This is a genomic window from Gluconobacter sp. DsW_056, from assembly GCF_002153595.1.
GTDB classification, from domain to species: Bacteria; Pseudomonadota; Alphaproteobacteria; order Acetobacterales; family Acetobacteraceae; genus Gluconobacter; species Gluconobacter albidus.
Genome location: NZ_JOPF01000008.1, coordinates 1 through 115,343, shown reverse-complemented (window position 1 = coordinate 115,343; position 115,343 = coordinate 1). Strand labels below are relative to the sequence as shown.

Annotated in this window: 111 protein-coding genes; 31 read left to right on the top strand and 80 right to left on the bottom strand. The window is 59.3% G+C overall.

Annotated features, from left to right (window positions below; translation table 11 throughout):
* Entirely contained in the window at positions 1-819 is an 819-nt protein-coding gene (gene rsmA / locus HK22_RS06790) for a 16S rRNA (adenine(1518)-N(6)/adenine(1519)-N(6))-dimethyltransferase RsmA (RefSeq protein ID WP_086648747.1), read from the top strand.
* A 6-nt stretch (positions 820-825) separates the two neighbouring features.
* Here the strand turns inward: rsmA and HK22_RS06785 are convergent, their stop codons facing one another.
* The 7 genes from HK22_RS06785 to dnaG form a co-directional block, all read right to left on the bottom strand.
* Complete coding sequence (locus HK22_RS06785) at positions 826-2,046, bottom strand: cyclopropane-fatty-acyl-phospholipid synthase family protein (RefSeq protein ID WP_086648746.1); 1,221 nt, start codon at positions 2,044-2,046, stop codon at positions 826-828.
* Between the two features lie 139 nt (positions 2,047-2,185).
* Complete coding sequence (gene rplI, locus HK22_RS06780) at positions 2,186-2,776, bottom strand: 50S ribosomal protein L9 (RefSeq protein WP_062110103.1); 591 nt, start codon at positions 2,774-2,776, stop codon at positions 2,186-2,188.
* A 10-nt stretch (positions 2,777-2,786) separates the two neighbouring features.
* On the bottom strand, positions 2,787-3,077 hold the full coding sequence (rpsR, locus tag HK22_RS06775; RefSeq protein WP_062033187.1) for a 30S ribosomal protein S18: 291 nt from the start codon (positions 3,075-3,077) through the stop codon (positions 2,787-2,789).
* A gap of 5 nt (positions 3,078-3,082) precedes the next feature.
* On the bottom strand, positions 3,083-3,565 hold the full coding sequence (gene rpsF, locus HK22_RS06770; RefSeq protein WP_062033192.1) for a 30S ribosomal protein S6: 483 nt from the start codon (positions 3,563-3,565) through the stop codon (positions 3,083-3,085).
* Positions 3,566-3,724: 159 nt separating this feature from the next.
* Positions 3,725-4,300: a GNAT family N-acetyltransferase gene (locus HK22_RS06765; RefSeq protein ID WP_198945499.1), complete on the bottom strand. Its 576-nt coding sequence runs from the start codon at positions 4,298-4,300 to the stop codon at positions 3,725-3,727.
* 21 nt (positions 4,301-4,321) lie between these two features.
* Positions 4,322-6,280, bottom strand: coding sequence for an RNA polymerase sigma factor RpoD (gene rpoD / locus HK22_RS06760; RefSeq protein WP_062033200.1), 1,959 nt, complete (start codon positions 6,278-6,280; stop codon positions 4,322-4,324).
* Between the two features lie 166 nt (positions 6,281-6,446).
* A complete protein-coding gene (gene dnaG / locus HK22_RS06755) occupies positions 6,447-8,294 on the bottom strand; it encodes a DNA primase (RefSeq protein WP_086648800.1) in 1,848 nt (615 codons plus the stop codon).
* Positions 8,295-8,520: 226 nt separating this feature from the next.
* Between dnaG and HK22_RS06750 the strand changes: the two genes are divergently transcribed.
* Positions 8,521-8,892, top strand: coding sequence for a hypothetical protein (locus HK22_RS06750; protein ID WP_062110099.1), 372 nt, complete (start codon positions 8,521-8,523; stop codon positions 8,890-8,892).
* 46 nt (positions 8,893-8,938) lie between these two features.
* Here HK22_RS06750 and HK22_RS06745 read toward each other — a convergent pair whose 3' ends face one another.
* Both HK22_RS06745 and HK22_RS06740 read right to left on the bottom strand, forming a co-directional pair.
* On the bottom strand, positions 8,939-9,889 hold the full coding sequence (locus tag HK22_RS06745) for a cation diffusion facilitator family transporter (protein WP_086648744.1): 951 nt from the start codon (positions 9,887-9,889) through the stop codon (positions 8,939-8,941).
* A gap of 129 nt (positions 9,890-10,018) precedes the next feature.
* The gene (locus HK22_RS06740) at positions 10,019-10,474 is read right to left on the bottom strand and encodes a GatB/YqeY domain-containing protein (protein WP_062033210.1); all 456 of its coding nucleotides are present in this window, start codon (positions 10,472-10,474) and stop codon (positions 10,019-10,021) included.
* 273 nt (positions 10,475-10,747) lie between these two features.
* On the opposite strand from HK22_RS06740, the gene carA reads away from it, so the two are divergent.
* A complete protein-coding gene (carA, locus tag HK22_RS06735) occupies positions 10,748-12,127 on the top strand; it encodes a glutamine-hydrolyzing carbamoyl-phosphate synthase small subunit (protein WP_086648799.1) in 1,380 nt (459 codons plus the stop codon).
* A gap of 3 nt (positions 12,128-12,130) precedes the next feature.
* Positions 12,131-15,385 carry a carbamoyl-phosphate synthase large subunit gene (carB, locus tag HK22_RS06730; protein WP_086648743.1) on the top strand — a complete coding sequence of 1,085 codons (3,255 nt, stop codon included), beginning with the start codon at positions 12,131-12,133 and terminating at the stop codon, positions 15,383-15,385.
* A gap of 55 nt (positions 15,386-15,440) precedes the next feature.
* Here the strand turns inward: carB and HK22_RS06725 are convergent, their stop codons facing one another.
* Together HK22_RS06725 and HK22_RS06720 are read right to left on the bottom strand one after the other, a co-directional pair.
* Positions 15,441-15,647, bottom strand: coding sequence for a helix-turn-helix transcriptional regulator (locus HK22_RS06725; RefSeq protein ID WP_062033219.1), 207 nt, complete (start codon positions 15,645-15,647; stop codon positions 15,441-15,443).
* Positions 15,647-16,168 (bottom strand): hypothetical protein, encoded by a 522-nt coding sequence (locus HK22_RS06720; protein WP_086648742.1) that lies wholly within the window; start codon positions 16,166-16,168, stop codon positions 15,647-15,649. Before HK22_RS06720 ends, HK22_RS06725 begins: the two co-directional genes overlap by 1 nt.
* A 168-nt stretch (positions 16,169-16,336) precedes the next feature.
* Between HK22_RS06720 and greA the strand changes: the two genes are divergently transcribed.
* A complete protein-coding gene (greA, locus tag HK22_RS06715) occupies positions 16,337-16,810 on the top strand; it encodes a transcription elongation factor GreA (protein ID WP_062033225.1) in 474 nt (157 codons plus the stop codon).
* Positions 16,810-18,036, top strand: a complete 1,227-nt coding sequence (locus tag HK22_RS06710; protein WP_062110091.1) for a threonine ammonia-lyase — start codon at positions 16,810-16,812, stop codon at positions 18,034-18,036. The genes greA and HK22_RS06710 overlap by 1 nt, the downstream gene beginning before the upstream one ends.
* Positions 18,037-18,039: 3 nt before the next feature.
* Here HK22_RS06710 and HK22_RS06705 read toward each other — a convergent pair whose 3' ends face one another.
* The 3 genes from HK22_RS06705 to msrB all read right to left on the bottom strand — a co-directional run bounded on the left by HK22_RS06705 (position 18,040) and on the right by msrB (position 19,460).
* The gene (locus HK22_RS06705; protein WP_062033232.1) at positions 18,040-18,327 is read right to left on the bottom strand and encodes a DUF1330 domain-containing protein; all 288 of its coding nucleotides are present in this window, start codon (positions 18,325-18,327) and stop codon (positions 18,040-18,042) included.
* 81 nt (positions 18,328-18,408) lie between these two features.
* Positions 18,409-19,047 carry a uracil phosphoribosyltransferase gene (gene upp / locus HK22_RS06700; protein WP_086648741.1) on the bottom strand — a complete coding sequence of 213 codons (639 nt, stop codon included), beginning with the start codon at positions 19,045-19,047 and terminating at the stop codon, positions 18,409-18,411.
* Positions 19,044-19,460, bottom strand: coding sequence for a peptide-methionine (R)-S-oxide reductase MsrB (msrB, locus tag HK22_RS06695; protein ID WP_062033235.1), 417 nt, complete (start codon positions 19,458-19,460; stop codon positions 19,044-19,046). Before msrB ends, upp begins: the two co-directional genes overlap by 4 nt.
* 163 nt (positions 19,461-19,623) lie before the next feature.
* Here msrB and HK22_RS06690 point away from each other — a divergent pair, with 163 nt between their 5' ends.
* The 6 genes from HK22_RS06690 to HK22_RS06665 all read left to right on the top strand — a co-directional run bounded on the left by HK22_RS06690 (position 19,624) and on the right by HK22_RS06665 (position 25,990).
* Entirely contained in the window at positions 19,624-19,815 is a 192-nt protein-coding gene (locus tag HK22_RS06690; RefSeq protein ID WP_062033238.1) for a CsbD family protein, read from the top strand.
* 114 nt (positions 19,816-19,929) lie between these two features.
* Entirely contained in the window at positions 19,930-21,462 is a 1,533-nt protein-coding gene (gpmI, locus tag HK22_RS06685) for a 2,3-bisphosphoglycerate-independent phosphoglycerate mutase (protein ID WP_086648798.1), read from the top strand.
* Positions 21,449-22,729, top strand: coding sequence for a murein hydrolase activator EnvC (locus HK22_RS06680; RefSeq protein WP_086648740.1), 1,281 nt, complete (start codon positions 21,449-21,451; stop codon positions 22,727-22,729). Before gpmI ends, HK22_RS06680 begins: the two co-directional genes overlap by 14 nt.
* A 128-nt stretch (positions 22,730-22,857) precedes the next feature.
* Positions 22,858-24,315: a S41 family peptidase gene (locus HK22_RS06675; protein WP_062033242.1), complete on the top strand. Its 1,458-nt coding sequence runs from the start codon at positions 22,858-22,860 to the stop codon at positions 24,313-24,315.
* Positions 24,316-24,332: 17 nt separating this feature from the next.
* Positions 24,333-25,481, top strand: a complete 1,149-nt coding sequence (locus HK22_RS06670; RefSeq protein WP_086648739.1) for a divergent polysaccharide deacetylase family protein — start codon at positions 24,333-24,335, stop codon at positions 25,479-25,481.
* Positions 25,478-25,990 (top strand): RNA pyrophosphohydrolase, encoded by a 513-nt coding sequence (locus HK22_RS06665; RefSeq protein ID WP_077803128.1) that lies wholly within the window; start codon positions 25,478-25,480, stop codon positions 25,988-25,990. Before HK22_RS06670 ends, HK22_RS06665 begins: the two co-directional genes overlap by 4 nt.
* Here HK22_RS06665 and HK22_RS06660 read toward each other — a convergent pair.
* From HK22_RS06660 to HK22_RS06650, 3 genes are read right to left on the bottom strand one after another with little or no spacing between them, the layout of a single operon-like run.
* The gene (locus HK22_RS06660; RefSeq protein ID WP_062110082.1) at positions 25,948-27,702 is read right to left on the bottom strand and encodes an ABC transporter ATP-binding protein; all 1,755 of its coding nucleotides are present in this window, start codon (positions 27,700-27,702) and stop codon (positions 25,948-25,950) included. The genes HK22_RS06665 and HK22_RS06660 overlap by 43 nt on opposite strands.
* 45 nt (positions 27,703-27,747) lie before the next feature.
* A complete protein-coding gene (locus HK22_RS06655; RefSeq protein ID WP_086648738.1) occupies positions 27,748-28,938 on the bottom strand; it encodes a CCA tRNA nucleotidyltransferase in 1,191 nt (396 codons plus the stop codon).
* A complete protein-coding gene (locus HK22_RS06650; protein ID WP_233142466.1) occupies positions 28,935-29,474 on the bottom strand; it encodes a DUF1285 domain-containing protein in 540 nt (179 codons plus the stop codon). The genes HK22_RS06655 and HK22_RS06650 overlap by 4 nt, the downstream gene beginning before the upstream one ends.
* Before the next feature lie 153 nt (positions 29,475-29,627).
* On the opposite strand from HK22_RS06650, the gene HK22_RS06645 reads away from it, so the two are divergent.
* The 5 genes from HK22_RS06645 to HK22_RS06625 all read left to right on the top strand — a co-directional run bounded on the left by HK22_RS06645 (position 29,628) and on the right by HK22_RS06625 (position 37,066).
* On the top strand, positions 29,628-30,656 hold the full coding sequence (locus HK22_RS06645) for a MoxR family ATPase (protein WP_086648737.1): 1,029 nt from the start codon (positions 29,628-29,630) through the stop codon (positions 30,654-30,656).
* A 5-nt stretch (positions 30,657-30,661) separates the two neighbouring features.
* Positions 30,662-31,588 carry a DUF58 domain-containing protein gene (locus tag HK22_RS06640; protein WP_062033260.1) on the top strand — a complete coding sequence of 309 codons (927 nt, stop codon included), beginning with the start codon at positions 30,662-30,664 and terminating at the stop codon, positions 31,586-31,588.
* The gene (locus tag HK22_RS06635; RefSeq protein WP_086648736.1) at positions 31,585-34,335 is read left to right on the top strand and encodes a DUF4159 domain-containing protein; all 2,751 of its coding nucleotides are present in this window, start codon (positions 31,585-31,587) and stop codon (positions 34,333-34,335) included. The genes HK22_RS06640 and HK22_RS06635 overlap by 4 nt, the downstream gene beginning before the upstream one ends.
* Positions 34,332-36,371 carry a hypothetical protein gene (locus HK22_RS06630; protein WP_086648735.1) on the top strand — a complete coding sequence of 680 codons (2,040 nt, stop codon included), beginning with the start codon at positions 34,332-34,334 and terminating at the stop codon, positions 36,369-36,371. The genes HK22_RS06635 and HK22_RS06630 overlap by 4 nt, the downstream gene beginning before the upstream one ends.
* A gap of 77 nt (positions 36,372-36,448) precedes the next feature.
* Complete coding sequence (locus HK22_RS06625) at positions 36,449-37,066, top strand: ankyrin repeat domain-containing protein (RefSeq protein WP_062110073.1); 618 nt, start codon at positions 36,449-36,451, stop codon at positions 37,064-37,066.
* Positions 37,067-37,140: 74 nt separating this feature from the next.
* Here the strand turns inward: HK22_RS06625 and HK22_RS06620 are convergent, their stop codons facing one another.
* From HK22_RS06620 to HK22_RS06605, 4 genes are all read right to left on the bottom strand, one after another.
* Positions 37,141-38,226 carry a site-specific DNA-methyltransferase gene (locus tag HK22_RS06620; RefSeq protein ID WP_086648734.1) on the bottom strand — a complete coding sequence of 362 codons (1,086 nt, stop codon included), beginning with the start codon at positions 38,224-38,226 and terminating at the stop codon, positions 37,141-37,143.
* A complete protein-coding gene (locus tag HK22_RS06615; RefSeq protein WP_062033276.1) occupies positions 38,223-38,846 on the bottom strand; it encodes a ribonuclease HII in 624 nt (207 codons plus the stop codon). Before HK22_RS06615 ends, HK22_RS06620 begins: the two co-directional genes overlap by 4 nt.
* 146 nt (positions 38,847-38,992) lie before the next feature.
* Positions 38,993-39,628: a DUF4339 domain-containing protein gene (locus HK22_RS06610; RefSeq protein WP_062110070.1), complete on the bottom strand. Its 636-nt coding sequence runs from the start codon at positions 39,626-39,628 to the stop codon at positions 38,993-38,995.
* 75 nt (positions 39,629-39,703) lie between these two features.
* Positions 39,704-39,994 (bottom strand): CsbD family protein, encoded by a 291-nt coding sequence (locus HK22_RS06605; RefSeq protein ID WP_062029330.1) that lies wholly within the window; start codon positions 39,992-39,994, stop codon positions 39,704-39,706.
* Positions 39,995-40,288: 294 nt separating this feature from the next.
* On the opposite strand from HK22_RS06605, the gene HK22_RS06600 reads away from it, so the two are divergent.
* From HK22_RS06600 to HK22_RS06585, 4 genes are read left to right on the top strand one after another with little or no spacing between them, the layout of a single operon-like run.
* Positions 40,289-41,635 (top strand): efflux RND transporter periplasmic adaptor subunit, encoded by a 1,347-nt coding sequence (locus HK22_RS06600; protein ID WP_086648733.1) that lies wholly within the window; start codon positions 40,289-40,291, stop codon positions 41,633-41,635.
* 38 nt (positions 41,636-41,673) lie between these two features.
* Positions 41,674-44,874 (top strand): efflux RND transporter permease subunit, encoded by a 3,201-nt coding sequence (locus HK22_RS06595; protein ID WP_086648732.1) that lies wholly within the window; start codon positions 41,674-41,676, stop codon positions 44,872-44,874.
* Positions 44,871-48,149: an efflux RND transporter permease subunit gene (locus HK22_RS06590; RefSeq protein WP_086648731.1), complete on the top strand. Its 3,279-nt coding sequence runs from the start codon at positions 44,871-44,873 to the stop codon at positions 48,147-48,149. Before HK22_RS06595 ends, HK22_RS06590 begins: the two co-directional genes overlap by 4 nt.
* Complete coding sequence (locus tag HK22_RS06585; protein WP_086648730.1) at positions 48,149-49,693, top strand: efflux transporter outer membrane subunit; 1,545 nt, start codon at positions 48,149-48,151, stop codon at positions 49,691-49,693. The genes HK22_RS06590 and HK22_RS06585 overlap by 1 nt, the downstream gene beginning before the upstream one ends.
* Before the next feature lie 80 nt (positions 49,694-49,773).
* On the opposite strand, the gene HK22_RS06580 is transcribed toward HK22_RS06585, so the two are convergent.
* The 48 genes from HK22_RS06580 to HK22_RS06345 form a co-directional block, all read right to left on the bottom strand.
* Positions 49,774-49,944, bottom strand: a complete 171-nt coding sequence (locus HK22_RS06580; RefSeq protein ID WP_077803141.1) for a DUF1328 domain-containing protein — start codon at positions 49,942-49,944, stop codon at positions 49,774-49,776.
* Between the two features lie 61 nt (positions 49,945-50,005).
* Entirely contained in the window at positions 50,006-50,206 is a 201-nt protein-coding gene (locus tag HK22_RS06575) for a hypothetical protein (protein WP_086648729.1), read from the bottom strand.
* 115 nt (positions 50,207-50,321) lie between these two features.
* Positions 50,322-51,632, bottom strand: coding sequence for an MFS transporter (locus HK22_RS06570; RefSeq protein WP_062029319.1), 1,311 nt, complete (start codon positions 51,630-51,632; stop codon positions 50,322-50,324).
* 338 nt (positions 51,633-51,970) lie between these two features.
* A complete protein-coding gene (rplQ, locus tag HK22_RS06565) occupies positions 51,971-52,393 on the bottom strand; it encodes a 50S ribosomal protein L17 (protein ID WP_086648728.1) in 423 nt (140 codons plus the stop codon).
* A gap of 27 nt (positions 52,394-52,420) precedes the next feature.
* A complete protein-coding gene (locus tag HK22_RS06560; protein WP_011251942.1) occupies positions 52,421-53,440 on the bottom strand; it encodes a DNA-directed RNA polymerase subunit alpha in 1,020 nt (339 codons plus the stop codon).
* 132 nt (positions 53,441-53,572) lie between these two features.
* Entirely contained in the window at positions 53,573-53,965 is a 393-nt protein-coding gene (gene rpsK / locus HK22_RS06555) for a 30S ribosomal protein S11 (protein ID WP_011251943.1), read from the bottom strand.
* A 57-nt stretch (positions 53,966-54,022) separates the two neighbouring features.
* Positions 54,023-54,400 (bottom strand): 30S ribosomal protein S13, encoded by a 378-nt coding sequence (rpsM, locus tag HK22_RS06550; RefSeq protein ID WP_062029339.1) that lies wholly within the window; start codon positions 54,398-54,400, stop codon positions 54,023-54,025.
* A 216-nt stretch (positions 54,401-54,616) separates the two neighbouring features.
* Complete coding sequence (locus HK22_RS06545; protein ID WP_086648727.1) at positions 54,617-55,198, bottom strand: adenylate kinase; 582 nt, start codon at positions 55,196-55,198, stop codon at positions 54,617-54,619.
* Entirely contained in the window at positions 55,195-56,568 is a 1,374-nt protein-coding gene (secY, locus tag HK22_RS06540; RefSeq protein ID WP_062029314.1) for a preprotein translocase subunit SecY, read from the bottom strand. The genes HK22_RS06545 and secY overlap by 4 nt, the downstream gene beginning before the upstream one ends.
* Positions 56,569-56,665: 97 nt before the next feature.
* Entirely contained in the window at positions 56,666-57,154 is a 489-nt protein-coding gene (gene rplO / locus HK22_RS06535; protein WP_062110051.1) for a 50S ribosomal protein L15, read from the bottom strand.
* Between the two features lies 1 nt (position 57,155).
* On the bottom strand, positions 57,156-57,344 hold the full coding sequence (rpmD, locus tag HK22_RS06530) for a 50S ribosomal protein L30 (RefSeq protein ID WP_011251948.1): 189 nt from the start codon (positions 57,342-57,344) through the stop codon (positions 57,156-57,158).
* Positions 57,337-57,912: a 30S ribosomal protein S5 gene (gene rpsE / locus HK22_RS06525; protein WP_011251949.1), complete on the bottom strand. Its 576-nt coding sequence runs from the start codon at positions 57,910-57,912 to the stop codon at positions 57,337-57,339. The genes rpmD and rpsE overlap by 8 nt, the downstream gene beginning before the upstream one ends.
* A gap of 12 nt (positions 57,913-57,924) precedes the next feature.
* Complete coding sequence (gene rplR / locus HK22_RS06520) at positions 57,925-58,287, bottom strand: 50S ribosomal protein L18 (RefSeq protein ID WP_062029310.1); 363 nt, start codon at positions 58,285-58,287, stop codon at positions 57,925-57,927.
* Positions 58,287-58,823 (bottom strand): 50S ribosomal protein L6, encoded by a 537-nt coding sequence (rplF, locus tag HK22_RS06515; protein WP_062029308.1) that lies wholly within the window; start codon positions 58,821-58,823, stop codon positions 58,287-58,289. The genes rplR and rplF overlap by 1 nt, the downstream gene beginning before the upstream one ends.
* A gap of 10 nt (positions 58,824-58,833) precedes the next feature.
* Positions 58,834-59,232 carry a 30S ribosomal protein S8 gene (gene rpsH, locus HK22_RS06510; protein WP_011251952.1) on the bottom strand — a complete coding sequence of 133 codons (399 nt, stop codon included), beginning with the start codon at positions 59,230-59,232 and terminating at the stop codon, positions 58,834-58,836.
* 12 nt (positions 59,233-59,244) lie between these two features.
* Positions 59,245-59,550: a 30S ribosomal protein S14 gene (gene rpsN, locus HK22_RS06505; protein ID WP_011251953.1), complete on the bottom strand. Its 306-nt coding sequence runs from the start codon at positions 59,548-59,550 to the stop codon at positions 59,245-59,247.
* Between the two features lie 132 nt (positions 59,551-59,682).
* Positions 59,683-60,246 carry a 50S ribosomal protein L5 gene (gene rplE / locus HK22_RS06500; protein ID WP_062029307.1) on the bottom strand — a complete coding sequence of 188 codons (564 nt, stop codon included), beginning with the start codon at positions 60,244-60,246 and terminating at the stop codon, positions 59,683-59,685.
* Between the two features lie 11 nt (positions 60,247-60,257).
* Positions 60,258-60,578 (bottom strand): 50S ribosomal protein L24, encoded by a 321-nt coding sequence (rplX, locus tag HK22_RS06495; RefSeq protein WP_086648726.1) that lies wholly within the window; start codon positions 60,576-60,578, stop codon positions 60,258-60,260.
* Entirely contained in the window at positions 60,578-60,946 is a 369-nt protein-coding gene (rplN, locus tag HK22_RS06490) for a 50S ribosomal protein L14 (RefSeq protein ID WP_011251956.1), read from the bottom strand. The genes rplX and rplN overlap by 1 nt, the downstream gene beginning before the upstream one ends.
* Before the next feature lie 12 nt (positions 60,947-60,958).
* The gene (gene rpsQ / locus HK22_RS06485) at positions 60,959-61,231 is read right to left on the bottom strand and encodes a 30S ribosomal protein S17 (protein WP_062029305.1); all 273 of its coding nucleotides are present in this window, start codon (positions 61,229-61,231) and stop codon (positions 60,959-60,961) included.
* 13 nt (positions 61,232-61,244) lie between these two features.
* Positions 61,245-61,478: a 50S ribosomal protein L29 gene (gene rpmC, locus HK22_RS06480; protein ID WP_062029304.1), complete on the bottom strand. Its 234-nt coding sequence runs from the start codon at positions 61,476-61,478 to the stop codon at positions 61,245-61,247.
* Positions 61,478-61,894 (bottom strand): 50S ribosomal protein L16, encoded by a 417-nt coding sequence (gene rplP, locus HK22_RS06475; RefSeq protein WP_011251959.1) that lies wholly within the window; start codon positions 61,892-61,894, stop codon positions 61,478-61,480. Before rplP ends, rpmC begins: the two co-directional genes overlap by 1 nt.
* 57 nt (positions 61,895-61,951) lie before the next feature.
* Positions 61,952-62,629 (bottom strand): 30S ribosomal protein S3, encoded by a 678-nt coding sequence (gene rpsC / locus HK22_RS06470; protein WP_011251960.1) that lies wholly within the window; start codon positions 62,627-62,629, stop codon positions 61,952-61,954.
* 3 nt (positions 62,630-62,632) lie between these two features.
* Positions 62,633-63,061 (bottom strand): 50S ribosomal protein L22, encoded by a 429-nt coding sequence (gene rplV / locus HK22_RS06465; protein ID WP_062029303.1) that lies wholly within the window; start codon positions 63,059-63,061, stop codon positions 62,633-62,635.
* Between the two features lie 2 nt (positions 63,062-63,063).
* The gene (rpsS, locus tag HK22_RS06460; protein WP_011251962.1) at positions 63,064-63,342 is read right to left on the bottom strand and encodes a 30S ribosomal protein S19; all 279 of its coding nucleotides are present in this window, start codon (positions 63,340-63,342) and stop codon (positions 63,064-63,066) included.
* Positions 63,343-63,358: 16 nt separating this feature from the next.
* A complete protein-coding gene (rplB, locus tag HK22_RS06455) occupies positions 63,359-64,189 on the bottom strand; it encodes a 50S ribosomal protein L2 (protein ID WP_062029300.1) in 831 nt (276 codons plus the stop codon).
* 16 nt (positions 64,190-64,205) lie between these two features.
* Entirely contained in the window at positions 64,206-64,502 is a 297-nt protein-coding gene (locus HK22_RS06450) for a 50S ribosomal protein L23 (RefSeq protein WP_174694446.1), read from the bottom strand.
* A gap of 41 nt (positions 64,503-64,543) precedes the next feature.
* Complete coding sequence (gene rplD / locus HK22_RS06445; protein ID WP_062029295.1) at positions 64,544-65,158, bottom strand: 50S ribosomal protein L4; 615 nt, start codon at positions 65,156-65,158, stop codon at positions 64,544-64,546.
* A gap of 11 nt (positions 65,159-65,169) precedes the next feature.
* The gene (gene rplC / locus HK22_RS06440; protein WP_062029290.1) at positions 65,170-65,853 is read right to left on the bottom strand and encodes a 50S ribosomal protein L3; all 684 of its coding nucleotides are present in this window, start codon (positions 65,851-65,853) and stop codon (positions 65,170-65,172) included.
* 10 nt (positions 65,854-65,863) lie between these two features.
* Positions 65,864-66,172, bottom strand: a complete 309-nt coding sequence (gene rpsJ / locus HK22_RS06435; RefSeq protein ID WP_007282720.1) for a 30S ribosomal protein S10 — start codon at positions 66,170-66,172, stop codon at positions 65,864-65,866.
* A gap of 120 nt (positions 66,173-66,292) precedes the next feature.
* The gene (gene tuf / locus HK22_RS06430) at positions 66,293-67,483 is read right to left on the bottom strand and encodes an elongation factor Tu (RefSeq protein WP_062029287.1); all 1,191 of its coding nucleotides are present in this window, start codon (positions 67,481-67,483) and stop codon (positions 66,293-66,295) included.
* A 115-nt stretch (positions 67,484-67,598) separates the two neighbouring features.
* Entirely contained in the window at positions 67,599-68,075 is a 477-nt protein-coding gene (rpsG, locus tag HK22_RS06425; protein WP_011251968.1) for a 30S ribosomal protein S7, read from the bottom strand.
* 12 nt (positions 68,076-68,087) lie between these two features.
* Complete coding sequence (gene rpsL / locus HK22_RS06420) at positions 68,088-68,459, bottom strand: 30S ribosomal protein S12 (RefSeq protein WP_011251969.1); 372 nt, start codon at positions 68,457-68,459, stop codon at positions 68,088-68,090.
* 379 nt (positions 68,460-68,838) lie between these two features.
* The gene (gene rpoC, locus HK22_RS06415) at positions 68,839-73,158 is read right to left on the bottom strand and encodes a DNA-directed RNA polymerase subunit beta' (RefSeq protein WP_086648725.1); all 4,320 of its coding nucleotides are present in this window, start codon (positions 73,156-73,158) and stop codon (positions 68,839-68,841) included.
* A gap of 80 nt (positions 73,159-73,238) precedes the next feature.
* Positions 73,239-77,411: a DNA-directed RNA polymerase subunit beta gene (gene rpoB / locus HK22_RS06410; protein ID WP_086648724.1), complete on the bottom strand. Its 4,173-nt coding sequence runs from the start codon at positions 77,409-77,411 to the stop codon at positions 73,239-73,241.
* Between the two features lie 239 nt (positions 77,412-77,650).
* On the bottom strand, positions 77,651-78,022 hold the full coding sequence (gene rplL, locus HK22_RS06405; RefSeq protein ID WP_062029282.1) for a 50S ribosomal protein L7/L12: 372 nt from the start codon (positions 78,020-78,022) through the stop codon (positions 77,651-77,653).
* A 67-nt stretch (positions 78,023-78,089) separates the two neighbouring features.
* Positions 78,090-78,614 (bottom strand): 50S ribosomal protein L10, encoded by a 525-nt coding sequence (rplJ, locus tag HK22_RS06400; protein WP_062029280.1) that lies wholly within the window; start codon positions 78,612-78,614, stop codon positions 78,090-78,092.
* Positions 78,615-78,919: 305 nt separating this feature from the next.
* Positions 78,920-79,612 carry a 50S ribosomal protein L1 gene (rplA, locus tag HK22_RS06395; RefSeq protein WP_062110027.1) on the bottom strand — a complete coding sequence of 231 codons (693 nt, stop codon included), beginning with the start codon at positions 79,610-79,612 and terminating at the stop codon, positions 78,920-78,922.
* Between the two features lie 4 nt (positions 79,613-79,616).
* Entirely contained in the window at positions 79,617-80,051 is a 435-nt protein-coding gene (gene rplK / locus HK22_RS06390; protein WP_008852418.1) for a 50S ribosomal protein L11, read from the bottom strand.
* A 99-nt stretch (positions 80,052-80,150) separates the two neighbouring features.
* On the bottom strand, positions 80,151-81,806 hold the full coding sequence (locus tag HK22_RS06385) for an efflux transporter outer membrane subunit (RefSeq protein WP_233142453.1): 1,656 nt from the start codon (positions 81,804-81,806) through the stop codon (positions 80,151-80,153).
* Complete coding sequence (locus tag HK22_RS06380; protein ID WP_233142464.1) at positions 81,806-83,017, bottom strand: efflux RND transporter periplasmic adaptor subunit; 1,212 nt, start codon at positions 83,015-83,017, stop codon at positions 81,806-81,808. Before HK22_RS06380 ends, HK22_RS06385 begins: the two co-directional genes overlap by 1 nt.
* A gap of 77 nt (positions 83,018-83,094) precedes the next feature.
* Positions 83,095-86,262, bottom strand: a complete 3,168-nt coding sequence (locus tag HK22_RS06375) for an efflux RND transporter permease subunit (protein ID WP_086648723.1) — start codon at positions 86,260-86,262, stop codon at positions 83,095-83,097.
* 170 nt (positions 86,263-86,432) lie between these two features.
* Positions 86,433-87,833: a HAMP domain-containing sensor histidine kinase gene (locus tag HK22_RS06370; protein ID WP_086648794.1), complete on the bottom strand. Its 1,401-nt coding sequence runs from the start codon at positions 87,831-87,833 to the stop codon at positions 86,433-86,435.
* Between the two features lie 16 nt (positions 87,834-87,849).
* On the bottom strand, positions 87,850-88,581 hold the full coding sequence (locus tag HK22_RS06365) for a response regulator transcription factor (protein WP_086648793.1): 732 nt from the start codon (positions 88,579-88,581) through the stop codon (positions 87,850-87,852).
* A 61-nt stretch (positions 88,582-88,642) separates the two neighbouring features.
* Positions 88,643-89,875 carry a DNA recombination protein RmuC gene (locus HK22_RS06360; RefSeq protein ID WP_086648722.1) on the bottom strand — a complete coding sequence of 411 codons (1,233 nt, stop codon included), beginning with the start codon at positions 89,873-89,875 and terminating at the stop codon, positions 88,643-88,645.
* Between the two features lie 47 nt (positions 89,876-89,922).
* Positions 89,923-90,168 (bottom strand): hypothetical protein, encoded by a 246-nt coding sequence (locus tag HK22_RS06355; protein WP_062027258.1) that lies wholly within the window; start codon positions 90,166-90,168, stop codon positions 89,923-89,925.
* 123 nt (positions 90,169-90,291) lie between these two features.
* A complete protein-coding gene (locus tag HK22_RS06350; RefSeq protein ID WP_077803919.1) occupies positions 90,292-91,467 on the bottom strand; it encodes an aminoacetone oxidase family FAD-binding enzyme in 1,176 nt (391 codons plus the stop codon).
* Between the two features lie 11 nt (positions 91,468-91,478).
* Complete coding sequence (locus HK22_RS06345; RefSeq protein WP_062027256.1) at positions 91,479-92,147, bottom strand: glutathione S-transferase family protein; 669 nt, start codon at positions 92,145-92,147, stop codon at positions 91,479-91,481.
* A gap of 77 nt (positions 92,148-92,224) precedes the next feature.
* On the opposite strand from HK22_RS06345, the gene minC reads away from it, so the two are divergent.
* The 4 genes from minC to HK22_RS06325 all read left to right on the top strand — a co-directional run bounded on the left by minC (position 92,225) and on the right by HK22_RS06325 (position 94,615).
* Entirely contained in the window at positions 92,225-92,953 is a 729-nt protein-coding gene (gene minC / locus HK22_RS06340) for a septum site-determining protein MinC (RefSeq protein WP_086648721.1), read from the top strand.
* 149 nt (positions 92,954-93,102) lie between these two features.
* Entirely contained in the window at positions 93,103-93,915 is an 813-nt protein-coding gene (gene minD / locus HK22_RS06335) for a septum site-determining protein MinD (RefSeq protein ID WP_062027254.1), read from the top strand.
* 4 nt (positions 93,916-93,919) lie between these two features.
* Positions 93,920-94,201, top strand: a complete 282-nt coding sequence (gene minE / locus HK22_RS06330; protein WP_062027252.1) for a cell division topological specificity factor MinE — start codon at positions 93,920-93,922, stop codon at positions 94,199-94,201.
* Between the two features lie 54 nt (positions 94,202-94,255).
* On the top strand, positions 94,256-94,615 hold the full coding sequence (locus HK22_RS06325) for a YidB family protein (protein WP_062027250.1): 360 nt from the start codon (positions 94,256-94,258) through the stop codon (positions 94,613-94,615).
* A gap of 73 nt (positions 94,616-94,688) precedes the next feature.
* Here the strand turns inward: HK22_RS06325 and HK22_RS06320 are convergent, their stop codons facing one another.
* Entirely contained in the window at positions 94,689-95,885 is a 1,197-nt protein-coding gene (locus HK22_RS06320) for an SMP-30/gluconolactonase/LRE family protein (RefSeq protein ID WP_086648720.1), read from the bottom strand.
* A gap of 176 nt (positions 95,886-96,061) precedes the next feature.
* Between HK22_RS06320 and HK22_RS06315 the strand changes: the two genes are divergently transcribed.
* Entirely contained in the window at positions 96,062-98,581 is a 2,520-nt protein-coding gene (locus HK22_RS06315; RefSeq protein WP_369827208.1) for a TonB-dependent receptor plug domain-containing protein, read from the top strand.
* A gap of 53 nt (positions 98,582-98,634) precedes the next feature.
* Here the strand turns inward: HK22_RS06315 and holA are convergent, their stop codons facing one another.
* The 5 genes from holA to HK22_RS06290 all read right to left on the bottom strand — a co-directional run bounded on the left by holA (position 98,635) and on the right by HK22_RS06290 (position 105,675).
* Positions 98,635-99,636, bottom strand: a complete 1,002-nt coding sequence (holA, locus tag HK22_RS06310) for a DNA polymerase III subunit delta (RefSeq protein WP_086648792.1) — start codon at positions 99,634-99,636, stop codon at positions 98,635-98,637.
* Between the two features lie 3 nt (positions 99,637-99,639).
* On the bottom strand, positions 99,640-100,311 hold the full coding sequence (locus tag HK22_RS06305) for a hypothetical protein (RefSeq protein WP_062028066.1): 672 nt from the start codon (positions 100,309-100,311) through the stop codon (positions 99,640-99,642).
* On the bottom strand, positions 100,311-102,908 hold the full coding sequence (gene leuS, locus HK22_RS06300; RefSeq protein WP_086648718.1) for a leucine--tRNA ligase: 2,598 nt from the start codon (positions 102,906-102,908) through the stop codon (positions 100,311-100,313). Before leuS ends, HK22_RS06305 begins: the two co-directional genes overlap by 1 nt.
* Before the next feature lie 7 nt (positions 102,909-102,915).
* Positions 102,916-103,434 (bottom strand): DUF3576 domain-containing protein, encoded by a 519-nt coding sequence (locus tag HK22_RS06295; RefSeq protein WP_062028062.1) that lies wholly within the window; start codon positions 103,432-103,434, stop codon positions 102,916-102,918.
* A 132-nt stretch (positions 103,435-103,566) separates the two neighbouring features.
* Positions 103,567-105,675, bottom strand: a complete 2,109-nt coding sequence (locus tag HK22_RS06290; RefSeq protein WP_198945497.1) for a hypothetical protein — start codon at positions 105,673-105,675, stop codon at positions 103,567-103,569.
* Positions 105,676-106,212: 537 nt separating this feature from the next.
* On the opposite strand from HK22_RS06290, the gene HK22_RS15085 reads away from it, so the two are divergent.
* Entirely contained in the window at positions 106,213-106,353 is a 141-nt protein-coding gene (locus HK22_RS15085) for a hypothetical protein (RefSeq protein WP_156474566.1), read from the top strand.
* 223 nt (positions 106,354-106,576) lie between these two features.
* Positions 106,577-108,484, top strand: coding sequence for an acetate--CoA ligase (gene acs / locus HK22_RS06285; protein ID WP_086648717.1), 1,908 nt, complete (start codon positions 106,577-106,579; stop codon positions 108,482-108,484).
* Between the two features lie 20 nt (positions 108,485-108,504).
* Here the strand turns inward: acs and HK22_RS06280 are convergent, their stop codons facing one another.
* A complete protein-coding gene (locus HK22_RS06280) occupies positions 108,505-108,816 on the bottom strand; it encodes a hypothetical protein (protein WP_086648791.1) in 312 nt (103 codons plus the stop codon).
* Between the two features lie 162 nt (positions 108,817-108,978).
* On the opposite strand from HK22_RS06280, the gene HK22_RS06275 reads away from it, so the two are divergent.
* From HK22_RS06275 to HK22_RS06265, 3 genes are read left to right on the top strand one after another with little or no spacing between them, the layout of a single operon-like run.
* Complete coding sequence (locus HK22_RS06275) at positions 108,979-109,959, top strand: AEC family transporter (RefSeq protein WP_062028054.1); 981 nt, start codon at positions 108,979-108,981, stop codon at positions 109,957-109,959.
* The gene (locus HK22_RS06270) at positions 109,956-110,429 is read left to right on the top strand and encodes a low molecular weight protein-tyrosine-phosphatase (RefSeq protein WP_086648716.1); all 474 of its coding nucleotides are present in this window, start codon (positions 109,956-109,958) and stop codon (positions 110,427-110,429) included. Before HK22_RS06275 ends, HK22_RS06270 begins: the two co-directional genes overlap by 4 nt.
* Positions 110,430-110,459: 30 nt before the next feature.
* Positions 110,460-111,392, top strand: coding sequence for a 2-hydroxyacid dehydrogenase (locus HK22_RS06265; protein ID WP_086648715.1), 933 nt, complete (start codon positions 110,460-110,462; stop codon positions 111,390-111,392).
* Positions 111,393-111,394: 2 nt separating this feature from the next.
* On the opposite strand, the gene HK22_RS06260 is transcribed toward HK22_RS06265, so the two are convergent.
* The 4 genes from HK22_RS06260 to HK22_RS15080 all read right to left on the bottom strand — a co-directional run.
* A complete protein-coding gene (locus tag HK22_RS06260; RefSeq protein WP_062028050.1) occupies positions 111,395-112,153 on the bottom strand; it encodes an NAD kinase in 759 nt (252 codons plus the stop codon).
* A 257-nt stretch (positions 112,154-112,410) separates the two neighbouring features.
* Positions 112,411-114,546: a flagellar biosynthesis protein FlhA gene (flhA, locus tag HK22_RS06255; protein WP_086648714.1), complete on the bottom strand. Its 2,136-nt coding sequence runs from the start codon at positions 114,544-114,546 to the stop codon at positions 112,411-112,413.
* A 38-nt stretch (positions 114,547-114,584) separates the two neighbouring features.
* Positions 114,585-114,878: a flagellar motor switch protein FliN gene (gene fliN, locus HK22_RS06250; RefSeq protein WP_369827215.1), complete on the bottom strand. Its 294-nt coding sequence runs from the start codon at positions 114,876-114,878 to the stop codon at positions 114,585-114,587.
* Positions 114,879-114,894: 16 nt separating this feature from the next.
* Positions 114,895-115,343, bottom strand: a 449-nt coding sequence (locus tag HK22_RS15080) for a hypothetical protein (protein ID WP_158093545.1), incomplete at its 5' end; no start/stop codon positions are given.

Genomic DNA, 115,343 nt, shown 5'->3' with positions numbered 1-115,343 from the left:
GTGTCTCTTCCCTCACTGCGCGACACCATTCAGATCCATGGTCTGGATGCCAAGAAATCCCTCGGCCAGCACTTCCTTCTTGATCCGGGCATCTGCGCCCGGATTGCAGGCCTCGGCGGCGACCTGACCGGACGCAGCGTTATTGAAATTGGTCCAGGCCCCGGTGGCCTGACCCGTGCTTTGCTGGACACGCCCGCCACCCGCGTCGATGTGGTGGAAATCGACGAACGCGCCTGGCCCCTTCTGGACGAACTGGCAACCTACTATCCAGGCCGCCTGCATGTCGTCCGCGAGGACGCCCTGAAGCTGGATGCTGCCACCCTCGCCCCTGCACCACGCCAGATCATCGCCAATCTGCCCTATAACGTCGCCACGCCTCTCCTGGTCGGATGGCTGCGACAGGCCGCACAATGGGAACGGCTGTCGCTGATGTTTCAGCTCGAAGTCGCCGAGCGGATCTGCGCGGAACCGGGCAGTTCGGCTTATGGGCGCCTCGCAGTGCTGGCCCAGTGGTGCGCCACATGCTCGGTCGCCCTGCGCATCCCGCCCGGAGCGTTCTCCCCCCCCCCCAAAGTCCACTCCGCAGTGGCCGTCATCATCCCACACGCCGAGCAGCCGTCCCCGCAATTGTTCCGCGCCATGGAACAGGTCACGGCCGCAGCTTTCGGACAACGCCGAAAGATGCTGCGCTCTTCGCTGAAATCCATTGGCGGCGAACGCCTTCTGGAAAAAGCTGGGATCGAGCCGACCCGCCGCGCCGAAACCCTCTCGGTCGCCGAATTCGCACGGCTGGCTGAACTCAATCTCGCCAGCCGCTGAGAACTCTTACCGGTTCGCGCTCTCCCGTTCACGCTCGAACATATAATCCCGCGTGAACGGCACAGCGTCGATGGATCGCGTCAGCTGAAGCTGGAAGTTCATGTGCCCCTGCACCCGGAACGACAGTTCTGCCCCCACCAGATAGAACTCGAACATCCGGACAAACCGCTCGTCATACAGCGCCCGTATTTTCTCACGGTTGGCATCGAAGCGCTTGCGCCATTCCGCCAGCGTGCGCGCATAATGCAGACGCAGCACCTCACAGTCCGTCATCCACAGACCTGACCGCTCAATCGCTGCCAACGTCTCGCTCAGGGCCGGTGAATACCCGCCCGGAAAAATGTATTTCTGGATCCAAGGATTGGTCGTGCCCGGTCCGTCCATCCGTCCAATGGAATGGATCAGCGCCACGCCGTCCGGCTTCAGACAGGCTTTCACTTTCTGAAAAAAAGCCTCGAACTGCGGTGGCCCCACATGTTCGAACATGCCCACCGAAACAATCCGGTCAAACTGCTGATGCAGATTGCGGTAATCAATCAGTTCAAACCGGACCTGCCCGTCAAGCCCTGCGTCCTTCGCCCGCTGCCGCGCCACACCAAGCTGCTCGCGTGACAGCGTGATACCCAGAACCCGCGCGCCGTAATCCTTCGCCAGCGTCAGAGCCATTCCGCCCCAGCCACACCCGATATCCAGCACATCAAGCCCCGGCCGATCCAGATTGAGCTTGGACGCGATATGCCGCTTCTTGGCAGCCTGTGCCTCCTCCAGCGTCATGTCCTCACGCTCGAAATATGCACAGGAATACTGCCGGTCCTCGTCCAGAAACAGATCGTACAGCGTACCGTTTAAATCATAGTGATGCGCCACATTGCTTCGGGATGTCTTCAGGGAATTCAGCGTCTTCCAGGCCCGGGTAACATAACGCAGACGATCCTCGATTTCCTCGAAGACATGACCATGACTGTTGATGTTTTCCATCAGAACCGTCAGCAGCGTTTCAAGCGTACATCCGTCGGGCACGATGCTGCCCGCCATGTATTCCTCACCGAAGGCAAGACCGGAATTGACGATCAGGGCGCGTTCGGCCTGCTTTGTCCGAAGATGCAGACCAGCCTCAAGTCCCGGCTTTGATCCGCGATAGGTGCGGACAATACCATCGCTGAATACGACTCGCAGGCTTCCCGTCTGAATGAATTTCCGCAAGACAAAATCCAGAATCCGCTTCATTCCGATCTCCTGTTTCCAATACCGGGAAAAAGCCTCAGCGGGCCTGTAGTTGTATCCTGCCAGTCAAATGGACATAAAAAAACCCGGCTCGGGAATATTCCCGGCCGGGTTCTTTAAAACGAAATCAGCGGTAAAAGCCTCAGGCTTCTTCCGATGCCTCGCCAGCTTCGGCAGCAGCCTCTTCGGCGGCATTCTCAGCCTGCAGGTCACCAAGGATGTTCTCATCCTCGTCCTGCACGCCGATTGCTTCGCCACGAGCCTGACGCTCTGCTTCTTCAGCGGAACGGGCAACGTTAACCGTCAGCGGAATGGACACTTCCGGATGCAGCACAACGCGTGCTTCCGTCAGGCCAAGCTGCTTGATCGGGTGCGCCAGAACAACCTGCTGACGCGAAATCGTCAGGCCGGCATCCGTAGCGGCAACCGCGATGTCGCGGGTGCTGACAGAACCATACAGGCTGCCACTGTCGCCAGCCTGACGGATGACAACAACGGACAGCTCGTGCATGCGCTCGGCAAGGCGCTCGGCCTCTTCACGCTTCTTGAGGTTCTGGGCCTCAAGCTGGGCGCGCTCGGTCTCGAAACGCTTCTTGTTGGCAACCGTGGCGCGCATGGCCTTGGCCTGGGGCAGCAGGAAGTTACGGGCATAGCCCGGCTTCACGTGCACCAGGTCACCCATCTGGCCGAGATGCTCGACCCGCTGCAGCAGGATCAGTGCGGTCTGGGACATGATGCTCTCCTCAGTTCACAACGTAGGGGAGCAGGGCGAGGAAACGGGCGCGCTTGATCGCCTGTGCCAGCTCACGCTGCTTCTTGGCCGAAACGGCCGTGATGCGGCTCGGCACGATCTTGCCGCGCTCCGAAAGGAAGCGGCTCAGCAGACGCACGTCCTTGTAGTCGATCTTCGGGGCATTGGCACCGGAGAACGGGCAGGACTTGCGACGACGGTAGAACGGACGACGTGCGCCAACTGCCGTGCGACGGGCAGCGGGGTTCACTTCGTTTACGTCGGGAGTGATGGTGTCAGACATGATTCTTACTCCGCTCCAGCCGTCTCGCGAACATCGTCATGCTCGCCACGTGCACGATATTCCTCACGATCTTCGCTGCTGCGACGGGGACCGCCACGGCCGCTCTCGAAACGACCAGCCGGCTTGGAGCCGCCACGGAAGTTACCGCGATCGCCACGATCGTCGCTCTTGCGAGCCAGAACCGGAGAGGGGTTCTCGTCGATCTCGTCAACGCGCAGCGTGAGAACGCGCAGCACGTCTTCGTTCAGGCCGAGCTGGCGCTCTACTTCGCGCAGCGTGTCGGGGGTGCAGTCAAGGCCCAGCAGGACGTAATGGCCCTTGCGGTTCTTCTTGATGCGGTATGCGAGGGAACGCAGGCCCCAGAACTCACGCTTCTGGATGGAACCGCCGTTGTCCTTGAGCAGGGTTTCGATGGTCTCGACCAGGGTTTCCACCTGAGCCTGCGACACATCATTACGTGCGATGAGCACGCTTTCATACAATGGCATGAAGACTCCCTTCGGATTGGGTCAACCCGCGACTGGTCCCGGCCCATGCCGGAAACAGGGCCCATGTTTCAGGGCACGGGTATAGCCGGTGCGATGCCACATCGCCCGGCAGGGAAAGGCGGCATTAATCACGCACAGCCCCCAAAAGCAAGCCTTAACTCAGAGTCGCTTCAGCCTTTCCGGCACATATTCGTCTGGAACGTCCCATGTTTCAGACACGACATGCCGGACGGAAAATCCCGCCCGACGATAATTCGGCAGTGCATTGGGATGGTCCAGCGTGCAGGTATTGACCCTCAGCCTCCAGCTCCCTGCCCCGAACGCCCGCGCAACGGCATGGTCGAGAAGCACCCGTCCGAGCCCGCGCCCCATCGCCTGCGGCAGAAGACCAAAATAGGCCAGATTGGCATCCCCGCCCTGCCGAAGATCCAGCTCATAGAAACCCGCCGGTTCACCGCTGCTGTCACGTAGAACCATGAAATGAACGGCTGGATCGTGGAGGATTTCTCCCAGTTCCGCATCCGGCATCGACCGGCGCATCCACCAGCAGTAATCCTGCCCCACTGTCAGATACAGAAAGCGGTAGAGCGCGACTGCCTCATCCCCCGTCATACGAGAGAGAGAAAACCCCTCCGGCAGAACCGGAGACGGCCGGGACGAACACACCTCCAGAAAAGTGACATCCACCGCAAGACGGGTGGATGCCCCTTTCGGCCTGAGCCAGTCCGGCAACACCGCCGCGCGCTCTCAGGCGGCTCAGTTGTCGTCGAGGAAGGAGCGCAGCTTGCGCGAACGGCTCGGATGCTTGAGCTTGCGCAAAGCCTTCGCTTCGATCTGACGGATACGCTCACGCGTGACGTTGAACTGCTGGCCCACTTCCTCAAGGGTGTGGTCCGTGTTCATGCCAATGCCGAAGCGCATCCGCAACACGCGCTCTTCACGCGGCGTCAGGGACGCCAGAACGCGTGTCGTGGCTTCACGCAGATTCGTCTGGATCGCAGCATCCAGCGGAATAACGGCCGTCTTGTCCTCGATGAAATCACCGAGGTGGCTGTCTTCCTCGTCACCAATCGGCGTCTCAAGCGAGATCGGCTCCTTGGCGATCTTCAGGACCTTGCGTACCTTTTCAAGCGGCATGCCCAGCTTCTCGGCCAGCTCTTCCGGAGCCGGCTCGCGCCCGATTTCATGCAGCATCTGACGCGACGTGCGGACCAGCTTGTTGATCGTCTCGATCATATGGACCGGAATACGGATCGTCTTGGCCTGATCCGCGATGGAACGCGTGATCGCCTGACGGATCCACCAGGTCGCATAGGTCGAGAACTTGTAACCGCGACGGTACTCGAACTTGTCCACGGCCTTCATCAGGCCGATATTGCCTTCCTGGATCAGATCCAGGAACTGCAGACCACGGTTCGTGTATTTCTTGGCGATCGAGATCACCAGACGCAGGTTCGCCTCGATCATTTCCTTCTTGGCACGCGTGGAATCACGCTCGCCACGGGAAACGGTCGCATAAACGCGGCGGAACTCGCCAACCGGCAGGCCCGTCTCATGCGACAGCGCTGCAATCTCGCCACGTAGATTGCGCAGCTGGTCCATGTGCTTGGTCGTCAGGTTCTTCCAGCCCTTGCCTGGCAGCGCGGAAATGCTGTCCAGCCAGGTCGGATCCAGTTCGCGGCTGCGATACTTGATGAGGAAGTCATCGCGCGAAATCTTGCAGTTCTCGGCCAGACGCATCATCCGGCCTTCAACGCCGTTCAGCTTCTGGACCTGCATCTTGATCTGCGCGACCAGTTCCTCGATCCGGTTGTTGTGCAGATGCACCTGCTCAACCAGACTGACCAGCTCATGACGCAGCTTTTCATAGGTCTGCTCGGACTTGTCCGAGTGATCCTCGCCGCCCGTCAGGGCTTCAATACGCTTGATCTGGATCTTGCGCAGCTTATGATACAGCGGCTCGATGGCTTCAAAACGGGCCAGGATTTCCGGCTTCAGCTTTTCTTCCAGCGCCGACAGGGACAGGCCACTGCCTTCCTGCTGCTCGCCGTCGCCCTCTTCGCTCTCGTCCTCGGCCTTGTCGTCCTCTTCAGACGCCTCATCGCCCTCTTCACCCTCGACCGCATCGGGGTCGGGACCACCCCCCTGACTGGCCTCGAGATCCACGATGTCACGCAGGAGCATCTCGCCGTCCTTGAGGCGCTCATGCCAGGAAATGATAGCGCGAATCGTCAACGGGCTCTCGCACAGGCCGCCGATCATCTCATCGCGACCCGCTTCGATCCGCTTGGCGATCGCAATTTCGCCTTCGCGCGACAGCAGCTCGACCGAACCCATCTCACGCAGATACATCCGGACCGGATCATCCGTGCGGCTGGCAGCCTCGGCATCGACGTTGCCGCCCTGAGGGCCTTCGGCTTCCTCGGTCTCAGCTTCGGCTTCCTTTTCAGCAGGGCCCTCGGCTTCGTCCTGTTCCTCGTTCTCGATGACCTGAATGCCCATTTCCGACAGGGCCGCCATAATGTCCTCGATCTGCTCCGAAGACATCTGGTCCTGCGGCAGGACCGCATTCAGTTCATCAAAAGTAATATGCCCGCGTTCACGCCCTTTGGCGATCAGCCGCTTGACGGCAGCGGACTGCGTATCAAGGAGAGTGGTATCCCCCTCCTGTTCCTGCGCGTTCCGATCCGTTCCAGAGGCTGTTTTCGTCGCCATTCGTATCTCCGTCAACTCCGCCGCGAGTTAGCAATCCGGCAGCGTGCAGGTGGTCGATCCTTCGCCCGAAGTCAAGATTGCGGCTCCAAAGAATGCAACCTTTCGGGAATAAAAGTCGTTCCGATTCCATTTCTTTACAACAAGCCCTGCCGCTACATTAGTCCAGTCACTCTCCGACTCTCTCTCCGCTTTTCAAAGCGTCGCGCACACGCAGCCGGGTCATAAGCGCACTGGGGAAGCGCAGTCCGCTCTGGCCATTCTCGTCCACAAAAGACTCTATGTCACCATTCACCACGGCTTTGGTCACATCTTCTTCAAGAGTGCGCTCGAAGGTCTGAAAATTGACCAAGGCATAAAAATGCCACCAACTTTCAATGACATCCACCGTCAAAACCTCGTCTCGGACCTTCCCGTCTCCCACACTTCGTGGCAACGGCCCGCTTTTCAGCGCCTCGGCCAGATCCGTCAGTCCATGTCCCTCAAGCCAGGCCATGCAGCTCTCTTCCGTCAGGGCATCGCGCCCCTCTTCCTGACAGGACCAGTCCAGAAGAGCCGAGCGCAAACGATCCAGATCGGACGGAAGAGAAAGCCCCGCATAGGCCTGTTCCACTTCCGGAAGGATATCAGGATGCCGCAGGAGCATTGCCGTCATGATGTTGAGCCGCTCCACATTCCCCGACTCCACATCGCGCATCGCGCCGGGGGCCTGCGTGGACAGCTTCAGACTTTCGCCACCCTTGCGCTGGAAAGTCTTTTTTCGCCTGAAACGCTCGAAGAACATGTCCAGCAGCGTGCTGCGATATTCCGAAGCCAACGCCCTGTCCGGGATCAGCTTCGACAGCGTCACCAGCTTTTCCCGCAGCGCCGCCCGCTGATCCGGCCCTGGATCGACCAGCCCCGCAGTCAGGAGCCCGAACAGTTCCTCCGCCATGGACGTCGCCCCGGACAGAGCCTCCTGCATGGCCCGCGGTCCACGGCTGCGGATCAGACTGTCCGGATCGTCCTTCGCGTCCAGCCGGCAGAAGCGGATCGTCCGTTCCGGTGAAAGCAGCGGCAGCGAAACTTCACACACACGAAGCGCCGCCCGAGCCCCTGCCGCATCGCCGTCCAGACACAGGATCGGCGACGGCGACATGCGCCACAGCAGTTCAAGCTGCTCCTCCCCCATCGCGGTGCCCAGAGGGGCGACTGCCCCCCCAAACCCGGCCTGATCCAGGGCGATCACGTCCATATACCCCTCGACCACCACGAGATCCGCTCCGCGATGCACGCCCTCCCGTGCCAGATTGAGATTGAACAATGTCCGCCGCTTGGAAAACAGCGCCGTCTCCGGACCATTGAGATATTTGGGCTGCCCGTCTCCCAGCGTCCGCGCGCCGAAGGACATCATCCGCCCCCGCCGATCGCGGATGGGGAACGTCACACGGTTGAAGAACAGTTCCCCCTTCGGAGCCCCCTGCTCGTCCACCCGCATGACACCTGCACGGATCAGCATTTCGACGCTCACGCCATGCGGCCGCAGTTCGTCCAGCAACTGCCGCCCGTCCCCTGACCAGCCCAGACCAAACCGCTCGATCGTCTGATCCGTCAGGCCCCGTCCACGCAGGTAGGCCAGCCCTTCGCGTCCCTCCGGACGATACAGACGGCGGCGGTAACTTTCCTGCACCAGATTCAGAACATCGCCCAGAGACTGCGCTTCGCGCGCGCGCGCCTCGGTGCGCGGATCCGCTTTCGGGACCTCAAGCCCGGCCTCAGAGGCAAGCTGTTCGACCGCTTCGGGAAAACTGCGCCCCTCGCTCTGCATCACATAAGAGATCGCATCTCCATGCACACCGCAGCCAAAGCAATGGAAATGATCGTCATAAATGTAGAAGGACGGCGTTTTTTCGCCGTGAAACGGGCAGCAGGTTTTCCAGTTCCGCCCAGACCTCACCAGCTTGTTGCGGCGCCCGATCAGCGACGGAAGCGGCGTCCTGTTCCGTAATTCATCCAGAAAGGCCGCATCAATTGCCATGGGCAGAAAGAGCCTTTCATGCACGTCAGAGAGAAGAACCATAAGCGCATACAGCGCCAGCGCTCATGTTTAAAGGAAACTTTCTTCCAGAATCCACATCCGTCACACCCCGTTTCAGATTCCTGCCCCTGCCCGGCCTGTTGTTCCGGATGCAGGGTTAAGGCATGCTTAAAGCCCTCTCTCTGCTGCCGGGTGCTCCGGCAGTTTTGAACAACAGGAAGCATTCATGAAAAAGTACCTGATGCTTGCAGCCGCAACCGGCCTGCTGGCGACGTCGCTTACGACAGCGCAGGCAGAACCAGGCGGATGCCTCAAATACGGTGCCGCCGGTGCCGTCGGCGGACACGTCGCCAACCATCATGGCGTTCTGGGTGCCATGGGCGGCTGCGTGACCGGCATGTATGTGCGTCACCGCTACCGCAAGGAAGCCCGCGCCAAGGCGGCCCTGTACGATCAGGAACACCCGGGCGCCAAGGGTTCTTACGAAGAAAAGGCAACGGCTTATGACGTGGAACACTCCACAAAGCCCGGCCAGATGACCGGCACGACACCTTCAACCACCGCGCCTGCCGCAACGGCTCCGGCGCAGCCCCAGTAAGCACACCACACCGGGCTTTCTTCAACGGAAGCCCGGTTAGCCCGCTTCAGATCGGAACCGGCACACCATCCCTGTGGTCCTGTGCTTCGACATACATCCGCATGACCGACGGATACCGCGCCCGCGTCACCCGCTCCAGCGCAGAAACCCCCTGCTCGACCTGCCCCGCTGTCAACGTATCCTCCCAGTCCAGCGATAGCAGGACGATGATGCTCCCCGGTCCCCGCGTTTCGGTCACGACCTCGTTCACCCCGACCACACCCGGCAGTCTCATCGCCTCTTTGCGCACATAGGCGTCAATTTCCGGATTGCTCTCTCCGACCAGCAGAGAGCGCGTCTCGTTCGTCAGCAGCACCGCCACGATCACCAGAACCACCCCGATCAGCAGCGACGCAACACCATCCAGAACATGCCATCCCGTCACAACGGACAAAACCGTAAAGACCAGCGCGATCATCAGACTGACCAGCGCCGCCCCGTCCTCGAACAGCACGACAAACAGCCCCGGATCGGTACTGCGCCGGATCATGGTCCACAGCGATCCCTTGCCCGATGGCATGGACTTCATGGCCGCCAGAAAACCATACCCCTCCATGCTGCCCGAAATCCCGAGAATGGCCACGTTCAGCCACCAGCCGGGCAGGACATGTCCCAGAATATGGACAGACTCCATCGCCGACGGATGCCAGACCTTTTCCCAGCCCTCATGCAGGGATGCGACGCCACCGCCGACAAACAGCGCCCCCGCCACAACCAGCGTCCAGAAATAAAGCTCCCTGTGATGTCCCAGCGGATGCTCTTTCGTCGCCGGAGCCGCCGCCCGCTTCATCCCCACCAGCAGCAGGATCTGGTTGCCGCAGTCGACAAACGAATGAACCGTCTCCGCCAGCATGGCCGCCGAACCGGTCAGGAGCGCAGCAGCCCCCTTCACGCAGGCAATCCCGAAATTCACCCCCAGGGCAATGAAAACGACCTTCGCTGAACCACCTGCGGACATTCTGGCCTCATTCGTAAAATCCGGACATCAGAGTGATGACCTCCACGCTCCGCTGTCAAACGCCCGTCCCAACAAAAAAGCCGCCCCCGAAGGAACGGCTTTCTGCATCATGACCTTCTGAACGGTCGATCAGGCCGAGAGATGCGCCTTCACCAGCGCGCTGGCCTTCGCCGGGTCCAGATCCGCGCCGAAGCGCTCCTTCAGAGCCGCCATGACCTTGCCCATGTCCTTCATGCCCGCCGCTTCGGTCTTCTGCACCGCTTCGGCAATGCCGGCCTTCAGCGCGGACTCATCGAGTTCCGGCGGTAGGTAGGACTTGATCGTGGCGATTTCGCCCTCTTCCTTTTCCGCCAGTTCCGGACGGCCACCCTCACGATACATCGTAGCGGATTCCGTGCGGGACTTGATCATGGAGCGCAGGGCGGAAATGATGTCCGTATCCGTCACCTCGGCGCTCTTGGCACGGGCAGCGACATCCAGATCCTTGATCTTGGCCGTGATCCCGCGGATCTGCGCCACCGTCTCGGACTGACCGGCCTTCATCGCCGTCTTGAGGTCATCCATGATCTGCTTGCGAAGCGACATCGCCGTTCTCCTTCATCGGACAGCCCGCAGGAAACTCCCTTGGCGAACTGTCCCTCATTTCTTGAATCGCGGCAAAATCGCACAAAAGCCGGATTGCAACAATCCAGCCTCCGCCGATGCAGCCCGAACACACCATTTGCTGAGCCATTCGGAAAAAACTTCCCACCCCCTCCCGGCATGCAGGACGCGCAGTGGGAAAAAACTTCCCATTCCGTTTCCGATCCCGTATTCAGAGGCTCCAGAGCCTATCCGGCAGCCAGCAACGGGGCGACCATGGACATCGACAGAATCATTGAAAAAGCCGGAGGCGCGGACGAAATCGCCGCTCTCGCCGGCGTCGGGCTGGAGGCCGTGCGCAAATGGCGCCAGTCCCGCATGGTCCCCACCAAACATTGGCCGGCCCTGCTGCGCGTGCCGGGAATCGCCCTCCAGGATCTGACAGCGGATCTCACCGCACCTCAAACCCCACAAGAACAAGAAAGAGAGACGGACGTGTCCAATCCCTGCCCTCCCGGCGCCAACGCCGCCCTTGTCCTTGCAGACGGGACAGTCCTGTGGGGCCGCGGCTTCGGCGCCCATACGGAAGGCGCCGTCGGTGAACTGTGCTTCTCCACCGGCATGACCGGCTATCAGGAAACCCTGACAGACCCGTCCTTTGCCGGACAAATCGTGACCTTTACCTTCCCGCATATCGGCAATGTCGGCACGAACGCCGATGACAACGAGGCCCCGAAAATGGCCGCCCTCGGTGCCGTCGTGAAGGAAGACATCACGGCCCCCGCAAGCTGGCGCTCCAACGAGCCCCTCGCCGCCTGGCTGAAGCAGCACGGCCGTGCGGGCATCAGCGGCGTCGATACCCGCGCCATCACCCGCACCCTGCGCGACAGCGGCCCACAGACCGCCATCCTCGCCTTCCCGGAAAACGGCCGCATCGACACGGACAGCCTGCTGAACCGCGCCCGCCAGTGGCCCGGCCTCGAAGGCATGGACCTCGCCAAAGAGGTGACTCAGCCCAAGCGGGTCTGGACCGAAGGCGTCTGGGAAACCACCCGCCCGGCCCGGACCGAAAACCGCCGCCGCGTGGTCGCCATGGACTACGGCGCCAAGGACAACATCCTGCGCTGTCTCGTGACCGCCGGATGTGACGTTACCGTCCTGCCCGCCACGGCCACGGCTGAAGAGATCCTAGAACTCAAGCCCGAAGGCGTGTTCCTCTCCAACGGCCCCGGCGATCCGGCCGCGACCGGCACCTATGCCGTCCCCGCGATCCGCACGGTGCTGGACGCGAACGTCCCCGTCTTCGGCATCTGCCTCGGCCATCAGCTCCTCGCACAGGCGCTGGGCGGCAAGACCTACAAGCTGGAGCGCGGCCATCGCGGTGCGAACCAGCCGGTCAAGGATGTCGAGACCGGCCGCGTGGAAATCACCAGCCAGAACCACGGCTTCGCAGTGGACGAAAAGTCCCTTCCGGCCGACGTGAAGGTGACGCATGTAAGCCTGTTCGACGGCTCCAACGAAGGCATCGCGTCGACCACGAAGGACGCCTTTTCCGTCCAGTACCATCCCGAGGCGAGCCCCGGCCCGTCCGACAGTTTCTATCTTTTCGAGCGTTTCGTCGCGGTCATGGACCGTCGCGCTAAAGCAGGAGCCTGAGCCATGCCAAAACGGACAGACATCAAGTCCATCCTGATCATCGGCGCTGGCCCGATCGTCATCGGACAGGCCTGCGAATTCGACTATTCCGGCGCACAGGCCTGCAAGGCCCTGCGTGAGGAAGGCTACCGCGTCATCCTGATCAACTCGAACCCCGCAACCATCATGACCGATCCCGGTCTGGCGGATGCGACCTATATCGAGCCGATCACCCCGGAATTCGTCGAGCGCATCATCCTCAAGGAAAAGCCTGACGCCGTCCTGCCGACGATGGGTGGCCAGACAGCCCTGAACGCCGCCATGGCGCTCGACAAGTCCGGCTTTCTCAAAAAGCACAATGTGGAACTGATTGGCGCGGACGCAGAGGTCATCGACCGCGCGGAAGACCGCCAGAAATTCCGCGAAGCCATGGACGAGATCGGGATCGAAAGCCCCCGCAGCACCATCGCCCACACGCTTGAAGAAGCCCGCGCGGCACTGGCCGATGTCGGTCTGCCCGCCATCATCCGCCCGTCCTTCACCATGGGCGGCGCTGGCGGTGGCATCGCCTATAACCGCGAGGAATTCGACCAGATCGTCGCAGGCGGCCTCGATGCCTCGCCCACGACCGAAGTCCTGATCGAAGAATCCGTTCTCGGCTGGAAAGAATACGAGATGGAAGTGGTCCGCGACACCGCGGATAACTGCATCATCATCTGCTCCATCGAGAACATCGACCCGATGGGCGTCCATACCGGTGACTCCATCACCGTCGCCCCCGCCCTGACGCTGACCGACAAGGAATACCAGCGCATGCGGGACGCTTCGATCGCGTGCCTGCGCAAGATCGGCGTCGAGACCGGCGGCTCCAACGTGCAGTTCGGTGTCAACCCCGCCGATGGCCGTCTGGTCGTCATCGAGATGAACCCGCGCGTGTCGCGTTCCTCCGCGCTTGCCTCGAAGGCCACCGGCTTCCCGATCGCCAAGATCGCCGCCAAGCTGGCCGTCGGCTACACGCTGGACGAACTCAAGAACGACATCACGAAAACGACCCCGGCTTCTTTCGAGCCGACGATCGACTATGTCGTCGCCAAGATCCCCCGCTTTACCTTTGAGAAATTCCCCGGCTCCCCGGCGCTCCTCTCGACGTCCATGAAGTCGGTCGGTGAAGCCATGTCGGTCGGACGCTCCTTCGCCGAAGCCATCCAGAAGGGCCTGCGCTCGATGGAAACGGGCCTCACCGGCCTCGACCCGGTCGAAGCCCCCGGCGACGGTTCGCACAACGCCTATCTCGCCGCCCTGGCCGAGCCGCGTCCCGAGCGCATCCTGATGGCCGCACAAGCCCTGCGCGCCGGGTTGTCGGTCGAGCAGATCAACGAAGCCTGCAAGTTCGAGCCCTGGTTCCTCCGCCAGCTCGAAGATATCGTCGCCTCCGAGCGCGAGATCGAAAAGAACGGCCTGCCCACGGACGCCTATAACCTGCGCCGTCTCAAGGCCCAGGGCTTCTCGGACGTCCAGCTCGCACGCCTCTCCGGCCAGAGCGTCACAGATGTCGCAGAACTGCGCGAAAAACTGGCTGTCACACCGGCCTATCGCCGCATCGACACCTGTGCCGCCGAATTCGCGTCCGACACGCCCTATCTGTACTCGACCTATGAAGGCGGGTTCGGCACGCCGGAATGCGAAAGCCGCCCGACGAACCGCGACAAGATCATCATTCTCGGTGGCGGCCCGAACCGCATCGGTCAGGGCATCGAGTTCGACTATTGCTGCGTCCACGCCGCCTACGCCCTGCGCGAAGCCGGTTTCGAGACGGTCATGGTCAACTGCAACCCCGAGACGGTCTCGACCGACTACGACACCTCGGACCGCCTGTATTTCGAACCCCTGACCGCCGAGGACGTGATCGCCCTGATCCGCACCGAAGCAAAGGGCGGCAAGGTTCTGGGCTGCATCGTGCAGTATGGCGGCCAGACCCCGCTCAAGCTGTCCCGCGCCCTTGAAGACGCCGGCATCCCGCTGCTCGGCACGCCTGCGGACGCGATCGACCGCGCCGAAGACCGCGAGCGCTTCCAGACCATGCTCCGCAAGCTCGGCCTGCGCCAGCCCCGCAACGGCATCGCCCGCAGCCCGGCGGAAGCCGAAGCCATCGCGGAAGAAGTCGGCTATCCGGTCGTCGCCCGCCCGTCCTACGTTCTGGGCGGCCGTGCGATGGAAATCGTCTATGACAAACCGGGCCTCAAGCGCTACCTCAACGAAGTCCTGCGCGCCGCCGGTCCGGAAGTCTCGACCGGTCCCGTCCTGCTCGACCACTACCTCAACGACGCCATCGAAGCGGACGTGGACTGCATCTGCGACGGCGAGAACGTCTATGTCGCAGGCGTCATGGAACATATCGAGGAAGCCGGCATCCATTCCGGTGACTCCGCCTGCTCCCTGCCGCCCTATACGCTCTCCCCGGCACTGGTGACGGAACTGCGCTCCCAGACCGAAGCCATGGCCCGTGAACTGGGCATCCGCGGCCTGATGAACGTCCAGTACGCCATCAAGGATCAGGAAGTCTTCGTTCTCGAAGTGAACCCCCGCGCATCCCGGACCGTGCCATTCGTCGCCAAGGCCACCGGCGTTCCGGTTGCCAAGATCGGCGCACGCGTCATGGCGGGCGCGAAACTCATCGAGTTCAAGCTTGATGGTGGTGCGGTCTCTCCGCATGTCGCGGTCAAGGAAGCGGTGTTCCCGTTCCACCGCTTCGCCAATGCCGACACGATCCTCGGCCCGGAAATGCGCTCCACGGGTGAAGTCATGGGGCTGGATTCCAGCTTCGAGCGCGCCTTTGCGAAATCGCAGCTTGCCGCCGGTGTGACGCTGCCGCTTGCGGGCACGGTGTTCCTGTCCGTTCGTGACAGCGACAAGGCGCATGTCCAGCCTCTCGCCCGCAAGCTGGTCGCCATGGGCTTCACGATCCTTGCCACCAGCGGCACGGCGTCCCGTCTGGAAGCCGCCGACATTCCCGTAAAGCGCGTGAACAAGGTGATGCAGGGCCGTCCGAACTGCGTGGACTCCATCCGCTCGGGCGACGTGCAGATGGTCATCAACACCTCACAGGGTGGGCAGGCCGCACAGGACAGCTACGAGATCCGTCGCAGCGCCCTGACGATGGGCATCCCGCATTACACCACGATCGCAGGCGCCCGTGCGGCGACCTATGCGATCGCGGTCCTGAAGGAAGACGATCTGGGCGTCGCCCCGCTCCAGTCTTACTTCAAGGGTGAGTTCTGACCCCTTCCTGACGCTGAAAAACCCCGCCAGAACAATCTGGCGGGGTTTTTCATTTTCAGTCGCCTGAATATCGAAGAAGATCGCCCGGCTGGCAGTTGAGAACCCGACACAAGGCCTCAAGGGTCGAAAAACGGATCGCCTTTGCTTTGCCTGTCTTGAGAATGGAGAGATTGGCCAGCGTCAGCCCCACTTTCTCCGACAGTTCCGTCAAAGACATACCCCGCGCCTTCAGCAACTCATCCAGATTGACCTGCACCGGCATCAGATGACCTCATCAATTTCGGACTGAAGCTGAACGCCTACCCCGAAAAGCAAAGCAATAAGATAAACCAGCCCCAGACAGAGCAGAGAATCAACAAGATCCGAAAAACAGTTGATCCACAGGAATGGGCCGAATTTTACAGGATCAAGAAGGCTCGAAAATATTCCCCCGAAAAAGCCAATTCCGAAAAAATAAACGATCCTTCTGAAAATAACCCACATGATTTCCGCATTATTTTGAGCAAAAATTTTTTCGGAAATGGAATTATCAACAATCTTAATTGAACCACTTAAAACATTCATCAGTATGTACATGTCGACAACAGCAAGCATGAGACCAAATATCTCGCCTGCATCTTTCCATATCAAATGCGATGCCTTGTCCCAGAAGACGTAGAGCAGTGGCGCGAGCAAAAGGCTGCCTACCAACAGCATCAATCCGCTCCAGAAAAGCACCGATGAGATACCGGTGAGAACACGCAGAACCTGACGAATGCGGCACAAACTATCAACTGTCTTCATAATGGCTTCTCCTTATCGAAAAACGATAAACATACTCACCCCTTACCCAACAAGAATTTTATCGCTTTTCGATAAATAAAAATACGCCATCTTGCAAAAAACTCCCTGAAATCCTATATTGTCAGGCTGTTTATCAAGTTTCAGTCACGCTTTTTCGAGGATTTCAGAGTGCAGAAGATCCCCATGACCGCGAAGGGACAGCAGCGTCTCGAAGACGAACTGCGGACCCTCAAGAGCGTCGACCGTCCGGCCGTCATCCGCGCCATCGCAGAAGCCCGCGAACATGGGGACCTGTCCGAAAACGCTGAATACCACGCCGCCCGTGACCGCCAGTCCTTCATCGAAGGCCGGGTCCTGGAGCTGGAAAGCATCGTCTCCAACGCCGAAGTGATCGACCCTTCGACGCTGACCGGAACGCGCGTCCGTTTCGGCGCGCATATCCAGCTTGTCGATGAAGAAACCGACAAGGAAGCCCTGTACCAGATCGTGGGCGTCCATGAAGCCGACATCAAGCAGGGCCTGATCTCGATTTCCTCGCCGCTGGCCAAGGCACTGATCGGCAAGGATGTCGGTGATACCGTGTCTGTCCCCGCGCCCGGTGGAGACCGGACTTACGAAATCCTCAAGGTCGCATATCGCTGATGTCTGACGTCCTGACGTCCACTACTCCTGTCGTAACCATTGCGGACATCGAAAGCGCCCATGAGCGCATCGCGTCCACCGTGGTTCGCACGCCGACAATTTCCTGCCCTGCCCTGTCCAAACTGACAGGCGCGGACATTACGCTCAAGCTTGAGAACCTTCAGGCGATCGGCTCCTTCAAGGAGCGCGGAGCGGCCAACAAAATGGCCCTCCTGACGCCGGAAGAGCGGGCCCGTGGCGTCATTACCGTCTCGGCAGGCAATCACGCACAGGGTGTGGCCCGTCAGGCCAGTCTTCTCGGCATTGATGCCACCATCGTCATGCCGCGCTTCACGCCCGCTACCAAGGTCGCGGCAACGCAGGCCTGGGGCGCGAACGTGGTGCTCGCAGGTGACGATTTCGCGCAGGCCAGCGAAACAGCCGCCGAGCTTCAGAAGCAGGACGGGCGCGTTCTCGTTCACCCGTTCAATGATCCGGCCGTCATCGCCGGTCAGGGCACGGCTGCGCTCGAGCTTCTGCAGGACGCACCGGATATCGACACAGTCGTCGTGCCGGTCGGTGGCGGTGGACTGATCGGTGGGTTTGCCACCGTCATGGCGGCCCTGCGCCCGGATGTTGAAGTGATCGGCGTTCAGGTCGAGGCCTATGCCTCGCTGTCCAGCTATCCGAAGGAAGACGGCCCGACACTGGGTGGATCGACCATTGCGGAAGGCATCGCTGTTACCAAACTTGGCGATCACTGCCTGAGCGCATTCCGCAACAAGATCTCGAAAATCCTTGTCGTGAGCGAACTTCAGGTCGAAAGCGCCGTCACGACACTGGCCGAAAAGGCCAAACAGGTCTGTGAAGGCGCGGGCGCGACGGGTCTCGCCGCCGTCCTCGCCTATCCGGAGCTGTTCAGAGGTCGCCGCGTCGCCCTGCCGCTTTCGGGCGGGAACATCAACGCGCGCATCCTCGCCAACACGATCCTGCGCTCCCTTCTTCGGGATGGGCGGATCCTGCGGCTGATCTTCCAGATCCCCGACCGGCCGGGCATGCTGGCAGATATCTCCACCCGCATCGGCAATTACGGCGGAAACATCATCGAAGTTTCCCATCACCGCCTGTTCGCCTCTCCGTCCGTTCAGACGGCGGAACTTCTGGTGATGGTGGAAGCCCGCGATACCGAACACGCGCACCAGATCGAAACCGATCTGGCACGGCATTACATCGTCCGGCGGGACTGATCCTCAGATCCCGTCGACGATTACGACGTTATAGGTCGCGGCCTTCCAGCGGTGCTCGGCAGCCTTCTGGTAGGCCGGGCTTTCATACCAGGCGCGGGCCGAGGCCGCGTCCGGAAACTCGATGATCACCACGCCATCAGGCTCTGTGCCTTCGAGTTTTTCCTGCTTGCCGTAGGCAGCAAGGATTTTGGCCGGGAAACCCTTGAAGGTTTCACCAACCACTTCCGAATATTTTTTAAATTCAGTCGGATCAGCCAGTTTGTCACGAATAAACAGGGCATAGGCAGGCATGGAACGCTCTCCTCAGAATGAGCCTCCATACCCGCCACAAAACGCCTGACATTTCAGCACACAAGAGCGTGTGCCCGTGCTTTAGCGCGTGCCGAACAGACGATCGCCCGCGTCTCCGAGGCCCGGAACAATATAGCCATGCTCGTCCAGATGGCTGTCGATCGAACAGGTCACGATCTGCACGTCAGGGTGCAGTTCTGCCATATGGGCAATGCCCTCCGGAACAGCCAGCAGGCAGGCAAAGATCGGGTTTGTCGCCCCGGCAGCCTTCACGCGGGTCAGCGCAGCCGCAGCGGAGTGTCCCGTCGCGAGCATAGGGTCCAGAACGATGCAGGTCCGGCCCGGAACATCACTCGGCATATTGAAATAATATTCGCTGACTTCCAGCGTCTCGTGGTCCCGACGCAGCCCGATATGGCCTACGCGCGCGGACGGCACCAGATCCAGCATTCCATCCAGCAGACCGTTGCCAGCCCGCAAGATGGAGACGAAGCAAAGCTTCTTGCCATCCAGTTCTTCACCTTCCATCGCGCCGCTTGGCGCTTCAATATGGCGCGGCGCCAGCGAGAGGTTCCGCGTGGCTTCATAAGCCAGCAGCAGGCTGAGTTCGCGCGTCAGGCGCCGGAAACCGGCCGTGGACGTATTGTGGTCACGCAGACGGGTCAGCTTGTGGCGCACCAGCGGATGGTCGAGAACGATAGGCGGCAGCGCCTGACTCATGCTTTTTCTCCTTCGGCCGGGCGAAAATCGAGCGCCAGCCCATTCATACAATAACGCAGCCCCGTGGGCGGCGGCCCATCAGGGAACACATGCCCCAGGTGCCCCTTGCAGTTCGCACAGTGAACTTCCGTGCGGACCATGCCATAGCGGCTGTCCTGCGTCGTCTCGACGCCCCCTTGGAGGGGCTGGAAGAATGACGGCCAGCCACTGCCGCTGTCATATTTCGCATCCGAGGAGAACAGCGGACGTCCGCAGGCCGCACAGGCATAGGTTCCCGCCCGTTTTTCATCATTGAGCGGGCTGGATCCGGGACGTTCCGTGCCATGTTCGTGAAGGATGCGCCGCTGCTCCGGTGTCAGGCCGACGCCGCAACCACTGCCGTTCTGCCCGGTCGGGCCGCAACTCTGGGTCATGCTGGTTCTCCGCAAACTCTGAGGGACGTCTTCTGGGAATGGATCTTTGGGGATGTATGAAAGCGCGGCCGTATTTTGTCACGCATCTTAAACTGTCAGGACGCAACCCGGCACGGTGAAACCCGTTAATATCCGTACAACATCAAGACGGAAGGATCCGGTCATGAGTTCCATCGAAGACAAGATCAAAGGCGTCGCCAATCAGGTGACGGGCAAGATCAAGGAAGAAGTCGGCCACGTGACGAACGATGAGAAGCTTGAGGCTGAGGGTATCGCCCAGAACCTCAAGGGCAAGGTCCAGAAGGGCGTTGGTGACGCCAAGGATACTGTCAAAAGCGGTATCGACAAGCTCTGAGCCCCACCTGCGATCACAATGCAGCGCCCGCCTTCATGGCGGGCGTTCGCATTTGCGGGGAATGGTGGCATGATGGACGGCAGTTCCCTCCTTCTTTCCCTTCAGGAGACTGTCATGTCTGCATCCTCAACGCCCCGTCCCGTCATGCTGGTCATCCTCGACGGCTTCGGCTGGCGTGAGGATGAATCCGACAATGCGGTCCGCCTCGCCCGCACTCCGACATTCGACACGCTCTGGGCCACAAGCCCCCACGCGTTTCTGAAAACATCCGGCGAGGACGTAGGCCTTCCGGACGGGCAGATGGGCAATTCTGAAGTCGGCCATCTGAACATCGGTGCCGGTCGCGTCGTCATGCAGGAGCTCCCCCGCATTTCCCGCAGTGCCCGAGACGGCTCACTGGCTCAGAATCCTGTCCTTCTGGACCATATCGCGGCGCTGAAAGCCTCGGGCGGAACCTGCCACCTCATGGGCCTGATTTCGCCCGGCGGCGTGCATGCCCATCAGGATCATGTCGTTGCACTCGCCAGAATCGTCAGCGCAGCAGGCGTTCCCGTTGCCGTTCATATCTTCAGCGATGGCCGCGACACCGCGCCGCGCTCAGGCGAGCAGTTCATCGGAAAATTTCTCACGGACCTGCCAGACAGCGTAAAAGTCGCCACACTCAGCGGCCGCTACTATGCCATGGACCGCGATCGCCGATGGGAGCGTGTTGACCTGGCCGTCGCGGCCATCCGCGATGCGAAGGGGCCTCACGCCCCGGATGCACTTTCCGCCCTCCAGACCAGTTACAACAGCGACAAGGGCGATGAATTCGTTCTTCCCACCGTTCTGGGCGATTACGCCGGCATGAAGGACGGAGACGGCATCCTGTCCTGCAACTTCCGCGCAGACCGCATCCGCCAGCTTCTGGACGTTCTGGTTCTTCCGGATTTTGCGGAATACGACAGCGGCCGAAAGGTAAAATTCGCGTCCGTCTGCGGCATGTCCCGTTACTCCGACCATCTGGCCCCTTACATGAGCGTCCTCTTCTCAAAAGTACCGCTCGACGATCTGCTGGGAGACGTGGTGTCCAAAGCGGGCAGAACGCAGCTCCGCATGGCTGAGACGGAAAAATATCCGCACGTCACCTACTTCCTCAACGGGGGCCGCGAAGTCCAGTTTGAAGGCGAGGACCGCATTCTTGTCCCGTCTCCCAAGGTCGCGACCTACGATCTTCAGCCCGAAATGTCCGCCCCTGAACTGACGGACAAGGCCGTTGCCGCCATTGAAAGCGGCAAATTTGACATGGTCGTCCTGAACTTCGCCAACCCGGATATGGTCGGTCACACAGGCTCCCTGCCCGCCGCCATCAAGGCCTGCGAAACGGTCGATCAGGGGCTGGGTCGCATCAATGACGCCATTGTCAAAGCCGGTGGCGCTCTGCTCGTGACTGCGGATCACGGCAACTGCGAAACCATGCGCGATCCCGTGACGGGGGGCGCCCATACGTCCCACACACTCAATGTCGTGCCCGTCATTCTCGCCCATGCAGACGGCAAGACCATCCATGATGGTCGCCTGGCCGATCTCGCCCCGACCATGCTGGCGCTCATGGGCATCAGCCAGCCTGACGCGATGACGGGTGTCTCCCTGCTTGAAAGCGCCTGATCCACGGCATGTCCTGCCGCTTGCCCTGATCCTGTCGCCTCACTGGGCGACAGCGCACCACGCGTCCCACCATCATGCTGCGAAATCAACGCTGACAGCGCCGAGCGCGGGACAGAAAGCCCTCGCCCGCGCACAGGCCACACGCCGGGCGTTGGAGCAACAACAGACCGCAGAAGCCGCAGCCCTGCGGGCCAAACAGATCGCTTCGGCACAGGCAGAAGCGAAAGCCCGACAGGACACGGCCCGAACGCTCGCTTACACCGCCCAGACCCATAGGGCCCAGTCCGCCATGGACAGCACCCAGAACCGCATCCAGACCCTGCAAGCCAGCATCACAGAGCTGAAAAACAGACAGACCGCGGTCCAGGCGGACATCCGCCAGCAAAACGCCGCCCTGCAACCCTTGCTCCCCGTCGCCGCGCGCCTGTCCATCGCTCCTGACGCTGCGTTGCTGGCCTCTCCCGAAACAGCGTCCGAAAGCGTAACCGCCCTGTCCATTCTCGGCGGATTTTCCCAGTTGACCCGACAGCGCGCCCGGACCCTTCAGTCTCGCGAAGATGAGCTGCGCGCCATCGGCAACGATCTGGAACAGCAACAGAAAGAGCTTTCGACTCTGCTGACACAACAGACCCACGAACGAAACACGGCCGCCGCCCGCACCCGGGTTGCAGCGCATCAGGAAGCCATCGCAGATCAGGGCGCGCAGAGAGCCCGCAAAGCCGTTGCCGACGCCATGCAGGCCGCAGCAGATCTGTCTGCGGAGATCAGCAGTCTGGTACAGCAGGAAGCAAAGGCCCGTGCCGAACTGGAAAAAGAAGCCGCAGCCCTTGCCCGCCAGCACGAGTTCGAGCGCGCCCGCCATGCGCGCTCACAGGCCCAGTCCCTCTCTTCCGCCGGACAGGGGGTTTCCAGCAATGACGGTCATGCCCCGGTTCCGGGACATGTTGCCATCCGCTGGGGACAGGCAACGGAAGCCGGACCGGCAACCGGCATCACCTACGCCGCCCTCTCTTCCGCCCCCGTACAGGCTCCGTGTACGGGCCGAGTCGAATTTGCCGGCCCTTTCCGCTCCTTTGGGCAGATGCTGATCCTGGATTGCGGGCGCAACTATCGTTTCGTATTATCTGGACTGGGGCAACTGACGGTTTCGGGTGGCCAAAGCATCAGGAAAGCCGCCACACTCGGCCAGATGCCCGCGGCCGAAGGGATGCTGTTCGTCCAGCTCCGCCACGGCGCACAGGTCGTCAGCCCGGCGCCTTTCCTCTGAGCCGGTTTGCCGAGCGCGTCTGACCTTGTAGGATCGTATCTTAGTAATTTGGCAACCTGAACCGGCCTAGTCTCCCTGCGGAGCACCGTAGGCCAGCAGGTTCCTTCGTGCCCGAGGATGGAGATCACATGAAGTTTCGCAGTGGCCTGTTGCTGGGCACCGCCTTTCTGGCCGGACTGGCTGTTGGACCGGGCGCCCTGCGTCTTGCTGGCTCCGGCGACTTTCCGGGCGCAGCTTTCGCCCGTGAGATTTCTCATGACAACAGCGCGGAAACCGTCCGCCTGCTGACGCTGCTGGGGACCGTCATGGACGTGGTGAAGGCGGAATACGTCCACCCCGTGTCTGACAAGGACCTTATCAACAACGCACTGGATGGAATGGTCGGCAATCTCGACCCCCACTCCTCCTACATGACCGCAGCCCAGTTCCACGACATGCAAACCGAGATTTCGGGCAAGTTCGGCGGTCTGGGTCTTCAGGTTCAGGGTGAATCCGGCCACGTCCGTGTCGTCTCCCCGATCGACGGCACTCCGGCCGCGCGCGCTGGCATCCAGCCGGGCGATTTCATCACAATGGTCGACCACAAGAGCATCGACGATCTGACGCTCGATCAGGCCGTCCGCAAGATGCGCGGCGATCCGGGCACCAAGATCAGCCTGACAGTCGTGCGCCCCAAAACCGGAAAGACCCTGACTTTCGACATGACGCGCGAAATCGTCCATGTCCAGATCGTAAAATCTGCTCTCTATGGCAGCACGGGCTATATCCGTCTGACCGAGTTCGATGACGATCTCGAAGGCGCCATGCATGCCGCGTTCGACAAGCTCAAGGCAGAAGCCGCCAAAACTCCCGGTGGCAAGCTGACCGGAATCATTCTCGACCTGCGCTCCAATCCGGGCGGCAAGCTCGATCAGGCCATCGCAGTCGCGGACGACTTCATCAAGGATGGAGAAATCGTCTCCATTCGCGGTCGCCATGCGGAAAACAACCAGCGCTGGGACGCGAAAGGTACGGACATCACCAATGGCCTGCCGATCGTCGTTCTGACGAATGGTGGCTCCGCCTCGGCCAGTGAAATCGTGGCCGGCGCTCTGAAGGACCATCACCGCGCCATCATCCTTGGTGAAAAGACTTTCGGAAAAGGTTCGGTCCAGACCCTGATTCCGATTGGCGATCAGGGCGCAGTCCGTCTGACGACAGCCCGCTACTACACGCCGTCCGGCCGTTCCATTCAGGGCCTTGGCATCACACCCGATATCCCTGTATCCGAAACAAAGGATGACGATGCTTATGGCTACCGCGAGGCGGATCTGTCTCACATCCTGACGAACATCGGCGGAAACCGTACGACCGAGACGCCGCGCACCGATATTCCGCCAATTGCGAAGTCCATTCCCAAAATGCCGGATGCCAGCTGGCCCGCGTTTGACGCTACAAAGCCTGCGACAGATTTCCAGCTTCAGCAGGCCATCAAGGTCATCAATGCCATGGCGGGCATTTCAAACCCCGCCCCTGCGACCGCACCAGCGACCGAGGTCAAGGCCTCTGCTCCCGCAGTACCCAAGCCGCCCGAAGCACATCACTGACAAGGACATCCCGGATCGTGCAGAACCGTCCCGCCTCCAGCCGTGCAGGGCTCTGGCAACGACTTCCCGTTATCGGACGCCTTCTGATCGCGTTCTGGGCCGTCCTTCTGGCCGGAGCGGCGGCATTCCTGTTCCATCAGCATAAGCCCGTCGTTCTGGCAAAGGTCACGCCCCCAGCCCGACCGGAAGTCCCGCCTGCGCACAGCAGTTCCTCGATCGTCTCCACACCGATGCCAAGAGAGGCGATCCGGCCTATCAGTGCGCCTGAGACGCAGACGCCAGCGCCTCCTGCAACAGCAGAAGTCATTCCCTCCAAAGCCGTTCCGCCCACAGTCACAGCACCTTCAACCACAGTGACACAACAGGCACTTCCATCGGTGACGCCCTCCACGTCCACCGATTCAGCAGCCGTTGTAAGGCCGCCGCTGGCGGCTATCCCGGCGGACAAAACCGCCATTGCAATCGTGCTCCAGGGCTTTGGTTATTCTGACGCCCTCACCTACGACGTCCTTGCGCGCATTCCAGCTCCGGTCGCCGTTGGGATTTCGCCGTATGTCAGCAATATCGGCGACATTATCGCCCGAGCCCACGCCAGCCATCGTGAAGTTTATGTCACACTTCCGATGCAGAGCGCGCATCCCGAGCGCGTTGATGAAGGCCCGCACGCGCTGGGATATGGCAATTCCGCGGCTGATGACCAGCGTGAACTGGAATGGTGTCTGTCCCGCGCCACAGGCGCAGAAGGGCTGACGGACGCTTCTGAAAACGGGGACGATCAACCCGGCGGCGGTTATGCGACCTCGCCGGATTTTGCTCCGATCGCCAGCGTCATCAGCAGTAAAGGTCTTCTTTATCTGGCAGGCTCCGCACAGGATGGTCGCCACACACGCGGCATGACCGCGACGGCCTGGATTGATGGCGACACGGACGCAGCCACTCTGGACAGCCGTCTTGCCGCGCTGCTGCCCCAGAAGGGAAAGCCCACGAAAATTCTGCTGATGGTTGGTCCTGTCACCCCCGTCATGATCGACCGTCTTGCAAACTGGCTCAAAGGCCCGGCGGCCGCCAGCTTCGTCCTGGTCCCTCCCTCAAGTTTCGTCGATAGCGGTATCGGGAACGAGCAGGCCGCCAATTTATCTTCCGCCAGCCCGGTTGCCCCTCTATGAGCGATCCCATGACCCTTCCCTACCGCCCGAATGTCGGAATTGCCCTCTTCAACCGGGAAGGCAAGCTGTTCATCGCCTGTCGGACAGATCTTCCGGGCCGGATCTGGCAGTGTCCACAAGGTGGCATCGACGAGGGGGAGACGCCCGAAACAGCCGCCATGCGAGAGATGGGCGAAGAAATCGGAACACAGAACGCGCGTATCCTCGCCCAACGCGAGGAATGGCTATCCTACGACCTGCCCGCTGTCTTGATCGGAAAGGCTTTAGGGGGCCGTTTCCGGGGGCAGACCCAGAAGTGGTTCGTGATGGGATATGAAGGACGCGATTCCGAAATCCGTCTGGATCTTCATGAGCCAGCGGAATTCGACTGCTGGGAATGGGTTGAGCCGGACGAGGTGCTAGCACGCGATCTGGGCTTCAAAAAAGACCTTTACGCCGCTCTGATCCCGGAACTGACGGCCCTGTTTCAGGCCGCCGCCAAAGACTGGGTCCGCACCAGTCTCGCGTAAAGACCGTCTTTCCGGAGCAGTTCCGCATGCGTCCCCGCTTCGACGACGGCTCCGTGATCCATGACGACGATGAGATCCGCCGCCTGCACCGTTGAGAGGCGGTGTGCCACGATCACAGTCGTGCGGCCCGAGCGCAGATTGGCCAAAGCTTTCTGAACCCGCGCTTCACTTTCGGAATCAAGCGCACTTGTCGCCTCATCCAGCAGCAGTACCCGCGGGTTGCGTAAGAGGGCGCGGGCAAGAGCCACACGCTGGCGTTGCCCACCAGACAGGCGACGTCCCCCCGGTCCCACGCGGGTTTCCAGTCCCGCTGGCAGATTATCGAGAAAATCGACGGCCGCCATGGCACACGCTTTTTCAACCTCGTCGCGCGATGCGGATGGCCGCCCGATCCAGATATTCTCAAGCAGGGACATGTCAAACAGGGTCGTATCCTGGCTGACATAGGCGATGGCATCGCGCAGGGATGAAAGCGTCAGATCACGCAGATCCACGCCTTCCAGCCGGATACTCCCTTCACTCACATCATGCAGACGCGGGATCAGGGAGAGCGCCGTGGATTTTCCTGCACCGCTCGGGCCGACAAGTGCGACGGTTTTCCCGGGCTGCACATCGAAAGTCAGGCCCCGCAACGCGATCCGGCCGTCTTCATAACGATAGCTGGCCTGCTCGAAAACCAGATGTCCCTTTCCTGCAGGCAGGGGTTTCGCACCCGTCCGCTCCATCACTGCGGGAGGTTCGTCAATTACAGCGAAAACACGCGACAATCCGGCCAGCCCTTCCTGAAGAGCCGTGTTCAGAGATCCCAGCGCGCGGATGGGTCGGGATGCGGTGAGGAGGGCCGCGATAAACGCAGTGAAGTCCCCGAGTGTCGCGCCGCCCTGCGCCGCCCGCCAGCCCGCGAACCCCAGCACGGCAGCCACCGCTGCGCCCCCCAGAACCTCAAGCACCGGATCGACGCGGGCACGGCCTTTTGCAATGCGCAGAAATGCCGAATGGAGCAGATCGAGGGAGTGATCGACCCGCGTGCTTTCCCGGTCTTCCATACGGTAAATACGGATCTGCCGGGCCAGAGCGAAACTTTCGTTCAGCAGGGCCGACGTTTCGCCAATCTGCTCCTGCATGCCGCCCGAAGCACGGCGCACTTTTTTGCCCAGCTTCTGGATGGGGACAGCCGCAACCGGATACAGCACGAGTGCGATCAGACTCAGTTCCCAGTCCGTCACGATCATGGAAATCACCAGCCCCACCACCGTCACAGCGTCTCCGAGTGCATTGACCACGCGGATCATCGCCTCGCGGATCGAAATGGCGTCCGTGGTGAAGCGGGCGGCCCATTTGGCAGGCGCGTCTTTTTCAATCGTCGAGACATCCGCCTGGAGCGAATGAGCAAACATGCGGGACTGCAATCCCCGGATCACCGCCAGAACCAGCCCCTGCACGGCAATCGTCTGCCCATACTGAGACGCGGCCTTGAGTCCGGTCACAAGCACGACAAGAGCCGGGACCTGATACAGGATCCGGGAATCATGCGCCGCAAACATGTCCACGGCCCGCTTGATGACGGCGGGATAAAGCGCGGTCAGCGCGGCCATCAGAACGGTCAGAACAACGACGGAAATGATCCGTCCTACATGCTGGCGCATTTCCTCGCGCCAGATGCGTTTCATCAGGACGCGGCTGTCCGTATCAAGGGCTGTGGTTTTCGTCATGTCCGGGGGTGTAGCAAACCTTGCGAAAAGGACGAAACCGCGATCTCACGGATATCCGGCAAGATAGGCCAGACACTGCGTCCGATCCGGCAGACATCCCTGCGTCATCCACCAGTCCCGGCCTTTTTTCAGCCACTGTCCCATTCCCGGCCCCGGCAGGATCCCCTGAGCAAGAGCATCCCTGCCCGATAGCGGGAAATGAGGCTGGGGAAGAGCCTGCAATCCGGAACGAAACCGGTCCCATGTGCTGTCGGGCTTACCCACAAGACGGGCCTGATACAGCCAACTCCGTTCCACAAGCTGATCCAGATCCTGCTCTGCGCGAAGACGCCGCAGATCATCGTCAGACATGCCCGGCGACAAGACTGGTCTGTCTGAGGCCCAGACTTCAATTCTTGCCGCATCTGCATTGGAAAGTTTCAGCCGCCCAGGCAGCTCCCGACTGTTCTCATGGCAAAGAGCAAATAACCTGAGCAGGGGATTTGCCGGAGCATCGCAGTTCAGCATACGATTCAAAGCGGCCAGATCCGGGTCAGGCAGAATAACCTGCAACAGCCCGACCGCCGCCATTGCTGTGATCGTTTCGGCAACGCGTGGACCCGACAGAATTCTTAAAAGTTCGGACGCGACCCGTTCGGCAGAGAGCGTCTCAATCAGCTTCAGATGTTCCGAAACGGCTTTACAGGCCGCCGGATCAGGGATGCCGTTTCCATAACGCGCGTCGAACCGGAAGAAACGCAATGCCCGCAGGGCGTCTTCCGCAATCCGGCACGGTGCGTCCCCGACGAAGCGGACCTGACGCTTTCTCAGATCCTCCTGCCCCCCGAAATAATCATGGAGCCGGTCATGACGGTCCAGCGACATGGCATTGATCGTAAAATCACGCCGGGCTGCGTCTTCCGCCCAGTCCTGCGTCCAGACCACAACTGCGCGACGCCCATCCGTTTCCGCGTCACGACGCAGCGTCGTAATCTCGTACGGAACTCCATCCAAGACCGCCGTCACCGTTCCATGAGACAGACCGGTCGGGATCACCCGGATTCCCACATCTTCCAGCAGGTGCTGGACCTCTTCGGGAGGCTCCGGAGTCGCAAGGTCCAGATCGTGGACAGGAACGTCTGCGAGCAGATCGCGGACGGAACCGCCGACAAGACGGGCCGCAGGCAGGACGCTCCAGATCCGATCCAGACCCTTCCTGTCCGGCAGACGGTCCAGCAGGCCGGGGCGCTGCGTCATGCAGGGCGCGAAAGCGGGAAAAAGCAGTCCTGGCTCCAGACACCGAGACAGGGTTTTCCCTTCACATGTCCAGGAACAGCAAGAGCTGCGAGTTCATAATGGACAGGGCGCGTCACCCGCGCCTGAATGGGAAAGGCGCCTTCGCCATCCCGGACGTGGACGTAAGGCACGCCCGCACACTCTTCCGAAGGCCGATCCCAGTCACACGATAGCGGATGTTCGGGGCCGATACAGATCAGTTCGTCCATATTGGTGCGGAAACACAGATTTTGCTGCCGGCCGCAGGTGCCGCGGAAATCCAGTTCGACCGCCAGAAAGGGGGCATCCTCGACCTGGATGATCCCCTGCTCCATTGGGGTTTTCAGCCAGTAGATGCCTTCGGAGTCCCGGGTCAGCATGGACGAGAACATGCACAGCATGGCTTTGCGCTTTACCGCGGAGCCGCGATACAGCCATGTGCCGTCGCGCTGGATCAGAAAGGGCAGCTTTCGAGGGCCCGTGGAAGAGCAGCCGGAAAAGGGAGACGGTGCCACCAGCGGATCTGGAGCCGCGAAGACGTCAGGCCGGGCCGCCTGCCGGAACTGATGATCGCTCAATTTTCCCTCCAACTGCATAAAAAACTCTCTTCTCACACCAACTTGGGTGCAATCGAGCCTTGATGAAACCCCCACACCTGTCAGACTGGCGTTATGAGCGAGCAGCAATATTCTTCCGGCGTCTCCGCCGGCACCCTGCGGGGCGAGGCGGACGTGGCTGAAGCCGATCGTCTGGCTCCGGTTCTCCATCATGTCCGTCAGGCCATCGGCAGCATTGTTCTGGGCCAGGACAGCGTCATCGAACAGGTTCTTGTCACGATCCTGTCCGGTGGTCACGCACTTCTGATGGGCGCGCCCGGTCTGGGCAAGACCCTGCTGGTCAACACGGCGTCACAGGTTCTGGGTCTGGAGGCAACGCGCATCCAGTTCACGCCCGACCTGATGCCGTCGGACATCACAGGGGCGGAAATTCTCGATCAGGATGCTGATGGACGACGCGCCTTCCGCTTCCTGCCCGGCCCGATCTTTGGCCAGCTTGTGCTTGCCGACGAAATCAACCGCGCCAGCCCCCGCACCCAGTCCGCCCTGTTGCAGGCCATGGCGGAACGTCGGGTCACGCAGGGTGGCAAGGATTATGCCCTGCCGCGCCCCTTCCATGTTCTCGCGACCCAGAATCCGATCGAGCAGGAAGGCACCTACCCCCTGCCCGAAGCCCAGCTCGACCGGTTCATGCTCCAGATCAGCCTCGGCTTTCCGAACCGGGACGCGGAACGGCAGATGCTGCTTCAGACGACAGGCGCCATGACGCCGACTGTTTCGGCTCTGATGAATGCCGAAAGTCTGCTCGCCGCCCAGAACCTTGTCCGGCGTCTGCCGGTCGGCGATCAGATCGTGGATGCCATCCTGAGCCTGACGCGTTCGCTGCGTCCGGAAGATCCGTCCGCCTCGCCGGAGGTACGGGAGGCCGTGTCTTACGGCCCGGGCCCCCGCGCGGCCCAGGCGCTGATGATCGCCACCCGTGCCCGTGCTCTGCTGGATGGCCGTCTGGCGCCAAGCCTTGATGACCTCGTGGCCCTTGCAAGCCCGGTCCTGTCCCATCGTATCGGGCTGGGCTTTGGCGCCCGTGCCGCCGGGACGGACAGCGAAGCCCTGATCCGCAAGCAGGCTCAGGCTCTCCTCTGATCGCCGTGAGAAGTCCGTCCGATACCCTGCGCAGTCTGTTTCGCCGCAACCGGGGTGCCAGTTCCGGCGCACCGACCGCGCAGGCGGAAAGCCTGCCCCTGCCCGCGCTCGTTCTTGAAGCCGAAAAGATTGCCGCAAGCCTGCAAAGCGGCGTTCACGGCCGCAGACGTTCGGGGCCGGGCGAGGATTTCTGGCAGTTCCGGCCCTATCATGCCGGCGAGCCAGCAACGTCCATCGACTGGCGTCAGTCTGCCCGCTCGCCGGTCGAAGACACGTTCTGGGTCCGGGAACGCGAGCGCGAGAACGCCCAGTCGCTGATGCTGTGGTGTGACCCCTCGCCCTCCATGCAGTGGCGGTCTTCCGATACCCTGCCGACCAAGGCGGAGCGCGCGCAGCTTTGCACGCTGGCGCTGGCGTCCGCGTCCCTGCGCGGCGGCGAACGCGCGGGTCTGCTGACCGGAATCGAGGCCGGACGCGCCCTTGCCGGACGTCAGGTTCTGCCGCGACTGGCGGCATCCCTTCTGCGTCAGGACGCGGATGAGCCCGAATTTCCTCGCATGTCTCTGGTTCCTCCACGGTCCGATCTGGTGGTGATAAGCGATTTCCTGTGGGACGAAGACCGGATCGACACGTTCCTCAAAACCTGCGCCAGCCGTCCCGTGCGGACCCATCTCCTCTGTATTCTCGACCCGGCGGAACGGGCGCTGAAACGCGCAGGACGAATCCGGTTCGAAGGGCTTGAAGGGGGCATTCTGACCCTTCCCGCCATGGAAAGCCTCGGTCCGGCCTATGAGCAGGCAATGAACGCGCATCTCGCGGCCCTCAAACAGAGTGCGGCGTCGCTCCATGCCGACTGCATCGTGCATGACACGTCGCAGAACCCGCTTCCGGCTCTTCTGGCGTTGCACATGGCGCTCGGAGGCGGCCGATGATCCTTCTTGCTCCGTTCCTGCTGCTGGGTCTGCTCACACTGCCTGCGCTGTGGTGGCTGGTGCGGGCGACGCCGCCCGCTCCGCAGGAACAGTCCTTTCCGTCCCTGCTCATCCTGAACCGGCTGACGGCCCGGCGGGAAGACGCCGCCCGTTCCCCGCTCTGGCTTCTGATTTTACGCATGGTGGCGGTGGCCCTCGTCATTTTCGGGCTGGCGCGCCCTGTCCTGACGCCGCATCAGACCGAAACCGGCAATGGACCGCTGACCCTCATTCTCGATGATGGCTGGGCCGCCATTCCGCACTGGACCGACCGCATTTCCGCAGCACTCGCGCTTGGCGAAACCGCGATCCGCAACGGTCAGGGCGTCACGCTGCTTCACGCCGCCCGCGCCCCCGATGGCGCGATGCCCGAAGCATTCACAACGCATGACCCCCATGCCCTGTCTGAACATCTCTCGCGCCTGCGTCCGCAGCCCTGGCCGACGGACCGTCAGGCGCTGGCTGCCCTGCTCGGGGGCCGGGATCTGTCGGACCAGCGCGTGATGGTGCTTTCGGACGGTCTGGCCGCGAAGGGAGACGCCGCGCTGCGTGGCGCGCTGGCAAAGGCGCGGTCCGTTCAGGACATGCGCTGGAACGGCTGTGACATCCTGCGCCTTGACGCCGCGACAGGCCAGGACGGCGCGCTTCATGCAAAAGTCGACACACTGCCCTGCCCGACCCGGACCGTGACGCTGCATGCTGTCAACGCCAATGGCGGCACGCTTGCGGCCTATCCCCTCACGACGGGGAACGACCAGACGCTCTCCCTCCCCGCGCTGCTGCGGAACCAGCTCGATCGTCTGACCCTTGAAGGCGCGACCGGCCCTGCCGCTGTGCATCTGATGGGACAGGCCGATCACCGCCGCCCGGTCGGTATTCTCCAGACGCCCGGCGACGCCACACCTCTTGTCGGATCGGCGTTCTTTCTCAATCGCGCCCTGCAACCGATTGCGGACCTGCATAGCGGCGACGCCACGGCCCTGCTGGGCGCACCACTGTCGGTTCTGATCGCAACGGATGGTGCGCTTTCGGGCGAGCAGACGCGCCATCGCGTTCTGGACTGGGTGCGGCATGGCGGAATGCTCGTCCGCTTCGCAGGCCCGGGTCTCGCCGCCGATCAGGCCGCCACGTCCGACGCAACCTCCGATGCGCTCCTTCCCGTCCATCTCATGAGCGGGATGCGTCAGCTGGGCGGCCCGATGTCGTGGGGGAAACCCCAGACGCTAGCGCCCTTCCCCGAGACCTCGCCGTTTTCGGACCTGACGATTCCGCCCGATGTCACCGTCTCAAGACAGGTTCTGGCCAAGCCCGAAACGGGGCTGACGGATCATGTCTGGGCGGCCCTGAGCGATGGCACCCCGCTCGTAACCGCGCGCGCCGAAGGCAATGGCGAGATCGTGCTGTTCCATGTCACGCCCTCGCCCGACTGGTCCAACGTACCGCTTTCCGGGCTGTTTCCCGACATGCTGGAGCGTCTGATCGAACGCTCCGCAGGCGTGGCGGGCGGCGGTCCGGCGGAACTGGCGCCCTGGCGTATTGTCGGGAGCGATGGCGGGCTCGTCATGCCGCCACAGGCTGCACGCTCCCTCCGCGCTGCGGATCTGGCGCATACGGATGTTTCCGTCACGCATCCTGCCGGGCTTTATGGTCCGGCCCGTGGAACGCGCGCGCTCAATCTCGGCGATGCTGCTTCGCCTATGGTGGAGGAGCCTTTGCTCGGGACGCGGATTTTGCCTGATGGCGCGCATGCGGATCGTCCGATCGGCCCCGCGCTGATGGCGGCGGGTCTGCTGCTGCTGTTGCTGGATCTGATCCTGTCCCTGCGGCGGCGCGGTCTGCTTGGCGCTCTGGCGGTTGCAGGTCTGCTGCTTCTACCGATGGCCCACGCCCAGACGCAGAATCAGACGCCAGCACAGACAACCGCTCCCCTTCCGGGAGCCGTGCCGCAGGCTGCGCTCGAAACGCGGCTGGGCTATGTCCTCACGGGGCATGACGATATCGACGCCGTCTCCCGCGAAGGGCTTCAGGGCCTTTCCGATTATACGACAGCCCGCAGCTCCGCCACGCTCGGTCATCCCGACGGCGTTGTTCCCGGCAAGGACGATCTGGCGTTCTATCCGCTCCTGTACTGGCCCATCACACCGGATATGCAACCCGATCCCGAACGCACGAAAGCGCTCAATACCTTCATGGAACACGGGGGGATCCTGTTGATCGACGAACAGGGTGCTGGCACCGACACGGACTCCGGAACCAGCGCCACCGCCCGGGCCGCGCTGCAACGCGTGACCGATGGTCTCGTCGTGCCACCACTCGCGAAACTGACGGACAAGCACGTTCTAGCCCACACCTTCTATCTGCTGCACAGCGGATTTCCCGGTCGCGTTGCCGGGCAGCCGGTTTATGTCGCACGCAACGGGGACGAGGCGAATGACGATGTCAGCCCTGTCATCATCGGCAATGGCGACTGGGCCCATGCCTGGGCCGTGGACGGATCGGGCAACCATCCCTTCGCCGTCATTCCCGGAGGCGAAGACCAGCGCACGCAGGCCTATCGTTTTGGCGTGAACATGGTGCTCTACGCCCTGACCGGAAACTACAAAAACGATCAGGCCCAGTATCCTGAAATGCTCCGCCGCCTCGGCAGCCCGGATTCAGCACCCGCCACAACCAGTCCCGACACCGCCGACGAGGAGGACGCACCATGATGTTCGATCTTTCTCCGATGCTGCCCGTCTGGCTGCTGGCGACGCTGGCCGCACTCAGTGTTGCAGGCGCGCTTTACGGTGCCCTGCGTGGCGCGCGCGGAATGCTCTGGCGGGCGCTGGCCGTTCTGGCCCTGCTGGGATGGCTGTCCGGGCCGCGCGCACTTCATCCGGTGCTTCGTCCGGTGCCGCAGGATGCGCTGCTGGTTGTGGATCGTTCGGCCTCGATGCAGGTAGGCCCCCGCACGGCCATCGCGGATCAGACCACACGGCAGATCATGCAGGACGCGGCCCGCCTTCCGGGCCTGACGCTCCATCGCGTCGATGTTCCGGGGGGCACGGGGCATGGCACCCGTCTGTTCGAGGCGCTGGATCATGCCGATCTGCCGCAGGGCCGTTTTGCAGGTGCCATCGTCGTGACGGACGGCATGGATCATGACGTTCCGGCCCATCTTCCGGCGCGCTTTCAGGGACCGGACGGACAGAAACTTCCGCTACATCTTCTGCTGACGGCGCGGGGCGAGGAACAGGACCGTCGCCTGCGCATCCTGAGCACGCCGCCCTATGCCATCGTCGGACAGAACGCCACGATCCGCGTTCAGGTCGACGATCTAGGCGCTCCGGGTGCGGCCGACGCGGTTCTTACGATCCGCTCGGGCGATGCCCCGCCGCAGACCCGCCCGATCCGGACCGGTACGCCCGCGGACATCACCGTTCCCGTGCAGCATCCCGGCGAAACGCTTGTCGGCCTGTCGGTCTCCCCGTTGGCGGGTGAGGCCTCCACCGAAAATAACAGCGAAGTCGTCCGCATCCGGGGCGTCCGGGACCGGCTGCGCGTGCTGCTGGTTTCGGGTGTACCCAATCAGGGCGAGCGCGTCTGGCGGCGGCTTCTGAAAGCCGATCCTTCCGTCGATCTCGTCCACTTCACCATTCTGCGCTCCCCCAACACCGATGACGGCACCCCGCTGTCGGATCTGGCGCTAATCCCGTTCCCCATCCGCGAATTGTTTCAGGAAAAGATCCGCAGTTTCGACCTCATCATTCTGGACGGCTTTCGCAACAGCAACATCCTGCCGGACGAATATCTGACCAATATCGCCGATTATGTCCGCAACGGCGGCGGCCTGCTGGTAACGGCAGGGCCTGAATTCACGCAGGACGGCACACTTCAGGATACCAGCCTCGCACAGATTCTTCCGGCCCATGTCGGGACGGACGGGGTCGTTACGCGGGCTTTCCGTCCCTCCCTGACCGATCTGGGTAAAACCCATCCCGTCACGGCTGGCCTGACGGAAGACTGGGGCCCCTGGTATCGTGCTCTCCGGCCGGACCAGTCCCATGGCGAAGACCTGATGCATGGCCCGGATGGCGCGCCGCTTCTGCTTTTGGACCGGGTGGATCGGGGGCGCGTCGCCATGCTCATGTCGGACCAGCTCTGGCTGTGGTCTCGCGGGGAAGGCGGCGGCGGACCGCAGGCCGAGCTTCTGCGGCGCTTGTCACACTGGCTCATGAAGGAGCCGGACCTTGAAGAAAACCGCCTGACGGCCCGGATCGAAAACGGTCAGCTCGACGTCGAGCGCCACGCCGCGGGACAGGCTGTTTCGCCTGAGGCTTTCGTCACGGCGCCGGACGGAAAACGGACGCCCGTTACCCTGAAACAGACGGATGGCGTCTGGCACGCCACGCTCGCCGCCACGATGCCCGGAATCTGGAGCGTCCGGCAGGATGGTCTGGTCGCTTTCGCCAGTCCCGTCTCCCATGACCCGATCGAACGGCAGGACCTGCGCGCCACCGCGACTGTCATGGGCGTCAGCGCTCAGGCATCGGGGGGAGCCGTGGTGTGGGTTGCGGATCATACGCCCCATCTGAAACAAGTTCCCATCGGCTCGACCATGAGCGGCTCGGACTGGATGGGCCTGCCCGTCGCCACGGCGGCCGTCGCAGGTGAGACGCGTACGACGGACCTCGTTCCCGCATGGGCGGCCCTGTTCGCGGCCCTGATTTTCCTCGCAATCGGCTGGTGGCGGGAAGGTCATTGAAAAAATGTCACAATCCGGCACCTCCGAGAGGCATCTGCAGACTCGCGCAGGACGAACGATCACAGTATATTGGTTTTATGCGACTGCTCCCCACCCTGCCCCGCCTGCTGCTCGTTGCCGCTCTGGCAATGACGCCGACGATTCTCGTACCCTGGCACCACGCCCAGGCTCAGGATGCCGACGACGCCGAGGCTGAACAGGAAGCCGAGGCCAATCAGAAGAAAGCCGAAGCCCGCAAGGCCGCCCAGCGCGCCGCGCCGCCTTCCGCCCTTCCGGGAGCAGAAGCCTCCGACGACGACGCCGGTCATGCCCGCGCCGATGTGAACCCGACCACAGCCCTGTTCGATGCGATCAACCGCGGCTCCCTCAACGCAGCGAAAGAAGCGCTCAACCGTGGCGCCGACATGGGCGGGCACAATGTTTTGGACCAGACACCGCTGGACATGGCCATCGACCTGAACCGCAAGGACATCATGTTCCTGCTGCTGTCGATGCGGACCTATAATCCCGACGGGAAGATCGAGAACAGCGTTTCCGATCAGGGCGTTGAAATGAAAAACGGCAGCGGCCATCTGACGATTGGTGGAAAGTCTGTCACGCCGAAACATTCTGCTGTCGCAGCATCCCCGCATTTTGACGCGAGTGGCGGAAAAGCGGATCCTTCAATCGGCTTCCTCGGCTTCGCAGGTCACTAGCCTCATCTGATCCAGAGACGAAAAAAGCCGGAGAGTAACTCTCCGGCTTTTTTTATGCGCGCTGTCGTCCGGTGTCAGCCGACGTTGCGCAGCGCCTGACTTTCCTGACGCAGGACGTCGATCTGAACGAACTGGCCGTCACGCTCGAAATACCAGAATGTCCAGCCATTGCAGGACGGAGCGCCCGTCAGGCCCGCGCCCAGCTTGTGGATGGAGCCGCGCTGGTTGCCCGATACGAGCGTACCATCCGGGGTCACGGTTGCTTTCAGACGCTTCTGCCGGTCGTAGAGCACGGTTCCTGCTGGCAGAATGCCCGTCTCCACGAAACTTCCAAACGGAATACGCGGCATTTCGCGCCGGGCCGGCGTGGTCGCAAGCTGTTCGGACGTCAGGCGTTCTTCGCGCGCCACGCGCTCCCGGGCGGCCTTGACGTAATCCGGATGGCGTTCGATGGCGATGTAATGACGCCCCAGCCGCTTGGCCATTGCCGGGGTGGTCCCGCTTCCGCAGAACGGATCCAACACCACATCATTGGCATTGGTCGAAGCCACCAGAACGCGATGCAGCAGACTTTCCGGCTTCTGCGTCGGGTGCAGTTTCAGGCCGTGTTCGTTCTTCAGGCGCTCGTTGCCTGTGCACAGCGGCAGATACCAGTCCGAGCGCATCTGAAGATCGTCGTTCAGGGCCTTCATGGCCTGATAGTTGAAACGATATTTGCTCTGCGGACCACGCGCCGCCCAGATCAGCGTCTCATGCGCGTTCGTGAAGCGCCGTCCACGAAAATTCGGCATCGGGTTGGACTTGCGCCAGACGATATCGTTCAGGATCCAGAAGCCCAGATCCTGCATGATCGCGCCAAGCCGGAAGACGTTGTGATAGGAACCGATGACCCAGATTGTGCCGTCCTTGTGCAGGATCCGGCGCGCTTCGCTCAGCCATTCGCGCGTGAAGTTGTCGTAGGTCGCGTAATCCGCAAACTTGTCCCAGTCGTCATCCACGCCATCCACGACGGTTTCGTCCGGACGACGCAGCTCGCCGCGCAGCTGAAGGTTGTACGGCGGATCAGCGAAAATGCAGTCCACGCTCCCGTCCGGCAGCGTCTTCATCATTTCGATGCATTCTCCACGCAGGATCTGGTCGACGGGAAATTCACCGCTCATGCTGCGTGTGCCTCTGCTTCAATCATGTTTCGTATTGGCGCGAACCCGCGCCTGTGATGGGGTGTCACCCCCCGGAGCTTCAGGCCCTGCATGTGCGCGGCCGTGCCGTAACCCGCATTGCGCTCCCAGCCATAGGCATCGTGGCGCATGGCCAGGCGCGCCATCAGGCGGTCGCGCGTTACCTTGGCGATGATGGAGGCTGCGGCAATGGACAGGCTGATCCCGTCGCCACCGATCACCATTTTGATGGGACAGGGCAGTTTCGGGGCGTGTTTGCCGTCCACGAGGGCAAGGTCCGGCACCCGGCCGAGCCGGGACAGCGCCCGGCGCATGGCCAGGTAGCAGGCCTGGGCGATATTGATCTGCTCGATTTCCAGAACGGATGCCGCGCCAATGCCGATCAGCACCTGTTCGTCGGCCATCAGGGCCTCATAGGCGAGCATCCGGCGCCGGGCCGTCAGTTTCTTGGAATCATCGAGAAGGGCAGACAGGGTTTCAGACGGCGGCGCCGTAAATGCCACGGCGGAGGCTACGACCGGCCCTGCCAGAGGACCACGCCCGACTTCGTCGATCCCGACGACCAGCCCCCCATGGGCAGCTTCCAGGGCGTAATCCGGCATTTCTGAGTGTCTCCCCGACAGATCACCGCGAAATCAGGTGACCGAATCGGTTGTGAATCATGGCGACTCGAAAGGGAACCCCAAAAATGCATGAGTTCTAAGTTTAATATGTCAAGTGTGGTGAGAAAGACTCTTTACCCCAAGCGTCAGAGGTCTTCCTGCTGGCTGTCCTGACCGGACGCTGACGGAGGCGATGGAGCGGGCTGATCCATCTGCCCGTGTCGCATCTGAATCTCTTTCTCGATCTGAGGGAACTGATAGATTTTTTCCGTCACATTGACCGTCAAAAGGACGAGACTGACGATCAGCAGCGAGAGCCCCCGACCAACGATCTGGCGGCGTTTCCAGAAATATCCCGGCAGAAACAGCCACCACCAGAAGCCCGGCGGCGTCTTTCCGCTTTCACGAATGGACGTCCGGTCCAGCATGAAGGAAACAAAAAACAGGATCAGCGACATCATCCCGACGACAGAAATCGTTCCCACCCGGCCGCTGTCCGGAATCTGGCGCAGGTCCAGAATCAGCAGCGTGAGGCGCTGGATCAGCCATGGTCCGACCAGAAGCACCCAGGCCCAGTGTTCCGAACTTCCCGAAGACATCCGCAGAAGCCCTGTCAGTGGAGAGACAAGCCCCGCCGCGCTGGCAGGGCGCCATGTTGATCCGAATTCCGGCGTCCAGACGAGCGTTTCGGGCTTGATCTGCCGCTGCATGATCAGGCGCAGGATTTCCTCACGGGAGACTGGACCGGCCTGTTGCCCGTTGTTGTCGTAAAACCATTCCATGAAAAAAGCCTCCCGGATTACTCCGGAAGGCTTCTAGCACAAAGACGTCCCTATGGTCGAAACGCCTGTGGCGCCTCAGTCGCTTTTGCGACCAAACAGCAGACCGCCGACGATCATTCCGACGACTGTTGCGATCACCAGCGAGATCAGCGGGCGATCCTGCACAAACGCCGTTGCGGCTTCGAGCTTGGTTTCGCCTTCGTCGTACAGATCAGCGAATTCCTGCTGCGCCATGCCGGAAAGCTGGTCAAACTTGCCCTCGGCCTGAAGCTTCGCATCGCCGGTCAAGCCACCAAAACCGTCCTTGAGCTTGCCCTTGGCGTCATCCACAAGGCCTTCGACCTTCGTTTCAGTTGTGTCGGCCATTTTGTTCTCCTCTGTCCGGATTAACCTGTCCTCAATGCAAACGCACAACACAGACATCCGGTTCCAACCCGATATGATCCCTGCGCGGAAAAGAGACAAGCCCCATGGAATGGTCATGACCAGTAATGTAACGAAAAGTATCATTTCCGGTCATTTTGATTTTCATTGCCAAAACTGAACAGGATTTAAGGTCGCGTCATGGCAGGCGCTGGCCTCCTGCCGTATAAGCAGGAAAACACATAACTTCGTCGCCTGAGAGCCCCGCGCTCTGCTATGCGGAAAGACAGAACCACCATGGATCAGCAGACGGCCAGCTCCAGCGACCGCCTTACGAACAGCACCGCCCAGTCCTCGCCCCCTCCCGCACGGTCCCGTCGTCGGCGCTGGATCCTCTGGGGCGCTGTTCTCCTGATCGCTCTTCTGATCCTTTTCGCGATTTTCCGCCCTCATGGCGCAACCCACAAGCATGGCCACAGCACCGCGGCTGACGGAAACGTGCAGCCCGTCGCCGTCGCGACCGCCCATACCGGCGACATGCCCGTAGTTTTTCAGGAACTCGGAACGGTCGTCCCGGTCACGAATGTGACGATCACGCCGCGCGTCAACGGCCATATCTCGGCCGTCTATTACAAGGAAGGCCAGCACGTTCATAAGGGTGATGAGCTCGAACTGATCGACCCGCGCCCTTACGAGGCCACGCTCTCCCAGTATCGTGGAACACTGGCCGCGGATATGGCGCAGCTTGAGAAGGCCCGCGTGGACAATGCCCGCTACCAGCGCCTGATCAAACAGAACTCGACCTCCGCCATGACCGCGCGTGATCAGGAATTCACGGTTCAGCAGCTTGAAGGTCAGGTCGAATTCGACCGCGCGAATGTCCGCAATGCCGAGCTCAACGTGATGTACTGTCACATCATTGCGCCTGTCGAAGGCCGTGTCGGTATCCGCGTGCTCGACGTCGGCAACTATGTGACGGCAGGCCAGTCCGGCGGTCTGACCATCCTGACTATGATGCAGCCCATCTCCGTAATCTTCACGGTTCCGCAGAACCAGCTGCAGGAGGTCATGAAATATCTGGACAAGACCGGCGAACTGTCCGTCGAAGCCTGGGACAGCGATAACACCCATAAAATCGCCACCGGCACCGTCAAGGCCCTCGACAGCCAGATCGACACGGCAACGGGTACGGTCCGGATGCGTGGCATCTTCGCGAACGAGGACGAGCACCTCTTCCCGAACCAGTTTGTGAACCCGCATCTTCTGGTCACGACGCTGCATGATGCCCTGCTCGTTCCCGGAAATGCCCTCCAGACGGGACCGGACGGACGCTTCGTCTACCGTGTCAAGCCAGACATGACCGTGGAAGTCGTGCCCGTCACCGTCGGCACGACAGACGGCACGAACGCCGTGATCGAAAAGGGCCTGAGCAGTGGGGACCGTGTCGTGACGGATGGTGTCAGCCATCTGCGCCCCGGCCAGAAAGTGTCCATCCCCGATACGTCTTCGCCGACGGCACAGACGACGGAAGCCGAACACAAGAGCGCCAGCCAGCACCGTCATCACCGCGACGGACAGCAGAGTTCCGATGCGCCCCAGCAGAAGAACGACCCGTCCTCGCCCGCCGACACCGGCAACCACTGACCGACGTCCAGAACAGTCAAACAGGGAACATCAAGACCGTGAATCCGTCCCGCCTGTTCATCGAGCGCCCGGTTGCCACCAGCCTCCTGATGTTCGCCATCCTGCTGAGCGGCCTGCTTGGCTACCATTTTCTGGCCGTCTCAGCCCTGCCGCAGGTTGAATATCCGACGATCACGGTCTCGACTTTCTATCCGGGCGCCGGGCCGGACGTGATGAGTACGTCCGTCACCGCGCCGCTGGAAACCCAGCTCGGCCAGATGGCCGGTCTGGACCAGATGACGTCCCAGTCTTCTGGTGGCGCTTCGGTTGTCACGCTGCGCTTCGGGCTGGACATGTCGATGGACGTGGCCGAGCAGGAAGTTCAGGCCGCAATCAACAATGCCACCTCCCTGCTGCCGAGCGATCTGCCCGCCCCTCCGATCTATGCGAAGGTCAACCCGGCGGACACCCCCGTCCTGACGCTCGGCATCACGTCCAAAACGCTGCCGCTTCCCGAGGTCGAGGATTACGTCAACACGCGGCTTGAACAGAAGATCAGCCAGATTTCCGGCGTCGGTCTTGTCACCCTGTCAGGCGGTAACCGCAAGGCGTACCGGATTCAGGTCAACATCCCGAAGCTGACCTCCTACGGCATCGCGATCGACACGCTGCGCACCATCATCAGCACGGTCAACGTCAACTCCCCGACCGGTACATTCGACGGTCCCAAGCGTTCCACCTCCCTGCGCATCGACGGACAGATCCAGTCCGTCGCACAGCTCATGAACCAGGTGATCGCGTATCAGAACAACGGTCCGATCCGCGTACGGGACATCGCGACCGTCGTTGAGGGTGCGGAGAACGCACAGCTTGCCGCCTGGGCCAACCGCACGCCTGCGCTGATCCTGAACGTGCAGCGTCAGCCCGGCGCGAACGTCATTGGCGTCGTGGACAACGTCCTGCGCGTCCTGCCACAGCTCAAGCTCGACCTGCCGCCGGGCATCGACGTCACGCCTCTGACCGACCGCACCACGACCATCCGCGCTTCCGTCAATGATGTGGAATACGAACTGGCACTCGCCATGCTCCTCGTCGTGGGCGTGATTTTCGTGTTCCTGCGCAATGTCCCGGCGACGATCATTCCCAGCCTTTCCGTTCCGCTGTCTCTGATCGGCACGCTGGCGGCGATGTATCTGTTGGGTTTCTCGCTCGACAACCTGTCGCTGATGTCCCTGACCATCGCGACCGGCTTCGTCGTCGATGACGCCATCGTCGTGATCGAGAACATCGCCCGTTACGTCGAGGCTGGTGAAGACCGCTACACCGCCGCACTCAAAGGTGCGGGCGAGATCGGCTTCACCATCATCTCGCTGACGGTCTCGCTGATCGCCGTGCTGATCCCGCTACTGTTCATGAAGGATGTCGTCGGGCGTCTGTTCCATGAATTCGCGATGACGCTCTCCATCACCATCATCATTTCCGCTGTCGTCGCCCTGACGCTGGTGCCGATGATGTGCGCGCGCCTGCTGTCTGACACGCATGCGCCCTCCACGAAAAATACGGTCTGGAGCCGCCTGTCCAACCGCACCGAGCGAGGCATCAACGCCCTGATCGCAGGATACGGGCGCTGGCTCGATGTCGTGCTGCGCTTCCGGGTCACGACCCTTCTGGTGACGCTCGGCACGATCGTCCTGACCGGTGTCCTAGCCTGGACCATCCCCAAAGGCTTTTTCCCGACGCAGGACACCGGCGTCATCCAGGGCATCTCCGTGATGTCGCAGGCCATTTCCTTTGAAGGCATGAAAGACCGTCAGGCCGCCCTTGGAGACGTGATCCTGAAGGACCCGGACGTCGCCAGCATCTCGTCTTTCGTGGGCATCGACGGCCAGAACATGACGCTCAATGTCGGCCGCTTCCTGATCAACCTCAAGCCGCGTGAACAGCGCACGTCCAGCCTTGAGGCAATCATGCGGCGCCTGTCCTCCGTCGGGGATCAGGTGATCGGGGCGCAGCTTTACGTCCAGCCGATTCAGGATCTGTCTCTGGATTCCTCGATTTCCGCCACGCAGTACCAGTTCATGCTGGAAAACCCGGATTACGACACCTTCAAGACCTGGGTGCCGAAATTCGTGGATGCTTTGCGCAAGGAACCGTCGCTGCGGGATGTCACGTCGGACCTTCAGGCCGAGGGACTGGTCGCCCAGCTTTCGCTCGACCGTCCGACCGGTGCACGATACTCAATCACGCCGCAGACGGTCGACAATCTCCTGTATGACAGCTACGGCCAGCGTCAGATCACGACGATCTATACGCAGTCTAACCAGTACCGCGTCATTCTGGAAGCCGACCCGAAACTACAGACCGACCTGACCTCCCTGAGCCAGCTTTATCTGCCCGGCATTTCCTCGCAGGCCGGTGGCAGCACGTCCGGTCCGACGCGCCAGCCGACATCGGGGCTCGTGCCGCTGTCGCAGGTGACGACGATGACGCATGTCCTCGCCCCCCTGCTCATCAGCCATTTCGGCCAGTTTCCGGCCACGACGGTGTCGTTCAACGTCGCCAGCGGTTATTCGCTTGGGGCTGCCACCAACGCCATCGAGCGCGTGGAAAAGCAGATCGGCCTGCCGCCGGAGTTCCAGACTGCCTTCCAGGGCACGGCGGCAGCATTCCGCTCGTCGCTGTCCAACGAGGTCTGGCTGGTCATGGCAGCCGTGATCGCGGTCTATATCGTGCTGGGTATTCTCTATGAGAGCTATATCCACCCGATCACGATCCTCTCCACCCTGCCTTCCGCCGCCATCGGTGCGCTGATCGGGCTCTATCTGTTCGGGATGGATCTCGACATCATGGGCATCATCGGCATCGTGCTGCTGATCGGCATTGTGAAGAAGAACGCCATCATGATGATCGACTTCGCTCTCGAAGCCGAACGCCTGGAGGGCCATACGCCGCTTGAATCCATCAAGCGCGCGGCTATGCTTCGCTTCCGTCCGATCCTGATGACCACACTGGCCGCCCTGTTCGGAGCCCTGCCCCTGCTGATCGGCACGGGCGTCGGCTCCGAACTGCGGCGTCCGCTGGGTGTGGCCATCGTTTTCGGCCTGATGATGTCCCAGCTTCTGACCCTGTTCACCACGCCCGTCATCTATCTGTTCATGGATGAGCTGGGAACGAAAACGCGTGCCTTCATGCAGCGTCACCGCCGCAACAGCCCGCCTTCGCAGCCCCAGGCCCCCAGCCCTCACACAGGCGCTCCGTGAATCTGGTCCGCCTCTTTGTCCTGAGGCCCGTTGGCACGACGCTGCTGGCGGTGGCTCTCGTGATCGGCGGCGTCATGGGGTATTTCGCCCTGCCTGTCGCCGATCTGCCGGACGTCGACTTCCCGGTCATCATGGTGACCGCGAACCAGCCCGGCGGCTCCCCCTCCGAAATCGCGAGCACGATTGCCGGCCCTCTGGAGCGGCATCTGGGCGCGATATCCGGCGTCACGGAAATGACCTCGGAATCCACGGTCAACCAGACGCGCATCACCCTTCAGTTCGACCTGTCGCGGGACATCAACGGTGCTGCGCGTGACGTGGAGGCGGCCCTGCAGGGCGCGCGGCAGGATCTGCCTACCAGTCTGCGCAGCAACCCGACCTACATGAAGGCGAACTCCAACGGTCCGCCCATCCTCGCGTTGACCCTGTCGTCCAGCACCCGGACGCCGCAGGAACTCTACGATTTCGCAAGCAACATCCTCATCCCGCAGCTCAGCCAGATCCAGGGCGTCGGCGATGTGGAGATCCGGGGCGCGTCTCTTCCGGCCGTACGTGTTGAAATCAATCCGCTTCGCCTGTTCCATTACGGGATCGGTTTCGAGGATCTGCGGGCCGCCCTTGCCTCCGCCAACGCCCATACGCCCAAGGGTTTTCTGGATGCCAATGGCGAGCGCATGATGCTCTCCACCAATGACCAGGCCACGGATGCGGAAGAATACCGCGATCTGGTCATCGCCTATCGCAACAGCCAGCCTGTCCGCCTGACGGATCTCGCGGACGTCAAGAACAGTGTCGAAGATCTTCGTCAGGCGGGGTATCTGAACGGCAACGCTGCCATCATCTGCACGGTCTTCTCGCAGGGTGGCGCAAACGTCATCAAGACGATCGACGGCATCCGTGGCCGCCTGCCAGCCCTTCAGTCCGCCCTGCCCGGCAATACCGACATTTCGATCCTGATCGACCGCTCCAAGACAATCCGGGCCTCGCTGGACGATACGAAACAGACGCTCGTCATTGCCGTCGTGCTCGTGGTCGTCGTCGTCCTGCTGTTCCTGCGCAGCCTGTCCGCCATCATGGTTCCGGCCATCGTGGTGCCAGTCTCGATCGTGGGAACCTTCGGGGCCATGGCGCTGATGGGATACCAGCTCGACAACATGTCGCTGATGGCGCTGACGATTTCGACGGGCTTCGTGGTCGATGACGCCATCGTCGTTCTGGAAAACATCGCCCGCTACATGGAGATGGGCTACGACCGGCAGGATGCCGCCATCAGGGGCACGACCGAAGTCGCGTTCACGGTCGTTTCGATCACGGTCTCGCTGATCGTGGTGTTTGCACCGATCATGCTCATGGGCGGGATAGCCGGGCGCCTGTTCCATGAGTTCGCGATGACCATGGTCATCACGCTCTGCATTTCGCTACTCCTGTCCCTGACGCTGACGCCCATGATCAGCGCCCAGCTCCTGACCCACACGGACGATAACGGTCCCGGTCCGTGGAAGAAGACAGGCCGTTTCCTCGAACGCATGATCAGCGCCACCACTTCGGGTTACGGCAGGTCGCTGGACTGGGCCCTGGGGCACCAGTTCGTGATCGCGATGTCGCTGCCCGCCACTCTGGTGCTTGCCGGCGTGCTGTATGTGAAGATGCCCAAGGGTTTCTTTCCCTCCGAAGATACCGGGCAGATCATGGGGCGCGTGGTCGCCGATCAGTCGATCTCGTTTCAGGCGCTTCAGAAAATCGTGGTCAAGGCCATGAAAAGCGTCGCGTCCGACCGGGATGTCGTCGGCGTTATGGGGGGCGTTGGCGGGCGTTCGGCCAATTCGGCGAACATGTTCATCGCTCTCAAGCCCAAATCCGAGCGTACGGACGATCTTGCGACCACCATCCAGCGCCTCACCCGCAGATTCTCTCACATTCCCGGCGCGCAGCTCCGTCTGATGGCGCCCGGCAGTGTCCGCACGGGTGCCCGCCCCGGCGACGCCGCCTACCAGTATTCTCTGGAAGGCCCCTCCGCCGAAGACCTGTTCGAATGGACGCCAAAAATTACGGCCGCCTTCTCGAAGCTGCCGGAACTCATGGATGTAACCTCGAACGTCGAACAGGGCGGTCAGGGGATCAACATCGCCATCAACCGCGATACGGAAGCACGCTATTCCGTCACGCCGCAGCTCATCTCCAACACGCTTTATGACGCATTCGGCCAGCGCGCGGCATCCATTATCTACGGCAACCTCAACCAGTACCGCGTCATCATGGAAGCAGCCCCCCGCTACTGGCAGGACCCGTCGATGCTGCAACAGATGTGGATCAGCACCTCCGGCGGAACAGCGGCGGGTGGTACGGCATCGAACAATATCCGCGCGCGTGCCACAACGGCTGTCACGACCCTGTCACAGAGTGAACAATCCTATCAGAACTCCGTCGCCAACGCTCTGGCAGGCGGAAAGTCAGCGTCGAGCGGTGCGGCCGTCGCCACAAGCGTGGACAACATGGTGCCCCTGTCCGTCCTCTCACGGCAGCGCAACACCAATACGGCCCTGACCGTCAGCCATGATGGGCAGTCCGTTGCGACGACCGTGTCCTTCAATCTTGCGCCCGGTGTTTCGCTTGGTACTGCCGTGGATGCCGTGCAGGCTGCCATGGTGAAGCTGCATGTCCCCTCGGACATTCACGGCGGGTTTGCAGGCAATGCGGCGGCTTTCCAGAAATCCGCCGGCAGCGAAATCCTGCTGATCCTGGCAGCACTCGCGGCCGTCTATATCGTGCTGGGCGTCCTGTATGAGAGCCTGATCCATCCCCTGACAATCCTTTCGACACTGCCGTCCGCAGGCGTTGGCGCCATTCTGGCACTTCAGATCTGCGGGGAGGAATTCTCCCTCATGGCTATGATCGGCGTGATCCTGCTCATCGGCATCGTCAAGAAAAACGCCATCATGCTGATCGACTTCGCCCTCGTGGCGCAGCGCGAAGGCCTGTCGGCCAGAGACGCCATCCGTCAGGCCAGCCATCTGCGTTTCCGTCCTATCCTGATGACGTCTCTGGCGGCTGCGTTCGGTGCCGTGCCCCTCATCATCGGCAACGGATATGGCTGCGAACTCCGGCGACCGCTTGGGATCGCCATTCTCGGCGGTCTGGTAGTCAGCCAGTTGCTGACCCTCTACAGCACACCCGTCATTTTCCTGTATCTCGACCGGTTCGGACGCGCCATGGGCCGTCTGCGTGCCCACGTCGCTTCCTTTTTCCATCTCTCAGCCCGGGGAACACAGTCCTGATGCCCGCCCTCCGTAAGTCCACCCTGCGCACTGCCCTGCTGGGGGCGGCGACCCTGCCTTTCCTGAGCGGCTGTATCGGCGGCATGGTCGGTCCGAACTACCATCGCCCGAAAGCCATCATCTCCGCCAAATTCAAGGAGGCGCCTCCGCCGCCGGGCTGGCAGATGGCGGCTCCGGATCTTGCGAAAATGCCCAAGGGAGACTGGTGGACGATCTTCAACGATCCCGTCCTCAATGAACTTGAGGAACGCGTAGCAACGTCCAACCAGAGCCTGAAGGAATATGAGGCGCAGTACCGCAAGGCGGCTGCCACGATTGACTCGGTCCGCGCGCAGCTCTTTCCGACCCTGAGCGGAAAATTCAGTTTCAACCGCAACTCACAGGGCGGCAGCACGTCGAATGCCAGCAGCGGCATTCCCTACACATCCAGCCAGTCCTACACGTCCAACACATGGACCACTGGCCCGTCCGCAAGCTGGACCGTGGACGTCTGGGGCATGATCCGCCGGCAGATCCAGCAGCAGGTTGCCGCCACACAGGCCGACGCCGCCCTCGTTGCGAACATGCGACTGTCCTATCAGCTTCAGCTCGCACAGGACTATTTTGATCTGCGCTACCAGGACAGCCTGATTGCGCTCTATACACGCAATGTGGATCTGTATCGTCACAATCTGGAAATCCTCCAGAACCAGCTCGACGCTGGTGTCGCGGATCCGACGAGCGTCCTTCAGGCCCGCTACCTGCTGCAATCGACGCAGGCCAGCCTGTCCAACGCCCATATTTCCCGCGCGCAGTACGAACACGCCATCGCCATGCTGACAGGCCGTGCTCCTGCGGAACTGAGTCTCGCCTCCTCTCCCCTCCCCGAGACGATCCCCGCAGCTCCTGTCGCCGTGCCCTCCATGCTCCTTCAGCGCCGCCCGGACGTGGCGCAGGCCGAGCGCAACATGGAAGCGTATAATGCGGAGATCGGATACGAGATCGGCGCCTTCTTCCCGCAGGTCACGCTCTCCGCTTCCTACGGCTATAGCGGCAATCCTCTCGAGCAGCTGATCCAGGCCGCGACGCGCACATGGAGCCTTGGTGCGGCTGCAACCGAGACGATCTTTCAGGGCGGTGCACGCTCCGCTGCGGTGCGCAGCGCGGAAGCCGATTATGACAACGCCGTTGCCACCTATCGCCAGACGGTTCTTGCAGCGCTTCAGGACACGGAAGACCAGATGTCCGGGCTGCGTTATCTCGACCAGCAGCTTGCGTTGCAGAATGCTGCCGTCAAAACCGCAGAAAGCGCCGTTCAGGTGTCCATGAACGAGTATCTCGCCGGAACGCAGATCTACACCACGGTCATCACGGCCGAACAGAATGCCCTGCAGTATCAGGAAACCCAGCTCAGCGTGCGACAGCAGCAGTTCCTCGCAGAAGTCAAACTCATGACGGACCTGGGCGGCGGCTGGACCACACAACAGCTTCCAAGCAAGGGTTCGCTCCAGACAGACAATCCTTTTCTTCCCTCCTTCATTCAGAGGGACAAGAACGGGAACTGAAGAGCATAAAAAAAAGGCGGGGCCATCGGCACCCGCCCTTTTCATTTCAGCCCTGAAAATCTCAGCTCTGAATCAGGCCCTTACAGGGCATGCAGGCCCGCGACACCGGCGAGAATGGCCAGCACGGCCAGCACGATGAAGACAATGAAAAACAGCTTGGCAATTCCTGCCGTAGCCGAAGAAATGCCCGAGAAGCCGAAAAACCCGGCAATGATGGAAATGATGAAGAACACAATCGCGTAGTGCAGCATGACGGTGGTACCTTGCCCAAGAGTTCGTGGTCATGTCGTAACGTCACGCGCCTGCGGAAGTTTAATTTTTCCCTAAAAGACGCTTTCCCAACAAAAACCCGATAAAAGATGCGGTCAGAAGCCAGAGTAGCGGCTGATCCACCATCAGATCACTGACAAGTGCTTCCGTTTCTCTTGCCACCCGAGAAAGTTTTGCTGCCATCCCGCTTCCGCAGGGGCATGTGTCCGCCCCTCCCCGCAGGCGTTCCAGATCAGCGCTCATAGGCCTTTTCCCTGCCATGACATGCTCCCAACGTAAAAAAGGCAGCCCGGTCACGGGCTGCCTTTTCTTTTACATCGTCAGAGCACTCAGGGGATGTCCTGAATCAGGGTCCTGCTCAGTGACCAACGGCAGGAGCGTCTTCACCCCGCAGCGCAGCCTCTTCATTGTAACGACGGGCTTCGGGAGAGATGGTCAGAGCCATCGTCATTCCGGCGGACAGAAGATAGATCACCGCAAACGTCCAGATTACATACTGCATGCCCGGACCAAAGACCGCTTCACACCCGGCAACAACCGCCGGTCCAACCCAGGTGGATGCCCCGGCACCCAGACCAAGGATAGACAGCGCAGCCGCTTTTTCACGCGGACAGATCTGCGGCATCAGGCCCGACAACGGCACGAAAGCAGCCACCGTTGCACCATAGAAAATCCCTGCCGCAGCCACGGCCCAGAAATTTCCCGGGAACCAGAGCGGTACGTAATAAAACAGTGGAATGGCCACAAAGCCACCGATCCCGCCGAAAACCGCCACAACAAAACGGTGTCCCAGCGTATCTGCCACCATGCCCGAGACGAGGTTGAACAGGATGTTGCTCAGGAAAATGAGTGACAGGAGGTTAAGCCACTGGGCAAGGGAGAAGCCAAGATGATCCACGAAAAACGCGGGCATGATCGCAAGGAAGGCATATTCCGAAGAAGTATCAATCACGCGGACGATACCGGCAATCAACGTCTTCGGCTCACGCCACATGATGCTCATGGAACCGAAGAAAATATCCTTGGTCGGAATATGGTCTGGAAGAAGGCGCTTCTTGCCTGTCGGCTCATGCGTGAACAGCAGCGCAACAAGACCACCCAAGATCACAAGCCCCAGGGAGCACCAGAAGGTGCGAAGTTCGCCAATTTCCGGAATGGCAAAGCGTGCAAACTGCGATCCCAGAGTGGGAAGACCTGCTGAGAAGGAAAACCAGAACCAGCCTGCGGCCGAGCCCAGCATGGCTGTCGGCGTAGCGGCAGCAATCCAGACAAGGAAACCGTATGCAAACAGCGGGTAGGCAAACCCTCGCAGCGTATAAAACAGCAGGATCATGGGTCCGCTGTTCGGCCCCAGCCCCAGAGCCAGGAACCCGACTTCAAGGACAGTCCATAAAATGAGGCCAAGCCACATGACTTTTTTTGGCCCCATGAGATCTGACAGAGGCCCGGAGAACCAGGCCGCGATCATCACGGTGATGCCATAAAACGTGAACATTTCATTCACGAAACCCTGCGTATGGCCGTGGTGCAGCATGTAAGTATCGAGATACCCCGCTTCCACGCCATCGCCGACCATGAACAGAAGCTGACCCACGAACGCCCAGAAGAGCGCTCTGGGTATTCCAAGGGTTTCCGCCAGCCCATGTTTCGGAGGGGAAGATTCGGACATTATAACGCTCTCCAAACGCTGGACGCATCACGAACCCATCCGGGCCTCATTGCCGGGATACATATTCGATGCGTCGTGGCAGGCCCTACGAGAGTGCTCGGACCTGTTTCTCAGAATTGTGCAGACCCCACACGAAGAACGACACAACATTCTTCAAAAAGGGAGAAACCGCATCCTGTAAGGAAGCGGAAATTCAGACTGCCTCAGAAAGAGACAGGAAAGATTCTGCAAAGAGTGGTGACTGCATATCACACAACATCGTGGCAAATAAACCACGAATCAAAAAAGGCCGGGACATTCCTGCCCCGGCCTTTCTCAATGCTTCAAAAACAGGAGCCTCAGGCGGCTTCCTGCTCCTCGGCAATGTTCTGCTTCGGTCCGCTGTCTTGGCCCTTGGCAGCGACATCGCGATCAACCAGTTCGATCACGGCCATATCGGCATTGTCGCCATAACGCACACCAGCTTTCAGAACGCGGGAGTAGCCACCGGCACGTCCCTTGTAACGCTCGGCAACAGCCGAGAACAGCTTCGTCACGACGGCATCGTCACGCAGCTGCGCGAAAGCCTGACGACGGGCGTGCAGGTCGCCACGCTTGCCGAGCGTGATCAGCTTCTCGACCACCGGGCGAAGTTCCTTCGCCTTCGGCAGGGTCGTCGTGATCTGCTCGTGCTTGATGAGAGCCACGGCCATGTTGCGGAACATGGCAGCGCGGTGAGAAGAGGTGACATTGAGCTTACGCCCGCTCACACCATGACGCATTGCTAGTTTTCCTTACCTTGAAAGTTCTCAGAACGTCTCGTCGAGACGCTTGGCCAGATCCTCGATGTTCTCGGGCGGCCAGGCTGGGACGCTCATGCCGAGCGACAGCCCCATACCGGTGAGAACTTCCTTGATCTCGTTGAGCGACTTGCGCCCGAAATTAGGCGTACGGAGCATTTCCTGTTCGGACTTCTGCACCAGATCGCCAATGTAGACAATGTTGTCGTTCTTGAGGCAGTTGGCGCTACGCACCGAGAGCTCGAGTTCGTCAACCTTGCGAAGAAGATTGCGGTTGAACGGCAGGTCATCCTGCGGTTCTTCATGCTGGACCGGACGCGGCTCATCGAAGTTGATGAACAGCTGCAGCTGATCCTGAAGAATCCGGGCTGCAAGAGCCAGGCTGTCTTCCGGCGTCACTGCACCGTTGGTCTCTACCGTCAGCAGCAGCTTGTCATAGTCAGTGACCTGACCGACACGCGTCTGCTCGATCTTGTAGGAAACCCGACGGACCGGCGAATAGATCGCATCGATGGGAATAAGGCCAATCGGGGCATCTTCCGGGCGGTTTGCTGCTGCTGCAACATAGCCCTTGCCCATATTGACGGTGAATTCCATGCCGAGCTTCACGCCGTCATCGAGCGTGCAGATCACGAGATCGGGATTCATGATCTCGATGTCATGCCCTGCCTGGATCTGGCCAGCCGTCACTTCACCCGGGCCGGTGGCCGTCAGGATCATGCGCTTGGGGCCTTCACCATGCATGCGAAGAGCAAGCTGCTTGACGTTCAGGACGATGTCCGTGACGTCTTCGCGCACGCCCGGCACGGCGGAGAACTCATGCAGCACGCCATCGATCTGGATGGCGGTCACGGCAGCACCCTGCAGCGACGACAGGAGAATACGACGCAGTGCATTACCGAGCGTCATGCCGAAGCCGCGTTCCAGAGGCTCGGCCACGACAGTGGCGATGCGCGAGGCAACCGGTCCGGGCTCGACTTCAAGCTTCTCCGGCTTGATGAGGGACTGCCAGTTTTTCTGGAGAACCAAGGTCGTGGCCTTTCAAACAACGAAGCACGCCAAGGGAAATTGGCGGCACCTGGGCCCGCACCAGCGGTGCGGTAAAAGATGCAATCACTTACAGATGCTGCGTATCGCACGCGATACGCAGCAAAGCATCACTCAGACGCGACGACGCTTCCGGGGACGGCAGCCATTGTGCGGCACAGGCGTCATGTCGCGGATGGACGTAATGTTGAACCCTACGGCCTGGAGGGCACGAAGCGCGCTTTCACGCCCCGAACCCGGGCCGGAGACCTCGATCTCAAGCGTTTCCATGCCATGCTCGCGCGCCTTGCGGCCGGCATCTTCTGCAGCGACCTGGGCAGCATACGGCGTGGACTTACGGGAGCCTTTAAAGCCCTGCGCACCCGACGACGACCAGGCAATCGCGTTGCCCTGTGCGTCAGAAATGGTGATCATGGTGTTGTTGAACGTGGAGAGCACGTGAGCAACACCGGAAATGATATTCTTGCGTTCCTTTTTACGGATACGCGGAGCAGCGGCCTTCGCCATGAGAGAGGTCGTCCTAAAAGTTTAAGCAAAAACGTCGATGAAGAGATCAGCCGCGGATTAGCGCGTAACCTTCTTCTTGCCAGCAATCGCCACAGCCTTGCCCTTACGGGTACGGGCATTGGTATGCGTACGCTGACCGCGGACCGGCAGGCCACGACGGTGACGAAGGCCACGGTAGCAGCCGAGGTCCATCAGACGCTTGATGTTCATTGCGGTTTCGCGGCGAAGATCGCCTTCGACGCGCAGTTCGGAATCGATCAGTTCGCGGATCTTTACGATCTCATCGTCAGACAGCTCGTTGACGCGCTTGGCATCGGGGATCTCGAGCTTGCTGCAGATGGACTGCGCTGTCGCCGGGCCAATGCCATAGACATAACGCAGGGCAATGACGACCCGCTTGTTGGTCGGAATGTTTACGCCGGCAATACGTGCCACGCCTGTTACTCCCATTGAAGCGGCCTGAAGCCGCCTCAGACTGTTATATCCCCGGCCATGGCCAGGTCGATGATCTTGCAGCCAAACCTGTCACCCACCGATTCCGGCAGAGGCACGAACGGTCTGGCTACACCTATGTCGAGGGCGCGCAATAGACTGCTCACCCCACCTGAGTCAAATAATAGAGATCACTTTTTCGTGATATCGTTCTGAAACTCAGTTTTTTACAGCGCCCGTCACGATGGCATCAATCGCTTTGCCAACGGTTTCAACGTCTTTCATGCCATCGACATGGAGCAGACGCCCCGCCTTCTCGTAATAGGGAAGGATCGGAGCAGTCTGTTTGCGATAGACGTCAAGACGCGCGCGAACAACCTCGGGATTGTCGTCCGGACGCCGCGTTCCGTCTTCGCCTTTGCGACTGGCGATACGGTCCACGAGTTCGTCTTCGTTGACATCCAGAAGAATGACCGCACCGATTGTCAGACTACGATGAGACAGCATGGCGTCCAGCGCCTCAGCCTGGCTTTCGGTCCGGGGGAAGCCATCAAGGATAAATCCGCGCTGGCAATCCGGTTGTGCGATACGGTTCTGGATCATCGTCACGATGATCGGATCAGGAACAAACTGCCCCTTCTCCATGATCGCCTTGGCTTCATTCCCGATTGCCGTACCCGCGGCCACCTCAGCACGCAGCATATCGCCAGTGGAAATCTGCTTGAAGCCGTAAAGGGTTTCAAGCCGCTTGGCCTGTGTGCCCTTTCCTGCCCCGGGAGGGCCAAGAAGAATAATGTTCATCGACGTCTTGTGCCTCCCTGTACACCACCCCGGCTTCCACGGCTGCGTTGCTTGCGGATCAGACCCGAATACTGGTGCGCCACCAGATGGGACTGAATCTGTGTGACCGTATCAATCGTGACTGACACGATAATAATCAGGCTCGTGCCGCCAAAATAGAACGGAACATTGTATTTGCTGATCAGGATCTGTGGCAACAGACAGACCACCACAAGATACATCGCACCGATCGCCGTCAGACGGGACAGGATTTTGTCGAAATACGTAGCCGTGCTTGCGCCGGGACGAATGCCAGGAATGAAGCCGCCCTGCTTGCGCAGGTTCTCTGCCGTTTCCTCGGGATTGAATGTAATCGCCGCATAGAAATAGGAGAAGAACAGAATCATCGCGGCATAGAACAGCATGTAAAGCGGCTGTCCCTGGCCTAACTGCTGGCCTAGGACCGAGAGCCAACCCGGCATCGAATGCCCGTTCATGAAACCGGAAATGGTTACAGGAATCAGGAGTACGGACGACGCGAAGATTGGAGGGATGACGCCTGCAGTGTTCACCTTCAGCGGCATGTGGGTGGAATCACCGCCAAAGATACGGTTTCCGACCTGACGCTTCGGATACTGGATCACAACCCGACGCTGAGCCTGTTCCATGAAGACAATGAAGCCAATGACGGCAATTGCCAAAACAAGGAAAATCACCACGAAAATGGGTGAAAGTGCTCCTGTTCGCCCAAGTTCGAAAAGGCTGGCCAGAGCGTTCGGCAGATTGGCAACAATGCCTGCAAAGATGATGAGGGAGATCCCGTTCCCGACACCTCGGGACGTGATTTGCTCACCCAGCCACATCAGGAACATCGTGCCGCCAACAAGCGTCACCACACAGGATGCGATGAAGAACGCTCCAGGGGCCACCACAGCATTGGCACCATGCGCCGTCATGTTCTCAAGGCCAACAGCAATGCCGTAAGCCTGGAAAAGAGCAATAAAGACCGTAAGATAGCGCGTATACTGGTTAAGCTTTTTACGGCCCGCCTCACCTTCCTTCTTCATTGCTTCCATGGACGGAAGTGCCGTGGAGAGAAGCTGGATGATGATCGAGGCACTGATATACGGCATGATGTTCAACGCAAACACGGTCATACGCCCGAGCGCACCACCGGTGAACATGTCGAACATTCCCAGAATGCCACCTTGATGCTGGGCAAGAAGCTGCCCCATCACGGTCGCATCGACACCCGGAACCGGAATATACGTGCCAAGTCGATAGACGATCAGCGCGCCCAGAGTAAACCAGATGCGCTTTTTGAGTTCGGTCGCCTTGGAAAACGAACTCATATTGAGATTGGCGGCGAGCTGCTCTGCTGCGGAAGCCATCCACCTGTCCTTTCATGAAAACAGCGTCGCCGCACATAAGCACGGGACGCTGTTCACTATCCAACCCTAACCCGGGCCGAAGCCCAGGGAAGAAAACTCAGGCCTCAGCCTGAGCTTCCTTCTTGGTCTCGAGTACCTTGACGGTACCACCAGCCTTCTCGACTGCTGCAAGAGCAGCAGCAGAAGCACCGGCAACTTCGATGGTCACACCATGCGAAAGTTCACCATGGGCCAGGAGACGGACACCGGCCAGCTTGCTTCCGTTGACGAGACCAGCCTTGCGAAGGGTCTCCTCGGTGACGGTTGCAGCCTTGTCCAGCTTGCCGCTTTCAATGGCCTTGGAGATTGCGCCGAGGTTCACCGGAGCATATTCCTTGCGGAAGATGTTCACGAAGCCACGCTTCGGCATACGACGGTACAGCGGAAGCTGACCACCCTCGAAGCCGTTGAGCGACACGCCCTCACGGGCCTTCTGACCCTTGACGCCACGACCTGACGTCTTGCCCTTGCCGGACCCGATGCCACGTCCAAGACGCTTCTTGCGATAACGGGAACCCTCGTTATCGCGCAGTTCGTTGAGGTTCATTTCAACCCTCCACCTTGATGAGGTGGGCAACCTTGCGGATCATTCCACGCACGGCCGGAGTATCCTCCAGCGTACGCGTGGAACCAATTCCACGCAGACCAAGACCGGTGATGGTCTCAGCCTGGCCCGGTTTACGACCGATGACCGAAGCGATCTGCGTAACCTGAACGGTCTTGCCATTCTCAGCCATTTGTCACCTCCGCTTCCGTCTGGCCCTGCTCGCGCTTGCCAAACAGTTCCGCAGCCTTCTTGCCACGACGGGAAGCAACATGACGCGGGCTGCTGGCCTTTTCGAGCGCAGCAAAGGTTGCCTTGATCATGTTGTGCGGGTTACGCGTTCCCAGGCTCTTGGCCACAACGTCATTGACGCCGAGGCTTTCGAACACTGCACGCATCGGACCGCCAGCGATGATACCCGTACCAGCTTCGGCAGCACGGACAACAACCTTGCCAGCGCCGTAGTGACCGAACGTATCGTGATGAAGGGTACGACCCTCCTTCATCGGCACGCGGATCATCGTGCGCTTTGCACGCTCGGTTGCCTTGCGAATTGCTTCGGGAACTTCACGGGCTTTACCTGCTCCGTAACCGACGCGACCCTTCTGGTCACCGACGACGACGAGGGCAGCGAACGCGAAACGGCGACCACCCTTTACGACTTTGGCGACACGGTTGATGGTGACGAGCTTGTCGACCAGATCATCGCCCTGCTCGCGCTCACGACCACCACGGCCGCCTTCTCTTGGCTCACGTGCCATGTGTGATCCTCCTTAGAACGAGAGTCCGCCCTCACGGGCAGCCTCTGCCAGGGCTTTGACCCGGCCATGATACAGATAAGAGCCGCGGTCGAACACGACGGTCTTGACGCCAGCTGCAACACCGCGTTCGGCAATCAGCTTGCCGATAAGCGTGGCCGCAGAGGTATCGGCGCCGGTCTTGCCAGCATCGCGAAGCGTCTTTTCCAGCGTAGAGGCGCTGGCGAGCGTACGACCCTGGGCATCGTCGATGATCTGGGCATGAATATGCTTGCTGGAACGGAAGACCGACAAACGCGGCCGGCCGCCGCTCTTGCGACGAAGCTGGAAACGCAGCCGCTGACGGCGACGTTCCTGCAATCCTTGCTGCGATGCCATTACTTCTTCTTACCTTCCTTACGACGCAGAACCTCGGTCTCATACCGAACACCCTTGCCTTTGTAAGGCTCAGGCTTGCGGAAGCTGCGAATATCGAGCGCAACCTGACCAACACGCTGCTTGTCGTTGCCTTCAACGACAATCGCGGTCGGACGCGGAGTGGTGATCTTGATGCCTTCCGGAATCGGATAGACAACATCGTGCGAGAAGCCGAGGTTCATCACCAGGTTCGAGCCCTGAACAGCAGCACGGAAACCCGTACCCTGAATTTCAAGCCCCTTGGTGAAGCCGTCCGACACACCCTTGACCGTGTTAGCGATCAGAGCGCGGGTGGTTCCCCACATGGTCCAGTTTTCACGGGAACGGCGACCAAGAGGAGCAACAGAAACATTGCTGCCTTCGATCTTCACTTCCACATGACGGGAAACCGGAACGGTCAGCTCACCGAGCTTGCCCTTGGCTTTGAAGATGCCATCAGCAACGGAAACCTGCACGCCAGCCGGAACTTCGACGGGATATTTACCTACGCGAGACATGCGATCCTCCTTAGAAGACGCGGCAGAGGACCTCGCCGCCAACGTTGGCAGCGCGAGCCTCGACGTCCGACAGGACGCCACGCGGGGTGGACAGGATCGACACACCAAGGCCGGCATAAACGCGCGGAAGTTCCTTGATCTTCGAGTAGACGCGACGGCCGGGCTTGGAAACGCGATGGATTTCCTTGATGACCGGCTGGCCTTCTACATACTTCAGCTCGATACGGAGCTGTGCAACACCCTTGCGGAGCTCTTCAGCAGCGAAGCCACGGATGTAGCCTTCACGTTTCAGAGCTTCCAGAACGCTTGCGCGCAGCTTGGATGCAGGCGCAACGCAGACAGCATGACGGGCACGCTGCGCATTGCGGATCCGGGTCAGCATATCGCCCAGTGGATCAGACAAAGACATTCGATCTACCCTTTACCAGCTCGACTTGACCATGCCAGGAATCTGGCCGGCGGAGGCAAGATCGCGCAGAGCAATACGGCTCAGTTCGAACTTGCGATAGTTGGCACGGGGGCGACCAGAAAGCTTGCAACGCAGACGGACGCGGGTTGCGGATCCATTGCGCGGCATCTGGGCCAGCTTAAGGGTCGCATCAAAGCGGTCTTCAACCGACAGTGTGCGATCCTTGATGATGTTCTTGAGAGCGGTCCGCTTTTCCTTGTCGCGCTTCACCAGGGCAGCGCGATGGTTATTACGGTTTACCGCTGAGACCTTCGCCATCTCGAATTTTCTCCCGGAACCTGTCAGGCCTATCCCGACGGTTTTCCAATCAGCGTGTCTATAAAGGAAAGCGGCCTTCCAATGGAAGGCCGAATCCTGATTTTAACCGTGATCGGTCTGAAAAATTATGGATCAGCCGTTGAACGGCAGATCAAAGGCCTTCAGCAGGGCCTTTGCTTCAGCATCAGACTTGGCGCTGGTCACGAAGATGATATCCATGCCGCGAACGGCATCGATCTTGTCATATTCGATCTCAGGAAACACGATCTGTTCCTTGATGCCCATGGCGAAGTTGCCATGTCCATCAAAGCCCTTGTTTGCCGGCAGCCCACGGAAATCGCGGATACGCGGCATGGCGATCGTCACCAGACGGTCAAGAAACTCGTACATGCGGGCACGACGAAGCGTGACCTTGCAGCCGATGGGCAGACCTTCACGGATCTTAAAGCCGGCAATAGCCTTGCGAGCAAGGGTCTTGACAGGCTTCTGCCCCGAAATGACGGTCATTTCCGCAAAAGCGGCATCAAGCTTCTTCTGGTCACCAGCGGCTTCACCAACGCCCATGTTCAGCACGATCTTCTCGAGCTTGGGAACCTGGAGTTCGTTGGCATAGCCAAACTGCTCGCGAAGCTGCTTTTTCAGCACTTCTTCGTAACGCTGGTGCAGACGCGGCAAAGCGTTCTTCTGTTCGCTCATTGTTGCGTTCCTCAGCCTTCGATCACTTCGCCGGTTGCCTTGGCAACACGAACCTTGCGACCGTCTTCCAGAATGCGGAAGCCAACACGCGTCGGCTTGCCGCTCTTCGGATCAACCAGCTTCAGGTTGGAAAGATGGATCGGCATTTCGCGCTCGATGATTCCACCTTCTCCGCCTGTGCGGTTGGGCTTCGTGTGGCGCTTGGCGATAGCCACGCCGCGCACAACAGCCTTCTCGGCCTTCGGCATCACGGCGAGAACTTCGCCGCGAACGCCACGGGACTTACCAGAGAGGACCAGAACCTGGTCACCCTTCTTGATACGAGCAGCCATTACAGCACCTCCGGAGCCAGCGAGATGATCTTCATGAACTTGCGCGCACGCAGCTCACGAACCACCGGGCCAAAGATACGCGTACCAATCGGCTCCTGCTGCTTGTTCAGCAGAACAGCGGCGTTCTTGTCGAAACGGATGGCGGAGCCATCTGCACGACGAACCGGGTAGGAGGTGCGAACGATGACGGCCTGATGCACGTCACCCTTCTTCACCTTGCCGCGGGGAATTGCTTCCTTGACGGACACGACAATGACGTCGCCGACCGAGGCAGTCTTCCGCTTGGAGCCGCCCAGCACCTTGATGCACTGCACCCGACGCGCACCGGAGTTATCGGCGACGTCAAGGTTGGTCTCGGGATGAATCATGTGCCTACCCCCTTATGCGCTGACGGAAGAGGACGCTGAAGCCAGCTCCTCGCCGTTGCGCGACACGACAGACCACGTCTTGCGCTTGGAGATCGGTGCGCATTCTTCAATGCGAACCAGATCACCCGTCTGGCAGACGTTTTCTTCGTCATGAGCCGCATACTTCTTGGAGCGGCGAATAAACTTCTTGTAGAGCGGGTGCATGATGCGACGATCAACAAGAACGGTAACCGTCTTGTCCATCTTGTCGCTCGTGACCCGACCCGTCAGGACGCGCCTTGGCATCGTCCGTCTCCTCTCAGGACTTAGCGGCGGACGTTTTGGCGCCCGCACGGTTCTTCGATGTGTGAGCCAGTGTCTTGATACGTGCTACTGCACGGCGCACGACCTTGACGCGGCTTGTGTTCTCCGACTGCCCTGTGGCAGCCGAAAAACGGTGGTTGATCTGTTCGCGCTTGAGATCGAGCAGAAGAGCGTTCAGCTCGTCCTCGCTCTTCGCGCGCAGATCGGCAGGCTTGTACGTGTCGGCCATTACGCGTCTCCGATACGCTGAACGAACTTGGTCTTGATCGGAAGCTTTGCAGCCCCCAGACTCAGGGCCAGCTTGGCAACCTCAGGCGGAACGCCTTCGATCTCGAACAGGATACGACCCGGCTTGACACGTGCGGCCCAGTACTCGGGGTTACCCTTACCGGAGCCCATACGCACTTCTGCAGGCTTTGTCGAGACCGGAGTGTCCGGAAAGATACGAATCCACACACGACCTGCACGCTTCATGGCACGCGTGATCGCACGACGGGAGGCTTCGATCTGGCGAGCGGTAATCCGCTCCGGCTCCAGCGCCTTCAGGCCGAAGGCACCGAAGTTCAGCTGGGTTCCGCTTTTCGCCAGACCGTGAATGCGGCCCTTGTGGGCCTTACGAAACTTTGTCCGCTTCGGGGAAAGCATGTTGTTAAATCCTCAAATCAGCACCAGCAAAGGAACTGTGAGCTTTCGCTCACAGTCTTAGCGCTGGGGAGCCTGCTCCGCAGCACGACGATCCTGTGCCAGCGGGTCATGAGCCAGGATCTCACCCTTGAAGATCCATACCTTCACACCGCAGGTACCATACGTTGTCTTGGCAGTTGCCGTACCGTAATCGATATCGGCGCGAAGGGTATGCAGGGGAACGCGTCCCTCACGATACTTTTCGGCACGAGCGATTTCAGCACCACCCAGACGACCACCGCAGGTGATCCGGATGCCCTGGGCACCCAGACGCATTGCAGACTGGATTGCGCGCTTCATGGCACGACGGAATGCAACGCGACGCTCCAGCTGCTGAGCGATGTTCTCGGCAACAAGAGTGGCGTCGATTTCCGGCTTGCGGATCTCGACGATGTTCAGCGCCACATCGGTCTTCGCCATACGGCTCAGTTCCTTGCGGAGCGCGTCGATGTCCTGACCCTTCTTGCCGATCACGACACCCGGACGGGCAGCGTAGATCGTCACGCGGGGCTTCTTTGCCGGACGCTCGATAACAACGCGGGACACGCCTGCGCCGGAAAGCTTGCGACGCAGGAATGCACGAAGCTTCAGATCTTCATGCAGCAGACGTGCGTAATCTTGACCAGCGTACCAACGGCTGTCCCAGGTACGGTTGACGCCGAGCCGAAGCCCGATCGGATTGACCTTGTGTCCCATGGATCAGGCTGCCTTCTGCTCTTTGTTGGTTCCGCGAGACGGCTTCGTCTCTTCCGGTGCTTCCGCACGCTCGGCAACAACAATCTTCAGGTGGCTGAAGAACTTCTGGATCTGAGAAGAACGGCCACGGCCACGAGCGTGGAAACGCTTCATGACAATGGACTTGCCGACTTCTGCAGTCTTGACCACCAGCTGATCGACATCGAGCTGATGGTTGTTCTCAGCGTTGGCCACGGCGCTCTCAAGAGTCTTCTTGACCTGCTGCGCGATACGACGACGCGAGAAGGCAAGAGCGGCGATAGCCTTGTCAGCCGGCTGGTTGCGGATCATCGCCGCAACCAGGTTCAGCTTTTGCGGGCTGACGCGGATGTTGCGGGCAATGGCCTGCGCTTCCGTGTCAGCAAGCGTGCGGATATGCTTTGGCTTGCTCATTTTCAGCCCCGCTTCGACTTCTTGTCAGAGCCATGACCGGTGTAGGTCCGCGTCGGTGAGAATTCACCGAACTTGTGACCGACCATGTTCTCCGTGACCTGCACAGGCAGGAACTTGTGACCATTATAGACGCCGAACGTAAGTCCAACGAACTGCGGAAGGATCGTCGAACGACGCGACCAGATCTTGATCACTTCATTACGACCCGAAGCGCGTGACGCTTCAGCCTTGCCGAACAGATACCCGTCAACGAACGGGCCCTTCCAGACGGAACGTGCCATCTCTGTTTGCCCCCTCTTACTTGCCGGACTTACGGCGACGGATGATCAGGCTATCCGTCTTTTTGTTAACACGTGTCTTGTAACCCTTGGTCGGAACACCCCAGGGCGTAACCGGATGACGGCCACCAGAGGTCCGGCCTTCACCACCACCATGCGGATGGTCGACCGGGTTCATGACAACGCCACGGTTATGCGGACGACGTCCGAGCCAGCGGGAACGACCGGCCTTGCCCATGTGCTGGTTCATGTTGTCCGGGTTGGACACGGCACCAACGGTTGCCATGCATTCACCACGAACAAGACGCAGCTCACCGGACTGCAGCTTGATCTGCGCGTAGCCGGCGTCCTTGCCGACCAGCTGCGCATAGGTGCCAGCCGAACGGGCCATCTTGCCACCAGCGCCCTGCTTGAGCTCGATGTTATGCACGATCGTTCCGACCGGCATTGCACCCAGCGGCATGGCGTTGCCGGGCTTTACGTCCGTGTGGGCGCCGGAGATGACGCGATCGCCAACCTTCACGCGCTGCGGAGCAAGGATGTAGGCGAGTTCGCCGTCTTCATACTTGATCAGCGCAATAAACGCCGTACGATTCGGATCGTATTCGAGACGCTCGACCGTTGCGGCCACATCGAACTTGCGACGCTTGAAGTCGACATAACGATAGGACTGCTTGTGCCCGCCGCCACGGAAACGAACTGTTGTACGACCGTGATTGTTACGGCCACCGGACTTGTTCTTGCCTTCCGTCAGCTGCTTGACCGGCTTGCCCTTGAAGAGCTCGCTGCGATCAATCAGCACGGTGCCGCGTGTGCTCGGCGTCGTGGGATTAAAGTGCTTGAGTGCCATGGTATCCTACCCCGCGTCAGCCCAGCTTGGCTGTAAGGTCAATGGACTGACCTTCAGCAAGCTGTACATACGCCTTCTTGATGTCCGAGCGACGGCCAGGACGACCCTTGACGCGCTTGACCTTACCCTTCTGGACCAGCGTGCTTACGCCGGTAACCTTCACGTTGAAGAGCTTCTCAACCGCAACCTTGATCTGAGGCTTCGTCGCGCCAGGAGCGACCTTGAACACCACCTGGTTACGCTCGGAAAGAAGCGTCGCCTTTTCGGTGATCAGCGGTGCACGGATCACGTCATACAGGGCTTCCTGAGACATGTTCTGTGCAGTCTTGTGTGCGTTCATGACGGTATTGGTGGTCATGCCAGACGCTCCTTAAGACCCTCAAGACCGGCGCGGGTGATAACCAGCACGTCGTGGTTGAGGATGTCATAGACGTTTGCACCAATGGTCGGCAGAACGTCGATCTTCGGCAGATTGGCGATTGCGCGAGCAAACTGCTCGTCGACAGCGCCATCAACGATCAGCGCGGACGTCCAGCCCAGAGCCTTGATCTTCGCTGCGGCTTCACGGGTCTTGGTGACACCGTTGGCTGCATCGAGAACGATCAGCTTGCCCTCGGCAGCCTTCTGCGACAGGGCGCAGATCAGGCCGAGACGACGAACCTTCTTGGGAAGGTCATAGCCGTGATCGCGAACGACCGGACCATGAACAACGCCACCCGTACGGAACTGCGGCGCACGCAGGGAGCCCTGACGGGCAGAGCCCGTGCCCTTCTGACGGAAAGGCTTCTTGGTCGTGCCAGAAACTTCACCCATGCCCTTGGTACGGTGCGTACCGGCGCGGCGCTTTGCCAGCTGCCAGTGCACGACGCGTGCCATGATGTCCGAGCGCGGGGTGACAGCGAAAATCTCTTCCGGAAGCGCGACAGAGCCTGCGCTACCATTATCGAGGGTCTTGATATCGTATTCCATGCCCCTCGTCCTCAACCGGCGGCCGCCACTGTTGCTGCCGGATACGGCGCATCAGCATGGCGAGCCTTCTTGATTGCATCGCGAATCAGCACAAGGCCGTTCTTCGCACCAGGAATTGCACCCCTGACCATGATCAGGTTGCGCTCTTCATCCACGGCAGCGATCTCAAGGTTCAGCGTGGTAACACGCTCGTCACCCATGTGACCTGCCATCTTCTTTCCCTTGAAGACCTTGCCAGGATCCTGGCGCTGGCCCGTAGAACCGTGGGAACGGTGGCTGATGGAGACGCCGTGGGACGCTTCGAGACCTGCGAAGTTATGACGCTTCATAACACCCGCAAAACCCTTGCCCTTGCTCTGGCCCGTGACGTCAACTTTCTGTCCCACAACGAAGTGAGCAGCGGACAGCTTGGTTCCAGCTTCCAGCAGGGCGTCTTCAGCGACGCGGAACTCTGCCAGATGCTTTTTTGGCTCGACCTTGGTCCGGGCAAAGTGGCCACGGTTCGCCTTGGTGACATTCTTCACCTTGGCATTACCAAGTCCGAGCTGAATGGCGGTGTAGCCATCGCGCTCGTTCGTGCGGGCATCCACAACCTCGACATTGTCAAGGTGAAGGACCGTCACAGGCACATGCGTGCCATCTTCCTTAAACAGCCGGGTCATTCCCAGCTTCTTTGCAATCAATCCGGTTCGCATCGTCTGGACCTTAGAGTTTGATCTCGACGTCCACGCCAGCGGCGAGGTCGAGCTTCATGAGGGCGTCCACGGTCTGCGGGGTCGGCTCGACAATGTCGAGCAGCCGGCGGTGAGTCCGAATTTCGAACTGTTCGCGGCTTTTCTTATCCACGTGTGGCGAGCGGTTCACCGTGAACCGTTCGATATGCGTCGGCAGCGGGATCGGACCCCGAACCCGCGCACCCGTACGCTTCGCCGTGTTTACGATCTCTTTGGTGCTGTTGTCCAGCACGCGATGATCGTACGCCTTAAGGCGAATGCGGATGTTCTGGTTGTCCATGTTCTTGTTCGTCCAACTCAAAAATTCGGGTGTCGTCCTACTGCCATTGCCCCTGAAAGGGAACCCCGGTCAGAAAAAATCTGACCGGGGCTGTCAAAGCCAACAGCTAAACGCAGGACTTTAGGCGGTGATGGAAGAAACCACACCGGCACCCACGGTACGGCCGCCTTCGCGGATAGCGAAGCGCAGGCCTTCGTCCATGGCGATCGGAGCAATCAGCTCCACGTCCATGGCAACGTTATCACCCGGCATGACCATTTCCGTGCCTTCCGGCAGCGTCACGACGCCCGTGACGTCGGTCGTACGGAAATAGAACTGCGGGCGATAGTTCGTGAAGAACGGCGTGTGACGACCGCCCTCTTCCTTCGTGAGGATGTAAGCCTCAGCCTTGAAGTTCTTGTGCGGCGTGATGGAGCCGGGCTTTGCCAGAACCTGGCCGCGCTCGACGTCTTCACGCTTCGTGCCACGAACCAGTGCACCGATGTTGTCACCGGCTTCACCGCGATCGAGCAGCTTGCGGAACATCTCAACGCCCGTAACGGTCGTCTTGATGGTATCCTTCAGGCCGATAATCTCGACTTCGTCACCCACGTTGACAACGCCGCGCTCGACACGACCCGTGACAACCGTACCACGACCCGAGATCGAGAACACGTCTTCGATCGGCATCAGGAACGGACGGTCAACCGGACGCTCCGGCTGCGGGATGTAGGCGTCAACCTGCGTCATCAGTTCGAGAACGCGGTCTTCACCGATTGCTGCGTCGCCATCTTCCAGCGTCACAAGAGCGGAGCCCTTGACGATGGGGATATCGTCGCCCGGGAACTGGTAGGAAGACAGAAGTTCGCGAACTTCCATTTCCACGAGCTCGAGCAGCTCCGGATCATCAACCTGGTCAACCTTGTTCAGGAACACGACCAGAGCCGGAACGCCAACCTGACGTGCAAGCAGGATGTGTTCGCGGGTCTGCGGCATCGGACCGTCAGCAGCGGAAACGACGAGAATCGCGCCGTCCATCTGAGCTGCACCCGTGATCATGTTCTTCACGTAGTCAGCATGGCCCGGGCAATCGACGTGAGCATAGTGACGGTTGGCCGTCTCGTACTCAACGTGAGCCGTGGAAATGGTGATGCCACGAGCACGCTCTTCAGGAGCCTTGTCGATCTGGTCGTAGGCGCTGAACGTTGCGCCACCGGACTTTGCCAGCACCTTGGTGATTGCAGCAGTCAGCGAGGTCTTGCCGTGATCGACGTGACCGATGGTGCCGATGTTGCAGTGCGGCTTCGTCCGCTCAAATTTAGCCTTTGCCATCGTCTTTCTCCAAAACCCCGCTCCACCTGGAACGGGAGTAAGACTGAAAGTTCAAACCAGTCAGTGCACGATCCCGAGATCGCAGCACTGCCGGAAGCCCTTTAACCGGTTCTGATTACCAGCGATAGTGGCTGAATGCCTTGTTGGCTTCAGCCATACGGTGCGTGTCTTCGCGCTTCTTGACAGCGGAGCCACGGTTGTTGACCGCATCCATCAGTTCGTTGGACAGACGCTCCTGCATCGTGTTCTCGCCACGCTTGCGGGAGGCGTCGATCAGCCAGCGGATCGCGAGGGCCTGACGACGCTCGGCGCGGACTTCAACCGGAACCTGATAGGTTGCGCCACCGACGCGACGCGAGCGGACTTCAACCGCAGGCTTCACGTTGTCCAGAGCCGAGTGGAACATGGCCACCGGATCTGCAGTCGTGCCGCCGCGGCGGCGCATGACTTCGAGGGCACCGTAAACGATACCTTCGGCGGTGGATTTCTTACCATCGTACATCAGCGCATTCATGAAGCGCGTAATGACGACGTCTCCGAACTTCGGATCGGGAAGGATCTCGCGCTTTACAGCGCGGTGACGGCGACTCATTCCAAATACCTCTTACTTCGGACGCTTCGCGCCATACAGCGAACGACGCTGACGACGCTTGGCGAGACCCTGTGTATCAAGCACACCACGCAGGATGTGATAACGGACGCCAGGAAGATCCTTCACGCGGCCACCACGGATCAGAACAACACTGTGTTCCTGAAGGTTATGACCTTCACCCGGAATGTAGCTCACGACCTCATACCCGTTGGTCAGACGCACCTTGGCGACCTTACGCAGAGCGGAGTTCGGCTTCTTTGGCGTTACGGTATACACACGCGTGCAAACGCCACGCTTCTGCGGGCAGCCCTGCAGTGCGGGGACCTTGTTCCGCTTTGCGGCCGGCTCACGGCCGTTCGCGATCAACTGGTTGATGGTCGGCATGCGCCCTTCCCAATCCTTGTCCTATTTCAGACAGCAACATTGCTGTTTCTGTCGTGACATTTGTTCCAACCGACATGCGGTAGGACCGCCTGCCATTTCCACATCGTGAAAAGGAAACAGCCTGAACTGTTCCCTCCTCTCTCCAGCGTGCGGCCTTGGCATTTTCTCCAGATAAGGAGAATAGCGGCACCGCATGCGATTCTTTAAACTTCGTCGGCTTTTTCAGCCTTCCGAGAAGGCATGTGCCGAGGGCGCGGAACCTACGAAGGGTTCGACGTCAAGTCAAGTGGTTCAGCTGAAATGGCCCGATTCTTCGCTGAAAGTTTCCAGAATCGGGACAGGAAGATCCCCGCCTTTTTCAAAAGCGGGGATCCTCTTTTCACTCCGCTGCGTCTTCGACAGCTGCCTGCGACGTTCCACCAACACGCTGACGGTCCTGAGTGGCGGCAATGCCCCGCAGACGGTTCATCACGCTGCCCGTTCCTGCCGGGATCAGACGCCCGACAATCACGTTCTCCTTGAGACCGTTGAGGGTATCCACCTTGCCCGACGTGGCCGCATCCGTGAGGACACGTGTGGTCTCCTGGAAGGAGGCCGCCGAGATGAAGGACTGCGTCTGCAGGGATGCCTTGGTGATGCCCTGCAGAACCGGCATGGCCCGGGCAGGCGTATCACCGTTCTGGATCAGACGCTGGTTCTCGCCCTCGTACTCGATACGGTCCACCGTTTCACCGATCAGATAGGTCGAGTCACCCGGTTCGAGGATTTCCACCTTCTGCAGCATCTGACGAACAATGACTTCGATATGCTTGTCATTGATCTTCACGCCCTGCAGTCGATAGACGTCCTGGATCTCATTAACGAGATAGTCAGACAGAGCCTCGACACCCATGACCTTGAGAATGTCATGCGGCACGCGCGGACCGTCGACCAGCGGATCGCCCTTTTGGACAAAGTCCCCTTCCTGAACGGAAACGTGCTTGCCCTTCGGGATAAGATACTGCGTCTCTTCACCCGTATCGTCGTTCTTGACGATAACGCAGCGCTTGGACTTGTAGTCCTTACCGAATTCAATACGTCCCTCGCCTTCGGCGATGATCGCATGATCCTTCGGACGACGCGCTTCGAACAGTTCGGCCACACGCGGCAGACCACCCGTGATGTCACGCGTCTTGGATCCTTCGCGCGGAATACGGGCCAGCACGTCACCGGCATTGACCTCTGCCCCGTTCTCAACCGACAGAATACTGTCAGGCGAGAGGAAGTAACGAGCATCATTGCCATTGGCGAGCTTGACGACGTTCCCGGAAGCATCCTTGAGCTGCAGACGCGGGCGCAGATCAACGCCCTTGGCGGCCTGCTTGTAGTCAACGACGACCTTCGAGCTCAGACCCGTGACTTCATCCATACGCTCGACGAGCGTGATGCTGTCGATCAGGTCGAGATACTCGACGGTCCCCGCCTGCTCGGTGATGATCGGCAGGGTGTACGGGTCCCACTCGGCCATCTTCTGGGTCCGCGTCACCGCCTCCCCTTCCGAGACCATCAGACGCGCACCGTAAGGCACACGATAGCGGGCACGTTCCACACCGTTCTCGTCGGTCAGCAGGATTTCGCAGTTACGCGACATCACAACCAGAACCTTCTGCGAGTTCTCGACGACGTTCCGGTTCTTGATCGTCACGATACCATCGCGGGACGCTTCGACCATCGACTGCTCGGCGCCACGCGTTGCCGCGCCACCAATATGGAAGGTACGCATCGTCAGCTGGGTGCCCGGCTCACCGATGGACTGTGCCGCAATAACGCCGACAGCCTCACCGATATTGACCGGCGTACCACGGGCCAGATCGCGACCATAGCAGTGGCCACAGATTCCAACGCGGCTGTCACAGGTCAGAACGGAGCGGATATCGACGCTCTCCACGCCCGCCTTCTCGATAAGCTCAGCTTCAGCTTCCTCGATCAGCGTGTTGCGCGGCAGGATGATGTCCTGGGTGACCGGATGCAGCACGTCCTTGGACAGGGTACGGCCCAGAATACGCTCGGACAGGGAAGACACGACTTCACCGCTGTCCATGACGGCGCGAACCGTCAGACCGCGTTCCGTACCGCAATCCGGCTCGACGATGATGCAGTCCTGCGCCACGTCGACCAGACGACGGGTCAGGTAACCCGAGTTTGCCGTCTTCAGCGCCGTATCCGCAAGCCCCTTACGGGCACCGTGGCTGGACGTGAAGTAATCGAGAACCGAGAGGCCTTCCTTGAAGTTCGCGATGATCGGCTGCTCGATGATCTCGCCCGAAGGCTTCACCATCAGGCCGCGCATACCGGCGAGCTGCTTCATCTGTGCCGGCGACCCACGGGCACCGGAGTGGCTCATCATCCAGACCGAATTCGTCGGCTTGCCGATGACCTGCTTGGAGATCTCCTTGAGCATCGCGGCCTGGACTTCGTCCGTGCAGCGTGACCAGGCATCGACCACCTTGTTGTAGCGCTCGCCAGCCGTGATCAGACCGTCCTGATACTGCTGCTCGAATTCCTTGACCTCTTCCGACGTCTTGCCAACCAGCGTTGCCTTGGCGTCCGGAATGATCATGTCATCCTTACCGAAGGAGATACCGGCGCGGGCAGCGTGACGGAAACCAAGCCCCATCAGGCGATCGCAGAAAATCACCGCTTCCTTCTGACCACAGTGACGATAGACCGTGTCGATCACGTCGGACACGTTCTTCTTCGTCAGCTGCTTGTTGATCAGGCTGAACGGGATCGCCTGATGCTTCGGCAGGATCTGCGCGATCAGGGCGCGACCCGGCGTCGTGACAATCGTCTGACGGACGGACTTGCCGTCAGCGTCAATCGTCGCCAGACGCAGACGGATCTTGTCATGCAGCTTGAGCGAGCCCGAAAGCATGGCGCTTTCGATCTCGGCCACATCCGAATAGGCCGGCGGAGCAGCCGTGACGATTTTGCCATCCTTGATGACAGCCTCGTCCGACGTTTCGCGGTATTCCGGAACTTCAAGGCTCAGGTAATACAGGCCCAGAACGATATCCTGGGACGGAACGATGATCGGCTTGCCGTTCGCGGGGCTGAGGATGTTGTTCGTGGACATCATCAGAACGCGCGCTTCAAGCTGGGCTTCCAGCGATAGCGGCACGTGAACGGCCATCTGATCGCCATCGAAGTCGGCATTGAACGCAGTGCAGACCAGCGGGTGAAGCTGGATAGCCTTGCCTTCGATCAGCGTCGGCTCGAACGCCTGGATACCCAGACGATGAAGCGTCGGAGCACGGTTCAGCATGACCGGATGCTCGCGGATCACCTCTTCGAGGATATCCCAGACTTCCGGACGCTCTTTCTCCACCATGCGCTTTGCAGCCTTGATGGTGGTGGCGTGACCATACTTCTCGAGCTTCGAGTAGATGAACGGCTTGAAGAGTTCGAGCGCCATCTTCTTGGGAAGACCGCACTGATGCAGCTTCAGCTCCGGACCGACTACGATGACCGAACGACCGGAATAATCGACGCGCTTTCCGAGCAGGTTCTGACGGAAACGCCCCTGCTTGCCCTTCAGCATGTCGGACAGCGACTTAAGCGGGCGCTTGTTCGCACCCGTGATGGCGCGGCCACGACGTCCGTTATCGAACAGGGCGTCCACAGCTTCCTGCAGCATGCGCTTTTCGTTACGGACAATAATGTCCGGCGCACGCAGTTCGATCAGCCGCTTCAGACGGTTGTTACGGTTGATGACGCGACGGTACAGGTCGTTCAGATCGGAGGTTGCGAAGCGGCCACCATCGAGCGGCACCAGCGGACGCAGTTCCGGCGGAATGACCGGAACGATGTCCATGATCATCCAGTCCGGGCGCGAACCGCTTTCCACGAAGGCTTCAACGAGCTTCAGACGCTTGACGAGCTTCTTGCGGGCAGCTTCCGAGGTCGCCTTGCGCAGCTTCTTGCGCATCATGGTCTTCTCGGAATCGCCTTCCATGACTTCAGCGTCATAGTCGAACGGATCCGGCAGGCCCTTTTCCTTTGCCGCAAGGCTCAGGTCGCGTTCCTGGTCGTTCGGAATACCCCAGTCATAGCTGGAGAGCGCGCGCTTGATGGCTTCCGCACCGATTCCGACGTCGATACCGGCGTCGGGATATTCATCCAGAAGGTCTTCGCAGCGGATTTCGTCCAGCAGATACTGATCGCGCTTCTTGCCGTTCTTGTAGGAGTCGATCTGATCGGATTCACAGACGCCCTTGTCGAGAATCAGGAATTTCTCGAAATACAGAACCGGTTCAACGTCCTTGAGCGGCAGATCCAGCATGGTCGCGATACGGCTCGGCAGCGACTTCAGGAACCAGATATGCGCGACAGGCGATGCCAGCTCGATATGGCCCATACGCTCGCGGCGCACCTTGGCCAGCGTGACTTCAACGCCGCATTTTTCGCAGACAATACCGCGGAACTTCATCCGCTTGTACTTGCCGCACAGGCATTCGTAATCCTTGATCGGGCCAAAGATACGCGCACAGAACAGGCCGTCACGCTCAGGCTTGAACGTACGATAGTTGATGGTCTCCGGCTTCTTGATTTCGCCGTAAGACCATGACCGCACCTGCTCGCTGGATGCGAGCTGGATCTTGATCTGGTCGAAGGTCACCGACTGGCCGGTCTGACCCAGGATCTTCATGAGTTCGTTCATGCGCCGAAACCCCAATGTGTTCCGCGGCGTACCGCGGACACCTTAAAAATGAACCGTAGCGAGAAGGAGGGAGCGGGCAATTAAAGCCCGCTCTGCTCGAGTTCGACATTCAGGCCGAGTGACTTCAGTTCCTTGATCAGAACGTTGAAGCTCTCCGGAATGCCGGCTTCGAAATCGTCCTGTTCGCGAACGATTGCCTCATAGACCTTGGTACGGCCGGACACGTCATCCGACTTCACCGTCAGCATTTCCTGCAGCGTGTAGGCTGCACCATATGCTTCAAGGGCCCACACTTCCATTTCACCAAAGCGCTGACCACCGAACTGCGCCTTACCACCCAGCGGCTGCTGCGTGACAAGCGAGTAAGGACCGATCGAACGGGCATGGATCTTGTCATCGACAAGGTGATGCAGCTTCAGCATGTAGATGTAACCAACCGTCGTCTGGCGCTCAAAGAGCTCACCTGTACGACCATCGATCAGCTGCGACTGACCCGACTTGTTCACGCCTGCCTTCTCGAGCATCTCTTCGATGTCGGGAATGGAAGCGCCATCGAACACCGGCGTTGCAATCGGCAGACCCTTGCGAAGGTTGTTCGCAAGCTCGATCAGCTGCTCATTCGGCAGCGTCGCGATGTCGTCATTGAAGACCACGTCTCCGTAGACGTCATGCAGACGATCCAGCAGTTCCTGCTTGCGCTCACCCGTCCGCTGATACTCGTCCACCATCTCGCCAATGCTGGCGCCGATATTGGCACAGGCCCAGCCCAGATGGGTCTCGAGAATCTGACCGATGTTCATGCGCGACGGCACACCCAGCGGGTTCAGCACGATGTCGACGGCCTGACCGTTCTCAAGGAACGGCATGTCCTCGACGGGAACAACGCGGGAGACGACACCCTTGTTACCGTGACGACCAGCCATCTTGTCACCCGGCTGAAGCTTGCGCTTCACGGCAACGAAAACCTTGACCATCTTCATCACACCAGGCGGAAGTTCGTCACCGCGCTGGAGCTTCTCGACCTTGCTGTCGAAACGCGCATCAATCCGGCGCGTCGCTTCCTTGAACTCACCGCGCAGCTTTTCAAGCTCCGCCATGACGTCGTCGGACGTGACCGTAATGCTGGCCCAGGTCGCGCGATGATGCTCGTCCAGAACCTCTTCCGTGATCGGCGTGCCCGAACGGAGACCCTTGAACCCGGCACCGGCCGTCTGGCCCACCAGACGTTCACGGAGACGGTTATAGAAGCTGCGCTCCTGAATGCCGCGCTCGTCATCACGATCCTTCGTGAGACGCTCGATCTCGGCGCGCTCGATCGCCATGGCGCGCTCGTCCTTGTCCACGCCACGGCGGGAGAAGACGCGAACGTCGACAATCGTGCCAGTCGTGCCGGGTGGCAGCTTCAGGGACGTATCACGGACGTCGGAAGCCTTTTCACCGAAGATGGCGCGCAGAAGCTTTTCTTCCGGCGTCATCGGGCTTTCACCCTTCGGCGTCACCTTACCAACGAGAATGTCACCCGGGTTCACTTCCGCACCAACATACACAATGCCGGCTTCGTCGAGGTTGCGCAGGGCTTCCTCGCCGACATTTGGAATGTCACGCGTGATTTCTTCCTGACCCAGCTTCGTATCGCGGGCCATGACTTCGAACTCTTCGATATGGATCGAAGTGAAGACGTCGTCACGGGCAATACGCTCGGAGATCAGAATGGAATCTTCGAAGTTGTAACCGTTCCAGGGCATGAACGCGACGAGCACGTTACGACCCAGAGCCAGTTCACCAAGCTCGGTGGACGGACCGTCAGCGATGATGTCGCCTGCATGAACCGTGTCACCAACCTTCACCAGCGGACGCTGGTTGATGCAGGTGGACTGGTTGGAACGCATGTACTTGCGCAGACGATAGATATCCACGCCCTGCGTGGCGCCAGCCTCGTCCGTGGCACGCACCACGATACGGGCACCGTCGATCTGGTCGATCACACCACGGCGCTTGGCCACGATGGTGGCACCGGAGTCATGCGCGACAGCGGCTTCCATGCCGGTACCGACCAGCGGGGCATCAGCCTTCACCAGCGGGACAGCCTGACGCTGCATGTTCGCGCCCATCAGTGCGCGGTTGGCGTCATCGTTCTCAAGGAACGGAATGAGCGCGGCAGCGACAGACACAAGCTGCTTCGGCGAAACGTCACAGGCCGTGACCTGCTCCGGCGGGACAACGCGGAAGTCACCCGAACGACGAACGGAAACAAGTTCATCCGTCAGACGACCATGATCGTCCTGCTTGGCATCAGCCTGGGCAACAACGAGCTTTTCTTCTTCCATGGCGGAAAGATATTTCCAGCCATCCTGAAGAACGCCTTCTTCCACCAGACGATAAGGCGTCTCGATAAAGCCGTACTTGTTCACCTTGGCATAGGTCGACAGCGAGTTGATCAGACCGATGTTCGGGCCTTCCGGCGTCTCGATCGGGCAGATACGGCCGTAATGCGTCGGGTGAACGTCACGAACTTCGAAGCCTGCGCGCTCACGGGTCAGACCGCCCGGACCAAGCGCCGAAAGACGACGCTTGTGCGTCACTTCGGAAAGTGGATTCGTCTGATCCATGAACTGGCTGAGCTGCGAGGAACCAAAGAATTCGCGCACAGCAGCCGCGGCAGGCTTCGCATTGATCAGGTCATGCGGCATGACCGTATCGATGTCGACGGAACCCATACGCTCGCGGATGGCACGTTCCATGCGGAGCAGACCAACGCGATACTGGTTTTCCATCAGTTCGCCGACGGAGCGAACACGACGGTTACCGAGGTTGTCGATATCGTCGATCTGGCCGCGGCCATCCTTCAGTTCACACATGATCTTGATCGTGCGCAGGATGTCTTCCTTACGCAGAACGCGCAGGGTATCGGGTGCGTCCACATCAAGACGCATGTTCATCTTTACACGTCCGACCGCAGAAAGATCATAGCGACCCTGGTCGAAGAACAGACCATGGAACATGGCTTCCGCCGTTTCCTTGGTCGGCGGTTCACCCGGACGCATGATGCGATAGATGTCGATCAGGGCCTCATCACGGCTGCTGTTCTTGTCAGCAGCCAGCGTGTTGCGGATCCAGGGACCGTGCGAGCCGTCAACGGACAGAAGCGGAAGCTCCGTGATGCCCATCTCCTCAAGCGTCGTCAGACGGTCTTCCGTCAGCTCTTCGCCAGCCTCACCGTAAATCTCACCTGTATTCTCATTCACGAGATCATAGGCAAGGAAGCGTCCGAGGATATCGAGACGACCAACCTGCACGACGCGGGTTTTTTCCGCAATCTTACGGACCATACGCGCAGTCAGCTTGGCGTCGGCTTCGGCAACCACCTCACCTGTGTCAGCATCAACCAGCGGGCTGAGCAGCTTCAGGCCACGGAATGCATCGGGATCGAAAGGACGGGCCCATTCACCGCCCAGACGGGTGAAGGGAACAGTCTGGTAGAAGTAGGACAGGATTTCATCCTGATCCATTCCACGGATATCGAGGCCGTCTACGTCACCGCCGTCAGCAATCTTCCGCTCACGCTGCGCGAGATAGTTTGCACCTTCAAGCGCATAAAGAAGAGTTGTGACCGGCAACTTGCGCTTGCGGTCGATACGGACATAGATCAGGTCCTTGGCATCAAACTCGAAGTCGAGCCAGGAACCACGATACGGAATGACGCGGGCGGCAAAGAGGTACTTGCCCGAAGAATGCGTCTTGCCTTTGTCGTGATCGAAGAACACGCCCGGGCTACGATGCATCTGGGAGACAATGACGCGCTCTGTGCCATTGATGATAAAGGTGCCGTTATCAGTCATGAGCGGCATGTCGCCCATGTAAACCGGCTGTTCCTTCATGTCGTGAATCGAACGTGAACCGGTGTCCTCGTCGATATCCCACGTCGTCAGACGAAGAATAACCTTCAGCGGCGCCGCATAGGTCAGACCGCGCTGAATGCATTCCTCGACATCATATTTCGGATCTTCGAATTCGTAGGACATGAAGTCCAGACGACCGCGACCCGCAAAATCGTTGATCGGAAACACCGAACGGAAGACTTCCTGAAGACCGGCGTCCTGCCGGCTGTCAGGACTTACGTTCATCTGCAGGAATGCCTCATAAGAGGCGCGCTGCACGTCGATCAAATTGGGCATCGGCGCAATTTCGGGAATACGCCCGAAACTTTTGCGGATCCTTTTGCGTCCCGTGAACGATTTGGTGATCGCGTTCATCTCTTCTGCCCTCTGCACCAGACCTTCGAGTCGCCCGCAAACCGTGCCGAGAACAGGTCTCTGCATTGCGGACGACCGGAACGACCGGCCGTTATGAAATTTTCAGTACGTGGCGAGCCGCGCACTATACGCCCGTTCTGCTCCAACGGCAAATCGGGCGGGAACCGCATGCGATCCCCGCCCCATCTGTCTGCCAGGCAGTGGCTGCGACGCGAACGACGCAGCCCGAAATCAGTAGATTACTTGACTTCGACCTTGGCACCGGCGTCTTCAAGAGCCTTCTTGATCTTGGCAGCTTCGTCCTTGGACGCGCCTTCCTTGACGGTCTTCGGTGCGCCTTCGACCAGGTCCTTGGCTTCCTTCAGACCGAGGCCCGTGATGCCACGGACTTCCTTGATCACGTTGATCTTCTTGTCGCCGGCGTCAGCCAGGACAACCGTGAATTCGGTCTGCTCTTCAGCGGGAGCAGCAGCAGCACCAGCAGCAGCAGCAACTGCAACCGGAGCAGCAGCGGAAACGCCCCACTTCTCTTCAAGCATCTTGGAAAGTTCTGCAGCTTCCAGAACGGTCAGAGCGGACAGCTCTTCAACAATCTTTGCCAGATCGGCCATGGTCTTATCCTAAATTGATGTACTGTTGATCAGGTTCAGGCCTACGCCGCAGCGCGGGCCTTCATTCTCAGGCGGCTTCTGCTTCGCCGGCCTTGGCATAGGCACCAAAGACGCGAGCAAGCTGGCCAGCCGGCGCCTGGACAACGCCTGCGATACGCGTTGCGGGGGTATTGATCATACCCACCAGCTTCGCACGCAGCTCGTCCAGCGACGGCAGCTCGGCGAGGGCCTTGACTCCGTCGACGCCAAGCGTCTGGGAACCCAGGGCGCCACCAAGCACCACCAGTTTGTCATTCGTCTTGGCGAACTCGACGATCACCTTTGCTACTGATGCCGGGTCTTCAGACCACGCAAGCGCGGTCGGTCCCTTGAGCAGCGGCGCGATGCCGTCGAATTGGGTCCCATCCAGAGCACGGCTGGCCAGCCGGTTCTTCGCAACCTTGTATGTCGCCCCTGCCGCACGAATGCGTCGACGCAGTTCCGTCACATCAGCAACCGTCAGACCCTTGTTCTGGGTGACGACAACCATGGACGTGCTGCCAAACACATCGGCGAGGAACTCAACAAAGGCCCGTTTTTCCGTACGGTCCAAAACCTGTCTCCTCGTCAGTCCAGCTTTCGCCAGACCAGGTTACCCATGGAGCCGCCTCTTTCGAAGCAGCTCCGCTCGCCTGTCCACAGAAGTGAGCGAACCCAGCACATCGCAGCAGCGCCACTGAATACTGTCGCCCCGTCTGACGCCCGCGATCCCGAAAGATCCTTAAGGCCCCGAAGGTCCACGTGCGGTCTTGGACAGGTTTGGAAGCGACCTGCAAGCAGGCCACCCCTCAGCCATCACACCCGAAGGCGTGACGCCATTTCGTGGTGGTCTTTCCCAGAAGGAAGACCACCTGTCAATCAGGCTTCGAAGCTCGAAACGTCAACGCGAACGCCCGGACCCATCGTGGAAGACAGGGCTGCCTTCTTCAGATACGTACCCTTGGCACCCGTCGGACGAGCCTTCTGCACGGCATCGACCAGAGCGTTAATGTTCTCGACCAGCTTGGCTTCATCAAAGGAAGCCTTGCCAACGCCCGCATGGATGATACCGGCCTTTTCGGCACGATACTCGACCTGACCGGACTTGGCTGCCGTGATGGCACCCTTGACATCCATGGTTACCGTACCGAGACGCGGGTTCGGCATCAGACCGCGCGGGCCGAGGATCTTACCCAGACGACCCACGAGAGCCATCATGTCCGGCGTCGCGATGCAGCGATCAAAGTTGATTTCGCCAGCCTGGATCTTTTCAGCCAGATCTTCTGCACCGACGACTTCCGCACCAGCAGCCAAGGCTTCTTCAGCCTTCGGACCGCGGGCGAACACGCCAACGCGCAGGGTCTTGCCCGTGCCGTTCGGCAGGGAGATCAGACCACGGACCATCTGGTCAGCGTGACGCGGGTCGATGCCGAGGTTCAGCGAGATTTCGATCGTCTCGTCGAACTTTGCCTTGGCGTTGCTCTTCACGAGAGCGACAGCCTCGGTCAGGCCGTACGGCTTGTTACGCTCGACAGTTGCCTGTGCGGCGTTCAGACGCTTGTTCTTGGCCATAGGATCAGCCCTCCACCACGTTCAGGCCCATCGACTTGGCGGAACCGGCGAGCATGCGCACGGCGCCATCAATGTCGTTGGCGTTCATGTCCTTGAACTTCGTCTCAGCGATCTCGCGAAGCTGAGCCGTCGTCACGGAACCAACCGCAGCTGACTTGCCAACCGTCTGGCTGCCCTTGGAAATCTTGGCAGCCTTCAGCAGGAAGTACGTGTTCGGCGGCGTCTTCGTGATGAAGGAGAACGTGCGATCCGCATAGGCGGTGATGACCACCGGGATCGGCATGCCGGGCTCGAGCTGCTGGGTCTTGGCGTTGAACTCCTTGCAGAACTGCATGATGTTCAGGCCGCGCTGACCCAGAGCCGGACCAACCGGCGGAGAAGGATTGGCTTTACCAGCCGGGATCTGAAGCTTGATGTAGCCAACAACTTTTTTGGCCATATCCGGGACTCCCCTGTTTGTCGTTCCCGAACCGCGGTTCAACGGAGTCGGCCATGCCTCCTCCTCCCGCGTTCGAAGTGAGGCGGACCCCTAGACCAGTTAGGGGCGCCCCGTCAAGCCTTGCGAAACATTGACCGGGGGCTGATCGCCCCGCAGATCGTTGTCCAGCGGGGACGCATGACTGTCGATGCCGCTGACCGGCTTCGGAGTCCGCAGATCCTTGTACTGAAGCGGGCCGAAAGGATCGATCTGCTTGACGCCCGGCAGGTTGCTGGCACTCCAGCCCCCGCCCAGAGCACGCACCAGACGCACGGAGGACTGCACCTGTGCCGTCTGCACCTCGACCTCCGCCAGACGCGCCTGCAGCGCATCCTGCTGCGCCACGAGCGCATCAAGATAGTTCGACAAGCCACCCGTATAGAGCGCCATGGTCATGTTCTGTGTCCGCAGCGCGGCCTCAACAGCTTTCTGCTGCTGATCCTGGGCAATCTTGAACTGCCGCGTCTGGGTCAGACCATCCTCGACATCCTGAAACGCGGACAGGACGACAGAACGGTAATTGTCCACCATTCCGCGGTACTGCGACCACGAGCGCTGCAACGCTGCGCGTCTCAGGCCACCCGTAAAGGCCGGTTCGACCGCCTGCACGGCAATTTTCCAGAAGGCGCGGGAAATACTGGCCAGATCGAAGCCACCATCCTCGAATCCGCCTTCCGCGCTGAAGGTGATGTGTGGATAGAAGGCCGCACGAGATACACCGATCGCGCGTGCGGAAGCCGCCATCTGGCGTTCGGCAATCGCGATGTCAGGGCGACGCTCCAGCAGGGATGCAGGCAATCCGGCGTTGATCTTCACCACGCCGAAATGCATCTTCACGTCCTTGACAGGCGCGATGTGAAAGCCTGCCGGGGCCGTGTTCAGCAAGACTGCGATGGCATGTTCCATGACATTGCGTCGGGCAATCAGATTGCTTTTTGCAGCCTGCGCCGAATAGAGCTGGGTCTCGGCACGCGAGACGTCCAGCCCCGCACCGATCGATCCGGCCTGACGCAGTTCGGTAATCTCTACAGCCGCGCGGAAGTAGCGGATGGAATCATCATAAACCGCGTTCTGGGCATCCAGACCGCGCAGGGCGACGTAATCCGATGCCAGCTCCGCTTCCAGACTAAGCCTTGCCAGCGCATATTGTCCGGCAGAAGCCTGAGCGAGGTTTTTCTGCATCCGCGTCGTATTGCGAATGGAATTCCAGAAATCCGGCTCCCACGTGGCAGCGCCGCTATAGGCCTGGTTGGATTCATAAACCAGGCTGCTGCTGGTTGCGGGATTGTTGTACAGCCGCCCCACGGAGCCCTTGTTGTAGCTCATGTGAGAGCCGCCCGTGAGCTGCGGGTACAGACGGCTTTCCGTCTCGCGCGCCACGTCCCGGGCCTGCGTAAAGGCTTCCGCCTGGGCCTGCAGATCTGGATTGACGGCGAGCATGCGCTGTTCGAGCCCATTGAGAATGGGATCGTTGAACATGGTCCACCAGTCACTCCGGACGGCACCATCCGCAGGCTGCGCGTTGACCATCAGCCCCTTCCCTTCCCATCCTTCAGGGTAAAGGAATTTCTGCGGATGATACTCCGGGGCCAGATCGCAGGAGGCAAGCCCGATGGACAGAACGCCGCCCAGAGCCGTCGTAAGACGCCAGATGGAACGCTTGCGGGTTGATGCGCTCTTCCGGGAGGGAGATGACTGGGAACTTTCCGGTTTCATCAGCGTGATCCGGCCTCTTCGGGGTTTGCGTCATGCTGGCGGACAGGCTGCTGATCCGCATCCTGCAGCGCCTTGCCTGGCGTGTTGTATCCCGGTGTGGTCGGGACGATCCTGACTTCGTCCCCTTCCAGCAGATCAGCCGTAGGGTTGGCAACCACGCGGTCGTCTTTTGTAATACCGCTGAGCACCTGAACTGTCGTCCCGAAATTGATCCCAACGGTGACGTTCACCAGATGCGCGTGGTTGTTGATGACCTTCGCGACCTGCGTCCCTTCGGCCCGGTAAATGATCGCACCTTCCGGCAGGATCAGAATATTCGGGTTTCCGGGGGCCGAGATATGCGCTGTCGCATAGGAATTCGGCCACAACAGATTATCGTCATTATCCAGGGTCAGTTCTGTCGTCACCGTACGGGTTGCGGCGTTGAAGGCATTGGCCGTCGCAAGAAAGGTCGCCCGGAAATGACTTCCCGGATACTGGGGAACCGTCAGTTCGGCTTCGATCTTCGGCGAAATCACACTCGCAAAATCCTGCGGCACCGAAACAAACACGCGCATCCTGTGGACGTCGGCCACCGAAAACAGCTCCGATGCCGCACCGCGGGAATTCACATTGCCACCGCCCGCATTCACGTAATCACCCACGTTCACCAGACGGGACGTCACGATTCCATCAAAGGGTGCGACGATCTTCTTGAAATCTTCAAGCGCCTGGAAGCGGTCCACGTCATGGCGTGCGGCTTCCAGTTCGGCTTTCTGCGCGGCGGCATTTGCGGCCTGCACGTCCACTTCCTGACGTGATACGGCCTGCGTTCCCTTCAGCGCCGTCCAGCGCTGTGTGGTGATGACGGCCAGATTATAACGCGCCAGAATGACGTTGTAATGCGCCTTGGCAGCCTCGAACTGGGCGTCGATGCTCGGCGTGCTGATTTCCGCCAGAACATCCCCACGCTTCACATGTGCGCCATAGTCCTTGTACCACATTTTCACATAGCCCGAGACCTGCGCGTAGATCGGCGCCTCGTACCATGCGGCAAGATTGGCAGGCAGATCGACCTGTCGTGTCTTCGGTCCCGGCTGCGGTGTAATCAGCGTAACGGGCGGAATGGCCGCCTCTTCGGTCGCGCCACTCAGGGAGTGATAATGCGTGCCCCGCTGCACGATTCCCCATGCCGCGAGTGCAATAGCCAGCAGGATCACCACCAGCAGAATGAGCTTGCCGCGCGCGCCTGAGCCCGTACGGGCCTGATGGTTTGTCGGAGGCACCTGCCCCTGATCCGTAGAATGGCTCACGCGCGGTCTCCTTCAGGCCCAGCAGGCCGCTTGTAATGAATAAGGGCAAAAACGCAGGGAACAAAAAGCAGGGTGGCAACGGTCGCAACCAGCAGACCACCGATCACTGCCTTGCCCAGCGGCGCATTGTCGGAATTGCTGATGGACATCGGGATCATGCCGATGATCATTGCAAGCGCCGTCATCATGACGGGACGGATACGTTCGTAGCCCGCTTCCAGAGCCGCGAGAATGGCATCACCATGCTCGTCCATCCGCTCACGGGCAAACGCTACCACGAGAATGGCGTTGGCCGTAGCCGTACCCATGCACATGATCGCCCCCGTCAGTGCCGGTACCGACATGGATGTATGCGTCAGGAAGAGGCTCCACGAGATACCGCCCAGAGCCCCTGGCAGCGCCGAGATGATAACGAACGGATCAAGCCAGGACTGAAAGTTGACGACAATGATCAGGTAAACCAGCACGATCGACAGCGCGAGGCCACCTGCGAGCTGGACATACGCATCGTTCATCGTCACAGCCTGTCCACGGACTACCATGGTCGAGCCATGCGGCAGCAGCTTGCGTTCTTCCTCCACGATCCGGTTCACGGCTCTTGAAACCGTTCCCAGATCCATGTCCTCCGGCGCAGCATAGATGTCGAACACGGGCATGATGTTGTAATGCGCGACTTCTGCTGGAGTCCCGGTCTGCACCAGAGCACTCAGCCCTCCCAGAAGCTGCGGCGTCTGGTTTGTCGGGTTACCGTCCCCCTTGTCGATCGGGAGAATTTCCAGATCGTTCATGGTCTGCAGATAATTCGCGGGGGTCTGCACATCAATGAGCTGCGACGTGCCCTGCGCGTTCAGGTAGTAGGTCTGGCCGACCTGCCCGCTACCGGACAGCGTCACAAGAGCATTCAGGGCCACGTCCCGCTCGGTAATACCCGTTCCCAGCGCAAAGCTGCGTCGGTTGTTCACCAGGATCGTCGGCTGCGTCATCGGCTCCTGAATGGAGACATCCGCAATTCCCGGAATATGCCGCAGTTTCTGGGCAATCTGTGTCGCGAATTTGAAGTTTTCGCTCAGATCGCGGCCCACGATCTGCACGTCGATCGGAGATGGCAGACCGAAGTTCAGGATCTTGGCCGTCAGATCGCCCGGCTGAAACGTGAAGACCGTTCCCGGAAAATCGTTCGTCAGACCCTTGCGCAGCCTGCGGCGGTATTCCGGGATCGGGCTTTCGGAGTTTCGCAGCTGGATGGTGATGTCGCAGTCCTGCGATCCCACGGTCGGGGACGGAATCATTGCCTGGTTCAGCTGACTGAACGGCAGACCGCAGTTATTGACAATATTGACCACCTGACCCGGCAACAGGCTCCGGATCTTGCGTTCCGCCAACCCTGCAATCTTGCCGGTCTCTTCTAGGCGCGTGCCGATCGGGGCACGCATGTGCATCTGCAACGTTCCGGACTTGATCTCAGGGAAGAAGTCCTGACCGATGAACAGCAGGAGCGCCATGGACGATACGGCCGCCAGCAGGAACAGCATCACGAAACGACCGCGAATCGCAATCAGGGTTTCAAGGATGACCTTGTAATGCTCGCGGAAACTGGAGAATCGCGCCTCAAATCCCCGCTGGAAACGCCCGAAAATTCCGGTCTTGCGATGGTGCCATTCAGGATCACGATGCATCCGCACCTGAGCCGCCAGCATCCAGTTCGCCATCGTCGGCACCAGCGTCCGCGACAGGATGAAAGAAGCGATCATGGCAAAGATGATGGCTTCGGCCATCGGCATGAACAGCCAGCCCGAAATCCCCGTCAGTTCGAACAGCGGCAGCCACACGATGCAGATACAGGTCGTGGACACGAAGGTCGGGATGACGATCTGGTTGGCGGCATCAATGATGGCGTCTTCCAGTTCCTTCCCGGTTTCGAGATGCGCGTCGATGTTTTCGATCATGACGGTCGCGTCATCGACGAGAATACCAACCGCCAGCGCCAGACCGCCCAGCGTCATCACATTGATGGACTGCCCGGCGATGCTCAGCCCGATGATCGAACACAGCATTGCCAGCGGAATGGATGTCGCCACGATGATGGTCGAACGCCACGAGCCAAGAAACAGCAGAACCGTCAGGCTGGTCAGGATCGCGGCCGTGATCATCTCACGCACCACGTCCACGACCGATTCCTTTACGAAGCTCGACGCATCGGTCAGGACATTCACTGTCGTTCCGGCTGGCAGCGTTGCCTCGACCTGCGGCAGGAGCTTCTTGATGCCGCTTACGACGGACAGCGTGGAAGCATCACCACTTTTGAGGATGACAATCAGGACTGCCTGCTGCCCTTTCACAAGGACTGCGTTGATCTGCGGAGGCCCTCCACGATGCACCCAGGCAACGTCACGCAGATAGATCACGGAATTGCCGACCTGCTTGATCGGCATCTTGTTGAAGACTTCCAGATCAAGGGGCGTCGAGTTCGTCTTCACCATCCAGTCAAGCTGGCCGATCCGCTGATCGCCTGCCGGAAGAACGATATTCTGCAGGTTCAGCGCTGTCGCCACGTCTTCTGGAGACAGTCTGTGCGCCAGCAGCTTGATCGGGTCGATATCCACCATGATGTCCGGAGCCAGACCACCATAGGGATTGGGGATCGCGGCCCCGGGCACGGAAATCAGTTCCGGCCGGATCAGGTTGGACGCCATGTTATAGATTTCCGACCCGGACATGGTCGGATTGTTGACCTGCAACGTCAGAACCGGAACCGACGACGCATCCATTGCCAGAATCAGCGGCGGGGTCGAACCGTTCGGCAACTGTTTGATGACCGTCTGGGACACAGACGTGATCTGCGTCTGCGCCACCGCCGTATTGGTTCCCGGCTGGAAGAACACCTTCACGATGCCACGTCCGTAATAGGACGAGCTTTCGATATGTTCGATGTTGCTGACCGTCGCCGTCAGGGAACGTTCGTAATAATAAACGATACGCCCCGACATGTCCTCAGGCATCAGGCCCGTATAGGACCAGATGACAGCCACGATCGGAATCTTGATTGAAGGAAAGACATCCGTGGGCGTGGAAACGATGGCCCGGACCCCGAAGATCAGGATCATGATCGACAGGACAACGAAAGTGTAAGGCCGCTTCAGCGCGGTAACGACAATGGCATTCATGCGGTCAGACAACCCCTTGGGGCTCTTCCTGGTCCGGTCATTCTCAACGGGTGTCCCCTTGCAAATTGATCCGAGTCATATCCATCGAGACTCAGACGACAAGGAAAATTCTGTTTAAATATCAAGACACGCGGCAAATATTGACACGCTACGCAACATTTCGTGCCTTTTCAGACAGGTGTCGCGGGCGCGAAATGAATGGTGAAAACAGCTCCAGGCAGCGTATGACCGGGCCTTGCGGACACGATATCCACCGATGCTCCATGCAGCCGCAGGATTGCTGACACGAGGCTCAGCCCCAGCCCGCTTCCCGGAACATGACGACTTTTATCCGAACGGTAAAAGCGTCCCATGACGGCCTTGCGCTCTTCTTCTGCAATACCGATTCCCGTATCGCTGACACGCAGCCAGCTCGATCCGTCAGCTCCCTGCCCCGCACTCAGCCGGACCGTTCCCGGCGCGGGCGTGAACTTGATCGCATTGTCCACGAGATTGGCCAGAACCTCGTTCAGCAGGTCCATGTCCCCGAACAGCGGAACCGCTTTATCCGAGTCCACGACCTCAAGGAGAATGCCCTCCGTCTCGGCAATCGGTTCGTACAGATCCACCACCCCGGCCAGCAGTTCACGCAGATCAAGCATTGCAAACCCGGCCCGACGCCGCCCGTTCTCGATTTCACCGATCCGCAGCAGGGCCGTAATGACGGAGAAACACTGTTCCAGATCCAGCGTGGCGCGCTCTATCGCGCCCTGAAGCGCTGCGGGATCATTCGTAATCGACGACACCCGCTCCAGCCGGGCCTTTACCCGTGCCAGAGGCGTCCTCAGATCATGGGCAATGTCGTTGCCCACGTCCCGGATCTCGTCGAGCAGATGCTCCAGCCGGTCCAGCATCCGGTTGACCGATACCGCAAGTCGCTCGATATCGTCGCGTTCGCGTCCGGTCGGCAGACGCTCGTGCAGGTCTCCGTCCATGATGCGGTCGATCGCCTCATGCATATCCTTGACGCGCCCCAGCGCCCGATGGCTCAGAAAAATTCCCGCCATCAGGGCAAACACTACGATCGGCACCACAGACATCAGCGCCGCACGCTTGGTGATGTAGCGCAGTTCATTGGCCATATGCAGCGAGCGCGCCAGAACGAGAATGCGGTCCCGGTTTCCCTGCACCCCCTCTACCTCGACGGCCAGATAGCGCATTTCATAGGGTGTATCACCGGGAGGCGCGTCCCATAGACGCTGCGTTCTGGGCGAGACCTCCAGCCCGACGGGCCATTTCTTGATATCGCCCGCAATCCGGTTACGGTTCATGTCGAACAGCGCAGCCCCGTTGAGGATCACGCGCAGATCAGTCTTGCTGCGCTCCCGAACCTCATATTCAAGCTGGGCCGGACTTTCCTGAAGAAGCTGATCGGCTTCACGCTGAAGCAGATCTGTCGAGCGCTGCTGCTCGTATCCGTTCATCTGACCGTAGACGAGCCCGAACTGCAACGCCATTGCGGCGATGATCGCCACAACGAAGGCCAGCGTCAGTCGGAACGTCGCCGTCCGGAAAAGATCAGCCCGGAACAGTTCGGAAAAGCGCAGCTCAGCCCGTGACACGCAGACTGAACCCGGCGCCGCGAATACTGTGAATGAGCGGTGGCTCGCCGGGCAGATCAATCTTGCGACGCAGTTTTCCGATATGAACGTCCACCAGATTTGTCTGGGGAACGAAACGGTAATTCCACACATCCTCCAGTAGCATCGTTCGCGTCAGCACCGTGTCCGGGCGACGCATCATGTATTCCAGAAGACGGAACTCCCGCGGAAGCAGATCAATTTCCTGCCCGTTCCGGAACACCCGGCGCTCGATCAGGTCCATCTCAAGCGGACCAACGCGGAGCACCGTCACACGACTGTCCGTCGGACGCCTCAGCAGAGCCTCCAGACGGGCAGCGAGTTCTTCCATGGCGAAGGGTTTGGTCAGGTAATCATCCCCCCCTGCCTTGAGGCCGCTAACACGGTCATCCACGGCTGAAAGCGCCGAAAGCACCAGGACGGGAATGGTAATCCGCTGCGCACGCACGCTCTCGATCACCGTCAGGCCGTCCAGTTCCGGCAGCATCCGGTCCACGATCATCAGATCGAACTGGCCGGTACAGGCGTGATCCAGCCCCTCGACACCCGTCGCAGCTCGTGTGACGTCATAGCCGCGCGTCGTGAGTTCCTCCACGACCTCGGCCGCAATGCTGTCGTCGTCCTCGATCAGCAGAAGCCGGGGAGAAGGTTCGGAAAGGCGCTCAGGCGCCCCGGAGTCATGTGCGGACGTCATGGTCATCATCATCACATGGGGCAGCCCACCGTGTCATCCAATTAAAATCGGTCTTAAGGCCGGAGCCTCAGGAAGAAGGCGGTCCGTCCAGCGCCTCTTCCATGTCGTCCGTCGTTCCGTCCAGCGCCCGCAGACGCCTCCCAAGCACGCGCGTCCGCCGGCGGGCTTCTTCGATCGTATTGCCCATCGTCCCGGCGTTGCGGTGCAGCTTTTCTAACACCTGGTCCATCCGCAGCATCTCCTGTCGCGTCGCCCCCAGAAGCCCGGCAATCGCCTCTGTCCGTTCTTCAAGCGTCAGCGTGACATATCCAAGATGCACGGTCCGGAGCATCGCCGGCAGAAGCGATGGCCCCATCACCATTACACGGTGCAGGCGCCCGATTTCGTCAATCACGCCGGGCATCCGAGCGATTTCGGCATAAAGCCCGTCAGTCGGCAGATACAGCACGGCAAATTCAACGGTCACTGGCGGAAGGATATATTTGGAGGCAATTTTCTTTGCCTCAAACCGGATCACGTTTTCCAGTTCGCGGCGCGCCTGACGTTCCGCCAGCGCATCCCCGGCATCCGAGGCGTTCAGCAATCTTTCATAGGCTTCGGTCGGGAATTTGCTGTCAATCGCCAGCCGTGGCGGCGTCTCCGTGCCCCGCACCGGCATCTTCACCGCAAATTCGACGTTCTCACCTGCCGTTCCGAGGCGGAAATTGGTGTCATAGCTGCCCTCAGGAAGAATATCGTCCAGAATTGAGCGGCACTGCGCCTCGCCCCAGCCCCCGCGCGTCTTCACATTCGAGAACAGGCGCTTCAGGTCACCGATCTGCGCCGTCACACTCGTGACCTCGCCCAGCGCCTTTTGCATGGCGCTGAACTGCTCCACCACACGCTGGAAACTGGTCTGCATCTGCTTTTCCACAGCACCGTGAAGCTGCTCATTCACGGTCGCCCGGATGCGCTCGATCTGTTCATTCTGGCTCTGCGCCATCTCCCGCAGCGCATCCGACAGCAGGAGACGCCCTTCGGCCTGATCCTGCCCCAGATTACGGGCCAGCGTACTCAGCCGCTCGCTGGTTTCCAGCCGGAACTGGTCCAGCCGCCCCGACAGGACGCGCTCAACTTCCGACAGATGGGCCCGATGGTATTCAACGTCCTGCGAGCGCTCCTGAGCCTCACGCTCAAGAAGCCGCTCGAGCTGCCCGCCCCCGCTGCCGCCCCGCAGGATCGCCAGCAGAGCAACCACCAGCGCGACCGCCGCAACAATCCAGGGGAAAAACTGCGCCATTCCGGAAATATTCTCCTGCATGGCGCATGTCCTACCCGTTCAACGCAATACGGCCAATGCCACGCGTCTTACGGCTGGTGGATATTTCCGTAAGACGCCGCTCCCAGACCCGGGCACGAACACGGTGCCCCGAGCGGAACCTGTGTCGGCATCTTGCAGGTATAGATCCCGGCCTTGCAGGTATAACCATAGCCGGCAATGGGCGTGCCCGGCGGAATCGGCCCCGGCGCCGCCGTCCCGACACACGCTCCCAGCCCCAGAAAAGACAGACCTGCCGCAGTACGCAGAACATGACGGAAAACGGAACGAGACATAATGGATGTGTCCTTAAATCGACCGGATTGAAAACCGGACATCAGAGAAACGCAAACGGATCGCCGCGTCATCGGTTTCCGCCTGATCGAACGCCAGCATGGCAATCCTGTGGCAATGCCCCCTCAGCGATGCCCGCCTGCCGCCTGCCCTGCCGCCACACCACTTGCCCAGGCCCACTGAAAATTGTGCCCACCAAGCCAGCCCGTCACGTCCACGGCTTCCCCGATCGCGTAAAGTCCGGGAATTTCCCGGGCCTCCAGCGTCTGGGATGACAGATCCCGCGTGTCGATCCCGCCGCGCATGACTTCCGCCTTGGCATAGCCCTCGGTCCCGGCGGGACGGAGCTGCCAGTTCGAAATCCGCTCGGCCAGCGCCTTGATCGCGCGGTCCGGCTGGTTCGCCAGCATCGTATCGCCCATTCCCGCCGCCAGAACACGCGCCAGCCGCTGGGGCAGCGCTTCCAGCAGGCTCGGCGGGAGGGCTTTCGGTCGGTCTTTCTTCACCTTCAGCAGCACGTTCAGCGCATTCTGTCCCGGCAGCAGGTCAATCTGCGCCGCATCGCCGCTCTCAAGATAGGACGAAATCTGCAAAATTGCCGGGCCTGACACGCCGCGATGGGTGAAGACCATCCCATCCTCGAACCGCGGGCCTTTTTTGCCCACCCGCGCCACGATCGGCAGCGAAACGCCTGCAAGTTCCGGATCGGCATCTCCCAGAACCAGCGGCACGAGCGCCGGGGCCGTCGGCACCACGCGCAGTCCGAATTTCCGCGCCAGCCGCAGCGACAGGTCTGACGCCCCGAGCTTGGGAATGGACAGCCCACCAGTCGCAAGGATCACGGAGCCCGTGCGGATCTCGCCGCCATCCGTCACGACAATAAATCCGTGCTCCGCCCGGCGGACATCCAGAATCCGCGTCTGCATCCGGAATTCGCATCCAGCGGCCCGACACTCCGAAACCAGCATGTCCACGATCTGCCCAGCCGAGCCATCACAGAAAAGCTGCCCGCGCGCTTTCTCGTGCCAGGCAATGCCATAGCGGTTCACGAGCTTGAGGAAATCCTGCGGCGTATACCGCGCCAGCGCCGAGCGGGCGAAATGTCGGTTCTGGGAAATGAAACAGTTCGGGCCGGTTTCAAGATGGGTGAAATTGCAGCGTCCGCCCCCCGAAATCAGGATCTTGCGTCCCGGCTCCGGCCCGTGATCCAGAACCAGAACCCGTGCACCGTTCTGCCCTGCGACAGCCGCCGCCATCAGCCCCGCTGCACCGGCTCCAAGCACAATCACATCGGGATTCATCATCACAGGCCTCAGAAATCCAGATTGGCGTAATGCGCGGGCGGCGTGATGCCACTGACCTTGTCAGACAGCAGCCCCCGGAAACAGGGCCGGGATTTCACACGGGCATACCAGTCCTTTGCCGCGGGCGCCTTGGACCAGTTCACGTCGCCGATGAAATCGAGCGCCGACAGATGGGCCGCGGCTGCGAAATCCGCGAGCGACAGCGCAGGCCCAGCCAGCCAGGACCGCGTTTCCGCCAGCCAGCCGATATAATCGAGATGAAAGCGCATGTTCGCGTAACCGGCCCGAAGCGCATTGCCGTCCGGATGGCCACGCCCGAACTGGCGCTTGTCCACCTTCTCGCCCAGAAGGTTCCGGGTGACTTCCTGCGCAAAACGGGTGTCGAACCAGTCCACGAGCCGCCGGGTCTCGACCCGCTCGGCAAAAGTACGCCCCAGAAGCGGCGTATCGGGATAGGCGTCTTCCAGATATTCGCAGATGACACGTCCGCCAGGCACGGCGAGACCATTTTCCTCAACCAGCACAGGCACTTCGCCTGCCGGATTGAGACGGAGGAATTCCTCACGCTGCTCCCACACCCGCTCGATGACGGGTTCGAACGGGAGTCGCTTCTCAGTGAGGGCAAGCCTCACAAGACGGCATTGCGGAGAAAGTGGAAGGTGATGCAGGATACGCATTGCCACTTTCTAAGTCAGCCGATACCCGCTCACAAGAGCCTCACCGACTGCCCGACACAGGTCCGACGATTTTCACGATGCCCGATCCCGTTTCCGCACCCTCTTCGACTGCCCCCATGCGCATCCGCGCCCGTGGCCGCTCCTTCCTCGCGCTCGTCCTGTCTCCCGAGGCGCCCCTCCCCCTCTGGCTGAACGGCCTCGACTATCAGGTCGCCCGATCCGGCGGACTGTTCACCGGAAAACCGATCATTCTGGATCTCGGCCTCCTCAACGAAAACACGCCGGGTCTGGCCACGCTTCTGGACGATATCCGGGGCCGGGGTGTCCGGATTATCGGTCTTGAGGGTGGAAGCCGGCACTGGCCGGCTGTCGCGCACTGGGACTGGCCGGAAATGCTGGATGGTGGCCGACCGGCCGGGGAAGTCGAGATTCCGGAAGATCCGTCTGCCAGTGCGGCGGGGCCGGTTTCGGGCGGCGGGACCCTCATTATCGACCAGACTGTGCGGTCGGGTCAGAGCATCCAGCATATGCAGGGCGATGTGATCATCCTCGGATCGGTGTCTTCTGGCGCTGAAATCGTGGCTGCGGGTTCAATCCACGTTTACGGAACCCTGCGTGGACGAGCGATTGCGGGCGTGGGCGGGCAGTCCCAGAGCCGTATTTTCGCAAGCCGCATGCAGGCCGAGTTGCTGGCGCTTGATGGCTATTATGCGGTTACGGAAGACATTGATCCCACGCTTCTGGGGCACGCCGCGCAGGCCGCTCTGGATGAGGACCGGGTCCGCGTGCTGCCGCTGCCTGCGTGATCCGGGCAATAACGTGACGTAGGCTGCCATGAAAGCACCCCTATTCGCAGGTTGCCGCGGGGTGTAAAACATTCATAGAATAAGAAATCGGCCCGCGTTGGCCTGTTACAGGCAGGCGCAGACCGAAGAGACGTTTTTCTGGAGTATTCATGTCCAAGGTTCTGGTTGTCACTTCCGGCAAGGGTGGCGTCGGCAAGACGACATCAACCGCCGCGCTCGGCGCCGCTCTCGCTCAGAGCGGGCAGAATGTGGTGGTGGTTGATTTCGATGTCGGGCTGCGGAACCTTGACCTGGTCATGGGCGCCGAGCGCCGGGTGGTTTTCGATCTCATCAACGTCGTACAGGGCGATGCCCGCCTGTCGCAGGCGCTGATCCGCGACAAGCGTTGTGAGACGCTGTCGATCCTTCCGGCCTCCCAGACCCGGGACAAGGACGCTCTAACCTCCGAGGGCGTAGCCCGCGTGATGGACGAGCTTCGCGAGAAGTTCGACTGGGTGATCTGCGACAGCCCGGCCGGCATCGAACGTGGCGCACAGCTTGCCATGTATCATGCCGATATGGCCGTGATCGTCACCAATCCCGAAGTCAGCTCGGTGCGTGACTCCGACCGGATCATCGGCCTGCTCGACAGCAAGACCAAAAAGGCCGAACAGGGCGAGAAGGTCGACAAGCACCTGCTTCTGACCCGCTACGACCCGGCCCGCGCTGCGCGCAAGGAAATGCTGAGCGTCGAAGACGTGCTCGAAATCCTGTCCATCCCGCTGCTGGGCATTGTTCCGGAAAGCGAGGATGTGTTGAAATCCTCCAATGTCGGCGCGCCTGTCACTCTGGCTGCGCCCACGAGCCTTCCTGCCCGCGCCTATTTCGAAGCAGCCCGTCGCCTAAGCGGCGAGAAGCTCGAAGTCTCGGTTCCAGTCGAAAAGCGCGGTTTCCTTGACTGGCTTTTCAAGAGGGACGCATGAGTTCATGAGTTTTCTCGCAAATATTTTCGCACGACGCCAGCAGTCCAGCAGCGTCGCCAAGGATCGGCTCCAGATCCTGCTCGCTCATGAACGCAGTTCGGGGGGAGAAAGCGGTGAGTCCGACCTGATCCGTCAGCTTCACAAGGAAATCATGGAAGTCATCGCGCGCCATGTCGCCGTCGATCAGGACAAGGTCCAGATCAAGGTTGATCGTGGCAGTGGCTGCTCCATGCTCGAAATCGACGTCGAGGTTCCGCAGGAACTCAGCGGCAAGCGGACTTCCTAACACTGCACCAACTGCGGCCCGAAACGCCGCGCCTGAAAGAACGGAACAACACGGATGAGCGGCTTTCTTGGAAACCTCATGAACCAGGCTGTGGGCGCGATCGGCGGCCAGCTTGGCGATAAATTCGGCGGCAGCATCGGCGAATTCCTCAAAGGTGACGGCCTTAACATGCTGCTGAGCCAGGCCCAGAGCGCCGGACTGACCGACAAGATCCACTCCTGGATCGGCAATGGCGAGAACCTGCCCATCACCACCGACGAGTTGCGCAGCCTTCTGACGGACCAGCAGATCCAGACGATCGTGGCCAAGACGGGCCTGCCCGCCGGGACGATCCTTCCTGCGCTGGCACAGCTTCTCCCGGCTGCCGTGGACAAGCACACCCCGGAAGGTCAGGCACCGTCAACAACGGCCTGATACCCGGTTCAGACATACAGGTCTGCAGACGCCCCGGTGGATGAATTCTGCCGGGGCGTTTTGCGTTTCGGGTTCAGGCTTTCTGCCCTTTTGGAACCGCATCATAGGGCTGCGGCTGTTCGATCGGGAAGCGGACCAGCAGGTAGGGCGTGACCCGGCGATCCTTGCCGCCATTGAACGACGCCAGACGGTTCCACTGCCCGAACGTGCAATAGACATGATCCGCCGTTGCGAAAATGCCGTCCGGTGACAGGGCGCGTGGATCACGGAGCATCATTGTGAAAGAACCATCCTGATCGCGTCTCAGGATGCAGTCATGTTCGTAATTGGTCGTGTAAAGACGGTCATGGTCATCCAGCGCCAGTCCGTCCGCCACTCCTTTTTCGCCTTCGTCGCGGATGGCAGGCGCCAGGACGGTATCGTCTGACGTCGGGTCTGCCAGAAGGTCCACAGGCAGGCTGTAGAGCCGACGGCTGGTCAGGGGCGAGAAATAGAGATTTTTTTCGTCTTTCGTCAGGGCAATGCCGTCCACGCCTCCAGAGACCAGTTGTGGATGTCCGGGGAGGTAACGGCGCGGCTCGCCCTCGACAATGGCCATGAACCCGGCTTCCGGAAGAATGGCAGGATGTGTGGTCAGAACCCGCCGCGCCTGCTGGGTGGCGACATCAACGATTACGAGGGCAGGTTTTGTGCCGAAAGACGAGTCCGTCACGAAAACGGTCCCCTGAGCGCCGTGCGACAGTGAGACCCGCAGGTCGTTCATGTGACTGTCCGGCAGCAGGGCGGGCGCCTTGAGGATGATGTTGTGAGCGACCCGGTTTGTCGTCGGGTCGATACAGACGATCTTGGCAGCTCCGGGCTGCAGTGGATGTCCGGCGCGCTTGCCGTCATCAATCACCCAGAGCCGTCCCTGACGGTCTGTCGTCATGCCGTGGACAGAAACAAGGCACTTTGCTGGAACGGCCCCCGGAAGGCTCATCTCGGGACTTGGATAAGGCACGACCTTTCCGTCCACCAGTTCGCCGAGCGTGGCACCCTTGTGATCCACGGCGTGGCGGGGAAAGCCGACAAAGGTCCGGCCGTCCGGAAGCACCACGATCCCGGACGGACCAGGGCCATCGAACTTGGCCACAATATCGAGTTCTCCGTAGGGGCCGGTTCCGTTGTCCTCGTTTCCGGCCGCCTGTGCCTGAGCCGCCGGCAAGGCTGCCGAAACCGCAAGAGACGCTGGGGCTGCCGAAGCTGCCCGCAGGAAATGACGTCGTTTCATGCGCACTCTCCGAAATTCATTTTCAAAACAAACCGTTTCCATAACGCCCGAACCGTGTAAGGAACGCCACAGGCCCTGCAAAATGTGATCGGAATTTTTCCGGAACCGGAAAATTATGTTGACCTTGCGCAAATACGAACCAATTTTGTGGCTCATATAAAATACTAACTTATTGCGTGGTAAAAGTGCTGACCCAGCTTTCCCTTCGTCATCTGACCCTTCTGGGGACCTCCCTTCTCGGCTCTACGTTCCTTCTCGTCACTTCTGAAAGCCGTGCTGCCACGCCGCAGCCGGCACCGGCGCACTCTGCTCCGAGCGCGCACAAGCCGGTCCGCGCCACTCCGGTGACCAGAAAAGCGAAGCCTGCCCAGACTCCACGGCCTGAAACCGAGGTTGCGGGGGGTACAGAAGCGGTCGTTGTGACGGGAACGCGCGAGTTCGGCAAAAAGGCGCGGGATTCGATCGCCCCGGTCGATATTGTGACGAACCGTCAGTTGACAGGGACGGGTCAGCCCACGCTGCGTGACTCCCTGGCGCTGCTGCTACCCTCCCTCACCGTTCCGACAGGGGGCTTCGATGCCGGTGCCCTGACCGACAGCATTTCGCTGCGTGGCCTCAACCCCAACGAGACGCTCGTGCTCGTGGATGGCAAGCGGCGACACACCACGGCCAATATCTACGCAGATGGCGGACCGGCGCAGGGGTCCACACCTGTCGATATCGACATGATCCCCATGGCCATGATCGACCATATCGAAGTTCTTCGTGATGGTGCGTCTGCCCAGTATGGCTCCGACGCCATTGCGGGGGTGGTCAACATCATCCTCAAGAAGCAGAATCATGGTCTGACCATGCGTTCGAACACCGGGATCACGAGCGAAGGCGACGGTTTCCAGCAGGGCGTCTTCATTGATGGCGGCCTGAACCTGAACAATCGCGGTTTTGTTCATATCGGTGGCGATTTCGTTCATCAGGACCACACCTTCCGGTCCGGGAATGACAACCGCACCCACACCGACGTCAACCAGCTTCTGGGACAGCCCGAGCAGACGCGTGAAAGCGTTGCCGTCAATGCGGGCTATGACATCACCGATGATATTCAGGCCTATGCCGGTGCGACCTATGCGCATCGTCATGCGGAATCCTACCAGAACTACCGCCTGCCCTCGTCACTCGCCAAATATCCCGGCTATGCGGCGATCTATCCTTATGGCTATTCGCCCATCGAGGCTCTGGAAGAAGACGATTACGAACTCACGGCTGGTCTGAAAGGCACGCTGGCGGGCTGGCACTGGGACGTGTCGTCGGTTTTTGGTCGCGACTATGATGCCGTGAATGCCGAAAGCACCACGAATGTGGGCCTGTACACCGCCACAGGCGAGACACCGACGTCGTTCGCCGCACAGTCCTTTAACAACACGCAGTGGACAAACAGCGTCGACCTCAGCCGCAAGTTCCGCACGTCGTTCTGGCCGTATGCCATCAATGTCGCGGGCGGTGCGTCCTATCGCTATGAAGCCTATGCGATCGGAACCGGCTCTCCGGCCAGCTACAACTATTCCAGTTCGGACGGTTTTCCCGGCACCAACCCGGCCAATGCCGGGAAATGGTCCCGTGATGTTGCGGCGGGCTATCTCGACATCTCCACCAACCTGATGAAACACTGGCAGGTCGATCTGGCCGGACGCGTCGAGCATTACACGGATGTCGGCAACACCAAGACTGGCAAGGTCTCTACCCGTTACGATTTCAGCCCACGCTTTGCGATCCGCGGCACATTCAGCAATGGCTTCCATGCCCCGACGCTGGCGCAGGAACATTATTCCGCGCTGTCTGTCTCGCCGACCGCTGCCAGTGGCATCATCGCGGCAAACTCTCCTGGCGCACTCGCCAACGGCGCATCAGCATTGAAATCGGAATCCTCCACGAGCGCCGAAGGCGGCATCATTGTCGAGCCGGTCAAGAAGCTGCACGTCACTGTTGATGTGTACCAGATCGACCTGCGGGACCGGATTATGCCGGGTGGGTCCATCTACGGATCTCAGGCTCATAGCGCGCTTGAAATGGACGGGTTCAATCTGCCCCCGGGATCTGAAAACTGGACGGGCAGCCAGCTTGCCACGCACTGGTTTGCCAATGTCGCCAATACGCGGACGCAGGGACTTGACCTGACGGCGACCTATCCGACCAACTTCGGGCGTTATGGCCATGCGGACTGGGATGTTGCGATCAATCTGAACCGGACGCGCCTGCGCCATCAGGCAACCAGCACGACCGGAGCGCCGCTTCTGACCGCGCAGTATATCGCTTACATCACCACCGCGTACCCGCGCAGCAAGATCATCTTCGGCGGTACCTGGCATTCCGCGCGCAACAAATGGGCGGTTTCCGTCCATGAGATCCGTTACGGCGAGACGACGTCTCAGCTCACCTATTACACTGGGCCGTATACCTACTCCACGAGCCACTACCTGGAGTTCCAGAATGTGCCGAAATGGACGACGAACGCCTCCGTGACCTACAATATCAGTCCCAAATGGAGCGCAACGATCGGAGGGAACAACATCTTCGCCAAATTCCCGTCGGTTGTTCCTGAAGGAAACCGCTATCTCGGCGTGCCCAAGTACTACATGAGCACGTCGCAGCTCGGCATGAATGGCGGGTATTATTATCTGGACGTTTCAGCACGCTTCTGAGCAGGTCCGGGGAATGCGGAAAGAATGCCGCATTTCCCGATCCAATACCTAAATCAGGCTTTCCGCACCGTACAAAGCGACGCGATATGGCGTCTGCATAGCGCCATATCAGGCGAAGCACTCTGCTTGCAGGCCAGTTCGAAAGCCTGCGTTTCCCGTGCTGCCAGTGCGAGCGCCGGGAGAGACCAGCGATCCAGTGCCTGACCGAAAGCCGCTGTACGTTTGAAGAATACAGGCGGCTTCAGGGATTTCATGGCTTCGGCCCGTCCCTGACCATCCTGCACAGCCTGCGCGACTTTCTGAAGCCGTACCAGCACACCCAGAACCGTTCGCGCCACCGCAACGGGATTTGCACCGTCAGCCAATGCCCGCTCGAGAGCCTGATCGGCCATCATGCGATTTCCGCATAAAGCTGAAAACGCTGCATCTTCCAGTGAATTTCCGCCGGCATCGCCGACACAGTCCTGAACGGCCTGCAGATCAAGACGGCCATTCGGACCGGCATACAGCAGAAGTTTTTCGACTTCGCCTCGCACCCCGCTCCGGTCGGCCCCCAACACCCCCAGAAGCCAGATGAGGGCATCACGGTCGATAGTAACGCCCGCCTGAGCGAGCGCTTCCGTCACGGTCTGGGAAAGGGCCCGCCCCTCTTCCGGATAGCAGGCGATGGACGCCACCTGTTTGTGGGCCTCCGCCAGAGCACGCAGCTTCGAGCGTGCCGTCACTCCCGAAGCCTCGATAACGATCAGAGCATCCGTACTGGCGTCCAATACCCGCTTGAACTGGGGAGCGAGGCTGTCCTGCCCGTCCCGCACCCAGACGACGCGTCGCCCTCCGATCAGGGAGAGCGCAGTGGCTTCTTCTTCAAGACGATCCTGCGTTTCCCGATCAAGCTGCGCCACCTGAAACGGATCATCTGTCGTTCCAGCAACCCGCCTGACCGCCTGCGCAGCCCGCTCCCGGATGAGGCCGGTATCGTCTCCATGAAGCACGATAGCCCGCCAAGAGCCGGCATCGTCCAGTGTCCGCCCGATATTCCGTGCGTCGATTTTCACCACTTACTGGGCGGATGTACTGGTCGTGCTACGGGACAGACGGCCAGTGGCAGAGGCGGGGAAGCCGTCAACGCCAGTCCGGTCCGTAGCCGCATTCCCGTTGTCGTCAGGCATACGGTCGGTGTTCAGATAACGCGGCAGCTCATCAGGCGCCGCTTTCTCTGGCATGTTGTGACTGCGGAACCAGATCGCCAGCTGCTGCGTCACGGTCTGTGCCAGCGTGTCGGAAACACGCGCCTGAAGGGTTTCGTCATTCAGGGTCTGGGCAAAATACTGCTCAAAGCTCGTGTTAAAGCCATCCAGCGTCGTCGCATCACCCTGTGCCAGCATACGCGGATTCTGCTCCACCGTTATGAGAACCCAGTGCGCCGAGCCAGTGCTTCGCGTCCGGCCTGACGTATTGTCCTGATGGATGTCGACTGCTTCCTCATTCATGCCGGAATAGACTTTCAGCATATATTTATGAGGATCTTCCGGCCCGGCGCCTGCCAGATTTTTCTGCAAGGCCAGACGCAGCAGCTGGCCGTAACGCCCCGGAATGTTGTCCACATAAACCTGGGCCAACTCTTCCGACATGTCGGATTTCGGGGTCAGCTTTCCATAGAGGGGTGAGAAACCACACCCCCCCAGCAGAAGAAAAGCCGTGAGCAGAAAAGTGCCGCGCCGGTCTGACATCACCCGGCCACCACGAAGTTGACGATCCGGTTCGGAACATGGATTTCCTTCACCAGACGCTTCCCTTCCAAAAGACGGGCCACGTTCGGCTCGCGTTTGGCAGCAGCAAGCACATCGTCCTTCGGTGCATCCGGCGGAACCTCAATGGTCCCACGCAGCTTGCCGAGGATCTGTACACCGATCGTCACACTCTGGACGGCAAGCCACTGGTCCTCGGCTTCAGGCCAGGGGCGGTCCACAACCAGCGCACCTCCCGGCTCGAGAACTGCCATCATGTCTTCGGCAAGATGCGGCATCATCGGTGCGGCCAGCAGACACAGAACGCGCGCTGCCTCACGACGGGCCGCCGCAATGCCGTCTCCTTCGAGACGCTCGGCCTCCGCCAGCGCCGAAGTGAGTTCATGCAGGCGCGCCACAGCAACATTTGGTGTAAAAGCCTCAAGAGCTTCACCAACCGCAGCGATTGTCCGATGCGTGATGCGGCGCAGGTCTTCACCGGTCGCACCGTGGACGCTCTCGGCGGCATCGCGAGCCGCGACCGAGGCGACAAGACGATGCAATCTCTGACCGAAACGGGCAGCAGCCGCGACGCCGGAAGCTGTCCACTCCATATCCCTCTCGGGCGGGCTATCGGACAGAACAAACCAGCGGGCCGTGTCGGCGCCATAGTGCTCAATGATATCGACGGGCGACACCGTATTGCGCTTGGATTTGGACATTTTTTCAGAGCGGCCGATCTGCACCGGCGCTCCGGTATCCCGCCGCACCACCGTGTCACCACGACGTTCGACTTCCTCGGGATATAGCCAGCCGCTCTCGTCGCGGTAGCTCTCATGCGTCACCATGCCTTGCGTGAAAAGACCGGCAAACGGTTCGTCCACATCCAGATGGCCGGTTTCATGCATGGCCCGGGTGAAGAACCGTGCGTAGAGCAGATGCAGGATCGCGTGTTCGATACCGCCGATATACTGATCAACGGGGAGCCATCCGTTCGCTGCCGCCGGCACTGTTGGGGTCTCGGCATGAGGGCTGGTGAAGCGGGCGAAATACCACGAGCTATCAACGAAGGTATCGAATGTATCCGTTTCCCGGACAGCCGCCTTTCCGCAATGCGGGCAGCTCACATGCTTCCAGGTCGGATGATGGTCGAGCGGATTCCCCGGACGGTCAAAGGTCACGTCTTCGGGCAGGATGACGGGAAGCTGATCGTCGGGAACGGGAACCGGACCACAGGTCTCGCAGTGAATGATGGGGATCGGGCAACCCCAGTAGCGCTGACGTGAAATGCCCCAGTCGCGCAGACGCCAGTTCACGACGCCCTTTCCGGCCCCCAGACCTTCAAGGCGTTCAATAACTTTCGTACGCGCTGCCGCGGGGTCCAGTCCATCCAGGAAGCCTGAATTGAACAGGGTTGCATCGCCCGAAACGGCCTTCTTGCCCAGAACAAAGGTTTCGGCATCCTGTCCGGCAGGCAACAGGACCTGCGGAACCGGCAGGTCGTATTTACGGGCAAAATCAAGGTCGCGCTGATCGCCACAGGGACAGCCGAAAACCGCGCCAGTCCCGTAATCCATCAGGACGAAATTGGCGATCCAGACGGGAGCCGTCTTTTCGGGATCGAGAGGATTGGCAACGCGCAGTCCGGTATCAAAGCCACGTTTTTCAGCAGCTTCGATCACCTCTTCCGAGGTCCCGAGACGACGGCACTCATCAATAAAGGCGGCGGCCTGCGGGTTGGTTTCTGCAACCTTGCGAGCAAGCGGATGCTCAGCCGAAATACCGACAAAGCTCAGACCGAACAGGGTGTCAGGGCGCGTGGTGAAGACCTCGATGCTGTCGAGATCCGCGTCATAGCCAACGGGCGGCTGATGGAGGGCAAAACGGACCCGCGCGCCCTCGGAGCGACCGATCCAGCGTTCCTGCATCGTCCGGACGCGCTCAGGCCAGCGGTCCAGCGTTTTAAGGTCATCCAGCAGAGGCTGGGCAAATTTCGTAATCTTCAGGAACCACTGGGAGAGCTTTTTTTTCTCGATCAGAGCTCCCGAGCGCCAGCCCCGGCCCTCAACGACCTGTTCATTTGCAAGAACCGTCTCATCGACCGGATCCCAGTTGACCAGTGAGTCCCGGCGTTCAACCAACCCGGCCGCCAGCATGTCGACGAACAGCTTCTGCTGTTTGCCGTAATACTCGGGAAGACAGGTCGCGATTTCACGGTCCCAGTCCAGAGAAAAACCCAGACGCTGAAGTGTGCCCCGCATGGTTGCGATGTTGTCCATCGTCCATTTCCCGGGATGAACATTGCGCTCACGCGCAGCATTTTCCGCGGGAAGGCCGAAGGCGTCCCAGCCCATCGGATGCATGACAGCAAATCCGCGGGCCCGCTTGTAGCGTGCGACCACGTCGCCAAGCGTATAGTTCCGAACATGCCCCACGTGAAGCTGCCCGGATGGATACGGGAACATCTCCAGCACATAGTACTTCGGACGATCGGCGGGAGGAACATCAGGAACTGCAAAAGTATTCCGGCGCTTCCATTCATTCTGCCAGAAGGGTTCGCGGTTCTGGAAATCGAATGCGGGGGCTGGGGTATCGTTCATGTCTGGCTCAGTTGTCCCGCTCGCCATTTTCGGCACGCAGCTGACGTGCACGCGTCAAGATACGGGTGGTGATATCGGAGGTTGTGGTGGCGGAAACGGGGGTGTCTTCCCACTGTCCATCCTGAAGAACCTGCCGGAAGACGGAAACCCGCAGGGCATCCGAACGCAGGCGCCGGTCCAGGACGTAGGCCGCAATCTTGAAACGCTCGTTCTGACTGGCGGAAGGCTGATACCAGTCCGTCAGAATGACGCCACCCACGGCATCGGCAGATGCCAGTGGCATAAACGACAGCGTATCAATCGCGCCGCGCCACAGATAGGCATTAACCCCGCCGCGAAGCTCGTCGGCGCCGCCTTCAGCTCCCCGGTCCACGCCCAGAAGATGATTGCGCGGGGCGGTCAGGGAGCTGGGATCACGTCCACCACCGCATGCGGAAAGTGCGGTAAGAGCCAGACATCCAAGGGCAAAGCGGGCCGCTGGTCTGTGAAAGGGTCGAAGAACGGTCAACTGGATGCGAGACATCATGGGTGGTCCTGCGGGCCGCGCCAGGGCCGGTCACGAGCAAGGATACAGACTGGCGAGGCCTGTAGCCGGCAACTTCTTGAGTGTTCATATCGCGACGGCGCCGTAAGGCCAAGCACCTGAGAGAAGATGTCCCTAGCCTGCGACCACACCTGCCTGACGCAGTATCTCAGCCAGCCTCGTCTGCTGCACAGGTTTTGCAAACGTAAAGCGGCTGACAACTTTGGAAATCGTCAGGTCAGGCACCAGACGAAGAAGGTGACGGCAGACCTGTTGGGCCTCTTCGGGGAAAGTCCCCACTTCAGTCAAGGCGATAAGATAGTACACCAGAGCGCTCGGGCAGGACGGATACAGGCCGGAGATCAAACGCCCCATTGCAGTGACGTCCTGATACTCTTCACCCAACAGCAGAACCATCATGAAAACAGGCCGCAGAAGTTCAAGGAACTGAGAACGGCATCCATTCTCCAGGAGGACCTTCACGCTGCAGTTTGCTGACTTGATGTCTCCCTGCAGAAGATTCATGACGATACCCGCCATCAGGATGTCAGGAGAATCCAGATGATTTCTGTCGTTGCGAGCGATACCCGCCATTGCGTTCTGAACGACTGATACAGCCATGGAATGTTTGGCGCGGTCATACATGAGGTATGCGGCCAGCAGGACTTCAACCGCATGCAAGTCTGGCATCAGCGCGACAGCCGCACGCACACTTCGCAATCCACGGGTGAAAATGGCGTCAGCTTCCACACCCCATTCGTTCTGGAAGCGGATATAACAGTACATCGCATCAATAAGAGCGATTGTCCCATCATCCTTTTCAAGATCGACAGCGCATTCCAGAAGAGAATCAATCCGCCCGAAGAGCGAAGAATCATGCCGCAGCAACAGTGTGAAAGCTCTCAGCGCCATACCCAGTGGAGACAGTTCGCTGTCCGGGCGCCCCGCAATACGCCGGGCCTCCGCAACGAAAATACTCCACTGCATGGCCTGCGCAGGAGCCATGATGCTGCTTTGGGCCTGCTCTGGAGCCAAAGACGGGAAGTCATAATGTGTTCCCCAGATGATGACACCGTAACGCCGGGTATCCAGCACACGCAGGATAAGACGGCTCTCAGCCCCCTCAGCCCCTGCGCGCAGATTTCCGGAGATAATATAGTCCGCGCCGAGCGCCTGATACATCATCGCGGCGTTGACAGTGTCAGACGGGGGCAGCCCGGGAGACGAAACAATATCAAAGGTTCCCATATTTACGAACATGAGTTCCAGTTGATCCCGCAAAACTTCTCCATGTTGCAGAAGCTTTTCATCGGCACATGAGGGCGCCAGAAAAACCAGAGAGATCTTTCGCGGCTCTCCCGCAGGGCCATGCGAGGAAGCATAATGCAATGGCAGGACCAGCATTGGATCTGGTCGCTGCATGGGAATGGAAACGGACGTATCCGGACCGGGTGTGGACAGGGCCGTCTGGGATGAGGTCTTCAGGAGTTCGCTACTGGAACTCTCAGTGCCGATACCATTGATCAGCGTCTGGGTTGCCGGGGCAAGAACATGCCCTTCGACGCCGCCGAAGATGCACACCATCTGATCTGCAAGCGCCGCTGCGCGTGCCTGATCTCCACGACGAAGGGCAGTCTGTACTCTGGCTCGCCAGGCGACCTCATTGAGACTGTCGAACCGCAGAAGGCGTTCAGCCATCTCTGCAACCTGATCTGGATCCGTCAGTTCCCTGACAGCGCCTTCATAAAGCTGTTGAAGATGAGCGGTCAGACGCTCCCTCTGCTGGTTGATCCATTCATCGAGCGCGGGATCCACGCCTACCAGTTCGCCAAGCAGCGGTTCATCCGGCAAAGCCACACTGTCGATTGTCCGAAGACTGGCTGTCAGAAGCCTTTCCGCATCCACGGAGGTCAGTGCAGGCTTCAGGGCGAGGGCATGTCGCTGAACGTCGATAACGTCCACGCCCAAGGGATTCAAGGCCTCCAGAAGACGATGGATTTCCTGCCTCAGGGAGGCGCGGGCCATGTCTTCGGGACGCTGGCTCCACAACAGTTCAGCCAGCCGGGAACGCAAAACAGGCTTTCGGTCGGAAAGAGCAAGAATGGCCAGAAGGGCGCGCGTTTTGCCCCCAACAGGCAGCACGCTCTCCCCCGTCAGGGTTTTCGCCTCCATCTGGCCGATCAGCTTCAGGCGCAGGAGGGTAGGGTCAGCCTCTCGGGCATGACGGGCCGAGCTGTCCATCATCTTCATCATCCCCACAGTCAGCGCCCCGTTGCCGAAAGCACAGAACCATCAAACCGCTTCAATATATCGCCGCAAGCAACGCAGATCATGGCCATTCTTAAACCTGTCAAACCTGCACAACCCCTTAGTCAAGAGAGATATCTGTAGGATGCCAGACGCGGATGCGCTCTATCCTACCCAGGATTTGGACTACCAGAAAAAACGGATCCCCTCCCCTTTGGCAGGAAAGAGGCATGGTGCAAGGCCGTAGCAGAAGCACCGCCTCCAAGAATACCCGCAAAAGGTTTAGATAGCCTAAACAAACGCCGTCATTCTCTCTTTAACCGCACACCAATCTCATGACAGCTCCGATTGTCCAGCCCCTCATAACGCATCGCTGAGGGGGGGCGTGATGATGCTCTTCCCTGAAGATGAAACAGACATGGTTGCAGAAACAGCATACCCGCTATATGATTTTGATGGTTTGTCCGCGTAGCTCAGCAGGATAGAGCACAGGATTCCTAAGGTTTTGAATTGGGCGCCATGATGGGAAACCGCATGGTGGATTTGCTCAAATTCGGGGAACGCTCTGATCATCTCGATCGTGCCAATCCCGAGCCAAGCGTTCCGGTGCGCTGGAACGAAGGTGTAGAGACTGTACGGGCAACACCTTGGCTGCGGTTTCCGCAGTCGTGGTGAAGAGACAGTCCAGACCACGAACATGCTTCGCGGCATGGCGGTGAAAGCCGAAGTGGTAAGAATCCTGGGGCCGGAGGTTCGAATCCTCTCGCGGACACCACCATCCCTTGAGGGCTTTTCTGCAAGAAGGCAGAAATTCTCCCTGTTTCAGAACCTGTAAGCCAAATATATAACAGCAGCCTGCTCTGTGGCATCTGCTTTTTGTGCGTAAGGTTTCAGGTTCATGCCCTCCTCTTCTCACTCTCATTCGTTCCGCCTGACACCGACGGATTATAGCGCTCTGGTGGAACGGGCGTTTGCCGGGCCCGAACTTTACTGGAAGCGTGAAAGCGAGAGACTGTCTTGGAACACCGCGCCGACGCACGCCCAGTGCGAGAAGCAGAGCTGGTTTCCCGGTGGGATGCTCAATGCAAGCGTCAACTGCCTGGACCGCCACCTCGTAACCCGCGGCGATCAGAAGGCCCTGGTCTGGCAGGCTGAGGACGCCGGACGCGTGCTGACTTTCACGTATAAGACCCTTTACGAACATGTCTGCCGGATGGCGAATGTCCTGCGGGATCAGGGCATTCAGGCAGGCGATCGTGTTGCCATTCATCTGCCTTCCGTTCCTGAAGGCCTGATCGCCATGCTCGCCTGTGCCCGGATTGGCGCGATCCATGTGGTTCTCTTCGGCGGGTTTTCTCCCGAAGCCATTGCTGACAGATTGGCTGACAGCGGTGCTGCTCTGGTGATCACAGCCAATGTCGGGCGACGGGGCGCCAAAAGGATTCCGTTCAAGGCCACACTGGATGCGGCGCTCGACCTCCGACCGGACACCCTTGCCGTCAACGCTGTTCTGGTGGTGGGTGTGACGGACGACGAGGTGGGTATGAAGCCTGATCGGGACAGATGGCTTGGCCCCCTTCTGGACAAGGCTGCACCTGAGTGCGCGTCTCAGAATATGCCATCCTCCGCTCCCCTTTTCCTGCTTTACACGTCGGGCAGCACCGGCAAGCCCAAGGGCGTTGTGCATGGCACCGGTGGATATCTGGTATGGGCGTCCTACACGCATGAACTGGTGTTTGATCATCAGGACGGAGACATCTTCTGGTGCACGGCTGATATCGGCTGGATCACGGGCCACACTTACGGCGTTTACGGGCCCTTGCTGAACGGCGGGACGGTTCTGTTGTTCGAGGGCATGCCGTCCTCTCCGGCGCCGGGTCGCTGGTGGAATGTGATTCAGGATCACAAGGTCACGACGTTCTATACGTCTCCGACAGCCATCCGTGCGCTTATGCGGGAAGGCGATGCTGTCGTGCAGCGTTACGACCTGTCTTCGCTACGTGTTCTGGGGACTGTGGGCGAGCCGATCAGCCAGGAAGCCTGGTCCTGGTTCAATGACCATGTCGGTGGCGGGCGCTGCGCTTTCGTTGACACCTGGTGGCAGACTGAAAGCGGCGGCATCATGATTTCTCCCGTTCCGGGGGCCGTTCGTGAAAAACCTGCCTCAGCAACGCTCCCCCTCCCCGGGGTGCATCCTGTTCTTCTGGACGAAAAGGGTACGCCGCGAGAAGGCGCCACAGAGGGCGTGCTTTGTCTCAAGGGTTCGTGGCCTGGGCGCGCCCTCTCCATCTGGAACGATGATGGTCTTTTCGAGCGCACCTATCTTCAGCCTTATCCGGGATACTATTTCACGGGTGACGGCGCACGCCGTGACGAAGACGGGTATTACTGGATTACCGGGCGGGTGGATGACGTCATCAATGTCTCGGGACACCGGATCGGCTCTGCCGAAATCGAAGATGCGCTGGCGACTGAAGTGACCATTGCGGAGAGTGCCGCAATCGGCATCCCGCATGACCTCAAAGGACAGGGGATTGTTGTTTACGTCGTCCCGCGCGATAACGCGCCCGACGATCTTCACATCCGGGCGGCGAAAGCGATTACGTCGAAAGTGGGTCGCTATGCGGCGCCCGAGCGGATCCATGTCGTGCCGGACCTTCCCAAGACCCGTTCGGGGAAAAGCGTCCGGCGTCTTCTCCGCAAGATCGCCTGTGGCGAGACTGAAGGGTTTGGCGATCTGTCCACTCTCGCCGATCCCGAGATCGTGGAAGCACTGATCCGCATCATCCAGACGCCCCAAGACTGACTGTTCAGAACTGGCGGGGTTCAGACATCAGTCGTTGCACTCGATGTCTGAACCGGGATGAGCGCATCGCTCAGAACGCCGAAGACAATATGCATGAAATAGACGGAAAACGCGGCCACCAGCAGAACGGCAAACAGTTTTCCAAAAACCCGGAACGCCCCCAGGATCAATCCACCCAAAAGCAGAAACAGCAGAATCGTCTGGACCTGCCCCTGTATTCCAAGACTGCCCAGCACGGAACGGGCCATGACCTCGATGATGGCCACGCCGGCCACCACAACGCCCAGCAGGCCAAGGATCAGACCCCACAACGTATCGAGTATGGATTGCATCACGTAATCTGGCACCGACAGAAAGAGGACAAGATCACTCCACAAAGCCATTCTCCGCCGCTTTGGTCAACTGTCATCTGCAGCAGGGATAGACGAATGTGAGGGTGACCGTTACGAAAGGTGATCTTTTCCTGACCGGATTTCTGATTTCATGAGTCAATTATGACGAATTCGCCTGCCCTGCTGCTGACGATCGTTCAGTCCATTCTCCCGATTCTCGTGACATTGGGCTTTGGCTATTTCGCGGCATACCGAAAAGATTTTGACGCCCAGCAGGCTGGTGTTCTGACACGTCTGGTCATGCTGTATGCACTTCCGCTGGAACTGCTGGTTTCCATCCTCAGCACGCCGCGCGGTCAGGTTCTGGCGGCAGGACCCGTTGCCGCCCTGATCCTGCTGGCCATGGTTGGGGGCTATGGGCTGATCTTTGCCATCCTGCGCGGCCTCCTGAAACGCCGCCTCGGGGAAGCGGCACTGATCGCAATGACCATCACCGGTCCATCCGTCCCTTTCATTGGCATTCCCGTTCTGGGTCAGATTTTCGGTCCTGCCAGTTCCGTGCCGATTTCAATCGCATCTTTGGCCATGAATCTGGTTCAGCTCCCGATTACACTAATCCTGATGGGGCATGACCGAGGCAGCAACCACCGCGTTGGAAATGACAGCGAAGCCCGCAATGATTTCCGCGAACTATTCGGACATCTGATACATTCATGCCGCGAACCCGTGGTGTGGGTGCCCATGATGGCCCTTGTTCTGGTCAGTGCAGGGGCTTTCCTGCCCCAGTTTCTCAAAGGCTCGCTTCAGCTTCTTGGACGTACGACAGGCGGTGCGGCGCTCTTCGCCTCAGGTGTGGTTCTTTTCACCCGTCAGGTAAAGTTCAGCCCTCTGGTGGGGGTCATTGTCAGTGTCCGGAACGTTGTCATTCCCGGCATCATTTATGCACTGGCCCGGCTATGGCATCTGCCCCTGCCTGCACTGCAGGAGAGCGTCCTGACGATGGCCATTCCCAGCGCCTCCATCAATGTTATCCTCGCCATGCGATATCATGTTCTGGAACGTGAAATTGCATCCGTTCTGTTCTTCGGGACGTTATCTTCAATCTTCACCATGGCGTTTTTCATTTGGCTGACAGGTGCATGAACAGTTTTCTTTTTGTCTGTACGGGCAACATCTGCCGCTCTCCTCTCGCTGAACTCGTCATGCGCCGGGAAGCGCGGGAACGCGGCTTGAACCTCGATATCGACTCTGCGGGGACAGGACACTGGAATCTGGGCGAGGCTCCGGATCCACGTGCCTGTGCGATAGCGACCCTGAAAGGGCTGGACGCATCTCCGCTCCGCGCGCGCCTCGTGACAGAGCAGGATTTCAGCCGTTTTAATCATATTATTGCCTTGGACCGTTCCCACCTCACAGCTCTCAGAAAAATGCAGCCGCGTCATTCAAAGGCCCGTCTTTCACTGATGCTGGACCACCTTCCCAATCGAATCGGACAGGACGTTCTTGATCCTTATTATGGACCTGAAGAAGGCTTCATCCGAACTTGGGAAGACGTCGAGGCCGCCTGTGTCGCACTTGCAAACGCTACTCTAGGACCGCACCCCAAAGATTGATGGTGCGGCAAATTAATAACGGAGAATTTCATGTCATCCAGACCCGGCATTCTGACAATTGATCCGATTCTCCCGTTTATGAAAGAACGGCTGGAACAGTTTTTTGACCTCCATCCATACACGTCACTTGAAGAGCTGAAAGTTGTTGCTCCTGTCATTCGCGGGATCACGACAGGAGGCGGTTCAGGTGTTCCTGCCGCCATCATGAACGCCCTGCCCAATCTTGAAGTCGTTTCTGTCAATGGCGTAGGGACCGATCGCATTGATCTTCAGGAAGCAAAGCGTAGAAACATCCGCGTTGCCACGACCCAGGGCACCCTGACAGATGATGTAGCTGATATGGCCGTTGTTCTGATGATGACGGTGATGCGGGATGTCGTGAACAATGACCGGTTCGTCCGGGCGGGAAACTGGCCCAATTCGCCCCTCCCCCTGAGCCATAGTCTTACAAAGAAAAAGGTTGGCATCGCGGGGTTTGGCCACATAGGACAGGCCATTGCTAAACGTGTCTCGGCTTTCGGCATGGAAGTGGCCTATTTCAATTCCCATGCAAAACCTGAAACCGCTTACCGTTTCGAGCCCAATCTGAAAGCACTTGCAGAGTGGTGTGATGTCCTGATCCTGGCAGTCTCAGGAGGGCCACGTTCTGCAAACATGATCAATGACGACGTCCTGACATGCTTGGGCAAAAATGGGGTCCTGATCAATATCGCCCGAGGCACAGTAGTAGATGAAGAAGCACTTCTGGTAGCCTTGAAGGAAAAAAGGATTGCTGGCGCCGGTCTGGATGTTTTTCAGAACGAACCCAACATCAACCCTGCTTTTTTCGCTCTTCCGAACACTGTTCTGCAAGCCCATCAGGCCTCAGCGACCGTAGAAACCCGGACAGCAATGGGCAATCTGGTTGTCGAGAACCTGATCGCCTATTTCACTGATGGAAAGCTCCTGACTCCCGTCATTTGAGCTCAAGCTACGAACTGTTCGGCAATGATCCGCTCTGAAAGGCCGTGATCAGGATCGAACAGGATCGTAGCCTTCCGGCTGCGGTCTTCCCGCACTACGACCTCGGCCACATCCCGAATTTCTGTAAAATCTGCTACGGCCGCGGTCGATCGTTTTTCCGTATCCAGAAGTGTGAGCTTTACGACAGCAGTCGATGGCAAAAGAGCCCCCCGCCAGCGTCGGGGACGAAAAGCGGAAATTGGCGTGAGAGGAAGAATATTGGAGCTCAACGGCACAATAGGTCCATGAGCAGAAAGGTTATAGGCCGTAGAGCCTGCAGGAGTGGAAACAATAATTCCATCGCAAATTAGTTCTTCAAGGCGCGTTCGGCCATCGATTTCAATTTTTATACGGGACGTCTGTCTCGTTTGTCTGAAAAGAAAAACATCATTAAACGCCAATGCGCTTCTAACCGCCCCGGAAGCGGTCGTAGCAGTCATGTGTAAAGGATGAAGAACTGAAGGCTGAGCATTTTCAAGACGACGCAACAGGTCCTCTTCATTGGCAGCATTCATCAAAAAACCAACAGTCCCGTAATTCATTCCATAGATGGCAATACTTCTATCCAGAACCTTATGAAGCGCTTCAAGCATGAAGCCATCTCCCCCCAGACAAACAACAAAATCAGCGTTATGAATCTGGGAATTTCCATATCTCTGCGAAAGCCGCTCTAGAGCTAACTGAGCAGTGTCGTTAGAGGAGGCAACAAAATGAATTTTCATACTCGCAGTCATATCAATCTGGTTTCCGCTAGGAACACTCTCGCATCAGCAAAGAGTTTAGCAGGTTCTTGCTTCCAAATGGGAGTGAGAGAAGCAGGCGCCGCACTCAGCTAACTCAAGAAGGCATTCAACACTGGGAAGCAGGAATTTTTAGGAATTAATATGTGACAAGAAAAAATATACCAAAGTTATATTGTAAAAATACTCCAATAAAAATAAAATATAATCATTCGCAAACAATATAAACTTAAATTATACTACAATATAGTCCCGGAATTTATGATTTTAGCCCTAGAAAACAGTTCTTCTTGAGATAAAACACTAACGGCAGGCTGAATTCTCTCAACTATACGCCTCAGAGGAAGCCTAAGATTACGAGACGTTAATATTACTGGTATCCTTCCTTCTTTCGAAGAGGACTCAAAAGAATACTTCAAACTTGAAACAAATCTTTGCATCTGGGAAGGCGAGAAATTAATTTGTTTTTCTTCGATCGAAGCAGACAAACTCTCATAGGCAGCCAATTCCCACTCGGGACTAAGAGATAACACTGGTATATACCCTTGGGCATTCATCACAGATGAGCTGATTTGACGCGCCAATCTAATTCGAACATGCGCGACCAGTGCTGCAACTGTTTTGAATCCTTGACCGTAACCTTCTTGAATCGCCTCCAAGATACCTGTTAAGTCTCTAATAGAAACTTTTTCATCAAGAAGAGACTGTAACACTCTTTGAATAATACTCACAGAAACCTGCGAAGGAACAAGATCAGCGACTAATTTCTGCTGATCTCTAGGCATGCCATCCAGTAATTTTTGCGTCTCAGAGTAGGACAAAAGGTCTGCCATGTTCTCTTTAACCAGCTCGGTTAAATGAGTAATAATAACACTTGCTGGATCTACGACAGTATATCCTTGAATTATGGCATTTTCACGTAAATTTTGATCTATCCACAATGCAGGCAAGCCAAAGGCAGGTTCTTTGGTTTTTTCACCTTCAATATTAGGCGCTCCTCCTTGAGGATTCATAGCCAAAAGTTTGTTAATTTTGATTTCACCCCGCCCCACTTCTATTTCTTTGATACAAACTGAATAATAATCAGGAGGTAAAATTAAATTATCTTGAATGCGAACGGGCGGCAGTACAAAACCCATATCACTAGCAATATTCCTTCGTAATATTTTAATTTTTTCGGTTAGACGAGCGTTTTCTCCATTGGCTATCGCCAACAAATTAAAGCCCAATTCCAATCTTAATAAATCAACCTTAAGGCTTTCCGAAATTGGTGCGTCAGCTTGAACAGTAGTCTCAGGCACTACAATAGCGTCCGCCTCTGTATCGCTATTAGAAATAGGGGAATTATACCTGAACCACGCTCCCATTGCTGATAAAACTGCAAGGAAAAGAAACGGAAAGGTTGGCAATCCGGGCATCAGCGCTAAAACCAATGAACAACCGGCAGCTAGAGCAAGTGGCTTAGGATTTCCGCCTAATTGCCTGACAAGAGCAACATCTGCCCCCCCCTCAGTCCCTCCTTTTGTTACTACAATACCGGAGGCCGTAGAGACCAAAAGCGCGGGTATTTGGGACACTAGCCCATCACCGATCGTTAATGTTGTAAATGCGGTAGCGGCATCTGATATAGACATACCATGACGAATAATGCCGATCGTTAACCCGCCAACAATATTAATAGCTGTTATTATCAAACTGGCGATAGCATCTCCACGAACAAATTTCGCGGCTCCATCCATTGCTCCGTAAAAGCCGCTTTCTTCTTCAAGTTCTTTTCGTTTTTTTCTGGCAACAACATCAGTGATGGCTCCTGAAGACAACTCGGCGTCAATTGCCATCTGTTTTCCAGGCATGGAGTCCAAAGAGAATCGAGCCGCTACCTCCGCAATTCTTCCTGATCCCTTTGTAATAACCATGAAGTTAACAACAAGGAGAATAGAAAATAATATAGCGCCGATAGCGACATCTCCCCCCATGAGAAATCCGCCAAAAGCTGCAACGACATGCCCTGCAGCATATGTTCCTTCATAACCGTGACTCAAAATCAGGCGTGTTGTTGCCACCTCCAAAGAAAGACGCAGCAATGTTGTCAGTAGCAACAAGGTTGGGAAGGACGTAAAATCTAAAGGCTTATTTAAAAATAATGCCACCATCAAAACCAATATTGATGATGTAACTGAGAGAGATAATCCAATATCCAAAACAAATGTAGGTAACGGCAAAACAAGTATAGAAAGCAATGCCGCAACAGACAATGCCAGACCGACATCAGATCCGGGGAAAAATTTCTTAAAGGAGGCTAATTTCGAGTTTTTATTAAATTTCTCAAAAATATCCTTCAATGCAGAAGAAAAATTATAATTAATACTATTCATTTTCTTCTAAATTTCCAAAAATAAAGACGATTACCATTTTATTTTTCTGACTTAACAATTTCAGTCATTGTAACGCCTAAACGCGTTTCATCTACCATGACCACTTCTCCTCTTGCAATTAGACGGTTATTAACAAGTATATCAATGGGATCACCAATTTTGCGATCCAACTCGACAACTGCTCCACGTCCTAATCTCAATAGCTGGTTTATAGGCATTGCAGACCTACCCAACACTACGCTTATAGCTACTGGGACATCGTAAATAGCCTCTAAGTCATTAGGTGATTTAACTTCGGAAACATCTGGAGAGAGAAAGTCTTCTCCTTCCATCTCAAAGTCTTTTTTATCATTCTCCAGCATTTTTTCTATTCTCTCTCTGACAAGCAAGCATGATTTCAGAAGTTATTTGTTCCACATATTTATTTGCATTCCGCGACAACGACCCAAAATCCCAATGAAGCTCAAAATCTCCATTTTTCAATGTTTCATCCACTCTGAAATTTAATCTTTCTTTAAAAAAATCTGGTAGTAGCTTTTCAATTTTAATGAAAAATTCTTTAGAAGAATTTAATTTAATAAAATTATTTTTATTTATTATCGGATACAATTTTTGTAAAATAATCTTCGACTCCTCTATTCCATATTTATCGAATAAATTAGGAAAAACGGATTGCATACAGGTCAGCACTGTAAATACTACTTCTTGATAAAATTTTTTTTCTTGATTTTGAATTTTTTCCTCTATAGACAAAATTTCTGATATGAAATAATTTTTTAAATCTTTTCCTGTATTAA

What these genes read in the sequence shown, in the direction of transcription:
- HK22_RS06785 (WP_086648746.1), bottom strand. Translation starts at nt 2,046, where the DNA reads ATGAAGCGGATTCTGGATTTTGTCTTGCGGAAATTCATTCAGACGGGA.
- rplI (WP_062110103.1), bottom strand. Translation starts at nt 2,776, where the DNA reads ATGTCCCAGACCGCACTGATCCTGCTGCAGCGGGTCGAGCATCTCGGC.
- rpsR (WP_062033187.1), bottom strand. Translation starts at nt 3,077, where the DNA reads ATGTCTGACACCATCACTCCCGACGTAAACGAAGTGAACCCCGCTGCC.
- rpsF (WP_062033192.1), bottom strand. Translation starts at nt 3,565, where the DNA reads ATGCCATTGTATGAAAGCGTGCTCATCGCACGTAATGATGTGTCGCAG.
- rpoD (WP_062033200.1), bottom strand. Translation starts at nt 6,280, where the DNA reads ATGGCGACGAAAACAGCCTCTGGAACGGATCGGAACGCGCAGGAACAG.
- dnaG (WP_086648800.1), bottom strand. Translation starts at nt 8,294, where the DNA reads ATGGCAATTGATGCGGCCTTTCTGGATGAATTACGGAACAGGACGCCG.
- HK22_RS06750 (WP_062110099.1), top strand. Translation starts at nt 8,521, where the DNA reads ATGAAAAAGTACCTGATGCTTGCAGCCGCAACCGGCCTGCTGGCGACG.
- HK22_RS06745 (WP_086648744.1), bottom strand. Translation starts at nt 9,889, where the DNA reads ATGTCCGCAGGTGGTTCAGCGAAGGTCGTTTTCATTGCCCTGGGGGTG.
- HK22_RS06740 (WP_062033210.1), bottom strand. Translation starts at nt 10,474, where the DNA reads ATGTCGCTTCGCAAGCAGATCATGGATGACCTCAAGACGGCGATGAAG.
- carA (WP_086648799.1), top strand. Translation starts at nt 10,748, where the DNA reads ATGGACATCGACAGAATCATTGAAAAAGCCGGAGGCGCGGACGAAATC.
- carB (WP_086648743.1), top strand. Translation starts at nt 12,131, where the DNA reads ATGCCAAAACGGACAGACATCAAGTCCATCCTGATCATCGGCGCTGGC.
- HK22_RS06725 (WP_062033219.1), bottom strand. Translation starts at nt 15,647, where the DNA reads ATGCCGGTGCAGGTCAATCTGGATGAGTTGCTGAAGGCGCGGGGTATG.
- HK22_RS06720 (WP_086648742.1), bottom strand. Translation starts at nt 16,168, where the DNA reads ATGAAGACAGTTGATAGTTTGTGCCGCATTCGTCAGGTTCTGCGTGTT.
- HK22_RS06710 (WP_062110091.1), top strand. Translation starts at nt 16,810, where the DNA reads ATGTCTGACGTCCTGACGTCCACTACTCCTGTCGTAACCATTGCGGAC.
- HK22_RS06705 (WP_062033232.1), bottom strand. Translation starts at nt 18,327, where the DNA reads ATGCCTGCCTATGCCCTGTTTATTCGTGACAAACTGGCTGATCCGACT.
- upp (WP_086648741.1), bottom strand. Translation starts at nt 19,047, where the DNA reads ATGAGTCAGGCGCTGCCGCCTATCGTTCTCGACCATCCGCTGGTGCGC.
- msrB (WP_062033235.1), bottom strand. Translation starts at nt 19,460, where the DNA reads ATGACCCAGAGTTGCGGCCCGACCGGGCAGAACGGCAGTGGTTGCGGC.
- HK22_RS06690 (WP_062033238.1), top strand. Translation starts at nt 19,624, where the DNA reads ATGAGTTCCATCGAAGACAAGATCAAAGGCGTCGCCAATCAGGTGACG.
- gpmI (WP_086648798.1), top strand. Translation starts at nt 19,930, where the DNA reads ATGTCTGCATCCTCAACGCCCCGTCCCGTCATGCTGGTCATCCTCGAC.
- HK22_RS06675 (WP_062033242.1), top strand. Translation starts at nt 22,858, where the DNA reads ATGAAGTTTCGCAGTGGCCTGTTGCTGGGCACCGCCTTTCTGGCCGGA.
- HK22_RS06665 (WP_077803128.1), top strand. Translation starts at nt 25,478, where the DNA reads ATGAGCGATCCCATGACCCTTCCCTACCGCCCGAATGTCGGAATTGCC.
- HK22_RS06660 (WP_062110082.1), bottom strand. Translation starts at nt 27,702, where the DNA reads ATGACGAAAACCACAGCCCTTGATACGGACAGCCGCGTCCTGATGAAA.
- HK22_RS06655 (WP_086648738.1), bottom strand. Translation starts at nt 28,938, where the DNA reads ATGACGCAGCGCCCCGGCCTGCTGGACCGTCTGCCGGACAGGAAGGGT.
- HK22_RS06645 (WP_086648737.1), top strand. Translation starts at nt 29,628, where the DNA reads ATGAGCGAGCAGCAATATTCTTCCGGCGTCTCCGCCGGCACCCTGCGG.
- HK22_RS06635 (WP_086648736.1), top strand. Translation starts at nt 31,585, where the DNA reads ATGATCCTTCTTGCTCCGTTCCTGCTGCTGGGTCTGCTCACACTGCCT.
- HK22_RS06630 (WP_086648735.1), top strand. Translation starts at nt 34,332, where the DNA reads ATGATGTTCGATCTTTCTCCGATGCTGCCCGTCTGGCTGCTGGCGACG.
- HK22_RS06625 (WP_062110073.1), top strand. Translation starts at nt 36,449, where the DNA reads ATGCGACTGCTCCCCACCCTGCCCCGCCTGCTGCTCGTTGCCGCTCTG.
- HK22_RS06620 (WP_086648734.1), bottom strand. Translation starts at nt 38,226, where the DNA reads ATGAGCGGTGAATTTCCCGTCGACCAGATCCTGCGTGGAGAATGCATC.
- HK22_RS06615 (WP_062033276.1), bottom strand. Translation starts at nt 38,846, where the DNA reads ATGCCGGATTACGCCCTGGAAGCTGCCCATGGGGGGCTGGTCGTCGGG.
- HK22_RS06610 (WP_062110070.1), bottom strand. Translation starts at nt 39,628, where the DNA reads ATGGAATGGTTTTACGACAACAACGGGCAACAGGCCGGTCCAGTCTCC.
- HK22_RS06605 (WP_062029330.1), bottom strand. Translation starts at nt 39,994, where the DNA reads ATGGCCGACACAACTGAAACGAAGGTCGAAGGCCTTGTGGATGACGCC.
- HK22_RS06600 (WP_086648733.1), top strand. Translation starts at nt 40,289, where the DNA reads ATGGATCAGCAGACGGCCAGCTCCAGCGACCGCCTTACGAACAGCACC.
- HK22_RS06585 (WP_086648730.1), top strand. Translation starts at nt 48,149, where the DNA reads ATGCCCGCCCTCCGTAAGTCCACCCTGCGCACTGCCCTGCTGGGGGCG.
- HK22_RS06580 (WP_077803141.1), bottom strand. Translation starts at nt 49,944, where the DNA reads ATGCTGCACTACGCGATTGTGTTCTTCATCATTTCCATCATTGCCGGG.
- HK22_RS06575 (WP_086648729.1), bottom strand. Translation starts at nt 50,206, where the DNA reads ATGAGCGCTGATCTGGAACGCCTGCGGGGAGGGGCGGACACATGCCCC.
- HK22_RS06570 (WP_062029319.1), bottom strand. Translation starts at nt 51,632, where the DNA reads ATGTCCGAATCTTCCCCTCCGAAACATGGGCTGGCGGAAACCCTTGGA.
- rplQ (WP_086648728.1), bottom strand. Translation starts at nt 52,393, where the DNA reads ATGCGTCATGGTGTGAGCGGGCGTAAGCTCAATGTCACCTCTTCTCAC.
- rpsK (WP_011251943.1), bottom strand. Translation starts at nt 53,965, where the DNA reads ATGGCGAAGGCCGCTGCTCCGCGTATCCGTAAAAAGGAACGCAAGAAT.
- HK22_RS06545 (WP_086648727.1), bottom strand. Translation starts at nt 55,198, where the DNA reads ATGAACATTATTCTTCTTGGCCCTCCCGGGGCAGGAAAGGGCACACAG.
- secY (WP_062029314.1), bottom strand. Translation starts at nt 56,568, where the DNA reads ATGGCTTCCGCAGCAGAGCAGCTCGCCGCCAATCTCAATATGAGTTCG.
- rplO (WP_062110051.1), bottom strand. Translation starts at nt 57,154, where the DNA reads ATGAACCTCAACGAACTGCGCGATAACGAGGGTTCCCGTTATCGCAAG.
- rpmD (WP_011251948.1), bottom strand. Translation starts at nt 57,344, where the DNA reads ATGGCTGAGAATGGCAAGACCGTTCAGGTTACGCAGATCGCTTCGGTC.
- rpsE (WP_011251949.1), bottom strand. Translation starts at nt 57,912, where the DNA reads ATGGCACGTGAGCCAAGAGAAGGCGGCCGTGGTGGTCGTGAGCGCGAG.
- rplR (WP_062029310.1), bottom strand. Translation starts at nt 58,287, where the DNA reads ATGGCATCGCAGCAAGGATTGCAGGAACGTCGCCGTCAGCGGCTGCGT.
- rplF (WP_062029308.1), bottom strand. Translation starts at nt 58,823, where the DNA reads ATGTCTCGCGTAGGTAAATATCCCGTCGAAGTTCCGGCTGGCGTGCAG.
- rpsH (WP_011251952.1), bottom strand. Translation starts at nt 59,232, where the DNA reads ATGTCTTTGTCTGATCCACTGGGCGATATGCTGACCCGGATCCGCAAT.
- rpsN (WP_011251953.1), bottom strand. Translation starts at nt 59,550, where the DNA reads ATGGCGAAGGTCTCAGCGGTAAACCGTAATAACCATCGCGCTGCCCTG.
- rplE (WP_062029307.1), bottom strand. Translation starts at nt 60,246, where the DNA reads ATGAGCGAACAGAAGAACGCTTTGCCGCGTCTGCACCAGCGTTACGAA.
- rplX (WP_086648726.1), bottom strand. Translation starts at nt 60,578, where the DNA reads ATGGCTGCTCGTATCAAGAAGGGTGACCAGGTTCTGGTCCTCTCTGGT.
- rplN (WP_011251956.1), bottom strand. Translation starts at nt 60,946, where the DNA reads ATGATTCATCCCGAGACCAACCTTGACGTCGCCGATAACTCCGGTGCG.
- rpsQ (WP_062029305.1), bottom strand. Translation starts at nt 61,231, where the DNA reads ATGCCAAGGCGCGTCCTGACGGGTCGGGTCACGAGCGACAAGATGGAC.
- rpmC (WP_062029304.1), bottom strand. Translation starts at nt 61,478, where the DNA reads ATGGCCGACACGTACAAGCCTGCCGATCTGCGCGCGAAGAGCGAGGAC.
- rplP (WP_011251959.1), bottom strand. Translation starts at nt 61,894, where the DNA reads ATGCTTTCCCCGAAGCGGACAAAGTTTCGTAAGGCCCACAAGGGCCGC.
- rpsC (WP_011251960.1), bottom strand. Translation starts at nt 62,629, where the DNA reads ATGGGACACAAGGTCAATCCGATCGGGCTTCGGCTCGGCGTCAACCGT.
- rplV (WP_062029303.1), bottom strand. Translation starts at nt 63,061, where the DNA reads ATGAGCAAGCCAAAGCATATCCGCACGCTTGCTGACACGGAAGCGCAG.
- rpsS (WP_011251962.1), bottom strand. Translation starts at nt 63,342, where the DNA reads ATGGCACGTTCCGTCTGGAAGGGCCCGTTCGTTGACGGGTATCTGTTC.
- rplB (WP_062029300.1), bottom strand. Translation starts at nt 64,189, where the DNA reads ATGGCACTCAAGCACTTTAATCCCACGACGCCGAGCACACGCGGCACC.
- HK22_RS06450 (WP_174694446.1), bottom strand. Translation starts at nt 64,502, where the DNA reads ATGTCTCAGGAAGCCCTGTATGACGTGATCCGTGCACCGCTGATCACC.
- rplD (WP_062029295.1), bottom strand. Translation starts at nt 65,158, where the DNA reads ATGGAATACGATATCAAGACCCTCGATAATGGTAGCGCAGGCTCTGTC.
- rplC (WP_062029290.1), bottom strand. Translation starts at nt 65,853, where the DNA reads ATGCGAACCGGATTGATTGCAAAGAAGCTGGGAATGACCCGGCTGTTT.
- rpsJ (WP_007282720.1), bottom strand. Translation starts at nt 66,172, where the DNA reads ATGGACAACCAGAACATCCGCATTCGCCTTAAGGCGTACGATCATCGC.
- tuf (WP_062029287.1), bottom strand. Translation starts at nt 67,483, where the DNA reads ATGGCAAAGGCTAAATTTGAGCGGACGAAGCCGCACTGCAACATCGGC.
- rpsG (WP_011251968.1), bottom strand. Translation starts at nt 68,075, where the DNA reads ATGAGTCGCCGTCACCGCGCTGTAAAGCGCGAGATCCTTCCCGATCCG.
- rpsL (WP_011251969.1), bottom strand. Translation starts at nt 68,459, where the DNA reads ATGCCGACCATCAACCAGTTGATCGCGAACGGCCGTGAGCCGGCCGCA.
- rpoC (WP_086648725.1), bottom strand. Translation starts at nt 73,158, where the DNA reads ATGAACGAACTCATGAAGATCCTGGGTCAGACCGGCCAGTCGGTGACC.
- rpoB (WP_086648724.1), bottom strand. Translation starts at nt 77,411, where the DNA reads ATGAACGCGATCACCAAATCGTTCACGGGACGCAAAAGGATCCGCAAA.
- rplL (WP_062029282.1), bottom strand. Translation starts at nt 78,022, where the DNA reads ATGGCCGATCTGGCAAAGATTGTTGAAGAGCTGTCCGCTCTGACCGTT.
- rplA (WP_062110027.1), bottom strand. Translation starts at nt 79,612, where the DNA reads ATGGCCAAGAACAAGCGTCTGAACGCCGCACAGGCAACTGTCGAGCGT.
- rplK (WP_008852418.1), bottom strand. Translation starts at nt 80,051, where the DNA reads ATGGCCAAAAAAGTTGTTGGCTACATCAAGCTTCAGATCCCGGCTGGT.
- HK22_RS06385 (WP_233142453.1), bottom strand. Translation starts at nt 81,806, where the DNA reads ATGAAACCGGAAAGTTCCCAGTCATCTCCCTCCCGGAAGAGCGCATCA.
- HK22_RS06375 (WP_086648723.1), bottom strand. Translation starts at nt 86,262, where the DNA reads ATGAATGCCATTGTCGTTACCGCGCTGAAGCGGCCTTACACTTTCGTT.
- HK22_RS06365 (WP_086648793.1), bottom strand. Translation starts at nt 88,581, where the DNA reads ATGACCATGACGTCCGCACATGACTCCGGGGCGCCTGAGCGCCTTTCC.
- HK22_RS06360 (WP_086648722.1), bottom strand. Translation starts at nt 89,875, where the DNA reads ATGCAGGAGAATATTTCCGGAATGGCGCAGTTTTTCCCCTGGATTGTT.
- HK22_RS06355 (WP_062027258.1), bottom strand. Translation starts at nt 90,168, where the DNA reads ATGTCTCGTTCCGTTTTCCGTCATGTTCTGCGTACTGCGGCAGGTCTG.
- HK22_RS06350 (WP_077803919.1), bottom strand. Translation starts at nt 91,467, where the DNA reads ATGAATCCCGATGTGATTGTGCTTGGAGCCGGTGCAGCGGGGCTGATG.
- HK22_RS06345 (WP_062027256.1), bottom strand. Translation starts at nt 92,147, where the DNA reads ATGCGTATCCTGCATCACCTTCCACTTTCTCCGCAATGCCGTCTTGTG.
- minC (WP_086648721.1), top strand. Translation starts at nt 92,225, where the DNA reads ATGCCCGATCCCGTTTCCGCACCCTCTTCGACTGCCCCCATGCGCATC.
- minD (WP_062027254.1), top strand. Translation starts at nt 93,103, where the DNA reads ATGTCCAAGGTTCTGGTTGTCACTTCCGGCAAGGGTGGCGTCGGCAAG.
- minE (WP_062027252.1), top strand. Translation starts at nt 93,920, where the DNA reads ATGAGTTTTCTCGCAAATATTTTCGCACGACGCCAGCAGTCCAGCAGC.
- HK22_RS06325 (WP_062027250.1), top strand. Translation starts at nt 94,256, where the DNA reads ATGAGCGGCTTTCTTGGAAACCTCATGAACCAGGCTGTGGGCGCGATC.
- HK22_RS06320 (WP_086648720.1), bottom strand. Translation starts at nt 95,885, where the DNA reads ATGAAACGACGTCATTTCCTGCGGGCAGCTTCGGCAGCCCCAGCGTCT.
- HK22_RS06305 (WP_062028066.1), bottom strand. Translation starts at nt 100,311, where the DNA reads ATGTCAGACCGGCGCGGCACTTTTCTGCTCACGGCTTTTCTTCTGCTG.
- leuS (WP_086648718.1), bottom strand. Translation starts at nt 102,908, where the DNA reads ATGAACGATACCCCAGCCCCCGCATTCGATTTCCAGAACCGCGAACCC.
- HK22_RS06295 (WP_062028062.1), bottom strand. Translation starts at nt 103,434, where the DNA reads ATGATGTCTCGCATCCAGTTGACCGTTCTTCGACCCTTTCACAGACCA.
- HK22_RS06290 (WP_198945497.1), bottom strand. Translation starts at nt 105,675, where the DNA reads ATGATGGACAGCTCGGCCCGTCATGCCCGAGAGGCTGACCCTACCCTC.
- HK22_RS15085 (WP_156474566.1), top strand. Translation starts at nt 106,213, where the DNA reads ATGGTGGATTTGCTCAAATTCGGGGAACGCTCTGATCATCTCGATCGT.
- acs (WP_086648717.1), top strand. Translation starts at nt 106,577, where the DNA reads ATGCCCTCCTCTTCTCACTCTCATTCGTTCCGCCTGACACCGACGGAT.
- HK22_RS06280 (WP_086648791.1), bottom strand. Translation starts at nt 108,816, where the DNA reads ATGCAATCCATACTCGATACGTTGTGGGGTCTGATCCTTGGCCTGCTG.
- HK22_RS06275 (WP_062028054.1), top strand. Translation starts at nt 108,979, where the DNA reads ATGACGAATTCGCCTGCCCTGCTGCTGACGATCGTTCAGTCCATTCTC.
- HK22_RS06270 (WP_086648716.1), top strand. Translation starts at nt 109,956, where the DNA reads ATGAACAGTTTTCTTTTTGTCTGTACGGGCAACATCTGCCGCTCTCCT.
- HK22_RS06265 (WP_086648715.1), top strand. Translation starts at nt 110,460, where the DNA reads ATGTCATCCAGACCCGGCATTCTGACAATTGATCCGATTCTCCCGTTT.
- HK22_RS06260 (WP_062028050.1), bottom strand. Translation starts at nt 112,153, where the DNA reads ATGAAAATTCATTTTGTTGCCTCCTCTAACGACACTGCTCAGTTAGCT.
- flhA (WP_086648714.1), bottom strand. Translation starts at nt 114,546, where the DNA reads ATGAATAGTATTAATTATAATTTTTCTTCTGCATTGAAGGATATTTTT.
- fliN (WP_369827215.1), bottom strand. Translation starts at nt 114,878, where the DNA reads ATGGAAGGAGAAGACTTTCTCTCTCCAGATGTTTCCGAAGTTAAATCA.